General features: G+C 38.4%; 95 protein-coding genes and 2 tRNA genes (2 of these 97 running past the window's edge). 64 read left to right on the plus strand and 33 right to left on the minus strand.

Features of this window, described 5'->3' with window-relative positions; all coding sequences use genetic code 11:
• Positions 1–1625, plus strand: the 3' portion of a protein-coding gene (locus ACOKFG_RS02900) for a TonB-dependent receptor (protein ID WP_422861823.1). 1189 nt of this gene lie to the left of the window's left edge; only the last 1625 of its 2814 coding nucleotides appear in the window; its start codon lies beyond the left edge, outside the window; its stop codon occupies positions 1623–1625.
• A gap of 60 nt (positions 1626–1685) precedes the next feature.
• Positions 1686–2717 (plus strand): phytase, encoded by a 1032-nt coding sequence (locus ACOKFG_RS02905; RefSeq protein WP_298792740.1) that lies wholly within the window; start codon positions 1686–1688, stop codon positions 2715–2717.
• Here the strand turns inward: ACOKFG_RS02905 and ACOKFG_RS02910 are convergent.
• Genes ACOKFG_RS02910 through ACOKFG_RS02920 form a run of 3 tightly spaced genes read right to left on the minus strand, consistent with a single transcriptional unit; the run spans position 2714 to position 6787 of the window.
• On the minus strand, positions 2714–3826 hold the full coding sequence (locus ACOKFG_RS02910) for a D-TA family PLP-dependent enzyme (RefSeq protein WP_299487060.1): 1113 nt from the start codon (positions 3824–3826) through the stop codon (positions 2714–2716). The genes ACOKFG_RS02905 and ACOKFG_RS02910 overlap by 4 nt on opposite strands.
• Positions 3827–3845: 19 nt before the next feature.
• Complete coding sequence (locus tag ACOKFG_RS02915; RefSeq protein ID WP_422861824.1) at positions 3846–4385, minus strand: DUF1569 domain-containing protein; 540 nt, start codon at positions 4383–4385, stop codon at positions 3846–3848.
• Positions 4386–4405: 20 nt separating this feature from the next.
• Positions 4406–6787, minus strand: a complete 2382-nt coding sequence (locus tag ACOKFG_RS02920) for a TonB-dependent receptor (protein ID WP_422861825.1) — start codon at positions 6785–6787, stop codon at positions 4406–4408.
• Positions 6788–7033: 246 nt separating this feature from the next.
• On the opposite strand from ACOKFG_RS02920, the gene ACOKFG_RS02925 reads away from it, so the two are divergent.
• Positions 7034–8113: a histidine kinase gene (locus tag ACOKFG_RS02925; protein ID WP_298792746.1), complete on the plus strand. Its 1080-nt coding sequence runs from the start codon at positions 7034–7036 to the stop codon at positions 8111–8113.
• A 2-nt stretch (positions 8114–8115) separates the two neighbouring features.
• Positions 8116–8871 (plus strand): LytR/AlgR family response regulator transcription factor, encoded by a 756-nt coding sequence (locus ACOKFG_RS02930; RefSeq protein WP_422861826.1) that lies wholly within the window; start codon positions 8116–8118, stop codon positions 8869–8871.
• Between the two features lie 49 nt (positions 8872–8920).
• Here the strand turns inward: ACOKFG_RS02930 and ahcY are convergent, their stop codons facing one another.
• Positions 8921–10237, minus strand: coding sequence for an adenosylhomocysteinase (gene ahcY, locus ACOKFG_RS02935; RefSeq protein WP_299487050.1), 1317 nt, complete (start codon positions 10235–10237; stop codon positions 8921–8923).
• Positions 10238–10310: 73 nt separating this feature from the next.
• Between ahcY and ACOKFG_RS02940 the strand changes: the two genes are divergently transcribed.
• The 5 genes from ACOKFG_RS02940 to ACOKFG_RS02960 are packed head-to-tail and all read left to right on the plus strand — an operon-like array spanning position 10311 to position 13931.
• On the plus strand, positions 10311–10952 hold the full coding sequence (locus ACOKFG_RS02940) for a 4'-phosphopantetheinyl transferase family protein (protein WP_299487047.1): 642 nt from the start codon (positions 10311–10313) through the stop codon (positions 10950–10952).
• 43 nt (positions 10953–10995) lie between these two features.
• Positions 10996–11256 (plus strand): hypothetical protein, encoded by a 261-nt coding sequence (locus tag ACOKFG_RS02945; RefSeq protein WP_422861827.1) that lies wholly within the window; start codon positions 10996–10998, stop codon positions 11254–11256.
• A complete protein-coding gene (pnuC, locus tag ACOKFG_RS02950) occupies positions 11240–11878 on the plus strand; it encodes a nicotinamide riboside transporter PnuC (RefSeq protein ID WP_422861828.1) in 639 nt (212 codons plus the stop codon). Before ACOKFG_RS02945 ends, pnuC begins: the two co-directional genes overlap by 17 nt.
• The gene (locus tag ACOKFG_RS02955; protein ID WP_298792758.1) at positions 11833–12396 is read left to right on the plus strand and encodes an ATP-binding protein; all 564 of its coding nucleotides are present in this window, start codon (positions 11833–11835) and stop codon (positions 12394–12396) included. Before pnuC ends, ACOKFG_RS02955 begins: the two co-directional genes overlap by 46 nt.
• The gene (locus tag ACOKFG_RS02960) at positions 12393–13931 is read left to right on the plus strand and encodes a DUF4301 family protein (RefSeq protein ID WP_422861829.1); all 1539 of its coding nucleotides are present in this window, start codon (positions 12393–12395) and stop codon (positions 13929–13931) included. The genes ACOKFG_RS02955 and ACOKFG_RS02960 overlap by 4 nt, the downstream gene beginning before the upstream one ends.
• Positions 13932–14201: 270 nt before the next feature.
• Here the strand turns inward: ACOKFG_RS02960 and ACOKFG_RS02965 are convergent, their stop codons facing one another.
• From ACOKFG_RS02965 to ACOKFG_RS02980, 4 genes are all read right to left on the minus strand, one after another.
• Positions 14202–15482, minus strand: a complete 1281-nt coding sequence (locus ACOKFG_RS02965; protein ID WP_298792762.1) for an amidohydrolase family protein — start codon at positions 15480–15482, stop codon at positions 14202–14204.
• A gap of 105 nt (positions 15483–15587) precedes the next feature.
• Entirely contained in the window at positions 15588–16046 is a 459-nt protein-coding gene (locus ACOKFG_RS02970) for a GNAT family N-acetyltransferase (protein WP_422861830.1), read from the minus strand.
• The gene (locus ACOKFG_RS02975; RefSeq protein ID WP_422861831.1) at positions 16046–16963 is read right to left on the minus strand and encodes a cation diffusion facilitator family transporter; all 918 of its coding nucleotides are present in this window, start codon (positions 16961–16963) and stop codon (positions 16046–16048) included. Before ACOKFG_RS02975 ends, ACOKFG_RS02970 begins: the two co-directional genes overlap by 1 nt.
• 9 nt (positions 16964–16972) lie before the next feature.
• The gene (locus ACOKFG_RS02980; protein ID WP_422861832.1) at positions 16973–17404 is read right to left on the minus strand and encodes an RpiB/LacA/LacB family sugar-phosphate isomerase; all 432 of its coding nucleotides are present in this window, start codon (positions 17402–17404) and stop codon (positions 16973–16975) included.
• 680 nt (positions 17405–18084) lie between these two features.
• Between ACOKFG_RS02980 and rnr the strand changes: the two genes are divergently transcribed.
• Genes rnr through ACOKFG_RS02995 form a run of 3 tightly spaced genes read left to right on the plus strand, consistent with a single transcriptional unit; the run spans position 18085 to position 21676 of the window.
• Positions 18085–20283, plus strand: coding sequence for a ribonuclease R (gene rnr, locus ACOKFG_RS02985; protein WP_298792769.1), 2199 nt, complete (start codon positions 18085–18087; stop codon positions 20281–20283).
• 34 nt (positions 20284–20317) lie between these two features.
• Entirely contained in the window at positions 20318–20998 is a 681-nt protein-coding gene (locus ACOKFG_RS02990; RefSeq protein WP_422861833.1) for a head GIN domain-containing protein, read from the plus strand.
• A 3-nt stretch (positions 20999–21001) separates the two neighbouring features.
• On the plus strand, positions 21002–21676 hold the full coding sequence (locus ACOKFG_RS02995) for a LysE family transporter (protein ID WP_298792773.1): 675 nt from the start codon (positions 21002–21004) through the stop codon (positions 21674–21676).
• Between the two features lie 13 nt (positions 21677–21689).
• Here ACOKFG_RS02995 and ACOKFG_RS03000 read toward each other — a convergent pair.
• The 7 genes from ACOKFG_RS03000 to ACOKFG_RS03030 all read right to left on the minus strand — a co-directional run bounded on the left by ACOKFG_RS03000 (position 21690) and on the right by ACOKFG_RS03030 (position 41426).
• Positions 21690–21760: transfer RNA gene (locus ACOKFG_RS03000), tRNA-Cys, on the minus strand.
• 84 nt (positions 21761–21844) lie between these two features.
• Positions 21845–21919: transfer RNA gene (locus ACOKFG_RS03005), tRNA-Cys, on the minus strand.
• Between the two features lie 57 nt (positions 21920–21976).
• Positions 21977–22333, minus strand: coding sequence for a dihydroneopterin aldolase (gene folB / locus ACOKFG_RS03010; protein ID WP_298792775.1), 357 nt, complete (start codon positions 22331–22333; stop codon positions 21977–21979).
• 39 nt (positions 22334–22372) lie between these two features.
• On the minus strand, positions 22373–23323 hold the full coding sequence (locus tag ACOKFG_RS03015; protein WP_298792777.1) for a PorP/SprF family type IX secretion system membrane protein: 951 nt from the start codon (positions 23321–23323) through the stop codon (positions 22373–22375).
• Positions 23324–23341: 18 nt separating this feature from the next.
• Positions 23342–37084, minus strand: a complete 13743-nt coding sequence (locus ACOKFG_RS03020; RefSeq protein WP_422861834.1) for a T9SS type B sorting domain-containing protein — start codon at positions 37082–37084, stop codon at positions 23342–23344.
• Positions 37085–37086: 2 nt separating this feature from the next.
• Complete coding sequence (locus ACOKFG_RS03025) at positions 37087–39159, minus strand: PorP/SprF family type IX secretion system membrane protein (protein ID WP_299170981.1); 2073 nt, start codon at positions 39157–39159, stop codon at positions 37087–37089.
• A gap of 5 nt (positions 39160–39164) precedes the next feature.
• A complete protein-coding gene (locus tag ACOKFG_RS03030; RefSeq protein ID WP_299487023.1) occupies positions 39165–41426 on the minus strand; it encodes a gliding motility-associated C-terminal domain-containing protein in 2262 nt (753 codons plus the stop codon).
• A 261-nt stretch (positions 41427–41687) separates the two neighbouring features.
• Between ACOKFG_RS03030 and ACOKFG_RS03035 the strand changes: the two genes are divergently transcribed.
• Entirely contained in the window at positions 41688–43373 is a 1686-nt protein-coding gene (locus ACOKFG_RS03035; protein ID WP_422861835.1) for a glutamine--tRNA ligase/YqeY domain fusion protein, read from the plus strand.
• 257 nt (positions 43374–43630) lie between these two features.
• Here ACOKFG_RS03035 and ACOKFG_RS03040 read toward each other — a convergent pair whose 3' ends face one another.
• On the minus strand, positions 43631–44560 hold the full coding sequence (locus ACOKFG_RS03040; RefSeq protein WP_298792787.1) for an SPFH domain-containing protein: 930 nt from the start codon (positions 44558–44560) through the stop codon (positions 43631–43633).
• 86 nt (positions 44561–44646) lie between these two features.
• Entirely contained in the window at positions 44647–46164 is a 1518-nt protein-coding gene (gene gltX, locus ACOKFG_RS03045) for a glutamate--tRNA ligase (RefSeq protein WP_299487018.1), read from the minus strand.
• Positions 46165–46294: 130 nt separating this feature from the next.
• On the opposite strand from gltX, the gene ACOKFG_RS03050 reads away from it, so the two are divergent.
• The 7 genes from ACOKFG_RS03050 to ACOKFG_RS03080 all read left to right on the plus strand — a co-directional run bounded on the left by ACOKFG_RS03050 (position 46295) and on the right by ACOKFG_RS03080 (position 56833).
• Positions 46295–49708 (plus strand): hypothetical protein, encoded by a 3414-nt coding sequence (locus ACOKFG_RS03050; RefSeq protein ID WP_422861836.1) that lies wholly within the window; start codon positions 46295–46297, stop codon positions 49706–49708.
• A complete protein-coding gene (gene ybeY / locus ACOKFG_RS03055; protein ID WP_422861837.1) occupies positions 49701–50120 on the plus strand; it encodes an rRNA maturation RNase YbeY in 420 nt (139 codons plus the stop codon). Before ACOKFG_RS03050 ends, ybeY begins: the two co-directional genes overlap by 8 nt.
• Before the next feature lie 2 nt (positions 50121–50122).
• Complete coding sequence (gene mnmG / locus ACOKFG_RS03060) at positions 50123–51991, plus strand: tRNA uridine-5-carboxymethylaminomethyl(34) synthesis enzyme MnmG (protein ID WP_422861838.1); 1869 nt, start codon at positions 50123–50125, stop codon at positions 51989–51991.
• A gap of 94 nt (positions 51992–52085) precedes the next feature.
• A complete protein-coding gene (locus ACOKFG_RS03065; protein WP_422861839.1) occupies positions 52086–52631 on the plus strand; it encodes a hypothetical protein in 546 nt (181 codons plus the stop codon).
• Entirely contained in the window at positions 52609–53445 is an 837-nt protein-coding gene (locus tag ACOKFG_RS03070) for a class I SAM-dependent methyltransferase (protein WP_299487006.1), read from the plus strand. Before ACOKFG_RS03065 ends, ACOKFG_RS03070 begins: the two co-directional genes overlap by 23 nt.
• A 230-nt stretch (positions 53446–53675) precedes the next feature.
• Entirely contained in the window at positions 53676–54185 is a 510-nt protein-coding gene (locus ACOKFG_RS03075) for an OmpH family outer membrane protein (protein ID WP_299487004.1), read from the plus strand.
• Positions 54186–54370: 185 nt separating this feature from the next.
• Positions 54371–56833 carry a hypothetical protein gene (locus ACOKFG_RS03080; protein ID WP_422861840.1) on the plus strand — a complete coding sequence of 821 codons (2463 nt, stop codon included), beginning with the start codon at positions 54371–54373 and terminating at the stop codon, positions 56831–56833.
• A 19-nt stretch (positions 56834–56852) separates the two neighbouring features.
• Here the strand turns inward: ACOKFG_RS03080 and ACOKFG_RS03085 are convergent, their stop codons facing one another.
• Together ACOKFG_RS03085 and ACOKFG_RS03090 are read right to left on the minus strand one after the other, a co-directional pair.
• On the minus strand, positions 56853–57248 hold the full coding sequence (locus ACOKFG_RS03085) for a DoxX family protein (RefSeq protein WP_298792804.1): 396 nt from the start codon (positions 57246–57248) through the stop codon (positions 56853–56855).
• 13 nt (positions 57249–57261) lie between these two features.
• Positions 57262–58413, minus strand: a complete 1152-nt coding sequence (locus ACOKFG_RS03090; RefSeq protein WP_298792806.1) for a DNA polymerase III subunit delta' — start codon at positions 58411–58413, stop codon at positions 57262–57264.
• A 131-nt stretch (positions 58414–58544) separates the two neighbouring features.
• On the opposite strand from ACOKFG_RS03090, the gene ACOKFG_RS03095 reads away from it, so the two are divergent.
• The 3 genes from ACOKFG_RS03095 to ACOKFG_RS03105 all read left to right on the plus strand — a co-directional run bounded on the left by ACOKFG_RS03095 (position 58545) and on the right by ACOKFG_RS03105 (position 62485).
• The gene (locus ACOKFG_RS03095) at positions 58545–59735 is read left to right on the plus strand and encodes a phosphoglycerate kinase (protein ID WP_422861841.1); all 1191 of its coding nucleotides are present in this window, start codon (positions 58545–58547) and stop codon (positions 59733–59735) included.
• 119 nt (positions 59736–59854) lie between these two features.
• Positions 59855–61486, plus strand: coding sequence for a LysM peptidoglycan-binding domain-containing protein (locus ACOKFG_RS03100; RefSeq protein WP_422861842.1), 1632 nt, complete (start codon positions 59855–59857; stop codon positions 61484–61486).
• Positions 61487–61498: 12 nt separating this feature from the next.
• Positions 61499–62485, plus strand: a complete 987-nt coding sequence (locus ACOKFG_RS03105) for a DUF4837 family protein (protein ID WP_422861843.1) — start codon at positions 61499–61501, stop codon at positions 62483–62485.
• An 88-nt stretch (positions 62486–62573) separates the two neighbouring features.
• Here the strand turns inward: ACOKFG_RS03105 and ACOKFG_RS03110 are convergent, their stop codons facing one another.
• The 3 genes from ACOKFG_RS03110 to tatA all read right to left on the minus strand — a co-directional run bounded on the left by ACOKFG_RS03110 (position 62574) and on the right by tatA (position 65492).
• A complete protein-coding gene (locus tag ACOKFG_RS03110; protein ID WP_298792815.1) occupies positions 62574–62744 on the minus strand; it encodes a DUF6747 family protein in 171 nt (56 codons plus the stop codon).
• A gap of 258 nt (positions 62745–63002) precedes the next feature.
• A complete protein-coding gene (locus ACOKFG_RS03115; RefSeq protein ID WP_422861844.1) occupies positions 63003–65066 on the minus strand; it encodes an OmpA family protein in 2064 nt (687 codons plus the stop codon).
• A gap of 231 nt (positions 65067–65297) precedes the next feature.
• Positions 65298–65492, minus strand: coding sequence for a twin-arginine translocase TatA/TatE family subunit (gene tatA / locus ACOKFG_RS03120; protein ID WP_163420762.1), 195 nt, complete (start codon positions 65490–65492; stop codon positions 65298–65300).
• A gap of 170 nt (positions 65493–65662) precedes the next feature.
• On the opposite strand from tatA, the gene ACOKFG_RS03125 reads away from it, so the two are divergent.
• From ACOKFG_RS03125 to ACOKFG_RS03180, 12 genes are all read left to right on the plus strand, one after another.
• Positions 65663–66535, plus strand: coding sequence for a M23 family metallopeptidase (locus tag ACOKFG_RS03125; RefSeq protein WP_298792824.1), 873 nt, complete (start codon positions 65663–65665; stop codon positions 66533–66535).
• Complete coding sequence (locus tag ACOKFG_RS03130) at positions 66536–68032, plus strand: GH3 auxin-responsive promoter family protein (protein WP_298792825.1); 1497 nt, start codon at positions 66536–66538, stop codon at positions 68030–68032.
• A gap of 57 nt (positions 68033–68089) precedes the next feature.
• Positions 68090–69775, plus strand: a complete 1686-nt coding sequence (locus tag ACOKFG_RS03135) for a DUF6909 family protein (RefSeq protein ID WP_298792827.1) — start codon at positions 68090–68092, stop codon at positions 69773–69775.
• 2 nt (positions 69776–69777) lie between these two features.
• Positions 69778–70824 carry a hypothetical protein gene (locus ACOKFG_RS03140; protein ID WP_298792829.1) on the plus strand — a complete coding sequence of 349 codons (1047 nt, stop codon included), beginning with the start codon at positions 69778–69780 and terminating at the stop codon, positions 70822–70824.
• 154 nt (positions 70825–70978) lie between these two features.
• On the plus strand, positions 70979–71794 hold the full coding sequence (gene cysQ, locus ACOKFG_RS03145) for a 3'(2'),5'-bisphosphate nucleotidase CysQ (RefSeq protein ID WP_298792831.1): 816 nt from the start codon (positions 70979–70981) through the stop codon (positions 71792–71794).
• Entirely contained in the window at positions 71794–72222 is a 429-nt protein-coding gene (locus ACOKFG_RS03150) for a DUF2061 domain-containing protein (protein ID WP_298792833.1), read from the plus strand. Before cysQ ends, ACOKFG_RS03150 begins: the two co-directional genes overlap by 1 nt.
• Positions 72207–72809: an adenylyl-sulfate kinase gene (gene cysC, locus ACOKFG_RS03155; RefSeq protein WP_298792835.1), complete on the plus strand. Its 603-nt coding sequence runs from the start codon at positions 72207–72209 to the stop codon at positions 72807–72809. The genes ACOKFG_RS03150 and cysC overlap by 16 nt, the downstream gene beginning before the upstream one ends.
• Positions 72802–73707, plus strand: coding sequence for a sulfate adenylyltransferase subunit CysD (cysD, locus tag ACOKFG_RS03160; protein WP_298792837.1), 906 nt, complete (start codon positions 72802–72804; stop codon positions 73705–73707). Before cysC ends, cysD begins: the two co-directional genes overlap by 8 nt.
• Positions 73708–73715: 8 nt before the next feature.
• The gene (locus tag ACOKFG_RS03165) at positions 73716–74969 is read left to right on the plus strand and encodes a GTP-binding protein (protein ID WP_298792839.1); all 1254 of its coding nucleotides are present in this window, start codon (positions 73716–73718) and stop codon (positions 74967–74969) included.
• 38 nt (positions 74970–75007) lie between these two features.
• Positions 75008–76294, plus strand: a complete 1287-nt coding sequence (locus tag ACOKFG_RS03170; protein ID WP_298792841.1) for a flippase — start codon at positions 75008–75010, stop codon at positions 76292–76294.
• Positions 76291–77592, plus strand: a complete 1302-nt coding sequence (locus ACOKFG_RS03175; RefSeq protein WP_298792843.1) for an O-antigen polymerase — start codon at positions 76291–76293, stop codon at positions 77590–77592. Before ACOKFG_RS03170 ends, ACOKFG_RS03175 begins: the two co-directional genes overlap by 4 nt.
• Before the next feature lie 4 nt (positions 77593–77596).
• Positions 77597–78268, plus strand: a complete 672-nt coding sequence (locus ACOKFG_RS03180; RefSeq protein WP_298792845.1) for a LamG-like jellyroll fold domain-containing protein — start codon at positions 77597–77599, stop codon at positions 78266–78268.
• Positions 78269–78347: 79 nt separating this feature from the next.
• On the opposite strand, the gene ACOKFG_RS03185 is transcribed toward ACOKFG_RS03180, so the two are convergent.
• Positions 78348–78497, minus strand: a complete 150-nt coding sequence (locus ACOKFG_RS03185; RefSeq protein WP_298792849.1) for a hypothetical protein — start codon at positions 78495–78497, stop codon at positions 78348–78350.
• A gap of 265 nt (positions 78498–78762) precedes the next feature.
• Between ACOKFG_RS03185 and ACOKFG_RS03190 the strand changes: the two genes are divergently transcribed.
• The 10 genes from ACOKFG_RS03190 to purD all read left to right on the plus strand — a co-directional run bounded on the left by ACOKFG_RS03190 (position 78763) and on the right by purD (position 89937).
• Positions 78763–79497, plus strand: coding sequence for an O-antigen ligase family protein (locus tag ACOKFG_RS03190; protein ID WP_422862177.1), 735 nt, complete (start codon positions 78763–78765; stop codon positions 79495–79497).
• Entirely contained in the window at positions 79460–80503 is a 1044-nt protein-coding gene (locus ACOKFG_RS03195; RefSeq protein WP_422861845.1) for a glycosyltransferase family 4 protein, read from the plus strand. The genes ACOKFG_RS03190 and ACOKFG_RS03195 overlap by 38 nt, the downstream gene beginning before the upstream one ends.
• 5 nt (positions 80504–80508) lie before the next feature.
• Positions 80509–82413, plus strand: a complete 1905-nt coding sequence (locus tag ACOKFG_RS03200) for an alginate lyase family protein (RefSeq protein WP_422861846.1) — start codon at positions 80509–80511, stop codon at positions 82411–82413.
• A gap of 69 nt (positions 82414–82482) precedes the next feature.
• Entirely contained in the window at positions 82483–83328 is an 846-nt protein-coding gene (locus ACOKFG_RS03205) for a sulfotransferase (RefSeq protein ID WP_422861847.1), read from the plus strand.
• Positions 83325–84503 carry an O-antigen ligase family protein gene (locus tag ACOKFG_RS03210; protein WP_298792856.1) on the plus strand — a complete coding sequence of 393 codons (1179 nt, stop codon included), beginning with the start codon at positions 83325–83327 and terminating at the stop codon, positions 84501–84503. Before ACOKFG_RS03205 ends, ACOKFG_RS03210 begins: the two co-directional genes overlap by 4 nt.
• Positions 84504–84506: 3 nt before the next feature.
• Positions 84507–85493, plus strand: coding sequence for a hypothetical protein (locus tag ACOKFG_RS03215; protein ID WP_298792858.1), 987 nt, complete (start codon positions 84507–84509; stop codon positions 85491–85493).
• Complete coding sequence (locus ACOKFG_RS03220) at positions 85490–86227, plus strand: WecB/TagA/CpsF family glycosyltransferase (protein WP_298792860.1); 738 nt, start codon at positions 85490–85492, stop codon at positions 86225–86227. Before ACOKFG_RS03215 ends, ACOKFG_RS03220 begins: the two co-directional genes overlap by 4 nt.
• A gap of 92 nt (positions 86228–86319) precedes the next feature.
• On the plus strand, positions 86320–87618 hold the full coding sequence (locus ACOKFG_RS03225) for an exopolysaccharide biosynthesis polyprenyl glycosylphosphotransferase (RefSeq protein WP_422862178.1): 1299 nt from the start codon (positions 86320–86322) through the stop codon (positions 87616–87618).
• A 2-nt stretch (positions 87619–87620) separates the two neighbouring features.
• Positions 87621–88607, plus strand: a complete 987-nt coding sequence (locus tag ACOKFG_RS03230; protein ID WP_298792864.1) for a UDP-glucuronic acid decarboxylase family protein — start codon at positions 87621–87623, stop codon at positions 88605–88607.
• 58 nt (positions 88608–88665) lie between these two features.
• A complete protein-coding gene (gene purD / locus ACOKFG_RS03235) occupies positions 88666–89937 on the plus strand; it encodes a phosphoribosylamine--glycine ligase (RefSeq protein ID WP_299486985.1) in 1272 nt (423 codons plus the stop codon).
• Here purD and ACOKFG_RS03240 read toward each other — a convergent pair.
• Positions 89932–90153 (minus strand): DUF6341 family protein, encoded by a 222-nt coding sequence (locus ACOKFG_RS03240; protein WP_299486983.1) that lies wholly within the window; start codon positions 90151–90153, stop codon positions 89932–89934. The two genes, purD and ACOKFG_RS03240, sit on opposite strands and share 6 nt — an antisense overlap.
• Before the next feature lie 39 nt (positions 90154–90192).
• On the opposite strand from ACOKFG_RS03240, the gene ACOKFG_RS03245 reads away from it, so the two are divergent.
• Genes ACOKFG_RS03245 through ACOKFG_RS03255 form a run of 3 tightly spaced genes read left to right on the plus strand, consistent with a single transcriptional unit; the run spans position 90193 to position 92801 of the window.
• Positions 90193–91125, plus strand: coding sequence for a DUF6427 family protein (locus ACOKFG_RS03245; protein ID WP_299486981.1), 933 nt, complete (start codon positions 90193–90195; stop codon positions 91123–91125).
• Positions 91126–91162: 37 nt separating this feature from the next.
• Positions 91163–91768 (plus strand): DUF4254 domain-containing protein, encoded by a 606-nt coding sequence (locus tag ACOKFG_RS03250; protein ID WP_299486979.1) that lies wholly within the window; start codon positions 91163–91165, stop codon positions 91766–91768.
• Positions 91752–92801: a glycosyltransferase family 9 protein gene (locus tag ACOKFG_RS03255; RefSeq protein WP_422861848.1), complete on the plus strand. Its 1050-nt coding sequence runs from the start codon at positions 91752–91754 to the stop codon at positions 92799–92801. Before ACOKFG_RS03250 ends, ACOKFG_RS03255 begins: the two co-directional genes overlap by 17 nt.
• Here ACOKFG_RS03255 and ACOKFG_RS03260 read toward each other — a convergent pair.
• The gene (locus ACOKFG_RS03260) at positions 92798–93415 is read right to left on the minus strand and encodes a TetR/AcrR family transcriptional regulator (RefSeq protein WP_299486973.1); all 618 of its coding nucleotides are present in this window, start codon (positions 93413–93415) and stop codon (positions 92798–92800) included. The genes ACOKFG_RS03255 and ACOKFG_RS03260 overlap by 4 nt on opposite strands.
• A 348-nt stretch (positions 93416–93763) precedes the next feature.
• Here ACOKFG_RS03260 and ACOKFG_RS03265 point away from each other — a divergent pair, with 348 nt between their 5' ends.
• From ACOKFG_RS03265 to ACOKFG_RS03275, 3 genes are all read left to right on the plus strand, one after another.
• On the plus strand, positions 93764–94489 hold the full coding sequence (locus tag ACOKFG_RS03265; protein WP_299486972.1) for an alpha/beta fold hydrolase: 726 nt from the start codon (positions 93764–93766) through the stop codon (positions 94487–94489).
• A gap of 167 nt (positions 94490–94656) precedes the next feature.
• On the plus strand, positions 94657–95139 hold the full coding sequence (locus ACOKFG_RS03270) for a DUF1572 domain-containing protein (protein ID WP_299486971.1): 483 nt from the start codon (positions 94657–94659) through the stop codon (positions 95137–95139).
• A 119-nt stretch (positions 95140–95258) separates the two neighbouring features.
• Complete coding sequence (locus tag ACOKFG_RS03275; RefSeq protein WP_298792882.1) at positions 95259–97046, plus strand: arylsulfatase; 1788 nt, start codon at positions 95259–95261, stop codon at positions 97044–97046.
• Positions 97047–97226: 180 nt separating this feature from the next.
• Here ACOKFG_RS03275 and arsS read toward each other — a convergent pair whose 3' ends face one another.
• The 4 genes from arsS to ACOKFG_RS03295 form a co-directional block, all read right to left on the minus strand.
• Positions 97227–98315, minus strand: a complete 1089-nt coding sequence (gene arsS, locus ACOKFG_RS03280; RefSeq protein ID WP_422861849.1) for an arsenosugar biosynthesis radical SAM (seleno)protein ArsS — start codon at positions 98313–98315, stop codon at positions 97227–97229.
• A gap of 63 nt (positions 98316–98378) precedes the next feature.
• The gene (locus ACOKFG_RS03285; protein ID WP_116184458.1) at positions 98379–98714 is read right to left on the minus strand and encodes an arsenosugar biosynthesis-associated peroxidase-like protein; all 336 of its coding nucleotides are present in this window, start codon (positions 98712–98714) and stop codon (positions 98379–98381) included.
• A gap of 132 nt (positions 98715–98846) precedes the next feature.
• Entirely contained in the window at positions 98847–99545 is a 699-nt protein-coding gene (locus ACOKFG_RS03290) for a TIGR04282 family arsenosugar biosynthesis glycosyltransferase (protein ID WP_422861850.1), read from the minus strand.
• 274 nt (positions 99546–99819) lie between these two features.
• On the minus strand, positions 99820–100869 hold the full coding sequence (locus tag ACOKFG_RS03295; protein ID WP_422861851.1) for a 2Fe-2S iron-sulfur cluster-binding protein: 1050 nt from the start codon (positions 100867–100869) through the stop codon (positions 99820–99822).
• A 123-nt stretch (positions 100870–100992) separates the two neighbouring features.
• Here ACOKFG_RS03295 and ACOKFG_RS03300 point away from each other — a divergent pair, with 123 nt between their 5' ends.
• Both ACOKFG_RS03300 and ACOKFG_RS03305 read left to right on the plus strand, forming a co-directional pair.
• A complete protein-coding gene (locus ACOKFG_RS03300) occupies positions 100993–102462 on the plus strand; it encodes a DUF5687 family protein (RefSeq protein ID WP_422861852.1) in 1470 nt (489 codons plus the stop codon).
• Positions 102463–102502: 40 nt separating this feature from the next.
• Complete coding sequence (locus ACOKFG_RS03305) at positions 102503–103198, plus strand: ABC transporter ATP-binding protein (protein WP_422861853.1); 696 nt, start codon at positions 102503–102505, stop codon at positions 103196–103198.
• Positions 103199–103243: 45 nt separating this feature from the next.
• On the opposite strand, the gene ACOKFG_RS03310 is transcribed toward ACOKFG_RS03305, so the two are convergent.
• The 3 genes from ACOKFG_RS03310 to ACOKFG_RS03320 are packed head-to-tail and all read right to left on the minus strand — an operon-like array spanning position 103244 to position 104631.
• Positions 103244–103615 (minus strand): SnoaL-like domain-containing protein, encoded by a 372-nt coding sequence (locus ACOKFG_RS03310; RefSeq protein WP_298792901.1) that lies wholly within the window; start codon positions 103613–103615, stop codon positions 103244–103246.
• Positions 103616–103653: 38 nt separating this feature from the next.
• Positions 103654–104313 (minus strand): DUF2461 domain-containing protein, encoded by a 660-nt coding sequence (locus tag ACOKFG_RS03315; protein WP_298792903.1) that lies wholly within the window; start codon positions 104311–104313, stop codon positions 103654–103656.
• Positions 104314–104316: 3 nt separating this feature from the next.
• A complete protein-coding gene (locus ACOKFG_RS03320; protein WP_298792905.1) occupies positions 104317–104631 on the minus strand; it encodes a hypothetical protein in 315 nt (104 codons plus the stop codon).
• A 110-nt stretch (positions 104632–104741) separates the two neighbouring features.
• Between ACOKFG_RS03320 and ACOKFG_RS03325 the strand changes: the two genes are divergently transcribed.
• The 11 genes from ACOKFG_RS03325 to atpG all read left to right on the plus strand — a co-directional run bounded on the left by ACOKFG_RS03325 (position 104742) and on the right by atpG (position 114551).
• Complete coding sequence (locus ACOKFG_RS03325) at positions 104742–105755, plus strand: GlxA family transcriptional regulator (protein ID WP_422861854.1); 1014 nt, start codon at positions 104742–104744, stop codon at positions 105753–105755.
• Positions 105756–105870: 115 nt separating this feature from the next.
• Positions 105871–108417, plus strand: coding sequence for a tetratricopeptide repeat protein (locus tag ACOKFG_RS03330; RefSeq protein WP_422861855.1), 2547 nt, complete (start codon positions 105871–105873; stop codon positions 108415–108417).
• A gap of 6 nt (positions 108418–108423) precedes the next feature.
• On the plus strand, positions 108424–108858 hold the full coding sequence (locus ACOKFG_RS03335) for a polymer-forming cytoskeletal protein (protein ID WP_298792911.1): 435 nt from the start codon (positions 108424–108426) through the stop codon (positions 108856–108858).
• Positions 108836–109066, plus strand: coding sequence for an AtpZ/AtpI family protein (locus tag ACOKFG_RS03340; protein ID WP_299171122.1), 231 nt, complete (start codon positions 108836–108838; stop codon positions 109064–109066). The genes ACOKFG_RS03335 and ACOKFG_RS03340 overlap by 23 nt, the downstream gene beginning before the upstream one ends.
• Positions 109066–109470, plus strand: coding sequence for a DUF6168 family protein (locus ACOKFG_RS03345; RefSeq protein WP_299486955.1), 405 nt, complete (start codon positions 109066–109068; stop codon positions 109468–109470). The genes ACOKFG_RS03340 and ACOKFG_RS03345 overlap by 1 nt, the downstream gene beginning before the upstream one ends.
• Positions 109471–109575: 105 nt before the next feature.
• On the plus strand, positions 109576–110706 hold the full coding sequence (gene atpB / locus ACOKFG_RS03350; protein ID WP_299486953.1) for a F0F1 ATP synthase subunit A: 1131 nt from the start codon (positions 109576–109578) through the stop codon (positions 110704–110706).
• A 70-nt stretch (positions 110707–110776) separates the two neighbouring features.
• Positions 110777–110968 carry an ATP synthase F0 subunit C gene (gene atpE / locus ACOKFG_RS03355; RefSeq protein WP_045801726.1) on the plus strand — a complete coding sequence of 64 codons (192 nt, stop codon included), beginning with the start codon at positions 110777–110779 and terminating at the stop codon, positions 110966–110968.
• Positions 110969–111049: 81 nt separating this feature from the next.
• Positions 111050–111550, plus strand: a complete 501-nt coding sequence (locus ACOKFG_RS03360) for a F0F1 ATP synthase subunit B (protein ID WP_298792931.1) — start codon at positions 111050–111052, stop codon at positions 111548–111550.
• 4 nt (positions 111551–111554) lie between these two features.
• Positions 111555–112094, plus strand: coding sequence for an ATP synthase F1 subunit delta (gene atpH / locus ACOKFG_RS03365; protein WP_298792933.1), 540 nt, complete (start codon positions 111555–111557; stop codon positions 112092–112094).
• A gap of 2 nt (positions 112095–112096) precedes the next feature.
• The gene (atpA, locus tag ACOKFG_RS03370) at positions 112097–113677 is read left to right on the plus strand and encodes a F0F1 ATP synthase subunit alpha (protein ID WP_299486950.1); all 1581 of its coding nucleotides are present in this window, start codon (positions 112097–112099) and stop codon (positions 113675–113677) included.
• A gap of 13 nt (positions 113678–113690) precedes the next feature.
• Positions 113691–114551: an ATP synthase F1 subunit gamma gene (gene atpG, locus ACOKFG_RS03375; protein ID WP_299486948.1), complete on the plus strand. Its 861-nt coding sequence runs from the start codon at positions 113691–113693 to the stop codon at positions 114549–114551.
• 234 nt (positions 114552–114785) lie between these two features.
• Here the strand turns inward: atpG and ACOKFG_RS03380 are convergent, their stop codons facing one another.
• Positions 114786–115343, minus strand: the 3' portion of a protein-coding gene (locus tag ACOKFG_RS03380; protein WP_298792939.1) for a sulfatase family protein. Its footprint extends 1080 nt past the window's final position; only the last 558 of its 1638 coding nucleotides appear in the window; its start codon lies beyond the right edge, outside the window; its stop codon occupies positions 114786–114788.

Genomic DNA, 115343 nt, shown 5'->3' on the forward strand with positions numbered 1-115343 from the left:
TTCCAGGTGGCCGTATCAAAAATACTAGATTGGAAGATCAACGTATGCAAAACTATAGTCTCGGAGGAAATCATCTTTTTGGTAACCTTAAAGTGGATTGGATGGCATCCTATGCCAAAGCTTCCGAAGAACGGCCAAACGAGCGCTATGCTGAATATGAGATTGGAGATGCCATTGGTATAAACGCCGATTTGGACAATCCAAGATACCCTTCTTTCAGACCAACCAATGTATCCGATGCAACATTGTCCAGCTTTGAATTGAGAGAATTCACTGAGGAAAATCAATTTACGGAAGAAGAAGATTTTAATGCCTTTTTGAATTTTGAATTGCCCTCAAATATTTTTGGTGCCGGGGAAGGAACCATAAAATTTGGAGCTAGAATTAAATCTAAAAACAAGGTAAGGGACAACACCTTTTTTGAATCAGAACCGATTGGCAATGGTTTTGAAACTTTGGCCGATGTTGACACCAGAGACTACACAAAGAACGACTTCTTAGCAGGAAGCCAGTATGCTGCAGGGTTCTTTTTAGATCCTGCATTTTTGGGAACTCTCGACTTCTCAAATACCGCTAACTTTGACACAAATGCTATTGAAGATGAGTTTTTAGCTGGGAATTTCGATGTAGATGAAAAAGTTTACGCCGGCTATATTATGGCCAATCAAAAATTGTCCGAAAAACTATCTGTTCTTGCCGGTATCCGCGTTGAAAACACCAAGGTAAACAGCCTTGGGAATGAAGTAATCTTTGATGATGAAGGAGATTTTGCAAGTTTTAATGAAATCCGTGACGAAAGTTCATATACCAGTGTATTACCCGGTGTTCATTTTAAGTATGACCCTTCGAATAACACAGTCTTACGTTTTGCTTGGACCAACACCATTGCGAGGCCCAACTATCAAGATTTGGTTCCCTTCAGAAATGTAATCAATGAAGATGAGGAAGTAGAAACCGGAAATGCCGAATTGGACCCCACTCGCTCCATGAATTTTGACTTAGTGGCCGAACATTATTTTGAGTCTGTGGGTATCATCTCTGGTGGAGTCTTTTACAAAGATGTCCAGGACTTCATCTATACTTCTTTATCAGAAGATAGCGCAACTGGTTTCGATTTATTTCAGCCATTAAATGGTGATAGCGCTTCCATTTTCGGCGCTGAAGTCGCTTTCCAGAGACAATTGGATTTCCTTCCTGGCTTCGGCAAAAACTTTAGCATATATCTGAATTATACTCTTCTTACATCCTCAACAGATGGCATCCGAAACGGAGATGAGACGAGGGAAGATGTAGACCTTCCTGGTACGGCCCCGAATATGTTTAACGCCTCCTTGGGTTATACCGATAAAAAGTTTAGCCTTCGTCTATCGACCAATTTTTCTGATGCTTATATTGATGAGTTGGGAGGTAATGATTTTGAGGACAGGTATTATGACAAGCAGTTTTTTGTAGATCTTAACGCTTCGTTTACCATCAACAAAAATCTCAGATTGTACGCAGATCTAAACAATATAACCAACCAGCCCTTGCGTTATTATCAAGGTGTTTCAAATCGAACTCAACAAGTTGAGTTTTATGAAAAAAGATTGACTTTTGGATTGAAATATGATTTGTTCAAAAAATAAAACCATTAACCTACAGTCTTTAAAGCTGCCTTAGGGCAGCTTTTGTCGTAAACAAAAACCATGAAAAACGTCAACTATTTTGTGCTCGCACTAATTATAGGATTCATTTCCTGTAACGAAAAAAGTCCGCTGCCCCCTATTCAACCTGATGTAATAACAGAAACCACCATTAACGACACGGATGACCCTGCAATTTGGGTCAATCCCATTGATGCCTCAAAAAGCATCGTTTTTGGAACAGACAAAGAAACCAACGGAGGCATCTACGCCTTTGATTTGAATGGGAAGATTCTCCAGGATAAGTCCATTTTAAACATCCAAAGACCCAACAATGTAGATGTTGAATATGGGTTTCAGCTGAACGATTCAGTTTCAGTTGATATCCTAGCCTTTACCGAGCGTGAAAAACAACAAATAAGGCTGTTTTCTGTTCCAGATATGCAACCCCTGGATGACGGAGGTTTTCCAGTTTTTGAGGATGAAACCAATTTGGAACACAAGTTGCCAATGGGAATAAGTCTATATAAATCCCCGAAAGATTCATCAGTCTATGCCGTTGTCGGAAGAAAAACAGGTCCAGATGGTAGTTATTTGTATCAATACAAATTGAGTTCGGACAGCACTGGAGTAAGTTCCAAATTAGTTCGAAAATTTGGGGCTTTTAGCGGTCAAAAAGAAATTGAGGCCATCGCTATTGATGATGAAAACGAGTTGATTTATTATTCGGATGAAGGTGTTTGTATAAGAAAGTACCATGCTGAACCAGAAATGGGAGATAGTGAAATTTCATGTTTTGGAGGAGAACACTTTCTTGAGGATATCGAAGGAATCGCTATTGCCAGCTTTCCAAATGGAGAAGGAGTTATCATCGTTTCCGATCAGCAAAAAGGACAATTCAATATTTTTTCAAGAAAGGATAATTCGTTTATAAAAGCAGTAAACCTTACTACACTGGAAACAGATGGTTGCGAAGTTGTAACCGTTCCACTTAATGAAACCTTTTCCTCTGGGCTTTTTGTTGCCATGAATGATGAGAAAAACTTCTTTTTCCACGATTTGGAAAAAGTACTTGGTGAATGGTTCGAAAATTAGAATCGAAGTTTCCGTTTTCGGGCCGTGATTTCCCAGGAATCTGTTTTCAGGCCATTTTCAATTACAGAGACCTCATCATGCAGGTTAATGGTTGGACAAATATGATACGGGATTCCATAAAGAACATCCCCCACCTTGAGTTTATCCCAGTTGGAAACCCTTAAAACCCCATGTTCCTCACTTTGTGAAAGGAGTTCATAATTGTCAATATTCAAAAACTTGACCCTTTTATCAATGGGGTTTTCTGATGCCACCGACTTATGTCCCAAGTCTAGGGTCACTATGTCTTCCGTGGGTTTGGAAATGATTCGCGTGACTAGAAGAGCCGCATATTTAAAGTTTTGTTCCGTTAGTTTTTCACCATACCCCCAATCCCATAAAACACAGGTGCCTGGACTTGTAATTCGGCTTTCATTTAAGAGATGTGAGGTAAATGAAGGTGTTCCGCCGCAAATCATTTTGATATTAGGATAAATCTTCTTCAAGGCATCAAAATATGTTGTGACATCTTCGAATCCTGACTCAATTTTTTTGTTGCGAACAGAAAACTCAGGGTCTCTCAAATGTCCGTCATAAACATGAAGGCCTTTAAATTCAAGTCCATTACACTCTTTAATAGCTGCCAACAATGCGTCCAGCCCAGGGCCCATTTTTATCCCAGAGCGGTTCATTCCATTATTGATGTCTATATAAACATTAACCTTCTGTTCTTTTTTCTCGGCTTTTTTATTTAAAAGGAATGCAGCATCAACGGAATCAATTATTGTTGAGAAGCAAGTTGATTGAAAATGTGTTGATAGTTCAAGAAAGCGATCTACTTTTAGCCCCACCAGCTGATGCGCGATCAAAACAGAATTGGCCCCAACTGCTGCTGCAATCTCGGCTTCTGAAATAGTTGAAGCCTTAAAGTCGGTAATACCTGCCCTAATAAGCAACTTCAAAACCTCAGGCATCTTATTTGTTTTAACATGTGGCATCAATCTATCCGCATTGCCGCTTACCAACGCTATCATCTCGTCTAAATTGAACCTAAGTCGCTCCTTATACAATGCAATGGAAGGGGAATCTACCTCATCAATATTGTCAATTTCGAACCAAATATCTTTCATTTTTGAGTTTGCTCTTTGATTACTTTCTTACAATGTCACGGACAATTTTCAAATGGTGTCCTGTATGTATTTTTAAAAACCGTATGCTTTGTTTTTTGTTAAGGACATCAAAATATGGATGCTCAAAATGGGCTTTTGCATCTAACCTTTGAATGGCTTTTAAATTTTCTTTTGCCATTTCCAATTGCCGATAAAGGTCTTCGGTAGCAATTACATCTGGTGGGCGCACTACTCTTGGTGATTTGGCCACCCCTCTGGGAAAATCACCCAAGGTATAAATCACGGCCCTTGTAAAGTTAAAATTGGAACGGTATTCTTCTGGATTGGACACTTCCAATGATTTACATATAACATTTATGGTCTTAAGCATATGGTCCAAGTGCCAAGCCACATCAACCTTGGATACTTTGGAGTTTAAGGAGTCTCTATGCGGAATGAAACCCTCAATTTGAGAAAACTGTTCGTCTAAAAAGTGCGGGTCGGATTCGGAGTTTTTATTCAAAATGATAATAGTTAATCCACCTCCTAAAACTACTAAAATTAACCCTGCTTTTTTCATAACGAACAGTTTTATGATTCTTAAAATTGAAAGCGATATCCAAAATCTGGGAAAAACCCAATTTGATCTTCGCGATCAATGTTGTTGGTCAGTCTATTATATCTTCTAGAAAAGATGTTCGTCCGATTTGTAACATTTTGTAGGTCAACATAAAATTGGTGAGATAGTTTCTTTCCCTTGCTGTTAATTTTCAATCCAAGTTTTACATCCCACCTGAAATAGTCGTCATATTGTCGACTATAGGCTAAGTCATCGAACAGAACTTCATAACCCGCATTTTGTGATGCTTCCAGGTTTATTGGAGTATAATATCTCCCTCCTGAATAGGTTAATCGGGTATCCATAAAAAACTTGTTTTTTCTTGACTTCCCTATTGGGAACTCCTTTCCCGCCAAAAGATTTATTACTTGCCCATTGTTAAAGGGCGAGTTTCGTTCAATACCATCACTCCCTTTGTATTTGCTTTGATAAAAAGAAGATGTGAATAGCACATAATAGTCTTGGCTGAAGAACCTTTCTAAAGTCAATTCAACACCTTGGTTTGTTGCTGTTCCCTGGTTAACCAGAGATACTGCGTCATTACTGAATCCAAAATCAGCGCCTTCTATCAAGGTCGAATAGCTGGATGAGAAGGGGTCCACAGGAACATTGTCAATATCCTGGTAATACGCCTCTGCTTTGGCTCGCCATTTATCGCCAAGTTTTACATCATATCCGAAAACGTAATGAGCGCTTTTAACAAACTCCAAATCCCTATTGGTTTGTACCGAGCTTCCGTTAACCTCTTCGTTTAAGAATAATAACGGGGGTGGAATGTTTTGTGAATGAATACCATATCCCAAACTGAACCTGTGCTTTTCTGTGGCCTCAAAACTCAAGCCGGCTCTTGGTTCAATAGCAAATTGTTGGTTCAAATTGCTATAAAGTCCATGAAGCCCTGTGTTTAGCGTAAGTTTTTTGGTAAGTCTATACTGGCCTTGAACAAAAGGTTGTATCAAAGAAAGATTTTCATTTGTAGCAATAAGCGTTGTCAGGTCGGAAAAGCCATCTCCATCATTGTCCGGTTGTTCTTCGCGATCTTGGTTGATGTAATCCAAAGTCAAATGCTCATACTGCACTCCTGTTCTAAAAGTGATTCTGTTGTTCAATTTTGTGTTAAGCAAGGACGAAACCGTAAAACGATTTTCCTTTTCATCATCTTTGGTATAAAGCAAAATAGTTTCTTGGGGCGTGTCTTTTTCGAAATAGCGATCGGCAGTATACTCGCTGGAAGAAGTAGAATATCCTACCACTGTCCGAAAAAAGGAGTTTTTCCCAAAGGGAATGGTGTGCTTCAATCCAATCACACCAAAACCTGACTTTACATAAGCATCTTCATCTTCGGCGGCAAACAGGTCATCCGCCTCGATATTGTCTCCCAAAAATTCAATGTCTGAAGTTCCACCGATACCAAAAAGGGACAAACTACCAAGTTTGCCATTTCCGAAATTGAGATTGAACGAAAAGTCTCCGTAATTCGGATTCGCGGAGGTCCCTGCTCCCGCAGAACCTATCAACCCAACCAGCGAATACCGTGCTGCAACCAAAAAAGAGCCCTTTTTGCCCAAGGGACCTTCTCCAGTGGCTTCCAATCCAGAAAATGCACCCACTTGGGCAGCAAATTCATAATCATCTACATTCCCATTTCTTAAACCAATATCAAAAACACCTCCTATCGCATTTCCATATTCTGCAGGAAAGGCCGAAGTAATAAAGTCCGAGTTTTTAAGCATATTGGGGTTCAAAGCTGAAACTGGCCCTCCCGTCGTTCCTGCGGAAGAATAATGATTGGGATTTGGAACAGGAATTCCTTCTATTCTCCAAAGCAGGCCAGTTGGGGAATTACCCCGGACAATAATATCATTTCTACTATCATCAGGGGCAGAGACCCCGGCAAAATTTGCAGCCAATCGACCAATATCACCACGTCCGCCAGAGAATCTGCCTACTTCTTCAATGCCAAACTGCCTTGCTGAAACAGTGGCCATTTTATTTTTTGGACGATCTAGATTTGAGTTTGAGGTAATTACAACTTCGTTAAGAGTGTTGAAGCTTTCCCTTAACGAAATATTGAGCACAACATCCTTGCCAGTGGTAACTTCAATGTTTGGAACATAGGAACTTTCAAAGCCAACGTAACTAATTCGAATGGCCTGTCGCCCAATCGGAACGTCTTTGAGTATAAAGTGTCCATTCAAGTCGGTTATAACTCCTGTGGCGATTTCCGCATCTAGAAGCTCAACCGTAGCACCTTCCAAGGGACTTTCAGATTGTTTGTCAAGTACTGTCCCTTTAATAATTCCGGTTTGTGCAAAACCGAAGAATGAAGATAAAAGAGTGATTGCCAAAATGGTCTTTTTCATAATAGGTTTATTTTTAGTTTGCTCGAAAGTCAGATAAACCTATAGTCCATATCCCATTATAAATCATGAAGTGTTGTTTAGCCCATTAGGTTGGCATCTATTTCTTCGAATTGGAAAATTTCAGTGATTGTGTGCATTTTTCAATAGAAATCTCGAAATAACGGTTCAATCTGTTTTTTAACGATCAGGGTAAGGGCCGGTATCTTCTTATTTAATGATCAGTATCTTTACCCTAAGGCAAAGCATATGTTTAAAAAGAAAAGGATATATAAATTTCTGTTTAGGTTGGCGGTAATCAATGTGGTCTTCTTTCTGGTAAAACTTACCATGGAACCAGATGAAGACAAGGCACATACATTTTTTAATCCTACAAGCATTTTTTATTACTTCACAGCCTTCTTCTTATTTATGCTCACATGGGAAATCAATGATTGGTTTCTAAAAAAACAACGGACCAAAGGCGGGCTTCATTTTAAAAGCAGCATGGTCATCATTGGAAAAAATATAGCTTTACTGGCTCCAGCAGCGGCCCTGGTTTACTACTTAGGTTTGTTTCCGTTGCGAGAACCTCTAGGTATTATTTGTGACGATCCACCTTTAGTGGAGTTTACTGTAGATTTTCTAAGAGCCATCCTTCTGGGTGTAACCGTAATTTTTTTCAATATGTTCCACTTTGCTATGAACCAAAGGGATGAAATGAACAAACAAATGGAGGATTTAAAAAGGGAGATGACAGCATCTAAATATGCGTCCTTGAAAAGTCAGATAAGTCCTCACTTTCTTTTTAACAGCCTAAATACGCTCACTTCCTTGATGTATGAAGATCGAGATCTAGCTTCCGATTTCGTTACTCGATTGGCATCGAGTTATCGCTACATCTTGGATAATCGAGAGCAGGATTTGGTAAGCCTGAAAAAAGAATTGGGGTTTTTGGACGCTTTTGTTTTCATGATGGATGTTAGGCATAAAAATGCGGTTGTTATCAAGTCCGAGGTAAAGGTTATGACAAAAGACTATATAATTCCAACCCTTTCACTTCAAATGTTGGTTGAAAATGCGATCAAACACAACTATTACAGTAAGGAAAAGCCCTTGTATATTGAAATCTCCACCATTGGTAATGATGCATTAGTAGTGCGGAATAATCTGCAAAAAAGAGATTTAAAAGAACAAACCACTCAATTGGGATTGAAGAATATTAAAAAGCGATATGGCTATTATACCAACAAACAAGTTTTGGTTCGGCAAGAAGATGATTTTTTCGAGGTAATCATTCCTCTTTTGGACAAGGGAGTAATTGATATGAATTTGATAGCGGTATCCTAACTATGACGGCAGTAATTGTAGAGGACGAAGAATTTGCATCCAAGCGTTTGGCTCAATTGGTAAGCGAACTGGCACCTGAGATTGACATTGTTGCAAAAATAACCTCCGTTGAGAGCGGAACGCAGTGGTTCAACAAAAACAAACTACCCGATTTAGTTTTTTTGGATATTCAACTCAATGACGGTTATGGGTTCGATATTTTAGACGGAATGGAAGATCACCCACCGGTAATATTTACCACAGCCTACAATGAATTTGCAATTAGGGGTTTTAAGTACAATGGCGTTGACTATCTATTAAAACCTATTGTAAAAACAGACCTAAAAGGTGCCTTAGAAAAATTCAAGAAAAATGTAACCCGAAATGGAAAAGGCGCTACCGAGAATTTAGAGCATCTAAAGCAATTGTTCCATAAAGAATACAAACACCGCTTTATGGTAAAAGTAGGTAATCAGTTCAGATCTTTTAATGTGGAGGATATTGCATTTTTTAAATCGCACGAAGGTATGATCTGTTTATATACCCATTCAGGTCAGACCTATCCTATTGAATACACCATAGACCAATTGGAAAATATTTTGAATCCGATTCATTTTTTCAGGATTAACAGAAAGTTTATGGTATCCGTAAGGGCTGTGGTTGAAATTCACAGTTATTTCAATAGCCGGTTGCTGCTTAAGCTACTGCCCAAGGAAGAAGAACAGGTCATTGTATCACGAGAACGCACCACCAATTTTAAAAAATGGTTGGACATGTAATAAAAAACCTCGTTGAATAACGAGGTTTTTTTCAATTAGGTTTTCAAGCCTAATATCTATAGTACTCAGGCTTGAAAGGGCCTTCGACCTTAACGCCAATGTAATCGGCCTGGTCTTTTTTAAGTTCTGTAAGCTCAGCTCCTAAACGTGCTAAATGAAGTTTAGCCACTTTTTCATCCAAATGCTTAGGAAGCATATAAACATCATTTTCATATTTGTCGCTGTTCTTCCATAGCTCAATCTGCGCCAAAGTTTGGTTTGTAAATGAATTGCTCATCACAAAGCTTGGATGCCCAGTAGCACAACCAAGGTTTACCAAACGACCTTCTGCCAAAACAATTACATCTTTACCTTCAATGGTGTATTTATCTACTTGTGGCTTAATTTCATCCTTAGTGCTTCCATAGGTGTCGTTCAACCAGGCCATATCGATTTCATTGTCAAAATGACCAATGTTGCAGACAATGGCCTTGTCTTTTAAGCCTCGGAAATGCTCTTCGCGAATAATGTCCTTGTTTCCGGTAGTTGTAATAACTACATCTGCCTTGCCTATAACCGTTTCCAATTTCTTTACTTCGTAACCGTCCATACACGCTTGCAAAGCACAAATCGGGTCTATCTCCGTAACCGTTACGATAGCACCTGCACCTCTAAACGAAGCTGCAGTACCTTTACCTACATCTCCATAGCCTGCAACTACTACTTGTTTTCCAGCCAACATGGTGTCTGTCGCCCTGCGGATAGCATCCACAGCACTCTCACGACAGCCATATTTATTGTCAAATTTGGATTTGGTAACAGAATCATTCACATTAATGGCCGGCATTGGAAGCGTTCCATTTTTGACACGGTCATACAAACGATGAACACCCGTAGTGGTCTCCTCGGAAAGTCCTTTAATGCCTGCAGCCAATTCTGGATATTGGTCCAGCACCATATTGGTAAGATCTCCACCATCATCTAAAATCATATTTAACGGCTGCCTGTCCTCACCAAAAAACAAGGTCTGCTCAATACACCAATCAAATTCCTCCTCTGTCATACCCTTCCAGGCATAAACGGGAATTCCCGCTGCAGCTATCGCAGCGGCGGCATGATCTTGAGTTGAAAATATATTGCAAGAGCTCCAGGTGACATCGGCACCCAACTCTACCAAAGTTTCAATTAAAACAGCAGTTTGTATGGTCATGTGCAGGCACCCTGCAATTCTTGACCCTCTTAAAGGCTGTTCCTTTTTATATTCTTTGCGTAATGCCATTAGACCGGGCATCTCTGCCTCGGCAAGTTCTATCTCTTTCCGACCCCAATCTGCAAGGGAAATATCCTTCACTTTATAAGGAACATATGGAATTGTCTTTGTGCTCATATTTAACGTCGTTTTCTTTTTGTAGCTTAGCTATTATCGGATGCAAAGATACGAAATCGCTTAACTCTTAGTCGTGCCTATTTACAAAACCATAACAATTTCACCTACCACTTCTTCATATATATGGAAGGTTACTGAAACCGAGCCTGAATTGGCCAAAGGTATTGAGCTAACCCCCCATTGCCAGAACCGTATGGATGGGATGAAATCGGAAATGCACAGACGAGCTTTTTTGAGTATCCGCCACTTAATGGCTGAAGCGGGGTACAAAGATCATGACCTTTATTATGATGATTTTGGAAAACCGCATTTAAAGGATGGTAACCACATTTCCATTACACATTCGCATAATTTCACGGGGATTATTGTAAGCCAAACGGATGAGGTTGGCATAGACATTGAAATGCAGCGTGATAAAATCTTAAGAATTGCAAACAAGTTCACCCCTTTACAAGAATATAGAACACTAGCCAATACCGAAGCCATAATAAGAAAGTTGACCATAGTTTGGGGAGCCAAAGAGTCGCTTTACAAAATTTACGCACAACAAGGGCTTAGTTTTTTAAAACACATTGATGTGATGGATTTTTCTTTTGACGATAAAAGAACCGTGGCCCAAATCCTGTATAAGGGCAAAAAATCACATTATGAGGTTGAATTTTTAGAGTTTGAAGGTTTTACCTGTGTTTATGCGCTTCGAATGATGGGTGGTTGATACTTCTTTTTAGTAGCTTTGTCCTGAAAATTTTGCATGGCCCATGAACATTTCCGTTGAGCTAACATTGACTCCTCTTCAAGACAATTTTGAACCACCCATCATTGACTTCATCAAAAAACTACGAGCCTCAGATTTACGGGTTCTTGAGAATCCCTTAAGCACCCAAGTTTATGGAAATTATGATGCCGTAATGGACCTGTTAACTTCAGAAATAAAAGAAACTTTCAACAACCTGGAACATGTGGTTCTGACAATGAAAATGGTAAAATGGGACCGAAGCGATTATGAGCCACATTTTTGATTGGATTTTTGCGCAGTACGAGGGTGTCCCATCCCATTTGGTTGTTCTAGAAATGATCGGGGTGGTTTTTGGTTTCTTGAGTGTCTGGTACTCGAAAAGGGAAAACATCTTAGTGTTCCCTACTGGAATAATAAGCACAGCAATATTTGTTTATATTTTATTGGTTTATGGATTATTGGGTGATATGCTCATAAACGCATATTACTTTATAATGAGCGTAGTAGGCTGGTATCTTTGGACGCGAAAAGTAGATGAAACTCATTTTGTTCCCATTTCCAGAACCTCCAAAAACGAAAAAAAATGGTCCGTTTTACTATTTATTGGAACAATAGTTTTTGTTAGTGCAGTCTATTTTGCTGCAAACAAGTTCAATACTTGGACAGCTTATATTGACACTATCACAACGGCAATCTTTTTTGTGGGAATGTGGTTGATGGCCAAAAAGAAGCTTGAAAATTGGATATTTTGGATTATTGGAGATGTTATTTCAGTGCCTTTGTATTTATATAAAGGATTAGTGTTTTCATCGTTTCAATATTTTTTGTTCACCATTATTGCCATTTATGGCTATAAAGCATGGAAGAAAAACTTAGGCAAGAGCCCTCAGACCTTATTAAAGTAGTCCTTTTTGGACCGGAATCTACTGGAAAAACTACGCTTTCACAGCAACTGGCTAGGCATTATAATACAGTTTGGGTTCCAGAATATGCGCGTGAATATTTACAGAATAAATGGAATAACGAGCGGAAAACCTGTGAACCTAATGACTTATTGCCCATAGCAGAAGGTCAAATCCGTTTGGAGAATGAGCTCTCAAAGAAAACGACCGATATTCTTATTTGTGACACAGATTTATTGGAGACCAAAGTATATTCCGAAGCCTATTATATTGGGCACTGTGACCCTATCTTGGAGAAATACGCGCTAAAAAATACGTATGACATATATTTCTTAACCTACATTGATACACCTTGGGAAGCTGATGATTTAAGGGACAAACCCAACGAAAGAGAAGAAATGTTCAAGTGTTTTCAAGGTGCTTTGGAAAAATATGACAGGAATTTCGTTATCTTGAAAGGAGATAAAAAAACAAGGCTTCAAACAGCAATCAACCATATCGATAAACTCCTCAAAACATGAGCAATTTAAGTCAACAAGACTTGGCCCAATTGGAAAGTAAGGGCATTCCAAAAGAAAAAGTTGAAAATCAAATCGAAACTTTTAAAGCTGGTATCCCATTTGTAAAACTTCAGAAAGCAGCCGTGGTTTCAGACGGTATTCTAAAATTTTCAGAAGATGAACACAAAGAGCTTGTCCGGTTTTTTGAAGATGAAAGAGGCTCAATGGACCTTTTAAAATTTGTGCCTGCTTCCGGCGCTGCTTCCAGGATGTTCAAAGCCATGTTCAATTTCTTGGATTCATATGTTGCTTCCAAAGAAAAACTATCTGATTATATCGAACGGACAGGGGATACTGCCGTCAAACAGTTTTCCGACAATCTGGAAAAATTTCCTTTTTATGGTTTGATTATGGAAAGGATTTCCGGAAAATCAAAAACCAAGGACGAAGAAGTATATCTTTTTGTAAAAGAAATGCTGGTTTTTGAAGGGTTAAATTATGGTTTTTACCCAAAAGGATTGCTTCCTTTTCACAAGTACCAATCCGCATCAGCCACACCATTTGAGGAACATTTAAAGGAAGCTTCGCTATATGCAAAAACGGGTGGAAAAGCCAATCTCCATTTTACCATTTCTGAACAACACGACGCTATGTTCAAAAAAGAACATGCAATGGCAGCTTCAAGGGTTTCGGCTGTTACCAATACGGATTTTGATGTAAGTTATTCGAACCAAAAAACCTCTACCGATACCATAGCGGTGGACATGGAGAACGCGCCTTTTAAAAACAGTGATGGTTCTTTATTATTTCGCCCTGGAGGACATGGGGCTCTCATTGAAAACCTGAATGATCAAGACGCTGATATCATTTTTATTAAAAACATTGATAATGTGGTCATTGATGAGAATTTAGAAGAGGTGGCCGATAGCAAGAAAATGTTGGCGGGGGTTTTACGCAAGGCACAAAAAACAGCATTCGGTTACGCTAAAGCTATTTCAGAAGGGTCTATTTCAGTAGGTGATGCACAACAAATCAAAGCCTTCTTAGAACAGCAATTAAATGTTAGAATGCCCGAAAACTATGATTCTGCAGATTTGCAAACGCAGGTTTCTATACTTTCAGATAAACTAAATCGGCCCATTAGAGTTTGTGGAATGGTCAAGAATGAAGGAGAGCCTGGAGGTGGTCCTTTCTGGATAAGTGACGAAAACGGGAATATTTCCCTTCAAATTATTGAATCAGCACAAATAGATTTGTCCAATGAGCAACAAGCCTCCATTCTTAAAAATTCTACGCATTTCAACCCTGTTGATTTGGTGTGTGGAATTAGAAACCATAAAGGAGAAAAGTACAACCTCTTGGATTTTGTTGATGTAAAACAGGGGTTCATTACCAATAAGACAAAAGAAGGCAAAGAACTAAAGGCTTTGGAGCTCCCAGGGTTATGGAACGGAGCAATGGCATTTTGGAATACAATTTTTGTGGAAGTGCCATTGGTTACCTTTAATCCGGTGAAAACGGTGAACGACCTTCTAAAGCCAACCCACCAAGTCTAAAAATTATTAACCTTTTTAATATTGAAACCGCTCTAAAATCTGTTTGGGCGGTTTTTTTGTGACCTTTTTTAAAAAGTGGTGTCAAATAATTGAAAAGCATAAAGAGATTGGTTTTGAATACGGTTGTTAAATAAAAAAAGAAAAATTTCACTAGGCGAGAGTCTAGGATTTTTGGTTGGTTGATTTGGTTTTAAAGGCCGCACGTTGTGCGGCCTTTTACATTTTATGAAACTAAAGCTGCGCTAACCTTTCTCTTTTAAGTAATATTGATTAGTCATTCCTTTTTTGAACCTTGCCATTTTTAATTACGGTGTTTATTGATAATGTATTCAAAATTGAGTCCAAGGGGTTTTTATCCAATAAAATAATATCGGCCAATTTGCCTACCTCAACAGTACCGAGTTCTTCCGAAACATTCAGCATCCTAGCAGCATTATAGGTTCCCATCTTTATAATTTTCTTCCTATCCATACCGCCAAGCTCTAGAAGTTGCATTTCCTCATGTATACTATGGCCAGGAAGAATAAAAGGGTTTCCGGCATCTGTTCCCAAAACCATATTTACGCCAAGTTCGGCCAAAAGATTTATATCATCCACTTGGAATTCCACGATGTTTTTTAGGGTCGGGCTTTGAAATGAATAACTATCCTTGAAATATTGAATTGTTTCTTCTGCCCTAGATTTATAGTTTTGCTCATTCATTATTTTAAAACTTTGAGCACCATAAATATTGATCATTTCTCCAGTAACCCATTCCGGGTGATTCGGGTAAATCATGCTTTTATCCAGCATTAAGGTGGTAACCCAAGAAATGTTTTTGTGTCTTATTGATTCAATCAATTTTTCATCCTCAAAATCAATATCAACTCCAGTAAAGTGAACGAAATTAGCAATCCCGGCTTCAAGTGCCATTTTTAACTCTACATTATCACTAATGTGGGCAAATACTCTTGTTTTATTTTTTTTTGCCTCTCTGTTTACCTTATTTATCAGAAATTGTTGTATTCTTTCGGTAAAAGGAGGTTGCACTCCATCTTCAATTATGAGCTTAACACCTGTAATTGGCTGTAGTGTCACTTTATGAATCAAACGTTCTATTTGAAGCGTGTCTGAAATAAAATGGATGTTTTCTCCATCCCTCCAACGGTTTGTATCATTGGAATACGATGGATGTTTTCCCTTAACTGTGAATATTTGGCTTGTGTGAAAAACTCTTGGTGCGGGCGTTGAATCTTGGCTTCCAATATTTCTCATTTGATCATAGTACTCATCAGTTGTTTTTTCTCCACCTGGCACAAAAATTGAAGTGACTCCATAGTGAATCAATTGCTTGAACTCGGTTTCATAATTAGAAATATGTACATGAGAGTCGAACAAGCCAGGTATTACGTACATATCCGTGCCGTCTATTACGTTGGGTCCTTGCTTGACTTTTTTATAATCGATATGTGCAATGATGTTTCCTTTAATAAAAATATTTGCACCCTTGCTAACGTCAGAACCTGTGCCATCAATCAAGTTAACATTGGAGATTATTAGATTGTATTCCATTGCTTGTTCGGGCGAACAAGCAAACAAAAAAAATAGAAAGATGACGCCAAGTGTCTTCATTTATCCACTACTAATTATTCATAGCCTGTTCTTAGTTGTATACATCTATGCTCTTGGCGCTATATTGGCTTTTAACATTCTAATATGTGGAATACCATCTTCCAAATATTCTTCACCTTCGATAACAAAGCCCAATTCATTGTAAAATTTTAAAAGATAGGTCTGGGCAGAGAGTTCAATTGTGCTTATTGGGAATCTTTTGCCAATTATATCGATGGAGGCCATCATTATTATTTTACCAAAGCTATATTTTCGTTCTTCCTTAGCTACTACAACTCTTCCAATACTGACATTTTCAAAATAATCTCCAGGTCCAAAAACACGGGTGTAGGCTACAACTTTTCCTTTTTTACTTCCAATAATATGTAGTGCTTTTTTGTCTTTGCCATCAACATCTTGGTACACACAATTTTGTTCCACAACAAAAACCTCACTCCGTAATTGTAAAATTTGATACAACTCTTTGGTGGATAATTCATCGAAAGTCTTTGCTATAATATCCATCAATCTTGCACTATTACGCTTTTGGAATCGCACTTATCAAACTCGGGTTGAATATTTACATGATTGATACCGTGCTTGTGATATACATGTTCTTCAATGTCCACCAAAATCTTATCGAATTCGGATAGTTTTATGTCGTTCTTGAAGTCAATATGGGCTTCCAGATGGATTTCCTCCTCATTCAATTGCCAAATGTGCACATGATGTACATTTTTAATGGGTTCCAATGTACAAATGGACTCCACAATTTCTTTTACCTCGATAGATTTTGGTGTAAACAACATCAAAACTTTGGTGGATTCTTTAAGTAAATCATACCCCATATAAATCAGATAAATTCCTATAGCCATTGTCAAAGCGGCATCTACCCAATAAATTTGGAAAAATTTCATCAGCAAGCCACCTATTAACACCGCAACAGATGCCATCATATCGGTGAGTAGGTGTAAATAAGCTGATTTCATATTCATATTGTCTTCAGCATCTTTTTTCAATAAAAGCACACTGAAGCCATTTCCTAAAATGGCAATAAATGATAGCCAAATAACTAGGTTGGAGCCTATTTCTTGTGGTTCAAAAAAACGTTCTGCGGCTTCAATCATCAAAATAACGGCAACAACCATCAAAGTGGCGGCATTAATAAATGCCGCTAAAATTTCAGCTCGTTTGTAACCGAATGTTTTGTTTTTAGAGGCTTTCTTTTTCCCCAATAAAGCAGCCACATAACTAATAATTAATGAAAGTACATCGCTAAAGTTGTGAAGTGCATCTGATAATAACGCAAGACTGCCTGAGATTATCCCTCCAATTACCTGGGAAACGGTAATTGCAATGTTAAGAAATATCGAAATGAGAAGATTTCTTCCCTTTAAATCGTTATGGGAGTGTTGGTGACCATGATGGTGGTGGTGTCCCATTGCTCTATGTTATCTACAAGCAATTTTTTCCACTCTTCTTTCATGTCTTCCGCCTTCAAATTCAGTATTCAAAAAAGTTTCTACCATTTCTAGGGCTTGTGGTAAGGCGATAAAACGAGCTGGAAGGCTTAAAATGTTCGCATCATTGTGTTCTCGAGCTAAAGCTGTAATTTCCTTTGTCCAGCACAAAGCGCTCCTTACTTTTTGGTGTTTATTTGTTGTCATATTTGCACCATTTCCGCTTCCGCAGACAACAATGCCCATATCAACATTTCCTTCTTCAACATCCTTGGCTACAGGATGCACAAAATCAGGATAATCCACACTATCAGTACCATCCGTTCCATAATTGGTAACCTCAATTCCTTTGGACTTTAGTAATCCCATAATTGCCAGTTTATAATCGGTTCCGGCGTGGTCATTGCCTATTGCTATTTTCATCTGTTAATGTTTATTGCTTTTTAAAGGTCAGATGTAATTCACCAATAATCATCTTAATGCGTATCAAGAATTCTTACGGCTCATTTCATGGTCAGGGTTTTGAAATGTCTATACAACAAAGGTACAATTCTTTTAATCGTACAATGTTGATAAGAATCAGGAAAAATTCAGATAAAACTAAGAATCAATGGTTTATAGAAAACCACATATTGTTGATCTTTTGAAGATAAAATCAGCAAACTAAATTTTGATTTCATCCTATACAATCTTATTACGTATAAAGTTTTAATATTAGGATTAAATTCCATTAAAAATTAATCAACCGTGATCAAGATTTTAATCTACTTAATTAACATAAAATCAATATTAAATTTTCAAGAATTTTATGTTGACAACACTTATCAAACAAAGTGCATAAAAAATATAATATGCTGATTTATAATCTTCTTATACTTTGAAAGATTGTGGATAAAATCATCTTCCTGTTCAACACAAGTTTTTTGCAAAAAACTTATTCCTGTTTTCAACATACAATCATAATCATCATTTTAATTTAATTTAAAAAAGAAGAAAAAATATAATACTGTTGTTTGTTGATAAAATAAGTGTTGTTCAAAGGTTAATCCATTGTTGACCGTGCCACGGATATTAATTCGTATTTTTCGCCAAACAAATAATAAATGTCGAAGAAGAAAAAGCGAGTAAGGAGTCAACGAAAGAATGAAATTACTAAAGGCATTTTTACAGTACTTGAAAAAGAACCTTCAAAATCTTTTAATTATAAACAGATAGCAGCTAAACTAGGTATCAAAGAAACCAAAGATAGGAATGATCTTATCAAACGTTTAGGACAACTTAGGGCTAGTGACAGAATTTTGGAGGTAGAACGTGGAAGTTTCAAGAAGAAACCCTCGTTGCATACATATTTTACTGGAAGTATTGATGTTACTATGAGTGGTAACGCCTATGTTTTGATTGATGATTTGGAAGATGATGTTTTTGTACCCTACAACAAATTGAACCGTGCTTTTCATGGCGATACCGTTGAGGTATTTTTAAAGCCTAAAAGAAATGGAAAGAAGCCTGAGGGAGAGATTTCCAAAGTTTTAGAACGAAGAAAAAACACCTTTGTTGGGATTGTTGATAAGCAGAAAACTTTTGCTTTTGTGCGACCGTCCGATCCTAAGATGTACACTGATATTTTTGTTCCTATAGATAAGCTTAAAAAAGCTGAAGATGGAGATAAGGTTTTAGTTGAATTGGGGGATTGGCCAGCCGATGCAGATTCCCCTTATGGAACGGTTACCCAAATTCTAGGAAAACCAGGAGAACATGACACTGAAATACATTCCATTTTAGCAGAATACGGACTTCCTTATGAGTTTCCATATGAAGTAGAACAGTTTGCACAGACCTTGGATACCTCAATTAAAGAATCTGAGATTGCAAAAAGAAGGGATATGCGAGAGGTATTGACTTTTACCATAGATCCAAAAGATGCCAAGGATTTTGATGATGCGCTGTCTTTTCAAAAACTGGAAAATGGTAATTATGAAATAGGTATCCACATCGCAGATGTGTCGCATTACGTGCAAGAGAATACCATATTGGAAGATGAGGCGTATCAACGTGCAACTTCAGTGTATTTAGTTGATAGGGTGGTACCCATGCTACCTGAGGTTTTATCGAACAATGCGTGTTCACTTAGACCAAACGAAGAGAAGTATACATTCTCGGCCATTTTTGAAATGGATGAAAAGGCTAACCTCATAAATCAATGGTTTGGAAGGACAGTAATCAATTCCAACGAGCGTTTCGCTTATGAAGAGGCACAGCATATCATTGAAACGGGAGAAGCTACCATACCTAAAGAAATTTCAATACGAAAGGGAAGCTACACCGTATCGGATGAAATAGTTGAAGCCACGTTGACCTTTGATAAGCTTGCAAAAATTATGCGTGGGCAACGTATGGATGATGGTGCTATTTCTTTTGATAAAATAGAAGTACGATTTCATCTCAATGAAAAAAATGAGCCTAAAGGTGTTTATTTTAAGGAATCCAAAGACGCGAATAAACTTATTGAAGAGTTTATGTTGTTAGCGAATAAAAAGGTCGCTGAATTTATTGGCAAACAGAAAAAAACCTTCGTCTATCGAATTCATGACGAACCTAATGAAGATAAATTGATTGCCTTAAACGGCGTGATTTCTAGGTTTGGACATAGTATCAACCTTCGTGATAGAAAGAGCGTTAATGCTTCTTTAAATCAGCTTTTGGAAGATGTTAAGGGCAAGAAAGAACAGAACCTTGTAGATACATTGGCCATTCGGAGTATGAGCAAAGCAGTTTACACCACTGAAAATATTGGTCACTATGGTTTAGGATTTGAATACTACTCTCATTTTACCTCGCCAATCCGAAGATATCCTGATGTTATGGTACATAGATTACTACAACATTATTTGGATGGAGGTAAATCGGCAAAAGCTCCTATTTACGAGGAAAAGTGCAGACATTCCTCTGACATGGAACTGTTAGCAGCAAATGCAGAGCGTGATTCTGTAAAATATATGCAGATCAAATTTATGGATGACCATAAGGACCAAAAGTTCTTGGGAGTCATATCAGGTGTGACGGAGTGGGGCATTTACGTCGAAATTATCGAAAACAAATGCGAAGGTATGGTCAGGATTCGCGATATTAGAGATGACTATTACACTTTTGATGATCGACAATTCGCAATTATTGGCGAACGATACAATCGAATGTATCAATTGGGAGATGAAGTTTATGTAATGGTAAAAGATACCGATTTAGTAAAACGACATCTTGATTTTTCATTAATAGGGAAAAAAGAGAATGTTACTTTGGAATAGAATTTGTTATCGTTTGAAGGTCAATTTATAACCAATGAAAACAATACAATTTTTTCTAGTTTTTCTTTCGTTCCAGGTGCTTGTCGCCCAAAGCGAAAAAATTGCCGTAGAACTTCAGAAATTCACAGAAGTAAAAGGTTTTGATGGGCTTTCCATTAACTTGATTAAATCCGATACCAATAAGGCAATAATAACAGGTGCAAACATTAAGAAAGTAGCGGTTGTCAATAACAATGGCGTACTTAAACTCCGGATGGAAATTGATAAGATTTTCAGTGGATATCGAACATTTATCGATCTTTATTTTACTGAAGAATTAAAGGTGATAGATGTTAATGAAGATGCAAGAATAGCTTCGGAAGAAACTTTTGTTCAAGACATTCTTGATGTTCGGGCGCAAGAAGGTGGTGAACTTGTTCTAAAATGTCAAACGGAACAGCTTTTGGTAAAGACCGTCACTGGGGGTGAAATAGAGGTAATGGGTTTTGCTGATAATCAGGATGTGATTATAAATACTGGTGGAGCTTATAATGGTAAAGCATTCAAGACAAAATTCACTACTATAACCGTAAATGCTGGTGGTAATGCCGAAATCTATGCGACAAATTATGTAAAGGCCAACGTAAAAGCCGGTGGAGAGGTTTTGGTGTATGGAGACCCTGAAAAGATGGACGAAAAGAAAGTATTTGGAGGTAAAATAAAACGAATCGAATAAGCCATGGTTGAAGATATCCAAGCAGCGATTCCCTTGGGCTTTTTACTGAGCTTTATGATAGGCCCAGTATTTTTTGTTCTGCTTGAAACTAGCGCAATCAAAGGATTTAGGGCAGGGTTGAGCTTTAATGTTGGCGTTATTATTGCCGATATTGTATTTCTGCTAATAGCTTATTTCAGTAGTTTTCAATTGTTGGAAAATTTGAGTAATCAACCTGGTCTCTTTGTCTTCGGAGGGATGATATTGTTGGTGTATGGAATTGTGATTTTTGTGAAGAAAGAAGCAAAAAAAGCCAATCTTAAAGCGTCAAAAGGAACCTATCTTGGCCTAATGGTAAAAGGCTTCTTATTGAATTTTATAAATATTGGAGTTTTGGCATTTTGGTTGGGACTCATTGTTATTGTTGGTCCAAGTCTGGAGAACACGCCTAACCGCATATTAGTCTTTTTCAGCTCAGTTATTATAGTCTATTTCATTACAGATTTGTTCAAAATATTGCTGGCAAAACAATTAAAGAAATATTTAACGCAGGAGCGTATTGTTCTCATTAAAAAGGGTCTTGGCGTCGTTTTAATGGTGTGTGGTATTGTCCTTATCACAAAAGGATTTTTACCCAAAGAAAAATTCAACATCAAAGACGGAATAGAACGGATAAACGAACAAAAAAACCCAACCTAAAGTTGGGTTTTAGAGGCATCGAGCGGATTCGAACCGCTGTACAAGCTTTTGCAGAGCTGTGCCTAGCCACTCGGCCACGATGCCAGAATGGGCAAAGCTAAAAATATTTTACGAAAGATAAAGCTCGAAAATACTTTAAATGCAAGGGTATTTTAAAGAGAACAACTTTGGAGGCATCGGGTGGACTCGAACCACCATAAAAACCTTTGCGAGATTTTGTCTATCCAATTCGACCACAATGCCGTATTCGTATCCAAAAATAATAAATGTATGTCATTTAGTTAGCTAGTAATGAGGTGCTTAACGAGAATATTTAAGTTTAACCGAAACACTTTCTACATCTCCGCCCATCGGAGGATTTATTTTAGCGACCTCAACCTGTGCTTCGTTTACCATGGAAAGTTCCAAAAATATACGATCGATGATTCGTTTTGCGACATGTTCCAGAAGATTGGAACGAATGGCCATTTCTTCCCTAACAATTTTGTTTAAATGGACATAGTCCACGGTTTCCTGAAGTTTATCGGATTTGGAAGGCTGAGAAAGGTCTGCGTAAACATCTAAATCTACACGATAATCACTCCCAATAAGCATCTCTTCTTTTAAACAACCATGATTTGAGTGTACCCTGATGTTGTTTATCCTGATTTTCCCCACAATAAAGTATTAAGCGGGACAAAAATAGTTTAAACGAAATTAATACATACACCTACAATTACTAATACCTTGGAAAAGGTCCATCCCAACGGTGAGCACATGGGTTCCTGTACTATAACCTAAGATTTCATTAGTAATAACCTGATAAGAATATCCGAAGTAGAAGTTACTTTTCTTTAGACCGGCGATTGGAGCTATATAAAGGGGCTTACCTAGCTGGTCATTTAAAAAACGATAAGTTGCTCCGATGTAGTAGTAATCCTCAAAGTCGTGAAACCGAAATTTTGCGTTCAAATCTGTTACAGATCTTCCATCACTTTCAAACCATTGAAAAAATACAGAAGGTTCTATTTCAAGCTTACTGTTCTTACTTTTTGATATACTATACCCGGCGTATGCATAATAGTTTCGAAGCGTGTTTGGCTCAAAAACAGGATTAAATTGTTCTAGATTTTTGGGTAATATGTTGGAAGCATTTAGACTGAGGTAAAACTTATCATAACGATATAGAACACCCAAATCAAAATTATGGTTGGTCGTGGCCTTATCATCAGTGGGTAATTGGCCATTAAAATCTGTGAAATTTTCTACATCAATCCTAAACTGGTTGAAGTTATAGGAAATACCGAAGGAAAGAAAAATATCATCATATCTATTAAGAGTCAAATGGTGTGCAAACGAAACTCTTGCACCTCTTTGCTTGGTTTCCCCGTTACTATCATTGTACATGAGCATTCCGAGACCTGACCGATTCCCAATTCGAGCATCTGCCGCCAATGTTTGAGTATCTGGAGCATCTTCGATACCGACCCATTGCGTTAACCCGTTTAATCGAACCTTAATATGATCCCCAATACCAGCATAGGTAGGGGACATTAAAAAAGGATTATCAGCAATGTACTGGGACAGCTGTGGTATGGTAAGCTCCTGGGCCCTAGCTCCATGGGCCAATAGCATCATAAAAAATAAGAAACAACTTTTTTTCAACATGGTTCAATAGGTTAAGTATCATTGTCGATATAGGGTAAAATGCCCTACTAGTTCTCTGTCATCATTTTCGCCTTGGAGCTTTATGATGTACCAGTAATCCCCTGTAGGTAGCTCACTGTTGTTGTAGAGTCCATCCCAACCAGCATCGCCATATCCCATGCGATAGAGCTCTCTACCATAACGATCAAATATGATCATTAGTGCATTAGGGAAGGCTTCAAGATTGTCAGGCAACCATCGGTCATTCATTCCATCACCATCTGGTGTAAAGAAAGGCGGAACTTCAATATCGATGAACTCCATAAATATTTCTGCCATTACTTCACAACCGTTCTGATCAATCACCCTTACAGTATAAGTGTCGGTTCTGTTAATAATGTAAGTATTATCGGTTCCGTTGTTAACATCGCCGAAGAAAATGGTATAATCTTCCAATCCTCCGGTTACATTGGCGGTTATCTCGTTAATGTTGCTATTTTCCAACACCAAGGCCAATGGTTCAAATCCAATAATGTTAAAATCAATCGTGTTGGCACAACCATTAGAATGTAGAATGGTCAAGCTATGATCACCAGATGCAATATTGGCAAAATCCGAGGTTAACTGCATTAATGCTGGATCTGTGGTATCCAAACCATAAAGCACATCTGCAACTACAGATTGATCTTCAAATACAATATCCAAACGGTTTGTAGGTAGGTCTCCATCACATTCATAGATAGGTGTTACCGTAGCGGTAAGATTTACACCAGGATTGATTTCCACAATTACATTGGTCTCACAACCTTGAGCATCTCTAATGAATGCCACATGTGTTCCAGCAGCAAGGTTTTGGAATAACACCTGATCTTGAACAAAATCTGAATCTGCATTTGAGTTCAAAGCAGATGAGTATGGTGGTGTACCTCCGGTAATATCCAATTCAAAAGAACCATCAGCGCTACCAAAACAAACCTCATGCAATACGTTGATTGCTTGTGCTTGAATAGCCGCTGGTTGCTGAATATCAAACTGGAAGGTTTCGAAACAACCATTTCTATCTTGAGCAATTACATCATAAATTCCCGGAGCTAGATCTGTAAAGACATTTTCCGTATCAAACTGGTTCAGGTTTGGAGTGATGGCATAAAGAATTTCTCCAGTACCTCCAGAAACTTCAACAGTAATGGTTCCATCTTCTAATCCAGCACAAGTAACATCCGTAGATTCCTGTCTGTCGATTTGTAACGGAACAGGATCAATTATGTCTATTGCTGAACTCACCACTTGACAATCCATACTGATAACCTGTACGTAGTAAGTTCCCGCAATCAATCCGTTGAATTCTCCATCGTTTTGAGGTCCTGCAACAGAAGTGGCCAAACCGGGATCTGTAAATAATTCGTAAGAATAACCACCTAATCCTCCAACAGCTTCAGCATAAATTGTTGCAGAGGCTTCACCTGTACAATTAATGGTAGCGGCACTATCGTCAATGATAACACCCAAAGGAACAATTGGGTCAACGGTTACCTGATTGGATATTAGTGCATCACAACCAAACGCATCCCTTACGTAGTACTGATAAGGTCCAGCTGGAACTGTAAAAGTATGTGTGTTTCCACCAGCCAAGGGCGTATAGGCAATACCATCAACACTATATTCATAAGGTCCTGTTCCACCGGTAGCGGAAAGCTCAATTTGTGCGTTTGTAGTACAAGTCAATTGTGTTAATTGAATAAGATTGGCCTGCACGTCATTTGGTTCAGTGATGGTCACCTGCACGGTTTCCACATCACATCCCCAACCATCTGAAACGGTTATGCTGTAAATTCCGGCTCCTTGATTGGTAAAATCAGGACTAGACTGAGCACCGGATGTGAACGCAATAGTTGTTCCGGTTGCATCATATACATTTAGCTGATATTGATATACCCCTTGTCCGTTGAGCACATTGATTGCGGATACAGTTGCATTTGTATCCCCATAACAAACTAGAGAGGTAGGTGTTGCAGAAATGTCGGCCGTTATAGGCAGTGGTTGAACAAGAACAATAGGCTCATTGATTGTACACCCAGCATCGTCCGTGATTTGCACATCAAAGGTGCCAGCAGAAAGTCCTTGGAAAACGAAGCTCACAATATTAGTGGCATTATATATCTGGCCAGTTGTTGTATTGGTCAATTGAACGTTATAAGGGGTAAAACCTCCTGATGGAGAAACCTCTATTTCACCTAAATTATTGGCACAGCTTACGTTGGCAACCTCAATAGGAGTTGCGGTTAAAGCCATATCTGGAGATGCGATTGTTATGGTGTTCGAATCTTCCACACACAAAGGATTTCCTGTTTGTGTAACTCGCACATAATAGTTACCTCCTGAAAGTCCGCTAATTGGACGTGGGTTTACACTTGTATCTGTATTCACCAAAGGACCTACGGGGTTGTTGGAATCATCAAAAACCTGATAATCGTACGTACCTGTGTATCCTGTAACGTTAATTTCTAAAGCACCATTTGTATCTCCAAAACAAATTGCAGGTGCAGTTGGCGTAGCAACCACTTCAATCAAATCGTAAGGAGCAATATCATAAGGCGCAGTATCAACATAACAACCAGTAGTATTATCTGTTACTCTAAAAGTATAGCTTCCAGGAGCCGTTAAGTCTGCTGTTGCAGTAACATTAGTCGGTGTTGCAGTAATACTTCCGGCTGGATTTCCTATTGGCAATAACTCAAAAGTATATGTGTTGCCTGGGTTTCCATTATCAGTTACAGTAATCAAAACATCTTCAGGATTAGCACAACTAATAGCTGTATTTTGAGTTACCGCTGCGGTGAATGTATTTATAGGTTGAATTACTACAGTGTCGGTTTCAGCACATGAATTACCATCTGTTACGTAAACTGTGATGTTTTGAACAGCACCAGTATCTGGAACATCAAAAACATTTGATGTTTGGAAGTTGATATTGTCAATACTATATAAATATGGTCCAGTTCCATCGGAAGCGGTTACAGTTATGGTTGAGGTGTTAACCGTATTATTAGGATTACATGCAAAAGGTGTTGCACTTGCTGAAACAGCTAGCGCTACGGGCTCGGTCACGGTCTGATCAAAGAAGTCATCACATGACCTGGCCGAGATTACCCTGGCCCTATAATCTCCTGCTGGAAGATTATCAAAAACAGGGCTCGTTTGAGCGGGTCTATAAGGAACCGCTAAATTGGAAATTTCGTAAAGCTCGTAGGTGTAAACCGGGTTGACTGCGGTAGCAGCATCCAATTGAACCGTAAGACTTCCATCGGATCCACCAAAACAATTTACAGGGTCTTCAACAACGCCAGTGATTACTGGGTCGACCCTATCATCCAAGTCTTGGGTAATTACCACGGTACATGGTGTTACCGTATTTCCATCTGTTATGGTAAAGGTGTATGTTCCTGGTTGTGTTAATCCAGTGAACACACCTGTAGTATTATTGGCTGTTGTTACCGCATCTGGAAACAACGCATCATAGGTAAGATTGGCTGAACCTCCTGTTACGTTTATAGTTATATGACCTCCGGGATCAACAGTACAATCTATTGGTTTTACAACAGTAGCTGTCGCAACCATTTCATCCAATAACACAACAGGACCGATAGTGGTTGAACAAGACCATTGATCAGCAATCAACACTTCGTAAGAACCAGCACCCAATCCTGAGAAAACAGGACTGGTTTGCGGAGAACCAACATTACTTCCTCCACGAATCAGTTGATACGTATAGTTGCTTCCTTGACCTCCAGCGGTGCCTGTAACTTCAATTTCTCCTTGAAGGGCAGTACAATTTTCTTGGTTGATTTGCAAGGTTGCTGTAATTGCCGTTGGGTCAACAAGATTAACATTTGGCAATTGGAACTCACATCCATTGGTGTCAGCTACCCAAACTTGATAGTCTGTACCAGCTCCCGCTCCACCAGCAAGTCCAGTGAATTGTGGAGATGCTTGGTAACTAGCAGGAAATGTTGGTGCAGGGTTTGAAGCTAAATCTACAAAGTAGGTATATCCACCCCATCCACCAGCGGCATTAATGATTTCAATAACCCCATCATTTAGTACACAAGTAACATCAGTAACCTGTGTGTTTGCAGAAATACCAACGCTAGGACCGTTAATTGTAAATGCCTGAGTATATGTACAGGCTGAACCAGGAGGGTTCGTATCCACCACTTCCACAAAATAGTTTCCAGCAGCAAGTCCGCTTATAGTAAAACTACCATCGGAATCTCCACCAATCGACGTTGTATCATCAGCCAAGTTACTTGGAGTATTGTTTACATCATAGTATAGTGTATAGGTAACTGCACTTGCATAGGTAATGCTTCCAGCATCCACAAGATTCAAATCTACACTTCCATTTGTATCACCAAAACATGTGATGTTTGTGGTACCAGCCACATTAAGGTTTAACACCTCTGGGTCAGCAACAATATGAGATGTGGAAATAATACATCCAGTAACTGTGTTCCTTGCCTCAAAATTATGGGTTCCTACCGCCAGACCCGTGAAGCTTCCAGAAGCTTGGAAAGTACCAGCAGGCAACAACCTGAACTCATAATTGGCAGGTGTAGTAGTCGAATTCGTAATAGACCCGGTAGCTGTTATTGTAATGTTTTCTCCAGACACACAAGTGGCGGCTGCGTCAATAGCGATACCGGTTGATAATAACTCATCAAAAGCGGCAATTGTCTCAGTTACTGTGCCAACACAACCATTACTGTCATATACATTGATAATGTAACTTCCACCAGCCATGTTCGTTTCTATGTAGACATTGTTCGGTCCGGACTGTTCAACAACATCATCTGCAGTTGCCGGAGTACCTTGATCATTAATGAACTCATAAATGGTATAAACTCCGCTTCCACCAACTATTGAAGCCGCATCGATTGTTATGGTTGCGTTGTCCATGTTATTTCCAGAAGCACATCCAAATTCAACAACACTAGAGTTTATGCTAGACAAAATATCCGGTTGGGAAATCGTCTGTGTTTGTGTTGATGTACAGCCGTTCGCTGCAGTTACTTCTATAGTATATGTAATTCCGGCTGCTGAACCTTCAAGGCCAGTAAATGATGCTGTTGTAGCATTGTTGGATGAAGGGGCAATTGGGAATGTAGCAGAACTTCCGGGGCCTGAAATGATTTCAAAAGTATATGGACCAATACCATTATCCGTGGCCATTACATCGATGGTTCCATCATCATCACCATTACAAGTGACATCGGTGTTCGATGTTACACTAAACGCAGGTGTTAGCGCAGGGTCTACAGTAACATTGAATACTCTGGAACACTCGGGACCAGTTGTATTGTTATCATAAACGGTAATTGTATAATCTTCAGGCGTAATTGTACTGAACACAAATGGGTCACTTGGCAATACAGTTCTAGCTACGACAGTTCCGGTTCCATCAGCGATTTCGTAATCATAACTTCCTGCAAAACCAAGATTGTCTCCAGAACCAGCAAGAATGTCAATGGTAATTTCTGCATCTGGACTAACTGAACAATCTAATAATTTGGTCAATGTAGCAGTGGCCTGTAAAACAGGATGAACGGTAATTGTGCTGGTATCAGAACAACCATTACTATCCAAGATTGATACATTATAAGTACCAGCAGAGATATTGTTGAAAACACCACCGTTGTCCAAATATGTCGTACCACCATCCAATGAGTAAAATATCTGTGCAGCACCACTTGAAGCTGTTATGGATACTGTGGCTGGATCGGAACAGTTATCTATAGCGATGGCATCAATTGTTGGATTTGGAGTCAATGTCAATGCCACATTTCCAAGAGGAGATGAGCAACTATATTGATCTTCCATAGTAACATGGTAGTTTCCAGCAGGTGAGTTAGCTGGAATCTCAATTGGATTATCCGATGTGGAAGAAATTGTCACAAAAGGAGCAGGACCAGTTACGGTATACGTATAGGTTCCACCACCTCCAAATGGGCTTTGAACCTGAATCAATCCCGGAGTATCACAACTTATGTTTTGAAGCACGACAGGTGTTCCGGTCAATGGATCCAATTCTTCCAACAATTCGTTTTCAGTAGCTCCGATACAACTGTCAACTCCACCACCGTCAACCTCAACTACTTCGATAAAGTAGTTTCCAGCACCTAAACCAGGTACAGTAATATTTTGAGGAGAAGAAAATGCAACATTTCCACCACTACTGGTTACAGAAACGGGAACTCCAGTGCTCATATCAAAAACTTCCCATCTAAACTGTGGTCCAAATGGCGCTTGAGTATCTGTTACAGTATAGGTGATACTTCCGTTACTGGCACCATCACAGGAAGGTGTAATAGCTGAAGTAATATCCAAAGGAACGGTAATTATATCATTGACATTAACACTACTACCCCTAACACACCCTATAAAATCCCTAACATAGAATGTATAGCTTCTACCGGGAACTAAACCTAAAAATGTGTGGGTTGTTCCTAAAGGTAATGGGGCTGTCCATGTGGCCGTAGCTGGGTCAAAGTTGGCTGGATCATCAGAAAAAGCATATTCGTAAGGACCAGTTCCGTTTTGCCCTCTTACAGTTACCTGTAATTCGTTACAGTTTACGACAATTGGTAAAATAGTAATGTCTAAATCATCCAATGGATACGGAATGATAAACGGAGGAAAATCTGTTTGACAAACGGTATTATTTGACCCATCTACAATTCTCATAGAAGGATTTACAATATCACCTGAATTGTATCCCCTAAATTCATCTGTTGTTCCAGGAGTTGTATTAACAACCCATGTTGTTCCACCGTCCGCACTAAACTGAATAGTGCCTAAAGTGGTTGGATAAGCTGTAAAATCAAACCCGAAGTCACTAGGTAAGCCGGTGCAATTCATAGGTGTAGCGCCTACAATTGTGGCAGTTAACTCATCTGGATTCGCAATATTTACCGGTGTTTCTGAAACAGTACAACCAGTAGCGTCAGTAACGTTTATGGTGTAATCACCCGGCATTAGATTGAAATAAGTTCTGTTAGAAACTAGAACGTTTGTATCAGTTTGATTTCCGGCGCCAGCATTGTCCAAATCAACAATTTGAATGGTATATGGGGTTATTCCGGAAGTAATATCTACTAAAATAGAACCCGTCCCATCATGACATAAAGGGTCCGTCGGGGTGTTCGTAACAGTCAAGGGAGTTGCTGGATTTACCGTTACGGTTTCCATGAACTCACAGAAAGGCACTGTAGCTGAATTATCCCTAACGTAAACATCATAATCACCATCGTTTCCAGTGGTAACTGCAAATGTATTTGTGGTTGAGAAGAATCCTGTTGGACTTGTTGTTGTGGGAACAAATGCGTACTCCAAGTTTGGAACACCGCCAGATGCGGTAACCGTAATAGAACCATCAGCACAAGTGCTTATGTCTACAACATCTACAGTTGCAACTAATGCATCTGTAATGCTTGGGTTTTGAAGTGTACCAGTACAACCAAAACCGTCCCTAACGTTGATTGTATAATTTCCAGCAATCAATCCAGAGAAAGTATGTGTTGTTGCATTGGCAGGAGATGGCGTAATCCACGGCCCTCCATTTAGGCTAAATTGATAATCTCCATTACCAGCAGTAACGTTCACTGTAATTGTCCCATCATTGTTTCCACTGTAACAAGCAGTTGGTGTGGACGTAAATGTTATCGGTGTTGGGGAAGCAACTGTCAATGCAGTATCGATTGGATCCTCACAAAGATTAGTATCTCTTACCCTAACAATATAATCACCAGCTGCAAGCCCTGTGAAAATGGTGTTGTTTCCATTTGTAGCATAGTCAAAGCCAGCAATAATTCCTCCAACGCCGTCTTCCAATTGATACTCATAAGCAGGGGTTCCTCCAGTTGCTGAGGCGGTTATTGTTGCACCTCCGTTAGTACAGGTGAGGACATCGGTTATTGAAGCAGAAGCAGCAATAACTACTGGCTCTGACAGTGTTTGGTTGAGGGTGATGATACATGTGTTATCCAAAACATCACGAACTTCGATCGTATAGTTTCCTGCAGCCAAACCAGAAACTGTAATGGGACTTGCTGTTTGAGGAGCTGAATAACCACCTCCATTTACTTGGTATTCAAAACCATTGACAGTATCAAAATTATCTACTTCAAAAGATATCGACCCATCAGTTCCGGCGTTACATGAAATGTCTGAGAAGGCTGTTATGGATGACCCAAATGCATTTCCTGCGGTTACTGTAACTGTGGTTTGCGTTACACAATCACTTCCATAATTAACATCAATTGTATGTGTTCCAACAGCAACATTGTTAAATACATTGCTGGCCTGAGCGGCAGCCCCATTCAAACTATATGTATATGTAGGGTCGTTTGGAAGCACCGTGATATTTCCGGTTCCATCACAATTGTATGCGACAGAAGTGCTTAATGTAGGTTCGGTAGGAAGCGGAGCAATAACTACATTTGGCAGGGTGATAGTACACCCAATTTCATTGGCATCCCTAACCTGAATAGAATAAGTTCCATCGGTCAAATTGGCAAATACGGTTCCTCCGGTTGTTGAAGGAGTCCAAGGACCTCCATTTATGCTATATTGATAGTCACCAGAACCACCGGAAGTAGGCGTTACACTACCAACGGTAATTTCACCCAATTGCAGGCATGTATAGTTTTGGGTCTGTTGCGCTTCGGCTGCCAATTGATTCGGTTGGGTGACCGTAATAGTATCAGCTGTTTCGCAATTGTTGGCGTCTTGTATTCTTAGGTTGTATGTTCCCGCAGCGAGATTTACGAAGCTTCCCGAAACTTGATAGTTCGTTCCATTATCAATGCTGAACAAATATGGAGCCTCACCTCCTGAAGCACTTAATGTGATTGTTCCATCAGAACCCCCAAAACAACTTACAGGCGTAAATCCAGAGGTTATTGCCAAAGGTGCATCTTGAGCAATCGTTAAATCATAATTTGCTTCGCAATATCCAGCATTACCACTATTGTCCCTTACGTAAACATCGTAGTCGCCGGCACCCGTTATGTTTACGGGGTTGGTTACGGCAAAATCACCAGGGTTTGGAGTAACACCGTCAGCAACAATGGCATAAACATAACTTCCGTCACCACCAGCTGCGGTAATATTTACATCTGTGCTTGTAGTACAAGCTGTAATATTTGGAGCTGATGCGATTACGCTCAACTCAGGATTAATTGTTATGGACGCAGAATCTGTACAATTGTTTCCATCCCTAACATCAATGGTGTACGTGCCTGAAGTTAATCCGGCAAATACGTTGTTTGTTCCAAAAGCACCACCATTAAGGCTATACTGATAATTTCCGTCACCACCTGATGTTATATTAGCTGTCAAGGTTAAGCCAACAGCATCATCATAACATGTGTTATTGGGAACAATGGCCAATACGGGTGGAATAGCAGCATTCAATGTAAAGGAAGCGTTTACCACACAACCATTTGCATCAGTAACCGATGCATTATATGTTCCTGCCTGGGTTAATCCAGTGAAAGCTCCTGTATTATTGGTGCCAAAAATTGTTGTATCCGGATTGGTCAGGGTGAACGAGTTGCCTCCCCATCCTCCGCTTGAGGTCAATGTTACGCTACCATCAGAGATACAAGTCGGTTGTGTCTCTGCCGCACTTAAAGTTAACGCCGCAGCTGGAGCATTTACGGTAACATCGGTTGTGGCCGTACAGTTTGTTAAGTTATCTGTTACTACAATGGTATAGGTTCCATCAGCTAAACCTGTCAGAGGAATTGTGGTTCCTGTTTGGTTGCTACCATTGAAATTAGCTGGACCTGTTACTGCGTAATCGTAATCTGTATTGAAATCGGCGACAGTAAATGAGATTTCACCATCGGTGTCACCTAAACACGTAATATTGCTTATTAATTGTCCAGACACATTGATTTGTGAAACTGGATTTATTGTAAAGGATTCATCATAAGTACATCCTTTGTCATCGGTCACCCTAAATGTATAGGTGCCTGGAGCTAGACCATCAAAATCCGCAGAACCTCCGGTTGTTGAAGTAGCCGCGATTGGAGCTGGAGCTACAATTTCAAATACGAAAGGAGTATTTCCATCTACAACGGTGGCAGTAACATCGGATGTTAATGCTGGACAGTTTGGTGTAGTTGCAGTAAAAGTTAAATCTGAAGGAGGGTTTAATGGATCAAAAGTTATTCCGTTGGTTACGAATGTACAGTTGTTGGCATCTCTAATAGTGATGTTGAAAGTTCCATTTGTAAGGTTCGAGAAGGTCTCGGCCCCCACTCCATTAACGAAATTGACACCATCAATACTATACTCATATGGGGCTGTACCACCGGCTACATTTTGAGCTTCAATAATACCATTTTGCAAACAGGTATAGTCCTGAATTAATGCGGCGTCTCCACTAATTCCTGAGGTTGGGCCACTGATGTTATAGTTTTCAAAAAAATCGCACGAAGCACTTCCCTTCCTTTGGTTTACACGTACAGTATAATCTCCCTGCGGTAGGTTGGTAAATGACCCTGAAGTGTTAGTTGCTATTTCCGTTCCTGTTGAATCAATTAAAAAGAACTCAACTTGATAACCATTGGTGCTTATTAGATTGAAGGAAATAGTTCCGTCCGAAGCTCCGAAACAGGTTTCATCCGTGGATGCCGTTGTATAATCAATAGATGGTTCAAAAAAGATTGTAACCGTATTGGAAATGGCGCTACAGTTATTTCTGTCAACCACCACAAAGGTGTAATCTCCTGGGTCGAGAATATCAAAAATTACACTAGTTTGATATTCACTTGCTGGTATATCACCTACGGTTGGATATGAAATAACCGTTGTTCCTCCATCATCAACAAAAGACCAAATTGCATAGGTGTGTGGAGTTTGTCCTCCAGTCGATTCCATCTGAATATTACCCTCTCTACAGGTAATATGCTGAGAAACTCTGGCATTAAGGTCTAAATCTGTTAAATCATTTATGGTTACCTGTTCTGTATAAATACAACCATCATCAGTTGAAACATCAACATCATACACACCATCATTCAAATTTTCAAAAGTATAGTTGTTATCTGAAGAGGGTCCAAAAGTGTCAACAGTAGTTCCTCCCTGTGATATTTCATAATAATATTGTGGCTCTACATTTAGCACTGAGATGGCAATCTCCCCAAGACCGTTACAATCGGTATCTGAAGGGACAACATCAACTTGAAAATCACGGGTAAGGATTCCAATATTATCCAGCACAAAAATACACCCGTCAACAACGCCTTGTTGTCTCATTTCTACGGTATATGCGCCGTTATTTGTAATGTCAAAACTTGGATTTGAGTTGTATCCAACAAGCTCGTTTCCAGTTGCTTGGTCAATCAACCTATACTCGTAATCCAATGGCATATTGGTAATGGTGATATTCCCATCGCTTGAACAAATGATATCCCTTGAAGTGTATTGAGGGTCTAATGGGTTCTTGAAAATGTTGAAGTAAAAACGACTAAAACATCCATTTAAATAATTGATCACCACCCGATATTGGCCAGCATCTGAGGCTAAGAAATCACCACCTGTACCAACGGTATTCCATGTACAGGAGTTGTCTGTATTCGCGCAATCTTGGGTTGCGGCAGTACAACTGGTTTCATCCAATTGCTCCCAAACAATGCTGTTGGCATCAGGAATATTTATTTGAACCAATTCCGTATCGTTCAGTCCGCACAAAAAGATTTGCGGAAGCTCACTACCATCATTGGGGCAGGTCACTATTTCGCCTTCCACAGTATTCGAAGTGTCATTGATCAATGCTGTAATCGGATTGGATTGTGTTATCCCAAAAAGTTCAACTGTGATGATTTCTTGGAACCCTTTACAAGGATCGGCAACTATTTTGTCTACAATGTAAATCCCGGTATCCGTTACCAATAAGGTACTAGGGTCAGCATCTGGATCTCCATCATTTAAAACGGTATCACCAGCATCAATGACTGAGTTGCCATTATTATCCAAATACCAGATATAAGAATCGAAATTGTCACCAGCATCTAAGACCACATTATCTCCACAAAGCTGTACGGTTCTTGAAAAATCACAACTATCAAGGTCATCTAACAGAAAGTTGGTTGCACCTGGAGTGGTAAAACCGCAATTATCAAAGTCAGAAACACTGGGGTCATCACTAATTTGATTCGCGTTAATGCTACCTTCGTACGTTGAATATGCAAGGTTTTGGATAATATCGGTACACGCGTCAATAAAATCGAAACAGTTCTGTGCGACTTGCACTCGAATACGTATTTCTGATATTGGATCTCCTTCTTCAACAAGGTTATCCGGGATGTCAAATACCACTTCACGTGTGGCCGGAGTATAGGTATAGGTTACTCCAGGAGGTAAGGTCATTACCGTTTCATCCAAAGTAACGTTTATTGGAAGAACGTCTCGAATCGTGTAGTTCGTAGCATCATCATTACCAGTATTGACAAATGAGAGTACGTAATCTAATACCTGTCCTAAATTAACGCCAAGCCCAGTGATATCATTACCACCAATGTCTTCCACCTTTTTTTCTAAAACGATGTCAGGCTCAATAATTTCTACGCCAAATGTTACAAGGAAAGAAGCAAACCAGTCTCCGCTGGTTCCTAGTCTTAGAGTTGCACTGGTGTCGCCATTATCAATAATACTATTGCTTGGATTATTCAGGTCAAAAACATCTGAATCGAAACCAATTGCATTGGTACTGTTTATGTTTCTGGAAGTGACATTGGCGCCATCTTCACTAATGGTTGAATTGAAAAAATTATTGCTTGGATTCGCTGAATCCGAAATAGCTGTAAATGTTGAACTACTGTTAGAAACGATACCAAAAGTATCTCCTGACAAAGAAGTTTCACCCTCCAATGTGCTTACTCCGATACGTGCATTTACGGGTCCAACGGGAATGGTATTAAATCCTGAAACCGTAATATCAGCAGTGCTATTACCAGATTGTGTGGTGATACCCTCATAACCATCAAAAACAGAAATGTACTTTCCAGGCAGTGTTGGGTTTTCATAGATAACAACCAAGGTCCAACCGGCAACACCATAAGTAGTGGCACCTCTAGTTCCTCTGACATTACCCACAAAATAATCTCCTGTGGGATCTGCTAATCCGGCTAAGATGTTTGTTACATTCTTATAACATACGTATGGGTCGTTTGGTAAAATATTATATCCGTCTACGATAACATCATCTTCTTCTCCAACGGGATCGGCGGCAGTATCTGCTTGAAGGTCTATATAAGTTGCGCTGCCAGGAACTCTCAGTTTAACCTGGGTAACATCATAATGATTTGGGTCATCGGTATAACCACTTTCATAACGACTTCTATGATCTCCATCTCGTTCAACATCGTAGTTACCAGCCCAGTACAGTCCTGCCCAATAGATTTGGGAACAAGATGGTAATGAGAGGGTTGAACTACTAGAGTTGAATGTTGTGGGATCTGAATCGATATCCACATATTCTACGTGAAGACTATTGTTACTTCCATTCCCATTGTATGGTGTATTCACATCGTGTCCGTTTGAGACACTGTTCATTACACTATTGGAGAGAAAAGTATAGTCCCCTTTTATATTAAGGTAGGTGTTGCCATTATCTGAAAGCCTTGGTGTAAAAGGCACTTCCTGGGCTTGCCCCTTTAAGCCAATAAACCAGATGCCTAAAAGGCATATTACAGTTTTAAGAAAGTGATTGGTCATTTTTAACTATTGGAGTTTGGTTTCACCCGCATGATCCACATTTCGTCGTCATACGAGGCGTTTAGTTTGGAATAGTATGAGGTTAGTGCATTGTTCCAGGTTTGGTGCTTTTTTAAATACACATACCTGTAGTTGTTTTCTGGATTTATGAAATAGCTCGCATTCAGTCCTTTGGCATTCAAATCTTTAACAAAACGCTTAGCGTTTGAAGCATTTTTGAATACGTTGGCAATAATGTAAAAGCCAGAACCCAGTCCATTTATTTTGTAGGTTGAATAGGAAACTTGGGAAAGGTTTCCTTTGGATGGATTAATATTTTTATGAAGCACATTGTCTTCATACTTAGATTTTTCTTTGTTGTTTACAGCTACAAGTAGTTGACCCCCTGAGCTATTGGTGTCAATGCCATTGACATTCATGACCCATGCATCACCACTATAAGAACCATCAAGTTTGGTGTGGTAAGCATTAATCGCTTCTTTTTTGTTTTGATAACCCTTTAAGTACACATAATTGAGTCCATTTTTTGGGTTGATGAAAAAACCGCCATCAATGCCCTGGGTCTGTAACTTGTCCAAAAATGCGGTAGCATTGTTTGGGTTTTTAAAAACATTGGCGATTAGATAATGACCGCTTTCCACATTTGGAATGGAGTATGATCTAAACCTTCTTTTTGTGTTTCTTTTTAACCTTCGCGTAGTCTTGTCTCGCTTAACAGAAGATGTTTTGGTAACGGCCGTATTGTTGTTGTCCAATCGAATAACCTTCTTTGCAGCCGTAGTGTTGGACAATCCATGATTAGCCAAAGGTTGTGTTGTGCGTTTGGTAATAACGTCCATGGTGTCAGCATTGGCGAAATACATTTCTTTAGCTTTTTCTTCAAGTTGTGGCATTTCCCCCCTGGTTTCGCGTTTAACCATTTTCATTACCGTTTCGAAACGTCTTTCCAAGTCCTGCTTGCGCGTGCTTTCTATAGAATCTTGACGTAATAAAAGCTCGTCAAGAATAGCATCATTTTCAGCCAGTTTGTTCTGTAACCTCTGGATTTCTAAATCCTTTTCCGAGAGCGTTAAGTTTTCCTGTGGAATTGAATCCGACTGAACTAAATCTTCAAAATCGTCTTCTAACAGTACCCTGTCTTCGGTAAGATTAGGCGTGAAAGAGTAGGCCAGAGATACTTCGTGACTTAACCCAAAGTTTTCAAAACTGTTCGACAATCCTTTCTCAACGGTATAACCAATTGAAAGACTTTTGTTGAGGTTAAATCCTAGTCCGGCAGAAGCACCATAAAAATCATCATATCCAGCCTGCAACCATCCTAGTTTTGGAAGGTCTAAAATGAGGTTCCCTCCCAAAGTAATATCCTCCTCACCGCGCTTACGCACCCTTGCTAGAGGCATTAACCTTGCTTGTTCTAGAAGGCCGGCAGCATTTTCGAACTGATGGGTATATTGCAAATGACCAGAGAACGTTTTCTCCGTAAAATCGGTTACTGATTCACTGGTTTTTAGGTTGTAATCAAATAGATTTTCAGCAAATCCACCGATATCAAAATTGCCAAAAGAAAGGTTGAATCCTGGTTGAAAAGTAACAAGCGAACTACTTTCCAAAGTATTTAGGAAAGGATCAATATCTACGGTGTTTGCACGACTTTGGTTAAATGCACTTTGATAGTATGAAAAGTTGGCTCCGAATGTGAAATTACTTTTTGGACTCAAACGCACACCATATGCATAATTTGCGTGCACCCCGAAGTTATTAAACAAACCTTCTCGGTTAGTAAACAGACTCATACCGACCCCACTACGATCACCTACTCTACCGCTATAACTAAGAAAATAGACCTGATTGTTGTCATCAAAAGATACCGATTGGTTTCTGTGAAAGAGATTGATGTACGACTTGTCTTCCCGAACGGTTGAAAATGTAGGATTAATCAAAAACCTATTAAACTTTAATAAGTTTTGAGAGGGGACATTATATGCGACAAAGGGATTCTCTTCCTGACCCTTTACCCCGGTAAAGGCAAGCATAAGAATGATTAGTAGTAAGAGTTGAGGTTTGTTTGTTTGCATTATGGCTATCTGATGACCGTTATGGTTCCTTGTTTTAGGTTTTCACCGCTCCTTGCTACGGTATAGTAGAAAACCATACTTTGTTTATTAAATAATGTTGTTGATTCTGGCCAATTATTCTCGTAGTTGGATTGACTAAAGATTTCTTTACCTCTTTCGTCATATATAGTAACCAACACATCATCTTTTCGAGAATATGTATTTGGAAGAATCCACAAATCGTTGATGCCATCACCATTTACGGTAATAACATTAGGTATTGCAAAGTTGTCTCTGTAGGAAACTGTAACTACCCTGTTCAGGGTACAATTACCAAAATTGGCTACCAGTAGATACTGTCCTTCTGTTTGGAAATCATATGAATCTAGAGTGCCTAAAAGCGTATTGTTTGCATCAAACCATTCATAGGATTCAGCTCCACTTGCCGTTACCGTTTCAGTTTCACCTTCGATGATAATCAAATCCTCGGGTTGGTCTAAAACCAGTAAGGATTCATCAAAGGCATTAATAGTTACTTCATTGGAAACAACAGGACAATCATGAGTTGTTATTGTTAATTGGTAAACACCGGTTTCAGCAGCATTGATTGTTTCTGATGATGTATCTATGGTTACGCCGTCTCTGGTCCACTCAAAAGTTTCACCGGTCAGGCTTTCCGAGCTATTGAAAACAATCGGATCTGCTCCTTCACATAATACGGTTCCGTTAGAGGTAATATTTAAGGATAGGTTGGTAACCAAAGAAATAGGCAAATCGTTTGAAGATGCATTGAACGTATTCAATGTACCCTCTAATGTATAGGACCCATTATTTTGGAAATCTGATATTGTTATTGTTTTAGAGGTCTCACCGGATACGGTGGATCCATCATGTAACCATTGGTATGAAAAAGAAGATTCTAAATCGGAGGTAACATCTGTTCTTGCACCGGACCCCCCAACTGCATTGATAGCAGAAAGGCTAATGGTTGCATCTGAATTTTGACATGAAGCATAAGCTCCGGCATATGCGATAACGAATTCAAAAGAATCTGGAGAAACAACTGTTGTATTTTCAGAATCTATAGGAGCACCTGAACATCCTCCTCCTGTTTCAGTAACTGTGGCATGGTATACGCCAGTCTCATTTATTATAACGGTGCTATTGGTTTCACCTGAAATAGCAACGCCATCCTTGTACCATTGATATGTGGGTGTGGTTGCTGATGTTGAAACCGTTAAAGTTTTAGTTTGAGAGGGTAGCAAAACAATGTTTGCATCATTTTCTCTCGTTACCGTGAAATCACCTAAGTTTCTTATGGTAATAGATGAAGAACGCTCCAAACAAGCAGAAGGTCCGTCAACTTCAACTTCATAATCACCTTCAAACCCCGAAGAGCTGGTATTCACATTATAAGTATGGGCCTCTAAGGTTGGGCCAGCAACGATAGCTCCGTCTTTATACCAAGTATAGGTAAGTCCAGAACCGCTGATGTTTGCTTCTAAAGTGTGGGCATCACCGGCACAAAGTCCGATATCTGCTGAACCATTGATTGCGATGCCTTGGCTTGTACCTGTAGTTACCTCAATAGTATTTGAAAGGGTGTTTGCCGAACCTGAACATACGGACCCGTAATCTAGTTCTACATAATACATACCTGGGGTTGATACTGTAATTTGTTCTGTTTTTTCAACTAAAAGCGTACCACTTCTATACCAATTGTATTGATAAGTGTTAGCATTTGGAATGTTATGTGGGGAAAGAACTATGGATGCACCCCCACAAAGCTGAATTTCTCCTCCTGGTGGAATTGTACCGCTAGCATCCTCGCTTATTAACAAAGGAGAACTATAGTCAACATAGTGCATTGGATAGGCGTCCGATGCGGGACTTGTTTTGGCTGGACTTGTGCTACGAACACGCATTTTGTAGCTTTCTCCGCGAACATCCGTTGGCACCGCGAATTGAAACTCAAAATCAAAAGTTGCATTTTTGTCACCTAATCTGGCGAGCTCTCTAGGCGCACCAAAATTCCCATTGGCATCGGAAAGCTCAAGAACAAATTCGTTATCGGAATCAACCATCGGAGGGTTCCAAGTAAAGTTTACGAAATATTCATTGAAACTATCTGAGGCACAGGCCGCAGTCCACGCAGAGTTACCTGCTAGGTTGGGGTTGTCAGCAGCTTCAGGTTTGTTAAGCACCTGAGCTTCGGAATAGGTGACCGCAAGTAGAAAAATTGCGGCAGCGGCCACAAGAATTCGATTATATGAACTAGTTTTTTCCATCAGCGTTAGTTTTAAGAGGTTATGGGCAATAATGCCCTCCAGTTGCGCCCCTTAATTTTGTTCAGTTCTTTCCGGCGGGTTCAGCGCCGACTATTTCATATAATATTCCAATAACAAATATGATTTTATTTTGCCCGAATGGAAAGATATTGTTGTCGGGGACACTAAAACTGTTGTGAAATGGCCTTCTTTGTATACAGTTTAACCATTCATCGACTATAAACACTGGTTTTTACTACCTTTGCGCTTCAAATTTTGGTTATGGGTGAAGAAGAGAGATCACTGAATTTTATTGAGCATATTGTTGAGGATGATTTGGCTAATGGATATGACAAAAGCCATCTTCGTTTTCGATTTCCGCCAGAGCCAAATGGATACCTCCATATTGGCCATGCAAGCTCTATTTGTCTGAATTTCGGCTTGGGGTTGAGATATAATGCACCGGTTAACCTTAGGTTTGATGATACCAATCCGGCAAAGGAGGAAAAGGAATATGTAGACGCTATAAAAAAAGATGTGGCTTGGTTAGGATATGAATGGGAAACCGAATGCTATGCTTCAGATTACTTTCAGCAACTATATGATTGGGCCGTTGAGCTTATCAAGAGCGGAAAGGCATATGTTGATAGTCAAAGTTCGGAAGAAATGGCTGAACAGAAGGGAAGTCCGACGGAGCCAGGTAAGGAAGGACCGTTTCGTAATCGCTCTGTTGAAGAGAATCTGGAGCTGTTCGAAGGAATGAGAAATGGGGAATTTGAAGAAGGCACCCACGTACTTCGAGCTAAAATTGATATGGCCTCGCCCAACATGCTAATGCGGGATCCCATTATGTACAGAATTTTACACAGACCACATCATAGAACAAATACCGATTGGTGTATTTATCCAATGTACGATTGGACCCATGGGGAAAGCGACTATATTGAACAAGTCTCTCATTCCCTATGCACATTGGAGTTTTTACCTCACAGAGAACTGTATAATTGGTTTTTGGACCAATTGGTAGATTCTAGAAAGTTGAGACCAAAACAACGAGAATTTGCCAGAAGAAACCTTAGCCATACTGTAGTTAGCAAGCGAAAGTTGCTACAGTTGGTAGAGAATGGAATCGTTGATAGTTGGGATGATCCAAGAATGCCTACCATTTCAGGTTTAAGAAGAAGGGGCTATACTCCGGAATCGATAAGAAGTTTTGCTGATACCATTGGAATTGCAAAGCGGGAAAACATTGTTGATGTGTCGTTATTGGAATTTCATGTTAGGGAACACTTGAACAGAATTGCACCTAGGGTAATGGCCGTTCTGAACCCTTTGAAATTGGTGATAACCAATTATGAAGAAGGGAAAGAAGAATGGTTGGAGGCGGAGAATAATCCTGGGGACGAGTCTGCGGGAAGCAGAGAGGTGCCATTTTCGAGAGAACTTTATATTGAGCATGAGGATTTTCGTGAAGAAGCAAATCGGAAGTTTTTCAGATTAAAGCTTGGAGGGGAAGTAAGACTTAAAAATGGTTATATCATAAAGGCTGAAAGCTGCACCAAGGATGAAAAGGGAAATGTTGTTGAGGTTCAATGCACCTATGACCCGAAAAGTAGAAGTGGAAGCGGTACTGAGGAAAGTTTACGAAAAGTGAAGGGAACTTTGCATTGGGTATCTATTCCCCATGCAATTTCTGCTGAAATTCGATTGTATGATCGTCTTTTTACAGATGCTTCGCCCGACACACACAAGGACAAAGATTTTATGGATTTTGTAAATCCTGATTCCTTAACAAAGGTTACCGGATATTTGGAACCCAGTTTGAAAGATGTTGAGATTGGGGATCTATTTCAATTTCAGCGTCTAGGGTATTTTAATGTGGACTCCGATTCGACTGCTGAAAAATTAGTTTTTAACAGAACGGTTACTTTGAGGGACACCTGGGCTAAACTGGAGCAAAAATCGTAGTATAGAATTTTTCTATCCACATCACACAATACCATTTGGTTTAATTATTAAAAACCTCTTGTTTTAAAGGGTTTTCTGAGGGTTTTATAAATCTACGGACAAAAGGGTTGACCTTTGTTTTAAAATGACAAGTAGCATCGTTATAATAGAAAAATGTTGGTTTTGAGTCCTGGGAACCGGATTTGAAGTTTTCTAAATATTGAAAAAGAAAAAGGGAGCAATATTGCTCCCTTTTTTATTTGGATGATTGTTGGGTTTTACTCTTTTTTATTTGTGGTTCCTGTTTTCTTCATTTGCTCTCCAATCATATTGCTCGCCGTAAATGATGCAACCATATTATTTAACATATCACTACCTGCTTGGGGAGAGTTTGGAAGTAAGATTAGATTGGTATTGGTCTCTTCTCCGATGGATTGTAAAGTATCGTAATGTTGGGTAACAACAATCAAAGCAGATGCTTCTTGCGAATTGATGCCAACTTTGTTCAAAACTTCAACAGACTCTTCAAGCCCTCGGGCTATTTCGCGACGTTGATCAGCAATACCCTGTCCCTGCAATCTTTTACTTTCAGCTTCGGCCTTAGCTTTTTCCACAATTAGGATTCTAGCGGCGTCACCCTCAAACTGTGCTGCAATTTTTTCACGTTCCGAGGCATTGATTCGGTTCATGGCCTCTTTTACCTGAGCATCAGGATCAATATCTGTTACTAGGGTTTTTATGATGTCGTAACCGTAGTCTAGCATCGCATCTTGCAATTCTGATTTTACGGCAATAGCGATGTCATCTTTTTTTACGAACACGTCGTCCAATTTCATTTTTGGAACTTCGGCACGCACTACATCAAAAACATAAGAAGTAATTTGGTCGTGGGGATATTCCAATTTGTAAAATGCTTCGTAAACTTTTTCTTTGATTACAACATATTGAACGGACACCTTAAGTTTTACAAAAACATCATCTAAAGTTTTGGTTTCAATAATAACATCCAATTGTTGGATTTTTAATCCCACGCGGGCAGCAATGCGCTGCACAAATGGAATTTTAAATTGTATCCCTGAATGGCGCACACTTGTAAACTTACCAAAAGTCTCTATCAAAACTGCAGTTTGCTGCTTAACAATAAAGACTAATGAGAAAAAGATAAAACCTGCAACAAGTAATATTGGGATGAGGTATGCTAGATTCATGACAGATAAGTTTTAAGTTAAGAAGTTAAAGTACAAAAAGACTGTAAGATATGAGTAGCTAACAATCAAGTTTTGTTACAGATTGTTCAATTGCCAAGAGAATTGATGGCGGTAGAAATCCGTTTTAGACTTTCTTCTTTGCCAATCATTTCCAAAATATCAAACAAATGTGGGCCTTTCATATCGCCCACAATAATCAATCTTAATGGTCCCATGACTTTTCCAAAGGAAAGCTCCTGTTCCGTAATCCAGTTTTTAACCTGGGCTTCAATATGGGCAGAATTAAAATTGTTGCAACTATTTAAAATATTAGCAACGTTTTGCATAAGTTGAGGCGTATCTTCCTTCCATTGTTTTTTCACCATTTTTTCATTGTAGGTGTTAGGGGCTTCAAAAAAGAAGCTTGAAAGGCTCCAAAAATCCGAAATAAAGTTTGCTCGTTCCTTGATCAAGGAAACTACCTTTTCAACATGATCATGGTTGACGGCTAATTCGGATAGAGATGGGGAGCTATTTTGAAGATATCCTATAAAAGCAGATGCAAGGGCTGAATCACTTTTAGTCTGCAAGTAGTGATGATTGTACCACTTCGTTTTTTCAGGATCAAATCGTGCTCCGGATTTATTGACGCGCTCTAGACTGAAAGCTTGAACCAATTCATCCAATGAGAACAGTTCCTGTTCTGTGCCTGGATTCCATCCTAAAAGCGCTAAAAAGTTGACTACCGCTTCAGGAAAAAACCCCGATTCACGGTAACCTTGGGATTCATTCCAGGATAATGGAAAAACTGGAAACCCTCCTTTTTCGCCGTCCCGTTTGCTCAATTTCCCCTTTCCGACAGGTTTCATAATCAATGGAAGATGGGCAAACTGAGGAGCATCCCATCCAAACGAATTGTAAAGTAGTTGATGCAATGCTAAGGAAGGAAGCCATTCTTCACCACGGATTACATGGGTAATTTTCATAAGATGATCATCGACAATATTGGCCAAATGATAGGTTGGCATGCCATCACTTTTGAAAAGGATTTTATCATCTAGAACGTTCGTGTCTATTTTGATTTCCCCTCGGATAATGTCCTTCAGAATCAAAGTCTCATCTTGGGGAGATTTATATCGAATAACATAGTCCTCACCCGCATTCAATTTTTGTTGAACTTCTTGGGAAGTCAATGAAAGAGAATTTGAAAGCTTTAAACGGTTATGCCAATTGTAGATGAATGTTTTGCCTTTTGCCTCATGGTCTTTTCGATGAAAATCCAAATTTTCCTGTGTGTCAAAGGCGTAGTATGCATGCCCAGCTGCTATTAATTTTAGCGCATAGTCTTGGTATAAATGTTTGCGCTCGCTTTGCCGATATGGGCCTACTTCACCCTCTTTTCCAGGCCCTTCGTCAAAAGGAATGCCACACCAATTTAAAGCGTCGATAATATAATCTTCGGCTCCCTCAACATATCTATTCTGATCGGTATCCTCAATACGAAGCACAAAATCTCCGTTATGTTTTTTAGCAAACAGATAGTTGAAAAGGGCGGTACGGACACCACCAATGTGCAAAGGTCCTGTGGGACTGGGAGCAAATCGAACCCGAACTTTTTGACTCATCATAAGATTTTGAATCGCAAAGATACTATTTGCTTAAGCAGCAAAAAACTGGAATGAGATCTTGATTTAACAAAATGTTTTCAGGACAATTCCAAGCTAACAGGTATCTTGGTAGTAAATAAGACCAAAGTTGGAAGCTTACAACAACATTATAAAGAAACTGAACGAGTTTAGTAGAAAGTTCTACTTAAAACGTTTGGTGAGCGGAAGTATTTTATTTCTGGCGCTAGGACTTCTTTTTGCTTTGGCTATAATGTTCTTGGAGTATTCGCTTTGGCTGAACCAGAATTGGAGATTGTTTTTGTTTGTTGTTTTCGTTGCTGTGGAGCTGTCTCTTTTGTATAAGTTTATTTTGACTCCTATATTTTACCTCTTCAAATTAAAGAAGGGCTTGTCCAATAAGGAAGCATCAAACCTGATTGGCAAACACTTTCCAAATATAGACGATAAGTTATATAATCTATTGGAGCTTTCCGAGAACAATAACAAGTCTGAGTTGTTATTGGCGAGTATCGAGCAAAAGAGTCATGACCTGAGTAAGTTTAGATTCGCAAATGCTATTGATTTTAAAGACAGTCTAGGTTATATTAAGTATGCTGTAATTCCTTTGATAATACTTGGCATTGTCTGGATCTCTGGGAATATTGTGGATTTTGTTAATTCGTACACTAGGGTTGTAAACTATGATGTGGCATATGAACAACCGGCGCCCTTTACATTTAGGTTGTTAAATGAGAAATTGGAAGTGCTCGACAATGAGGCATTAACAGTTCAGGTGGAAACAATCGGGGATGTTAAACCGGAGAACGTGTTCATTGTGGTTGATAGTGAACAAATGCTGTTGCAAAAGACTGAAGGGATATTCACTTACAAGTTTGAGGCTCCCGTTACCGAAAGCAATTTTTACCTTACCGCCAATGGGTGGGATTCTAGAATTTATTCTGTAAAAAGCTATAGCACCCCTTCACTTGTTGATTTCAAGATGAGCTTGAATTACCCTGGCTACCTAAACCGGCCTTCTGATGTTGTTACAGGAACCGGTAATGCCGTTGTTCCTGAAGGAACAAGTGTTACATGGGAGATAGAAGGAAAGAATGTCGAAGAAATTAAGATGTCGATAGTAGATACATCAATTGTTTTTGTCAAGGATGGAAATGTTTTTACAAAGAGCCGTCGAATAAGTAACGATTTCATGTATGAATTGAGCACTTCCAATTCTAATGTTGAAAGCTTTGAGAGACTTGGATATCAATTAGAGGTAATTAAGGATGCTTACCCTGTAATTCAAGTTGAGCAAATAATGGACTCTATTAATCCGAACCAATCATTTTTCACAGGGCAGGTCTCCGACGATTATAAGGTTAAAACCATATCTGTTGTTTGCTACCCCTTGGATGATAGAGAAAATGTTCAGCGTATAGTTCTGGAATCACCTAATTCAAATGTGCATCAGTTCTACTATACTTTTCCGTCAGGTTTTCAATTGGATGAAGGGAAGAATTATAAATTGTTTTTCGAAGTACTTGATAATGACGGACTTAGAGGTGGTAAGGTTGCAAGGAGTAGGCTCTTTGACACATCGTTATATGACGATAATCAGCTAAAAAACAGAGAGTTAGGTTTTCAGGAAAGCGTTTTAAAGAACTGGGATAAATCACTCGAAAAGTATAGGGAACAACAAGAAACACTCTCTAGAATCAATGATAAGCAAAAGGAGGGTAGCAGCATAGACTTTGATGATAAAAATGAAATAAAGGACTTTTTAAAAAAACAGGAAGAGCAGGATAAATTGATGGAGAAATTTAGCCGGCAATTGAAGGAGAGCTTGAATAACGATGAGTCTTCTGATGAAATGAAGAGAATGCTTCAAGAAAGGTTAGAGCGGCAAGAATTGGAAGCGAAGAAGAATGAAAAGCTTCTGGAGGAATTGAATAAACTATCGGATAAAATTAACAAGGAGGAGTTAAAGAAGAAACTGGAAGAGCTGGGTAAAAAGCAAAATGCCGGAGCAAGAAATTTAGAGCAGATATTAGAGCTTACAAAACGATATTATGTTACGGAGAAGATGTCTCAACTATCCAAAGAACTGGAAAAGCTTGGTGATAAACAGGAGAAATTAGGCGAGCAAGATAAGGCGGAAAAGGAAGTTAAGAAACAGGAAGAGCTTAATAAAGAATTCGAAAAACTTTCAAAAGAGATAGATGATTTGAAACGGGACAATGCGGATTTGAAAAAACCAATTGAAATTGATGTGTCTGATAAAAAACAGGAATCTGTTAAAAAGGATCAAAAGGAAGCTTTAGAGGAATTGGATAAGAATGATAAAGAGGTTCAAGATGAAGAAGGGGATAAAAATTCTACTACCAAAGCATCCCAAAAGCAAAAGTCGGCAGCGCAGAAGATGAAAGAAATGAGTAAGTCAATGCAGCAAAGCGCCGCAGGCGGGGGTGGTTCATCAGATGCCGAGGATGCCGAGATGCTAAGGCAAATTCTGGATAATCTTGTTACTTTTTCTTTTAAACAGGAGGGCTTACTTGAGAATGTTGAGAATGCTGACGTTGATGTTTCCCAATTTTCAAGAACAGTTCGAGACCAAAAGGAGTTGAAGAGATTGTTTGAACATGTTGATGATAGTTTGTTTGCACTTTCCTTACGGAGGGCAGAGCTGTCAGAGTTTGTCAATGAACAGATTACGGAGGTATATTATAACATAGATAAATCGTTAGAAAGTATTGCGGATAATCAAATTTTTCAAGGGGCTTCCCATCAACAATATGTTGTTAATTCCACTAATGCTTTAGCGGATTTTTTAGCAAATGTTTTAGACAACATGCAGCAAAGCATGCAGTCCGGTCAGGGAAGTGGTCAGGGTGGAGGTGATTTTCAATTGCCGGATATAATAGAGGGACAAGAGGGAATTGGAAAGAAGATGAATAGCGAGGGCGAGGGACAAAGTGGTGAATCTGGGAAACCGGGCAAACAGGGACAGGTTAAGGAGGGAGAGTCTGGCCAGGAAGGCAATGGGGGGAACTCAAAAGATAGAGATGGTTCGGATAAAGGTGGCGATGGAAGGAATGGAGCCGGCGAGAACGGGCAAGGGGAAAATGGCCAAGATGGAGACAATGAAATGGGGTTGAGCGAGATTTATGAGATATATAAGGAACAACAGTTTCTGAGGGAGCAACTGGAGAAACAGTTAGAGGATATGATAGATACTGCCGACAGAAACTTGGCAAAGAAGTTGATCCAGCAAATGGAAAATTTTGAGAATGACCTTTTGCAAAACGGTATCACACAACGAACACGTAGCAAGGCTAACACCATACAGCATCAACTGTTGAAATTGAAGAACGCTTCTTTAAAACAGGGTAAACAAAAGGAAAGAAAAAGCACCACTAATCAAGGCCAGTTTACGAATCCAATTATAACTAAACCTGGGGTGCTGGAGGAGCTTGGCAATGATGTTGAAATATTAAATAGACAAGCATTACCTTTGCGGCAAAATTACGACAAGAAGGTAAAGGTTTATTTTAAGAATGATTGATTTCCATTTTGAAACAAACTTCAGTTTAAAAGAACTAACGCAATACTCCGACTGGATAACTAGGATTATAGAATCTGAAGGGAGGGAAACGGGTAAGGTTGACTACATATTTTGCTCAGATGATTATTTGTTGGAGATGAATCAAAGATATTTAAACCACGACACTTTTACTGATATTGTTACTTTCGATTACTCTGAGGAAAAGCTTATTTCGGGAGATATATTTATCTCGATTGATAGAGTTAAAGACAATGCGGTTAGCTTTAATGTTGATTGTCAAGAAGAGCTTTTACGGGTTATGAGTCATGGAGTATTACACCTTATCGGTTATAAGGATAAAGGTGAAGACGAAATTAAATTGATGCGAAAAAAGGAGAACGAAAAGATTAAATTGTTCCACGTGGAACCATAGATATGTTTGAGAAGGAATATGATGTTATAGTTGTTGGTGGAGGTCATGCAGGGGCAGAGGCGACGGCTGCCGCTGCTAACATGGGCTCCAAGACATTGTTGGTCACGATGAACCTGCAGACTATTGGGCAGATGTCATGTAATCCGGCTATGGGTGGCATAGCTAAGGGACAGATTGTTAGGGAGATTGATGCACTTGGTGGGTATAGTGGGATTATTACTGATAAGTCTGCCATACAGTTTAAAATGCTCAATAAGTCTAAAGGTCCGGCCATGTGGAGTCCTAGGGCACAGAACGACAGGATGCGTTTTGCTGAAGAATGGCGATTAGCTTTAGAGAACACCCAAAATGCGGATTTCTATCAAGAAATGGTTTCCGGCTTGTTAGTAGAAAAGGACAGGGTTGTGGGGGTTAGGACATCTCTTGGAATAGATATCAAGGCAAAGGCAGTTGTACTGACCAACGGCACTTTTTTAAACGGCTTAATCCACATTGGGGAGAAGCAATTTGGAGGCGGCAGAGCTGGTGAAAAGGCAGCAACGGGTATAACCGAGCAATTGGTTGATTTCGGCTTCGACAGCGGAAGAATGAAAACTGGTACGCCACCTAGAGTGGATGGAAGATCATTGGATTATTCTAAGATGATTGTGCAACCAGGTGATGAAAGACCCGATAAGTTTTCCTATCTAAAGACTCCTATTTTAAAAGAACAGCGGGATTGTCATATGACGCACACAAGTGCTTTAGTTCACGATTTGTTACGTGAGGGATTTGACCGTTCACCAATGTTCAATGGAAGAATCCAAAGTATAGGACCACGATATTGCCCGTCCATAGAAGATAAAATAAATCGCTTTGCTGAGAAAGACTCGCATCAAATTTTTGTAGAGCCAGAAGGATGGCACACTGTTGAGGTCTATGTGAATGGTTTCTCTACATCACTTCCAGAGGATGTACAGTATAAAGCACTGAAGTCGGTTAAAGGATTTGAAAATGTAAAGTTCTTTAGACCAGGTTATGCAATTGAATATGATTATTTCCCTCCAACACAACTGAAGCATACTTTAGAGACAAAATTGGTAAGCAACCTATACTTTGCAGGTCAGATCAATGGAACCACAGGATACGAAGAGGCGGCTTCTCAAGGGCTGATGGCTGGAATAAATGCGCATTTAAAAATAAACGAGAAAGAGCCTTTTATATTAAAAAGAGATGAGGCATATATTGGTGTTCTTATAGATGACCTAATCACTAAAGGAACGGAAGAGCCATATCGTATGTTTACATCTAGAGCTGAGTATAGAACTTTACTTCGTCAAGACAATGCCGATCTTAGGCTAACCCCAAAAAGTTTTGGGATTGGTTTAGCAACCAATCAGCGCATGGAACTAATGGAGAACAAACAAAAGCAATCAGATAGTTTTGTCGAGTTTTTTAGAAAGACAAGCTTTGTTCCTGATGAGATTAATCCGATACTTGAGTCTGTTGCCTCTTCGACGGTTAAACAATCCGATAAACTTTTTAAAGTATTTTCTAGACCCAAGGTAACAATGGATCATATGTTAAGCTTGGGTTCAGTTTCTAATTTTGTGAAAGAGAACCAAATTAATGCTGAAGTTTTAGAACAAGCTGAAATTCAGGTAAAGTATGCTGGATACATCGAAAAGGAAAAAAACAATGCCGATAAGCTACATAGACTTGAAAATGTGAAGATTCCAGAAGGGTTTGACTATTCCAAGCTAAAATCTTTGTCTTTTGAAGCTAGAGAAAAGCTGGAAGCAATAAGACCGGTTACTATTTCTCAAGCTTCACGGATAAGCGGGGTCTCCCCATCTGACATAAGCGTCCTTCTTGTATTTTTAGGGCGATAGGTATTTTTTGTTCCACGTGGAACAATTTTAATCACTCCTTTTAGGGACTTTATGGCTTGGTTTTTGATTCGATGATACAAATCGATTATCAGCCATGCGTAAAATGCTACTACCATTAATATTTCTAATGGCTTACAATTCATGTATCCCATTGAGGATAGCCCCAACAATTAAAGACTATAGGGTTGTTAAAGGGAAGAAATTTAAAAAAGGACTTCCAAAGAAAACCATGTTCATATTTGAAGACCCAAAAGAAGAAAATGAGTTTTACGACTACATCAACACAAAATTTGATTTGAATGACTACTATGTAGATGTAGAAATTCCATTTGAATTGGATGGGGAAGAGTTCTTTTTCTCTTTCTATGAGGTAGAAATACCAACCAAAACGATAAATCTCATTCCTTTGGTTATGGATGGAATCCTCAGTCAAACTACTGAAATGGATCCGGTGTTCGAAGATGTTCATACTTCAAGAATTGGAAACTGGTATCTAGCAATTGAAGTTTTTAGTGATAAAGAACAAGATTGCTTACATGAAAACTCACCCTATAAACAAAAGCTTTTAACGTATCTTGGTCAACTGAAAAATGAGTATTTGAATACAGTCAATTATAATGAAGTTGTTTTTAAGAACTAAGGATTTTTCAGTATCCGGGGAAAGTTTCGATCTGCATTATGATGCAGAACTTGATATGCTTGTAACACAGCCCCAACCAAATGATACGGCCTCCTATTATAATAGTAAGGAATATATTTCCCATACGGATTCCGTGGCTTCACTGACGGATAGATTATACCAGTGGGTAAAGAGGTACAACATTAAAAAAAAGATTAAAATAGCTGATAATCAGATAGTTAAATCTAAAAAACTCTTGGATTTTGGTGCGGGAACAGGTGATTTTTTGATTGAATCAAAGGCTAATGGATTCGAAATCAATGGAATAGAACCAAGTAAAATAGCCAGAGACAATGCTTTAAAAAAGGGGATACAGTTGTTTTCCCATCCCTCTGAAATTGAAGGAGAGAAGTTTGATGTAATTACTTTATGGCATGTTCTTGAGCACCTACCTAATTTGGATGATCAGCTAAAACTATTTAAAAACTTGCTGAATGAAGATGGGACTTTGATTATTGCCGTTCCGAACTATAAATCTTTCGACGCTAAGCATTATGGGCAGCACTGGGCAGCTTATGATGTTCCTAGACATTTATGGCATTTTTCAAAAACTTCAATTGTACGTCTTTTCGACAAGCATGATATGGAAGTCATATCCGTTAGACCAATGCTTTTTGATGCTTTTTATGTTTCACTACTTTCCGAAAAATACAAAGGCAGCAAAATTTATATGATAAAAGCTTTCGGTATCGGTCTTTGGTCAAACATCAAAGCGTATTTTTCAAAAGAGTATTCTTCCCTTATTTATATCATTAGACGAAAAACTAGCTTTTAGGTGCTTTCTATGCAGTTTTATACCAATGATAAGCGAATTCTCTCCGCATAAAGAGAAACTAGCTCTAAAGGCCATTTCCGCAGCCCGACAAAATCAACATTATTGATTTAAAACCACCAGGGCAATAATTATTTTCTATTGACTCACAAACCAACCTTTAGGATTACTTTGGGGATAATAACAACCATTAAAAAAGCTTTTCTATTTTTGCGCATCATTAAATAAGAGAAATGAAAAAAAGCATAGTATTACTAGTAGTTGTTTTAATAACAGCTTCTTGTCAACAGGACAAAATTGGATATGTAGACAATGTGAAGCTAATGGATGGCTACCAAGAGAAGGTTGATGTCGAAGCTAAGTTCAAGGCTAGAGCAGAAGTATTGGGAAAAAAGAGGGATAGTATTTCCCAGGCATTTCAGATAGAACTTCAAGCATTCCAGGCAAAGGCGCAAAAAATGTCACAGAAAAGTGCTCAAGAAGAATATGCAATATTGCAGCAAAGAGGACAATTTGTTGGCCAACAATTGCAGCAAGAGGAACAACAACTGCAAAAGAACAGTCAAACAGAAATGGATTCTTTGGTGAGTAAAGTAAAAAAAGAAATTAAAGCTTATGGCGAAGCAAATGCCTATACCTACATTCTAGGAGGTGGAGATGGTGGCGCAGTATTATATGGAAAAGATGCGCAGAACCTTACCGATGCGGTGCTAAAAATCTTGAATGATAAATACAAGAAATAAACATAGTAGAATCACAAAATTGAAAAGCCCACTCTATTAGAGTGGGCTTTTTTGTTTCCCTTTGCCAAATATATCCCAAAACCCAACGAGGATTTCTTCTAATTTTGTAGCTTAAATGTGCTCTAAAATAAGCCATGGCCAATTGTATTTTTTGTCGAGTTAAGAGTGGTCCAAATTCGTTTTTTTTGACCTGTATACTATGGAGCTTTGCTTTGTCTTCACAGATTTCAGATGATTATACTAGAAATGGGCTTGAACCAGAAAAAATATACTTACAACTCAGTTCAACTAAATTCACCACAAATCAAGATATATGGTTCAAGGCGATTGTCACAGACTCCAGAGACCATCTTCCAACCGAACGGAGTGGAGTACTTTATGTTGACTTGATTGACTCCAATGGCGAAATTGTTTCACATAGAATAGTTAAGCTAACCAATGGCATTGGTCATGGTTCCTTTAGGATTTTTCCAAAGTTTAATGGTCAATTTTTGATAAGGGCCTATACACAATGGAATAGAAATTTTGGAGAAAATCATATGTTCAAACAAGACTTAATGGTTTATCAGCTGACCAACCAAAACAGGCTTGGTTTGCAAGCTGCCCAACATGAGCAAAGCAAACTTCAGTTATCTGGTTCGGTTGAACCTCATGACAACATCGATTTGCAATTTTTCCCTGAAAGCGGCAAAATGGTTCATGGACTCATGAGCAAGGTGGCTTTTAAAGCCATAGGTTTTAATGGAAAAGCGAGAAAAGTTAATGGAACTATTTTAGATGATAGGGGAAAGGAAATAGTCGCTTTTGAAAGCAACTCCCTAGGCATGGGTTTTTTCTATTTAGTACCTGATAGCACCAAACACTATCGCGCACAGTTGATTTCAAAAACCAATTTTAGCACAAAGAGGATAATCAAATTACCAAAGGTGATGCAGCAGGGTAGCATTATATCTATTGAAAAAGTACCGAAAAAGTTAAGACTGCGTATAACCTCAACCAATCAAAATGATAGTATCGCTGTTAAGGTGAGCTGTAGAGCTGTGGATTATTTTCTTATTGAAGGAAAACTGGAAAATGGAAAACTTGTTTCCGAGGTGCAGTCAAAAAGCCTTCCTGATGGAATCATCGTTTTTACATTGATTAATAAAGAAGGTAAGTCAATTGCCGAGCGACTTGTTTATAATGAATCCGGTGATGAACTTCAGCTCAAGCTGTCCACCGATCAAAGGGAATATGACCGGCGTGCAAGAACAAAGTTGAATATTCAGCTTGCAAAAAGTGGTGAGGACCCATCATTTGCAAATCTTTCAATTAAGGTGATCAACAAAAACTTATGGCGTAAAGGGTTGGACAGATCCATTCGATCATATTTTTATTTAGAATCCGAACTCAGAGGTGTCATTGAAAACCCAGGGCATTATTTCAATAAAACAAACCCTAGCCGTAACACTGATTTAGAAGTATTACTGCTAACACAAGGTTGGCGCAACTACAAATACCCAGCTAAAAAACAAGGAAATCAATTTTTTTGGCCCGAGCCTGGGCTAATGGTAAAAGGTAAAGTCAATATCACTTCCTCTAATAACAAAAAAGAAAATGAGTTGGATTTGACATTGACCACCTTTGGGAAGGAAACCACCATATATACCCAAAGAACAGATAACCTAGGGAACTTCCAATTTTTGTTGGACGATGCATTTGGTCAGCCCATAAAGACTTTGCTAAGTGCTGATAAAAACGGGAAAAGAATAAAAAACCACACCATAATAATAGATACTTTTTCAAAGCCGAAAGCTGTTTTTAAATACAATCCTTTTCTGCAAGAGGGAGATACTACGGCTTCCCTCTTTTTGGAAGGAGAAAAAAGAAGGAAAAGAACAGAAGAAATATTGGATTCGCTTTATGGGGTAACTCAACTGGATGAGGTAATTGTTGAAGATTATAAACTGGATTCTGAACGAATTAAGTTCTATGAAAAATATGGAGTGCCGGATGTTATAATTCGAGGAGATTCATTGGTGCAACGACAAAAAAAATGGACTTACGGGTTATATAGTATTCTGATGGCCAATTACGGCAATGAAGTTCAGATAGAACGGTATTCGGATGGTTTTATGCTAGCACATATTGCAGGAGGGCCAACTTTGTTGATGGTGGACGGTAGGATGATTCAGCGACATGAATATGATTTTGTACCTCAAATGCCAGCAGGAATTATTGAAAACATAGAATTGATAAAATTTGCTAAATTCTTTAAATCCAGGTATTTGACCGTATTCCCAGAAACCAATGTTTTACAAGCACCATATGTGGGCCATATTATTTCTATAAACACAAAGGGGAAGATAGGCCTTCAAGGTACGGTTAAACCAATACATGAGAATTTCGATGCTACAATAGAAGTTTTCTCGCCAATAAAGGAATTCTATTCACCAAAATATGATGTGGACATTCCTAGAAATGAACAACAGCCCGATTTACGGTCATTGATTTATTGGAACCCAGATTTGATTTCCGACGGGACGGGAATGGTGTCCGAAAGTTTTTATAATGGAGACATTCCTGGAGATTACATCATAAGTGTTGAGGCAATTTCCGATGAAGGGGCCATTGGCCATGCGACAATGAAATTCTCGGTTAAAGAATAAATAACGGGTTTAAAAAACCCTATTGTAGGAGATAAATCAAAAAGATGGTGGGAATAAAATATACAACGATTGTTTTTGCGCCTTCATAATCCTTAGCTACACGTTGCCCCAAAAGCAAAAATAAAAGAGTTATAGCAGAAAGTAGTGCTCCGCAAAAGGCCATATCGCTTTCTCCCGCGGCAATAAATTGAAAAGCACCAACAGCGCATAAAATTCCAGCAACCATTTCCAGCAATAATATAATTCCTAACAGGACAGGCACCGCTCCATTAAAAATGCTTTTGGAGAAATGACCAATAAGCCAAGTCAGGTTTCCCTTCCAGTCCATGATTTTGTCAATACCACTTTGCAAGAAGGTAATGGTTAAGAAAAGCAGCAGTAAAATTTGGGTGGTATTTGTGAAGATATATTCCATGGTCAGTTATTTTTTAGGCCGCCTTTGTATGCAAAAGACGTGTTAGTTTTATCGACAGATCTGTAAATATAATTTTGGAGTTCCCATTCCGTTCCACGTGAAAAATAGCCTTTTCCAATTCCTCAACAATTTGCTCAATATTGTTCTCATGGACAAAAGGAGCAAACTTCGAAAGATCAAACTTTTCCAGATGTATCTTTAGATACACGAGCTCGTTCGCTTGATAGTTTAACAAAAGTGCCTGCCGCATTGCCCTTAAACAGTAATTTAAAAACTGCTTTTGGACTTCCCTTCCCGTTTTGGCCACTTCATCACTCCATAAAATCAGTTCTTGGATGGCACCCTTATTTCCTTTGGCCTTAAAAGCACTCCTTACCCATTGCACAAACCAACGCTCAAATACGAGGTCTTCCGAATCATTGTTCATCAAATCCAGAGCTTTGTTAAAATTACCATTCGCCTCATGTGCAATGGAATTGGCTTCGGACTCTTCTAATCCCTTGTTAAGTAAACCTTCGACAATTGCACTCTCCGAAAGAGGTGGAAAATGTAAAATCTGGCATCGCGAACGGATAGTGTTTATAATTTGCTCTTCATCTTCAGCAATTAAAAGCAAGACCGTTTTTTCTGGGGGTTCCTCGATTAACTTCAAAAGCTTATTGGACGCTGAGATGTTCATCTTTTCAGCCATCCAAATAATCAGAATTTTATACCCGCCTTCATAAGACTTCAAAGCTAGTTTCTTCACCACATCCAAAGCTTCGTCAACGCCTATCTGTCCCTGTTTTTTTTCGGTTCCAATAAGCCGATACCAGTCAAACAGATTTCCATAAGGCTGTTCTTTTACAAACTGTCGCCAATCATCCACATAATTATCACTTACTGCATGGGATTTTATCTTATCAGAATTGGCTACTGGAAATGCAAAGTGCAGATCAGGATGAGTAAGCGAATTGCACTTGGTGTTGCAAAGAACATTTTCCCCTTCATTCTCCCCTCCGGAATTGCTACAAAGCAGATACTGCGCATACGCTATGGCCATGGGCAGCGTTCCACTGCCTTCCTTTCCCACGAACAATTGGGCATGGGCTACCCTGCCAGATTTAGCTGTAGACACCAAATGACTTTTGATGTGCTCAAGACCCAAAACTTCTTTAAATAGCATATTTCAAAGATACATTTTTTAGGTTCTGGTGTATGAAACACTTTTTTTGTTGGAACTTTAAAAATATGGCCAGCTGGCCCAAGTAGAAAAGCAGGAAATCTTTACATTTGATCTTGCATAAAATCAAACAGATGAAGACCATAGACGATTATAATTTTGAAGATAAAAAAGCCTTAATACGTGTCGATTTCAATGTTCCATTGGACGGGGAGTTTAATGTAACAGACACCAGTAGAATTGAAGCCGCAACCCCAACCATTTTAAAAGTGTTGGAAGATGGTGGAAGCGCAGTGCTAATGAGTCATTTAGGCAGACCAAAAGGACAAGTGAATCCTGACATGTCACTATCCCATATTTGCGAAAAGGTTTCTGAAATTATTGGAGTGCAGGTAAAATTTGTAAACGAATCTGTAGGAGATGAAGTTGCTAAATCTATTGCTGAACTCCAAAATGGAGAAGTGCTATTGTTGGAAAACCTTCGATTTCATGCTGAAGAAGAAAAAGGAGACGAAACTTTTGCCGAGGCCCTATCCAAAAATGGAGATATTTATATAAACGATGCCTTTGGCACAGCACATAGGGCGCACGCCTCAACGACTATCGTTGCCAATTACTTTCCTGGAAATAAATGCTTTGGATATCTGTTGGCTAAAGAGATCAAGTCTATTGAAAAAGTAATGCAGACTGGAGAGAAACCTGTTACTGCAATTTTAGGTGGAGCAAAAGTATCTTCAAAAATTACCATTATTGAAAACATTCTTGATAAAGTCGACAATTTGATTATTGGAGGGGGAATGACCTACACCTTTGTCAAAGCACAAGGAGGTCAAGTAGGAGACTCTATTTGTGAAGATGATAAAATGGAATTGGCGCTTAGTATTTTGAAGCAAGCCGATGCCAAGGGAGTAAAAATTCATTTGCCAGTGGATGTTCTTGCAGCTGATGCTTTTGACAATGAGGCAAATACTCAGTTTGTGGACGTAAATGAAATTCCTGATGGATGGCAAGGGCTTGATGCCGGACCGCAATCCTTGGAAAACTTCAAAAAAGTGATTCTGGAATCGAAAACGATACTGTGGAACGGGCCAGTCGGAGTTTTTGAAATGGAAAATTTTGCAAAAGGCACTAAAGCCATTGGAAACTTTATTGATGAATCTACACAGAATGGTGCTTTTTCGCTTGTAGGCGGAGGTGATTCCGTTGCCGCGGTCAAGCAATTTGGCTTTCAAGATAAAGTGAGCTACGTTTCTACCGGAGGGGGCGCCATGCTCGAAAGTTTGGAGGGAAGAACCTTACCTGGGATAGCTGCAATATTGAGCTAATCCCCACGTTATGAACTAATAGGCAAGGCGCTATTTTAAGAGATGTTTTAGACCGAAAACTTTAATATTTCGGAAAAAAACACCATTTTCGTTTGCCCCAAAACCAAACCTTGTCCAAAATGAACCAAAAATTTAAAATCGCCTTTTCGGCGACACTACTCTTTTCAGCTTCGCTTCTTTGCGCTCAAGAGGCTGATTCCTTAATTGTAAATCAGCAAGAAGCCAAAAAGGAATTGCCTGCTGATTTCAATAAAGATTCTCTTTCAATCCAGTCAATAGGAAATCTAAAAATCACTTCAGATCAAATTGATGGGCAACCAATTGTAAAAGCGGATAAGGACAATAAGTTCAATCTAAGAGATCTGCAAGAAGCTAGGAATTATGATAGTTTGTGGTTGAAGGAGTTGCATGCCAGTGCACAGTTGTTTAGCGAGATGTTGTTAGAGGTTCAAAACCCGTCAACCGAAGAATTTGACATTGTGGATTTGCCCACAGATACGTTAAAGGCCCGATTGGCACTTATGGATGAAAAAACACCTTTCAATATTTCCTATAACCCATCCTTGGAAAGTGTGATCAAATCATTTTTAGTTCGGAAAAAGGATTTGATGCAGCGCATGATTACGGCAAGTCAATTTTATTTTCCGCTTTTTGAACAAGAATTGGACAATAATGATATTCCGCTAGAAATAAAATATTTGGCCATTATTGAGTCAGCGCTGAATCCAAGAGCTAGGTCAAGAGTAGGCGCAAAAGGACTGTGGCAATTTATGTACAGCACAGGTAAAATGTACGGTCTGGAGGTAAGCAGCTATGTGGATGAGAGACATGACCCGATTTTGGCAACAAAAGCGGCAAGTAAATATTTGGCCAAACTGCATGATATTTTCAATGATTGGGATTTGGCTTTGGCAGCGTATAATTCAGGCCCTGGAAATGTGAACAAAGCAATCAGACGATCCGGAGGATATAAGAATTATTGGAACATTCGAAGAAACCTTCCACGTGAAACAGCAGGATACCTTCCTGCGTTTCTGGCAACAATGTACCTTTTTGAGTATGCTGAAGAGCATGGTTTACAGTACAAAAAGGCCGAACGCCCCTATTTTGAAACCGACACGGTCCATGTAAAAAACGTTATCACTTTTGATCAGATTTCGAAGTTGGTGGATATAAGTGTTGAAGAATTGGAAATGCTGAATCCATCTTACAAATTGAACATTATTCCTAAAATTAAAGGAAAAACATATACGCTCAGATTGCCGATCACCAAAATTGGCAAGTTTGTGAGCAATGAGGAAGCGATATATGCCTTCGCAAAAAAGGAATTGGATTCTTCGGAAAAACCTTTGCCACAATTGGTTGAGACAAAAAACCAAATAAGGTACAAAGTGAGAAGTGGTGATTATCTTGGTAGGATCGCTGAACGTTATGGCGTTGGTGTGAGCCAAATTAAAAGATGGAACGGCTTAAGAAGCAACAATCTGAGAATTGGCCAGCGACTTACAATTTTCCCTAGAAAACCATATATCTCAAAGCAAGCCGTAGCGAAAACGAAGACATCTAAATCAAGTTCTGGAACTGTGGCTGGTGGGACAAAAGTACATACAGTGCAGGAAGGTGATTCGCTTTGGACCATTTCAAGAAAATATCCTGGGGTTTCTATTGAGAATTTACGAGAATGGAACGGTCTTAGTAGTAATAACCTAAAACCTGGCACAAAACTGAAATTGTGCGATTGTTCTTCGTAAATTTAAAGCAAGATGAAAAAATTTGGAACACTATACATTGCCATTCTAGCCTTGGCAATGTTTTCCTGTGATAATGGGCCTAAAAAACGATTTCTTCCTCCTTCTACTGGCGGAATCAATTCTTTGATGGTTGTGATGGACACCGAATTGTGGAAAGGCGGTGTTGGGGACAAAATTAGGGAGCATTTTGCAGCACCGATACGTGGACTTCCGCAAAGCGAACCCAAATTTACAATTACGCAGATTCCTCCCCAGGTATTTAAGGGAGCCACTGCCTATTCTAGGTCTGTGCTTTTTGTGGAGCAGGATACCTTCTCACTAGCGCATATAAAAACCAACGTATATGCCAAGCCTCAAAAAATTGCGGTAATCAAGGGAGAATCCTATAACGACTTTGCCCATAGTATTGACTCATTGGCGGGAATGGCCATTGCTGCATATAAAAAGGTTGAAATTGAAGAGGCCCAAAGACGCTTTACCCGTTCGTTGAACAAGGAAAAAGCCTTTGAAGAAGAGCTTGGAATTAGTTTAAAAGTTCCATCGCTTTATAAACTTGGAAAACGTGAAAAGAATTTTGTGTGGATGGATATTCAAATTCCAAAAGGCACAATGAACATTATGGCGTATTCCATGCCTTGGAATAGTTTTACCAACGACTCCACCTTTGTTTCGGATATTGTAAAAATGAGGGATTCCATAGGAAAGAAATATGTCCCGGGACCGTACGAAGGCACCTTTATGATGACAGAAAAAGCCTTCTCACCGTATATTTATCCTGCACAAGTTGGTGGGAAAAAGGCAGCCGAAGCCAGAGGAGTATGGGAAATTAACGGATACCCAATGGCAGGTCCATTTTTGACCTACATTATAAACGATAAAGAGCACAATAGGAAGTTAATACTGGAAGGGTTCACTTTTGCCCCTTCTGAAGAAAAACGTGATTATATGTTCGAACTGGAAGCCATTTTAAAAACGGTTGAGTTCAAAGAGGGTTCTTAATCTAAGAACTAAGCAAGACAAAAAAGCCCAGTAAAATCTCCCCAGATGTTCTGGGCTTTTTTGTTCTTTAAATGCTTAAAAGGGATTTTTAGTCAAATGCAAATCCGGTTGCAATTCTGTATACGAATGCGTAAAGCACAATAAAGAACATTACAAAACTGAACCAGGCAAAGATTTTAAAATATCTTTCAATTATAAAGTGTCCCAGGTTTCGGAATCCTTCTAAATAAATTTCTTTTACGAGTAATAGTTTTTTCATAAGTCGAGTTTTTAAGATTTAAAGACATGACAAAGATTGGGTCAATTGGCATGGTTTGAAAAACAACCAGATGAAAGACCAAAAATGAATGATAAAAACCCACTAAAAGTTTAAAAACCCACAAGACAAAACTTTTTATCGACGAAATGCACACTGCCGAAAGCATTATATCGAGTGGTACTATCGATGTAATGCAATGATTGGGAATTGGGAACAGAAAAAAAGCCCCGATTCGGGGCTTTTTACTAATTTATTTCGTCACATATCAATTATTATGAACTCTGATCGCCGGTTTTCCTGATGTTTTTCCCTCGGGCATCGTTTGCCATTTCCGCAGTCGTTTAGCAATCGTTCTTCGCCATAGCCAATTGCGCTTTGTATTCGCATTGGGTCAATTCCCTTGGATATGATATAATCTCTTGTAGACTTGGCGCGTTTATCCGAAAGGTATTTATTGTATGCCTTTTTACCTATGGCATCAGTATGGGATTCTATTTTAATGACCATATCTGGATACTCCCGCATTACCTCCACCAATTTATCTAGCTCATTGGCAGCTTGTCTTTTAATGTTGTAGCGGTCAAAGTCAAAATAAATGGTTTCAGTTTCAATCTTTTTGACATTTTTCTCCTCAACAATTATTTCCTCGAGTTTCTTTAATGATTGATCAATACTTACGGTGATATTATTCTTGGTGGAAACTTCTATCTCATTTTCAAAATATCCTTTCTTTACCGTTTTCACAATATACTTGGAAGAGGGTTTCAAGTTTTTGAACACATAAGTCCCTTCCGGTGTAGTTTTAGCTTCTGCGACTATTACTTTATCTCGATTGAATAAGGCTACCGTTGCTTCTGCAATGAGATCTCCAGTAACATCATCTTCAACAGTTCCAGAAATTGCATTCAGGTTTTCAATAATCTTAAAGGAATAGATGTCATCATCTCCTTTTCCACCTTTTCTGTTGGAAGCAAAATATCCTTTTTCCCCATTTTTATCAATAATATAGGAGAAATCGTCCCTATTACTATTTATGGGGTCGCCCATATTGACCGCAATGCCAAAAATATCTCCAGCATAATCGGCCTGGTAAATATCCAGACCACCCATACCCATATTTCTATCAGAAGAAAAATAAAGTGCATTCTCAGTGATGTAAGGAAACATCTCCTTTTTACTGGTGTTTATGGTTCTTCCTAAATTATGCGGCTTTGAGAAACTCCCGTTATCAAGGATATCAACCGTATATATATCAGTGCCACCGTATCCTCCGGGCATATCAGACACAAAATACATTTTTTTGCCATCAGGACTTATTGAAGGGTGTCCATTGGAATAGTTTTCACTGTTAAAGGGAAGGGAAACGGCCTCTGTCCATTCTCCATCCACATATTTTGAACGGTATATTTTGAGGTGATTTACCCCGTTTTTGCCCCGTTTTAGCTTTTTTCCGTAGTTATTCCGCGTAAAATAAATGGTTTTTTGGTCTGGTGAAAAGGCAACGGATGCCTCATGGTATTTTGTGTTTATCTTTTTAGAAAACTTTTTGGAACCACTTAGGTCTTCCCCCTCTTCATCACTTTTGGCCACATATAAATCCAAAAATGGTTGATTGTTCCACCGGTAACGCCTTGTAGTTAGAAAAGATGAATCCAAGGCTGATGCATAAACGACCTCGGAATCATTGTGAAACATAGGAGAAAAATCTGAATACTTGGAATTTATGGCCAAGTTTTTGATTTTTATTTGTGCCGGACTTTTAAAGGTAACTGGCCCGTCATCAATATCCTGATAGGGTTCGTTTCTCTTTTGGCGAAACATTTTAGTGAGTTTGGCCGCTCGACGATACCGCCCTGTCCCTTTTAGGGTATGAGTGTATTTAAAAAAGCGATCAGCTGAAATTTCATCGGTGAATAATTCATATAGCTCGTGGTACCATTTGAATGATTTTTCAAGATTTCCACTGTAGTAGTGTGAATCACCGGCTTTAGAAAGAAGTTTGAAGGTATGTTTGGCACTACTTTTTTCTAACACCACATCATAAACCCTTGCTGCCTCGGCAAACCACATCTTGTCATAATATTCGTCTGCTGTCCTGATGAGTTTCTCGGTAACACCCTTTTTCTTCATGAACCTTGCAAGTGCACGGTTGCTTAACCCATCCAACTGCCTTACAAGGGGAGCCTGCATAGGTGTGCTACTATCCTCAAAAGCAACCTCAGTCGAATACAGCTCTGCATCTTCGAACTGCGAAAGAGATAACTCTTGGGATTTTAGCCCAAAAGAACCTAAAAGAATTAGGGTTAGAATGAGGTTTTTCATATTCTTTCCATCACACCAAAAAACGTTGGTGGTTGACAATCTCAACAAACGCCATAAAAAATGGCATAAGTCTCAACTGCTAAAATAGAATATGGGGATACTGTGAATAACTTTTTGTTGTGAAAGGGGAAATTTTCGGCATGTAAGCCTAAAAAATGTGGTTTTTTATCGATGAACCCTTTAAATACGGGACATTGATTGCGTAAGAAAAACCTTTATAAATAAATGGAATTAGGAATCAGACTCCTTGCCACTTTCCAGTTTTTCGTCTTCTTTGGAAGCATCTTTAAATTCTTTGATGCCACTGCCCAAGCCTCTCATAAGCTCAGGAATCTTTTTGCCTCCAAATAGCAAAAGAACCACCAAAACAATAAGGACAATTTGCCAAGGACCCAGCATACCAAGAAAAATAGTTTGAGCAATCATAACATCTAAACCTTTAAATGAGGGATAAAATTACTAAAAAGAACTGTAAGCCCCCTTATCATTAACTAAAATTAGTAATTATTGGCTATACTTAGAGAGGAAAAGTGTATTCAAAGCTTTTTAAAATGCTTAACAACTAAAATAAAAATCAAGGGTTATCTTTGTCCAATATGGCACGGGACAAGAAAAAGAGAAAAGAGATAAAACGCAAGCTGCTGCATAAGTATCGGCTTGTGATATTAAATGAAAGCACTTTTGAGGAAAAGATATCCTTCAAATTGAGCAGATTAAACGTTTTTGTGACCGGAACACTTTTTATCATCGTTCTTATTGGCCTTACTACCTTAATAATTGCATTTACTCCCTTAAGGGAGTATATCCCAGGCTATTCTTCAACAAGATTGAAGAGGCAGGCGACCGAATTGACCTATAAAACGGACTCCTTGGTTACCGTTCTAAACTATACCAATCGGTATTTAGACAATGTAAGGCTTGTTTTACGGGGAGATATAGAGAATAATGAGGTAAATCGCGATTCACTCTTTGAAAAATACAAACTTGACCCTTCAAGCGTTGATCTGACACCCATTCGTCAGGATTTGTTACTAAGAGAAGAGGTTGAATTGGAGGATAAGTACAATTTGTTCGAAAGGGATGTTGAAAATGTTGGGACTTTGTTGTTTTCTCCGGTTAGTGGCACATTATCACAACGATACGACCCGGAAAACAAACATTATGCAGTAGACGTGGTCGCTCCTAAAGATACTCCTGTGAAATCTATTGGTGATGGAACTGTACTTTTTTCTGAATGGACCGCTGAAACGGGATATGTCATCATTATAGAACACCGGGACAACAACTTAACTTCGGTGTATAAACACAACGGTTCATTAAGTAAAGTGCAAGGAGATTTAGTAAAAGCTGGAGAAATTATTGCCTCTATAGGAAATACTGGAGAGCTTACGACAGGGCCACACTTACATTTCGAACTTTGGAGAAAGGGCAAACCAGTGAATCCATTAAATTATATCGACTTCAATTAAATGTCTTTAAAAGCATTTGGGGCAAAGCTTTTTGCCAAATATATTTCTAAGCAAACAATGGAATGGGCTAATAATCCTGTTAGAACCCAGGAAAAAACATTTCAAAAGCTTATTGATTCCGCAAAAGAAACTCAATTTGGAAGAGACCATAACTTCCATTGGATTAATAACCATAGTGATTTTTGCAAAAACGTTCCTATTAGAGATTACGAAGAACTCAAGGGTTATGTTCAACAGATAATCGATGGGAAAAATGATGTTCTTTGGCCAAATAAGCCAATTTATTTTGCAAAAACTTCTGGTACAACTTCTGGGGCAAAGTATATCCCTATTACAAAAGAATCTATCAAGCATCAAATAGATGCCTCTAGAAATGCAATATTATCCTACATTCACGAGACTGGAAATACGGATTTTGTAGATGGAAAGATGATCTTTTTACAAGGTAGCCCAATTCTTGAAGAAAAAAACGGAATCAAATTAGGGAGGCTTTCAGGAATCTCAGCGCATTATATACCGGCTTATTTACAAAAAAACAGACTACCTAGTTGGGAGACTAATTGCATAGAGGACTGGGAAACCAAAGTGGACAAGGTCATTGAGGAAACAGAGGACCAAAATATGACGGTGATTGCTGGCATACCATCTTGGGTTCAAATGTATTTTGAAAAACTCAATTCCAAGACTGAGAAGAAGGTTGGAGACCTCTTTAAGAATTTTCAGCTTTTTATTTATGGAGGAGTTAATTATGAACCTTATCGAGCAAAATTTGAAAATCTAATAGGCCGCAGGGTAGATAGTATTGAGCTTTTCCCTGCAAGTGAAGGCTTTTTCGCGTATCAAGACTCTCAAAAAGAAGAGGGAATGCTTTTATTGTTGAATTCTGGAATTTTCTACGAATTCATTAAAGCTGATGAGTTTTTCTCGGAAAACCCAAAACGGCATACGATAGGAGATGTTGAGCTTGGAGTGGATTATGCGATGATTATCTCAAGCGATGCGGGCTTGTGGGCCTATAACATAGGAGATACCATTCGGTTTGTTTCTTTAAAACCTTATAGAGTGATTGTTTCGGGAAGGATAAAACATTTTATATCTGCTTTTGGAGAGCATGTTATTGCCAAAGAAGTGGAAGAGGCGATAAAAACCGCAATTGAAAACACAGATGCTTTGGTAAATGAATTTACAGTGGCGCCTCAAACTTCCCCACAGAACCGAGAATTACCATATCACGAGTGGTTTATTGAATTTGAAAAGCCCCCAACCGATTTACCGGAATTCTCAAACTTAATTGAAGAGAGTATGAAGAAACAGAATAGTTACTATTTTGATTTGATAGAGGGAAACATATTGCAACCTCTTAAAATTACTAAAATCCATGCGGGAGGATTCCAAGATTATATGAAGACCATTGGTAAATTAGGGGGACAAAATAAGGTTCAAAGACTATCTAATGATAGAAAGGTTGCAGACGGCCTTACACCATTTCAACTTTAGTTAATAAACAACAGTGCTACTTTAGTAGGAATTCATGTATTTTTGCCAGAACTATTTATGGCAACCAAAGTAAAACAGACTACACGAGCACAAGAATCCACTAACGCCATAGAGCGCATGTACATTACGATGAGGCATCTGCTCAATCGTGGATTTTATAAGCCATCAGGGGTTTCAGGAAACGCATTACGAAACGCATTACTATTACTTAGACCTGAAATTTATGGCTCAATTGCAGAGGATAGGGCTGAACTCAATGGACTTATTTATGTTTTGGAAAGACTTCCGCAGGGCATAGAAGAATGTAGGTTTATCAACCTTACTTCAGATGAAGGTTTTTCCAAGTCACACTTAAAGGCAATAGTTCCACCAAAGCGACGAAGGAATTGTTATCGCATCGATGACGAGCAAATGAATATTGAGATAACAAGAGGACGAAGCGACATCTATGATATTCTTACCCACCTTACCTTTTTGTTCATCGAATCAGGAAAAATCAGCAAAAGGGTTTTGGTAGAGGATGGAACCGCTACCATACGTGATTGGGATAAATTAGCCGCTTTTGTCCAAAGTGAGGAAAAGAACGATGCAGAAAGGGAAATTGCGATGATTCATACGGCCAACATCCTTGGGCGAACTTTTGACGAAGTAGTTGAGCTTCACAACAAACTTAAAGAACCACAATACCCAGACCGATTTTTGGATGTGGTGTTTTGGTTGGGAAAATTGGCAATTGAGGAAGAGACAACCGGGAACAAACGTACAATTACCTTTAGTCCTCTGCTCAGAGAAAGATTAGGTCATCATATTCATGGGGAGCGATGGGCAAACTTGATTAAAGAGACCCTTAGAAAGAATAATTTATTGCACAGACCGATTCATATCATAAGCGCTAATATGCACAGTGTTATGAATTCACTTTTTGCTCAAAATGCACTTTCTAAAGAATTCCCAGCTACGAAATCTCTTGACATCTATGAAGCATTAAGTTCTTCAGGAAACAAGGACTTGAGAAAAAAGGTTATGGAAATTGGTTCAAAGAATGGTATGATTTTCATTGATGATACTTCTGGAGCCAATATTGATGTACAAATATTTGATTCCGCCAAATTTGGGAAGGACACCTGTTGCTATTCCCTTCCAGAAGGAATGCCGAATGATGAAAAACCTGTTATTTTCGTAATGGATTATGCCTTTGGGGAGCAGGCCTATGAAACCATAGACGAGCTGCTGAAACCAATTGAAGAAGGCGACCAAAAACAATTTCTGAACGTAGATTCCATATCCATAATGGGCAAAGCAGGTATTTTGGAAGGTGGAAAAGGCGATTTAATGATTCCTTCCGCACATATTTTTGAGGGAACAGCCGATAATTACCCATTTAAAAACGAACTTTGCGATGCAGATTTTGAAGGGTACGGATTAAAAGTCTTGGAAGGAACTATGGTTACCGTTTTGGGAACCTCATTGCAGAACAAAGATATTTTAAAGTTTTTCTATGAATCCACATGGAGTGTTATCGGACTGGAAATGGAAGGGGTTCATTACCAAAAAGCGATACAATCAGCCTCCAAGATTCGTAAAAGCATCAAGAAGGATGTGAAAGTTAGGTACGCCTATTATGCCTCGGATAACCCACTAGAAACTGGAAGTACATTAGCCTCTGGGGGTTTGGGTACAACAGGCGTAAAACCAACATATTTGATAACGGATAGGATTTTAAAACAAATTTTCAACGGATAGATATGGCAGAGCAATCATCAAACCAGAACAATTCAGAGGAGATTGATTTAGGACAATTGTTCCAGGTCATCGGCAGGGGCTTTCAAAAGTTCTTCAATTTTATAGGAAGCATTTTTAAGGGATTGTTTCACCTTTTGATACTATTCCTTGTCTTTATCCAAAAACACTTTATTCTTCTTACTGTTGCCGTGGTTGTTGGAGGAGTTGGAGGATACTTTTTGGATAATTATTTGCCAGAAAAATATGTTTCTAAAATGGTGGTTGAACCGAATTTCAATAGTGTTCAACAACTATATAACAATATTGACTTTTATAATGATTTAGCCAAGGCTGAGGATTCGATAACTTTAGCCTCTTCTTTAGACATCACTACAAATGAAGCGGTAAGCATAAAAAAGATTTTTGTGGACTCCTATTCCGATGAAAATCAGAAAATAAAACTGTTCGATAATTTTATCAGTGAACTGGATACTACAACTATTAAGACCATTGACTTTGAAAACTATCTCAAGAATTTTAATTCTTTGGATGCGAGATTTCATCAAATATCAATAATAAGTACTGATAATAAGGTGGCAAAAAAAACGCAGTCTGCTATTATAAGCTCCATCTCTGTCAATGATTATTTTAAACTACAAAAGAGAATCAATGATGAAAATTTAATGCTCCAAGATTCGATTTACATGCAGCAACTTATAGAAATAGATTCGCTTCAAAGCTTATATAAAAGAGTTTTGGAGAAGGAGGCGGAAAAACCCATGCAAGGAACTAATATAAATTTAGCTGAGAATGGAGAATCTCAAAATAAGGAATTGGCTTTGGTTAAGGAAAGGGAAGTTATCAAGGAAAAGTTGGTGGAACTTAACGAAAATCGGGCCAACAAGTCGGAAATCTTGAATATAATTAGTGATTTTCCAGCGAGGGGAGTAGAAATGAAGGGCTTCTGGAACAGATATCTTTTTGTATTTCCCCTGGTTTTGTTGCTGATCGTCACTGGAGTACTAGTGGTAGTTCAAATAAATAAATATCTCCGAAATTACAAGTACTGACAAACTTGCCTAAAACTTAAAAACAACAAAAACGAACCGTTAAACGTATTTGTTTGTCGACTAGGACAATAACTGTCCATATTTGCTTTTATTTAGTTTGGTAGAGTTACCTTCTGATGACAGAATAATCATAGTTTTACAAAAATTTTAGTAATTGGAAACCAACCTTGAAATCTCAGAACTACTTAAGATTGCAATAGAAGCAGCTATAGATGCTGGCAAAGCCATTTTGGAAGTATATGAAAATACTGATTTCCAAGTATTGGAAAAAGGAGACAAGTCTCCGCTCACTGAGGCCGACCTCTACTCTAATAAAGTAATCAATGAGTATTTACTACCGACCGATATTCCCATAATTTCAGAAGAAAACAAGCAACTTGGATTTGAAGTTCGAAAGCAATGGGCTACCTGTTGGATGGTTGACCCATTGGACGGAACCAAAGAGTTCATCAAAAGAAACGGTGAATTTACGGTTAACATTGCCCTAATTAAAGAAGGATCCCCAGTTATGGGGGTCATTTATGTTCCTGTAACTAGGGAATTGTATTTTGCAAATATAGAGGGCAATAAAGCATACAAATTTGAATTAGATAAAGACCATAGTGTTCCAGAATTTTCATTGACAATGAGAGACCAAATAATTCCGGGAACAACTACTCCAGGCAAGATTAGGGTAGTTGGCAGCAGATCTCATATGAATGCAGATACCGAGAACTTCATAGCTGACCTTAAAAATCGATATGAAGAAGTGGAAATAGTTTCTAAAGGGAGTTCCCTGAAGTTTTGTTTGGTTGCCGAGGGCAAAGCGGATGTATACCCTAGGTTTGCCCCAACTATGGAATGGGATACCGCAGCAGGTCATGCCATATGTAATGCAGTCGGCCTAAAAGTTATATCCAAGGAGACCAATCTGGAGCTTCAGTATAACAAGGAAAACTTGTTGAACAGTTATTTTCTTATACAAGGCTAATGCGAAAGGTATCCTACAAAAGACACTTGGCCAAAACCATTACTTGGCGACTGGTAGGAACCTTGGACACTATTCTAATTTCATGGTTAATTACCGGAAATCCATTTACGGGATTAAAAATTGGATTGGCGGAGATGATCACCAAAATGGTTTTGTACTATCTTCATGAAAGGATGTGGCTATCCGTGGATGTCGCCAGTAGTCAAAAAAGGCACTTAATAAAAACTGTGACATGGCGGGTTATTGGAACCTTGGACACGATTTTACTTTCTTGGGTTATTTCAGGAAACCCTTTGACCGGACTGAAAATCGGTTTTGCAGAAGTAGTTACAAAGATGGTTTTATACTATTTGCACGAAAGAGCATGGTATCGTATAAACTATGGCCTCGATATTAGAAAAAGAGCTAAAAAATGGAAAAGAACATAATAACACATAACTATAAGATTAATAGAAAGGAAAGAAGAGCTTTGAATAAGCACAATTCTTTTCTAATTTTCTTTACCGGCTTATCTGGTTCGGGAAAATCGACAATTGCTAACGCTTTAGAACAAAAATTATACAACTCTGGCATAAAAACATATGTATTGGATGGTGATAATATCCGAAGAGGGATTAATTTTGACCTGACCTTTAGTCCAGAAGATCGTTCCGAAAACAATAGAAGGATTGGTGAGATTTCCAAATTATTCATTGACGCCGGAATAGTGGTTTTGGCGGCATTCGTTGCTCCCTATAAAAAAGATAGGGAATTTATTAAGAAAACTGTCGAAGGGGAAAATTATGTAGAGGTGTTTGTGAACACCAGTCTTGGAGAATGTGAGAAAAGGGATGTGAAAGGACTGTATAAAAAGGCCAGAGCAGGGAAAATTACAAATATGACTGGGATTTCGGCACCGTACGAAGCTCCCAATGACCCTGACGTTGAAGTATCGGAAAAAAACACTGTTGAAGAAATTATTGAAATCATTTATAAAGCGATTCAGAAAAAATTAGAACTTCAGGAAAATGAGTAAATATTATTTGAACTATTTGGATGAATTGGAGTCCGAGGCCATATATATACTTCGGGAAGTATGGGCGCAATTCCAAAACCCTGTGATTTTGTTTTCAGGAGGTAAAGATTCCATAGTAGTAACGCATTTGGCAAAAAAGGCATTCTTCCCAAGCAAAATCCCCTTTGCATTGATGCATGTGGATACCGGACACAATTTTCCTGAGACGATAAAATTTAGGGATGATCTCATCACTTCCCTTGGAGTTAGGTTAATAGTTGGGTCCGTTCAAGAATCCATTGACACCGGAAGGGTCGCCGAGGAAAAAGGAAAGAACGCTACTAGAAACGCTCTTCAGATTACAACTCTTTTAGATGCCATTGAAGGCAACAAAGTGGATTGTGCTATTGGAGGTGGCCGCAGGGATGAAGAAAAGGCAAGGGCCAAAGAACGCTTCTTTTCGCATCGGGATGATTTTGGTCAATGGGACCCAAAAAACCAAAGGCCAGAATTATGGAACCTTTTCAACGGAAAACATTTTGAGGGAGAACACTTCAGGGCATTTCCCATTAGCAATTGGACAGAAATGGATGTTTGGAACTATATCAAACGGGAAAACATAGAAATCCCATCGCTTTATTTTGCACATGAACGTGAGGTGGTATGGAGAAATAGTTCTTGGATTCCGAATTCCGAATTCCTACAATTGGATGGGAGCGAGAAAATCGAAACCAAGAAAATTCGATTTAGAACACTTGGAGACATCACTATAACTGGCGGAATAGAATCCGATGCCGATACCGTGGAAAAAATTGCCCAAGAAGTAGCGGCCATGCGCCAGACCGAAAGAGGGAACAGAAGTGACGACAAGCGTTCTGAAACAGCTATGGAAGACAGAAAGAAACAAGGATATTTTTAAGCACAAAGATGTTAGACAACAATCAGTTATTGCGTTTTACGACCGCCGGAAGTGTAGATGATGGAAAGAGCACTCTTATCGGGCGCCTCTTATATGATTCCAAATCCATTTTTGAAGATCAATTGGAAGCCATTGAAAACACCAGTAAGCAAAAAGGCCACGAAGGGGTGGACTTGGCACTTTTTACAGATGGCCTAAGGGATGAACGTGAGCAAGGAATTACTATAGATGTAGCATATCGCTACTTTACCACACCCAAAAGGAAGTTTATCATTGCCGATACTCCTGGTCATATCCAATATACCCGAAACATGGTTACCGGTGCCTCCACCGCTAATGCAGCTATCATTTTGGTGGATGCAAGGCACGGTGTAATCGAGCAAACTAAAAGACATGCATTTATTGCTTCATTGCTACAAATCCCACACATTATAGTTTGTGTCAACAAAATGGATTTGGTCGATTTTAAAGAGGAAGCTTATAATAAGGTTATAACTCAGTTTGAGGAGTTTTCCTCTAAATTATTGGTGAAAGATGTTCGCTTTATTCCAATCAGTGCATTGCTAGGAGATAATGTGGTAAACCGCTCTGAGAATATGCATTGGTACCAAGGAGCTCCTATGCTTCATACGTTGGAGACCATGCACATCAGCAGTGACATTAATAAAGTGGATGCAAGGTTCCCGGTTCAAACTGTATTGCGCCCGCAAAGTGAGCAATATCGTGACTATCGTGGGTATGCAGGGCGTGTTGCCAGCGGAGTGTTTCGGAAAGGGGATGAGGTAACCGTTTTACCTTCAGGATTTACGTCAAAAATAAAATCCATTGACGTTAATGAGGAGGAATTGGATGAAGCTTTTGCGCCCATGTCCGTTTCCATCACACTGGAAGATGAGATTGATATAAGTCGTGGAGATATGATTGCACGATCAAACAATAAACCTGAACCTAGACAAGATGTTGAGGCGATGCTCTGTTGGTTGCACAATGACCCTGCCAAACCAAGGGCAAAATATACCATCAGACACACATCCAACGAGCAAAAGGCTATGATCAAAGAAGTAATCTATAAAATTGACATCAATACGTTGAATCGTAAGCCTGAAGATATACAACTGGGAATGAATGATATTTGCAAGGTAAAAATAAGGACTACCAAGCCATTATTGGTTGATGCTTATAGGGAGAACCGAACCACTGGAAGTTTTATATTGGTAGACGAGAGCACTAATGAAACGGTGGCTGCGGGAATGGTGGTTTAGATTTCACTGCAAAGTATTTAGGACAAAAGTCTTACTCAATGAGTGTCGGTTCAAATAAAAAGGAGATACTAATCAAAGGAGCCGGTGTATTTTTGATTCGGATCTTAGGGTATGGCTTGGGGTTTATGTTTATTTGGGTAGTGGCCAATAAATTTGGCCCAAAGATACAAGGAATTTTTTCTATTTCTTTTTTGTTTCTATCGATTGGTACAATGGTTGCCAAACTTGGGGTTGAGACAGCATTGGTCAAATGGGTCGCTAGTATATCGTCCCTCCGATTGAAAAAGAAGGTTTACCTAAAATCGTTACAGGTAGTTTTAATTAGTTCATTAATTGTCTGCGCCGGTATCTACCTGCTTGCCCCATTAATATCCAAAATGTACAGTAAACCGGACATTGAAAGCAGTATAAAAATTGCGGCCCTCGCGATACCATTTTTATCCATTATAGATGTAACGGGAAGCTATTTTAAAGGCCAAAAGAAGATTATAATTTTTGGCCTGTACTTTCATTTTGCAAAGTTTTTGGCCCCTTTGCTGACCATCCTAACGTTCTACATATTATCAACTCAACTTTTGGAAGCTCCTATTTTGTCCTATTTATTGGGACTATCATTGGTAGCGATTGTAATTGTTACCCACGTTTTGTTTGTTCTTAGAAAGTTTGGTAATCAATCCACCGACTTGTATAAAACCGCATACATCATTTCAGAATCATACCCTATGATGATTTCCTCAGCAATAGTTATGATAATGGGCTGGAGCGATATTTTTATTTTAGGGTTCTACGAATCGGAAGAGATGATAGGCATATACAGTACTGCGATTAAGATTGCAACTGCGGTTTCATTTGTATATAATGCCGTTGCGACAATAGCAACTCCTAAAATTGCGGCTTTTTACAAGGACAAAAATCATAAACAACTTAGCGAAACGATTTCATTCTCTTCAAAAATCATCTTTTTGTTTAGCTTTCCCATATTTTTGATATTATTTTGTTTTCCAACTAGTTTTCTTGGATTTTTTGGCGATGAGTATGTTTTAGGGGAAAACGTTCTGCGAATTTTACTAATTGCACAATTTACCAATATCGTTACCGGCCCGGTAGGGCCAATTTTCCAAATGACAGGGAATCAAAAAAAACTTCAACACTATATAACCATTTCTTTGGCAATAAACATTTTGTTTAGTGTGGCATTGGTAAATTTTCTTGGGGTAGTGGGGGTTGCCATTGGGAGTGCACTGGGCATGATGGTTTGGAACATTATGGGAAGTAAATACATAAAGAAAAAACTGAAACTTAAAACGTATTACAATTTTAAATGATTTTGGACAAGGCACAGACTAACTTAATAACAGTAACAGCTTTATTGTTCTTCTGTCTTGTTTCTTTTTATCTGATATCAGTATTTGGGTTTACTGTGGACCACAAGATATTAGTTCAAGGAATGTGTATTGGATTGATTGTTTGCTTCCTAGTAGTCTTTCAGAAAAAATTGTTTAAGCCCTATCTATTTATTCCATTTGTTTCGCTAGCGTATGGTTTTATGGGAGGAATAAACTTCATTAAAAGAGGGTCTCATGTCGATTTCAATAATGAACTCTATTTTATGCTGTTTGTGTTTTTTATAATGCTCACATATACAGTTTTAAGTTTAGCTACCGTGGTAACTAAAAGGAAACTGAATTTCAAAAGTGTTTTTACCGAAAAAGCATCTTATTTTATGCTTGGCACGATTGTTTTGCTCGGGTTGTTGAGTGTTTTGATTGACTGGATGCAGATTGGAGGTGTTCCATTGTTCTCTGGATCAGGTGCTCGAAAGGGAAGCAAGCCATTGTTCAGGTTAATATACATAATAGCTATTTTTTTAGCTTATTATAAAGTGGTTTTAAAACCCACAAGATCCAATAAGATGTTACTGGGTTTGTTTGTCGTATGTGCAATATTGTCCGCATATAGGACGTCAATTGTTTTCATACTTATCATTCTATTTTTTAACGTTGCCAAAACGGATTTTTTTAGAAGGAACTTAAAGAAGATTCTTATTCTATTTGCACTTTTATTTTTTTGTATCAATCTACTAAAATTGCATCGTGATGTAACTGAGTATGGCATTGACCATTACTATGAAATAATGGATAAGGAAGAACTCCCCAGAAAGTATCTTCTACTTTCACCTATAATACATACTATAAGAGAGGGGCCTCAAATATTTCAGCAGATTAGAGAAAACTTAAATGGTGATTATGGAAAGGGAAAGTATTTTTTGGAACATATATCTACCTTTTTACCAGGAAAACAAAGAAACTACGGATATATATACAACAACATAGTCAAGGCCCCAACGGACAATACAAAAACAGGGACGATTATAGCTCCATTTTACATTGATTTTGGAATTATTGGAATTTGTTTTTTGGGAGTTATCCTAGGGTACTTGAACTATACTTTTGACCTAAAGGCAAGATATTCCATATATGCGCATATGCTTTATATGTATATTGTTTCTTTCGAAATTACTTGGATCCATGGAGGGGCACCATTTTCTCCTACTTTTCTTTTGGCCCTTGTCTTTTTTATGTTTTCATGGCCTTTTGTTGGATTGATAAAAAGAGAACTGTGAATCCATGAAGAAAGCGTATGTTCTTACGGTCATAATCATGTTTTTGGGGTGTTTGCCACAAAAAAGGAACAATCTTAAGGTTTTTGTTGACACCAATGAGGCCATCTTCAAAAAGGAACTCGCAGAGAATTTTTCGAAAGACAAGAATAGCAACTTGGTTGATTTTAATAAAACCGGTTTCACAGTTGCCTTTTGGATGCATTCCCGCAACTATTCTGAAAATGGAGTGCTTTTTAGTCTGAATTTATCAAATACGGATGAGTTACGAGAAAGTCTTCTAACGATAATGGTTTCTAAGCAAAGACTTTCTGTACTAGCTAGGAGAAAAGATTTCAGAAAAAAAAATTACTATTTTAAAAATGACTTTTCTAAAAGGTTTTTAGAGTTGCCAACCTTGGACCTTAATGAAAAATACTTTGTATCCTGTACATATTCCAGTATTACAAAAGTACTAACTATCTATACTGATGGAGAAAAGTACCTTGAGGAAAAGATTAATATTGATTTTAAGGGAGATATGACATTGAGGATTGGGTATACGGTAGATAATTTGGTAAACAAGTATTTTTTAAAAGGCGAATTGCGTCAATTTTATATCTTTTCTAAGATTCTTGAAAAGGAAGATATAATTTTACTTATGAATTTGACTTTGATTCAGAACTACCCTTTAAATTAATGAAAGATATTTTTTCCTCTTTCATCGAAGAACATGGCTACAGAAACTTGGCTTTTCTGACCTATGTTTTTTTGCTTTTTTATCCAATGGATGTCACCAGTTCCGTCCTAGCTATATATGTTCTTTTATTTATTTTTGAAAGACCCAAGTCAACCTTGACAAGATATTCTTTTTGGAAAGCATATTCTTTTGGAGCTATCCCTGGTTTGATTGCGCTTTCTGCGTTCATAATATTTGGGTTCGAATACTATGGGCTAAAGGAGGTTGAAAAAAACATTACTTTTTTCTTACTCCCTTTTCTGTGCTTAGTAGATTATGAATCTATACGAAAGCTTAAGACTCAAGTTTTTACAGCCCTATTTTTAGGCATACTATCGCTTGAGGTGGTTTCTCTGTTTATTTTTTTAGCTACAAATGACACGAAAACCTTTTACGAATATCTTTTACTCAATTACAACAGAGAATATTTGTCAGATTACGTAGCATTACACCATGTGTACTTTTCACTTGGAATTGCGATTGGATTGCTGGGAGTAATATATTACCGCTCAAAGATTAAAATAAATCCGATTTTGTTAAATGGATTGATCGTCCTTTCCTTTATTTATAATCTAATGCTATTTGCAAGGGCTCCCTTGTTTATTTTTTTGGTTCTTTTAATTATAGTAATGCTAAAAAATAAACACCTAAAGATGTTTTTGGTGCTTTTGGTTCTATCATCAGCTTTACTGACAATATTCAATAAGGAGTCTTATAATTTTCAAAGACTGCTAATTAATTCTGAAAACTCGGATGTTGCGAATAGAATAAAACTTAACAGGGTTTCCTGGGAGATATTCAAGTCGTCCCCTTTCTTCGGTGTTGGTCCGGATAGGATTAGATATGAACGGTTAGATGGGTATCGAAAAATAGGACATACCTCGGCATATAAATATACGTATAACTCCCACAATCAGTATTTTAATTATTTAAGTGTCAATGGCCTTTTAGGGTTTTCTGTTTTCATATTTATGGTGTTATATAGCCTTTACATTTTGATGAAGAATAGACAATGGCTACTGTTACTTTGCTTTTTGCTCTTTTACCTTTCCTGCCTTTCAGAATCATATTTATCAAGGAACAAGGGAATTGTTATATTTAGCCTTTTAACGGTATTATTTTTGACAAATAACATTTCGGTATTCCAAAAAAATGGAGAAAGAAACAAAAAAAATCTTGCTGATAAATAATGCCTATCCTACGAAAAATTATCCCAAACGAGGAAATTACATAAAGGCAATTGAAGACTGCCTGCTGGAAGCGGGTTTGATTGTGGATAGATTGGTTCTTAATTCAGATTATAACAGCAAATTGCAAAAAGCATACGCATATTTTAACTTTTATCTGAGGATTTTGGTTTTCAAAAAGTATGGCCAATATGATTATGTTTACATTCATCATTTTGCCACTTACTTTATTCCTTTGACCATCCATTTAAGAAGAATAAAAAGAGTGGTCATCAATTTCCATGGAGGGGATATCATACCCACAAGTTTTATGGCCAAGGCTGCCAACATAATGTCATATAAACTCATGTTGCCCAGTTATACCTATATTGCTCCTTCCGAATATTTTAAGACCAAAGTAAAGGAAACTATATCCAAACTTAGAAATTCCACCTTCATAGTTTCTCCAAGCGGAGGGGTGGATACCAAGCTTTTTTGTCCACAATCTGATTACAAAACCTCTAATAAAAAGACTTCAGTGGGTTTTGCATCGGGCATTGATTATAACAAAGGTGTAGAGGACCTGATTTATGTTATAAAAAAATACCGTTCTAATAACATCGAATTTCACATTATTAATTTTGGAAAGCATCAGGAAAAATATCTTGATCAAATAAAATCTTTTCATAATGTGGTGATGCACGGAACTTATAAAAAAACGGAAATGCCCAAATTTTACGCAAAAATTGACGTCCTTTTTTTTCCTACAAAAAGCGAAAGTCTTGGTTTGGTAGGTTTAGAAGCTATGAGTTGTGGAGTTCCGGTTATAGGACCAGATGATTTCGCACTTAAAAAATTTATCGTGCCAGGTATTTCTGGAGAAAAGTACAATTCATCTATAAAACATGCTTATACCGAGGCAATGGAAAATTTCCTTACAAAAAAAGGGAGTTACGAGCCTACATCAATAATAAAAAGAAGCTATTCCAAGGAATACGTAGTAACTCAATTTAAGTCCATTTTTTCTTGAACCCCATGATAGCAAAACTAAGATGGTATTACAATAGACTAAAACTTATGGACTTTGAGGAGGTCATTTTTTATAGGCTTCCACAGGCCCTTCAGTCAAAGATTTTCGGACGAGTGCAAGCAAGGCAAACACCTAAACCATTAAAAGCCGATAGCAATTTTGAAATAATCAGATATAGTGTCGACAGCCTGGAAAAATTATTTGAGGTGTCACCAATTTCAACTCGTTATAATTTCTTTAATGTTGAAGTTGATATTCTAAAAATAAAAGATTGGCGAAAGGATTTTCACAACGAAATATCTTCTCCAATTAAATATTATGGTTCGCTAAATAGACAGGATTTTAAGAAAAATGGTGATGTCAAAATTGTTTCAGAACTTTCCAGGTTACATTTTTTGCCTTTTCTGTCACTTAAGTATCTGGAGAGTAAAGAAGATGAGTATTTAAATGGCATACAAGCGACCCTGACCACCTGGAACGCCCAAAACCCATATCTCAAATCTATTAACTGGACGTCAGGCATCGAAGTGGCCATTAGGAGCGTAAACCTGATATATTCTCACATGGCTCTTAAGCAAGCCGATAAATTTCCCGACAAACTGGAAAAGGAATTACTTTCGCTGCTTTCGTTTAATTATCAATTTTTAAAAAATCATTTATCGCTTTACTCTTCGGCCAACAATCATTTAACAGCCGAACTGATGGGTCTTGTGGCAATAAGCACGTATTGCGTGTTCGGTCAAAAAGAGCGAAATAAATGGAAAACCTTATTGTTTAGGGAAGTTATGTCCCAAGTCAACAAGGATGGGGTGCATATGGAACTGAGCACCAGATATCATGCCGAAGTAACAGATCAATTGTTGATTGCATTGCACTTTTTGAGTGGAATAGGCATCCAGATTCCGGCAGAGATTGAAAATAGACATAAAAAAATGTTCGAGTTCATAGAGCATGTGACCTACCATGATATTGAGACTGTTTTTGGAGATAGTGACGAAGGGTATGTTATAGAACCCTATTTTGTAAATAATTTTTCTTTATACAAGTCACAACTGGCATCATCCAACCATCTTTATGAAAGTTCCTATAACTCTTCCAACACAATTGATTTTAGAAATTACCTAATTTTTGGGGAAAGCTTTCACGTTTCTGAAAAGAAGAGCGCCCTAGTCGACACCTTTTTTAAATCTTCTGGTTACTGTTTTATGTATGACCATATGCATGGAATAAAACTAAGTTTTGATGTTGGAGAGATGGGAGACAACGTTTCTTCCGCGCATGGGCATTCAGATATGTTACATTTCACCTTACAACAACATGGATTGGCATTTATTATAGATCCAGGAACTTATCAATATCATTCAAGAGAGTCTTTCTGGCGCGATTATTTTAGGGGAATTACGGCGCACAATACCATAAGCATCAATGGCCAGCATCATGCGGTGATGAACAATAGAATGAGTTGGATCGCCAAACCTAAGGCCCCAGAAGCCACAGTTTCTTTTTCAAGCAAAAAATCAACTTGTTCCGGAAAGCATACTGCTTTTTTAAATCAGGGAGTCATTCACCAAAGAGTTGTTACTCTTAATAGGAAAGAAGGCCAGGTGGTTATTTTGGATTCCCTTGAGAAGGAAAATGACGAAGAAGTCTTAGCGAGTATTTTTTTTCATGTTCACCCAGATGCTCAAATGGGACACGACGGAAATAGTATTAAAATAAAACATCTTGATGCCGAATTAGAACTTAAAAACAATGAATTTTGCAATGCAAAAATATTCGATGGCGATGACCAAGTTCCAATGGGGTGGTTTTCCCCGAAATACAACCTAAAACAAAAAACAAAGACTATTTGCATAAATCTAGAAGTTGTTAAAAGCATAGAATTGGAAACATACATTAGTTATTGTTAGTAGATTATTGAAAATGGCAGAACATGGGGTTGAATTATAAAAACCAATAGGGCAATAAAGAAATTTAGGATGAACATAATATATCTTCTAGGAGCTGGCAGAAGCGGGACAACACTATTGGCCACTGTTTTAAATGCCAATAAAAATATTGTCACAGTTGGAGAAATGCATCAATTTGGAGATTATCTTGTAGAAGACAAAAAATGTTCATGTGGAGAACATTTGGAGAAATGTTCCTTTTGGGGAAGCATCATGCGAGAGCTGGAAAATGTGCAGCAGGAACTAAGGAGTTTGAATACAAGGATAAATAAAAAAGAAAACCACAGGAACATCCCTTATTTATTATTCAAAAAAAAGCCAGATTCTGAATATCTATCGGTTCAGGAAAAGATTTTTGAAAAAATACATAAACAATGCACTGAAACATACCTTTTGGATTCATCCAAATACGTTGCCAGATATCTTTTGCTCTCAAGAAGTTCTAAATTGAAAGTAAAGGGGCTATACGTGACTAGAGATGTGAGGGGAGTAGTGAACTCATTCTCTAAAAATGTACAGACTACCAAAAAGCCCGTTGCCACAATTTTATATTACCTTTTGATAAACTTTTTTGCTCAGATTGTAGCATGGTCCGATAAAAGGGTTCTCAAAGTAAGATATGAGGATTTTGTCGAGGACCCTTTAAGTCAGTTATCAAGGATTCAACTGCATATTTTCGGAGAAGAGGATAAACAATTAACTTTGTCAGAAGAAATAAAAATGCCTCATATTATTGGTGGGAATCGGATGAAGCATAACAAAAAAATAAACATTTATCCAGATTATAAATGGAAAAAATCCCTTAACAGAAAAAAACAAGTTTTATATTACCTTGTTACACTGCCTTTTATGGTCATTAACCGATACAAGATTTGAACCTTTTACTAAAACACACACATTGGATTCTTTATTTGGTGGTTTTTACACTTCCAATGTACACCAAGGTCAATAATGGTTTTTTGGTGTTGTACATAGGGCTTCGTCTTGTAGAAATTTTATCGAACCCTACCAAGTCAAACATCAAAAAGATTTTGCTCAGGGGAATACCGGTTTTTGCGTTTTTTGTTTTGGCCATGCTTGCAGCCTTTCGATCATGGGATTGGGAAAACATCTATTATTTAGAAACTCATTTATCTCTGTTATTTGTCCCCATTGTACTAATTTCTGAAAGTGGTCTTGATACCGAAAAAAGAAGAAAAATGTTTCTGGCATTGGTATTCGGGTGTTTGGTCACCTTAGCCATATGTTACATTAACCTCATTTTGGGAATATTAAGCAAAGAAGAGTCTTGGGGAAATTGGTTTGCATGGGATAATATAGGGCATGGTTTCACAGCTGTTGCAGATACACATCCCACTTATCTTGGCCTTTTTATAGCCACTTCGATTTTGTTTTTAATTCAAGACGAGTCTTTTTCAAAGCTGTGGAAATATTTTTTCTTAATTGTTTTTGTGTTCGGATTATTTCAGTTGGCCAGTGATATGGTAGTGCTGTTATTGTTTATGTTTTTTGTGTACTTGGCAATTAGCAAAGTATCTACGTATAGACAGCAACTTATGGTGTTAGTTTCCGGAATCGGTGTTTGTGCGCTGGTTTTCTGGACCATGGGAGATAAATATATGAACAATAGAATGTTCTCCGTGGATAGTATTTTGGATGAGAAAAGAATTGAAAGATGGGAGGTTTCCTATGAGATTTTTAAGGAGAACCCCTTTTTTGGTGTAGGATTTGCAGAAATTGATTCCATAAGAAGGCAAAAGTATATGGATGGGGATTACTCTTTGGCAGAGGCAAATGACTTGAATGCCCACAATCAGTTTTTAGAATATTTAAGTATAAACGGAGCTATCGGGGGCTTCACGTATATTATGTCACTAGGACTCTTGTTTCTGCTTAGCGTCTATAGAAAAGACTATCTATTTACGTTTATTTTCTTCGTCTTTATTCTTGCAAATATTACTGAATCTACTCTGGTTAGGATAAAGGGAGTGGAATACTTTGCCCTATTTTCCTCTTTATTTTTAAGTTGGACGAACAGGACGAAAAAATAAGCGATGAACATATATATTACCTTGGATTATGAACTTTTTTTCGGCTCTAAGAGTGGAACCGTTGAAAAATGTATCATTCAACCTACGCAAGAATTACTTAAGATTACAGAACCCTATAATATTAAGTTTACCTGCTTCGTAGATTCGGGCTTTCTACTTGCCTTAGAGAAGAATAAAGCAGAATTCCCTCAACTTCAATCCGATTATAAAAACATATGTGATCAAATTAAATATTTGGCCAGTGAAGGTCATGGAATTGAATTGCATGTTCATCCACATTGGGAAGATTCCTATTATGACGGAAGCAGATGGATTTTTAACACGGATAGATATAGACTTTCTTGTTTTTCTGAGAATAGGATTGTTGACATTATTACCCGCTATACTGAAGTTTTAGAACGAATTTGCGGAATTCGACCACAAGCATATAGGGCAGGCGGATGGAGCGCACAACCCTTCGAACCTATTGGTAAAGGGTTGCGAAAGAACCGTATCATGGTGGACAGCACCGTATACCCGGGAGGAAAATATAAATCCAAAAACCAGGTTTTTGATTTCTCACAAGTGGAGCAATACAAGACAAAGTATAGATTTTCACATGACCTTGTCCAAGAAGATGAAAATGGGGAATTTACGGAAATTCCAATAAGTTCATACAAAGTTCCTCCTTGGTTTTTTTGGAAATTTATTTTTGTAAAAATTTTCAAACAAGCAAAGCATATTCCCTATGGAGATGGGAATGCTCTTTCAATGGACAAGCGGAATGTATTAAAACTACTTCTTAATTTTTCTCATAGTGTGGTATCCATAGATGGTTATAAAGCATCCTTACTAAAGAATGCATTTCCAAAGTATCGCTCCAAAACGGCAAACAAGGGAAATCTTGTTCTAATTGGACACCCAAAGGCATTTACTCAATATTCGTTAAAGAAACTTTCCGGTTTTATAGAACAAACTCATTTGGATCATTCATACAAAACCTATCAATGAATCGCATAAATATTCTAAATACCGCAATTGATAATTTTTCAATGGAAGAGACACTTGAGAAAGTAGTCAAGGCAATCGAACGCAAAGAACACCTTCATCATGTCGTGGTCAATGCTGGGAAAATGGTTTCCATGCAAAAAGATTTACAACTTAGGGAAAGTGTGAACAATAGCCACATTATAAACGCTGATGGCCAGGCTGTAGTTTGGGCCTCCCGCTTCTTAGGGAAGCCGCTAAAGGAGCGCGTAGCGGGAATAGATTTAATGGAGAATTTAGTGGATTCTGCTGGCAAACATCATCATAAAATATTTTTCTTTGGCGCTAAGGAGAATATAGTGAAGAACGTTGTGAAGTTATACTCGGAAAAGTATGGGGCGGATATAGTTGCCGGATACAGAAATGGGTACTTTAAAAAAGAAGATGAAAAGAAAATTGCAAAGCAAATAGCGGATAGTGGAGCTCAAATATTGTTTGTTGCCATGAGTTCTCCCAAAAAGGAGAATTTTTTATTTGATAATAGGGCGGTCCTGGCAAAAGTCAATTTTATTATGGGAGTAGGTGGCAGTTTTGATGTAGTTGCCGGAAAAGTTAAACGAGCACCTTTATTCATGCAAAAAGTGGGATTAGAATGGTTTTACAGATTTATTCAAGAACCAAAACGTATGTGGAAAAGATATTTGATAGGTAATACTAAGTTTATTATTATGGTGTTCCGCGAGCGCTTTAAATTTTAATACTTTTAACCACCAAGTGCCAATATTTAAAAGCCTATATGTTTTTTGGGTTCACAAAGTATTCAGATTTAATAAGACCAATGTCCTTGATAATGGATTTATTGGTAATCAATCTTTTCGCGTATTTTTTGCCCATCAATCTTGAGGAACCTGTTTTATTTCATATTTACATAACAGGTGGATGGGTTATTTTTTCACTTAGAAATGGGTTCTATAGAATTCATCGATATACGAAAGTGCCAATTATTTTCAGGAAAATTTTCACCCAATTTTTTTACTTTTTTTTGATATTATTTGCTTTTATTGGGTTTTTTAAACAGCCTTTAATGAGCCGCTATGCATTGGCTCAATATTTTGCTTTAGTGATGTTGACGGTGGGGATAGCTAAACTTGTCACCTACATTTTCTTGATGCAGTACAGAGGCAATCTGAAGGGCAACTTGAGAAACGTTGTGGTAATCGGTAAAAACAAGAAGACCGACCAATTAATTTCCGTTTTCAAAGAACGAACAGAATTCGGATATAACTTTCTAAAGCAATTTTCACCTTCAACCTTGGAGTTTGATATGATAGAGACGCTTAATTTCATAAAACAAAATAAAGTTGATGAGATTTATTGCTCTATTTCCGAATTAAAAAATGAAGAACTTAGTGCCTTCATAAACTTTGCGGATAATAACTTAAAAACATTAAAGTTTATTCCCGATAACAAGAACATTTTTGCCAAAAAACTAAAATTTGAATATTACGATTATATCCCTGTGTTATCATTAAGGGACATTCCTTTGCACAATCCCATAAATGCCTTTTTAAAACGGAGTTTCGATGTAATTTTTTCATTGATTATCATTTTTGGACTATTGTCTTGGCTTATTCCTTTACTTGCTATCATTATAACTGTTGAGTCAAAGGGGCCGGTATTCTTTAGACAAAGTAGAAATGGAATTGATAATCGAGAGTTTTATTGTTATAAGTTCAGATCTATGGCACCAAACAAGGATGCCGATAATCATTCAGCGACCAAAAATGATATGAGAATTACCAAAGTGGGTAAGTTTATTCGAAAAACAAGCATCGATGAGCTTCCACAATTTTATAATGTTTTGTTTGGTACAATGTCGGTTGTTGGTCCAAGACCCCATATGGTAAAACATACCAATGAATATGCTACAAGTGTCGATAAATATATGGTACGTCATTTTGTTAAACCAGGAATTACAGGATTGGCGCAAGTTAGAGGTTATCGTGGGGAAATTGAGCAGGAGATGGATATCTTAAACAGAACAAAATTTGATATCTTTTATATAGAAAACTGGTCAATGTTCTTAGATTTGAAAATCATGGTACAAACAGTATTGAATGCTATTAAGGGCGAAGCAAAGGCCTATTGATTATGAAAAGAACCCTAATTACAGGCGCAGCAGGCTTTTTAGGCTCACACCTTTGTGATCGATTTATCGCGGAAGGCCATCATGTAATAGCCATGGACAACCTCATTACTGGCGATCTTAAAAACATTGAACACCTCTTTCCGTTGGAGCGATTCGAATTTCACCATCATGACGTATCTACTTTTGTGCATTTGGGAGGTGATTTGGATTATATTTTGCACTTTGCTTCTCCGGCTAGTCCGATTGACTATCTAAAAATCCCTATTGAAACCTTAAAAGTAGGTTCATTGGGCACACTGAATTTGTTAGGGTTGGCTAAGGATAAAAATGCACGAATTCTAGTGGCTTCCACTTCAGAAGTATATGGTGACCCATTGGTTCACCCTCAAAATGAAGATTACTACGGAAACGTGAGCCCAATTGGTCCAAGGGGGGTTTACGACGAAGCCAAACGTTTTATGGAATCCATCACCATGGCCTATCATAGGCATCATGGCTTAGATACGCGTATAGTTCGAATTTTTAACACATACGGTTCGCGAATGCGTTTAAATGATGGCCGTGTGGTACCTGCCTTTATGGGCCAAGCTCTCCGCGGGGAGGATTTGACGGTTTTTGGTGATGGGTCCCAAACCCGTTCCTTTACGTATATCGATGATCAGATAGAAGGGATCTATCGTCTTTTGATGAGTGACTATGCGGAACCCATCAATATTGGAAATCCAGATGAAACTACGATTCTGGAGTTCGCACAAGAAATCATAAAACTTACAGGAACTGACCAGAAAATAGTCTTTAAATCCTTGCCAGCAGATGATCCGCTGCAACGTCAGCCTGATATTTCAAGAGCAAAAGAGATTTTGAGTTGGGAGCCCAAAGTGCATCGTTCAGAGGGCTTGAAAAAGGTGTATGAATACTTCAAATCTTTGTCTCCAGAAGAACTACGCCAAAAAGAACATCGCGATTTTTCACATTTAAATGGGAAATAAGTACGCATATCTAGCGTCTGCTATTTGAATTGAATTATTTTTGCCAAAATTTTAATCGATGAACATTCTTATCCTTGGTTCAGGAGGTCGCGAGCATGCGATAACCCATAAAATTTTGCAAAGCCCGAAAGTTCAAAAATTGTTTGTTGCCCCAGGCAATGCTGGAACGGCAACAATCGCCTCTAACGTTGAGGTGGGGGTAAACGATTTTGAAGGAATTAAGAACGTCACTTTAAAAGAGAATATCGATTTAGTGGTTGTTGGTCCTGAAGACCCACTGGTAAATGGCATTCATGATTTTTTCTTGAACGATTCGCAACTTAAGAACGTTTCTGTAATTGGTCCTCAAAAAGTGGCCGCTGAATTGGAAGGAAGTAAAGAGTTTGCAAAAGAATTTATGATGCGTCATAGCATTCCAACGGCAGCTTATCAAAGTTTTACATCAGAAAATCTCGAAGAAGGATATACGTTTTTGGAAACACTTAGTCCGCCCTATGTACTTAAGGCGGATGGACTGGCAGCTGGAAAAGGCGTTCTTATTCTCAAAGATTTGGATGAAGCCAAAGATGAATTAAAAGCGATGTTGTTGGATTCCAAGTTTGGAGAAGCCAGCGCAACGGTCGTTATAGAGGAGTTCTTGGATGGAATTGAATTGAGCTGTTTTGTACTTACAGATGGGACCAACTACAAAGTTTTACCAACCGCAAAAGACTACAAGCGAATAGGGGAAGGAGATACTGGTCTGAACACTGGAGGCATGGGCGCGATTTCCCCGGTTCCTTTTGCCGATAGTGCTTTTATGCATAAGATAGAGCAACAAATTGTAAAACCTACGGTAGAGGGCCTTAAAAAAGACAATTTACCCTATGTGGGCTTCATTTTTATAGGGCTTATCAAAGTTGGTGAAGAACCCAAGGTTATTGAATATAATGTTCGCATGGGAGATCCTGAGACCGAGGTAGTGATGCCACGACTGAAGTCAGATTTGGTGGAAATTCTTGATGCAATGTCAAAAGGGACCTTGGATGAAATCAATCTGGAAATTGACGAAAGAACGGCAACCACAGTAATGGCTGTTTCTGGAGGCTACCCCGAAGCTTATGAAAAGGGAAAGGAAATACAAGGGATAGGAACTATTGAAGATTCCTTGGTTTTTCATGCTGGAACAAAAGAGAGCAACGGAAAAGTGCTGACCAACGGTGGTCGTGTAATTGCCGTTACATCCTTCGGAAATAATTTCAAGGAAGCATTGCAGAAATCCTATCAAAATATAGAAAAGCTACATTTTGAAGGAATGTACTATCGAAAAGATCTTGGATTTGACCTATAGGTAAGAATGGGAGGTAATGCTTTTGTCTTCCTCACCATTATCATTAAAAATCTTAAGTTCTTTCATCCAATAAATCATGGAAATAAAACCGATGACGGCGAAAATCCAATTCACCGAATTGGAACCCCACCAGTTTTCCATAAATCGAAAGAAATCATAAGGCGCAAAAAGACCATTCACAAATAAGTCTTCAATACCGTAAAAAAACTTGCTCATCTTAGCTATATTTACTTTGCAAAAGTAGTAAAACCTAACATGATTTCAAGCTTTTTCGGGAAAACAAAACCGATAAATTATATCGTTTTATCGGTTTTCCTCCTCCTCTTTTACTCGATTCACTTACTATTCGGTACGGATATTGGGATTACCCTTGATACATTTCCTGAGGAACTGATTGTACTTGCCGTACTTTTGCTTTCATTATATATTATCAGTAGAATAGTTAAGGTCGAGAAAGTTACAGGCTTGAGCTCTTTCGCTATTCTATTTTTTACGCTGCTATTGGTAGCTTTTTCAGATACTATTGGGGATAAAAATGCCATTTTTGCCAACTTTTTTTTGCTTCTTGCGATTTGGAGATTGCTTGCGATCAAATCTATGAGAAGCGTAAAACATAAGATTTTTGACGCTACCTTTTTGATATGTGTCGCCAGTTTTTTTTACGACTGGACATTGATTTTTTTGATTCTTGTGTTTGTGGCAATCAACGTATATGATAAAAAACCTGCTAAAAATTGGATGGTTCCTTTGGTTGCGATTGCTACAGTTTTGATTTTGTCCTTTACTGTTTTAAAATTGAATGATTCCCTTGGGTTTTTTGAGGAACATTATCGTTTTAGATTGGATTTTTTGTTCATTGATTTTTTTGGACATAAGGGCATTATAAAACTACTGGTCTATACTTCGCTAATGTTAGTGGTTATGTTTCTAGTTTTTGTCAAAGTCCGAAAAAAGGGTGGTGGAAAACTAGTTTTACTTCGTATTGTTTTCTTGACTTTTGTTTTGGGCGCGGTCATAAGCTTTTTCAGATTCGATGGAGCATCTCCAGTCTTAATTACCTTTTTTCCAGTTGCTGTGTTTATGACAAACTATCTGGAAACCGTTAAAAAGATAAAGCTTAAGGAATTGGTCGTCGTTATCTGTGTGCTGTTGCCCATTTTACTTTTTGTTTTAGACCTTAACCTGTAAAAGGATAAAGCAATATCTTTGCCACAAATTTGTGAGCATGTTCAGTTCGTTTGCCTTTACTATTTTTCAACAAAGCATAGACACTTATCATATCAAGGATGATGTTTATCAGGAGTTTGTAAATCCTTATCCGAAGGATAAAGTGGAGCATTTGCTATACAGAAAGAATTGGATAGATACCGTACAGTGGCATTATGAAGATATTATCAGAGACCCTGGGATTGACCCGACTTCAGCCCTTGATTTAAAGCGAAAAATTGATGCTAGCAACCAAGACAGAACGGACCTTGTTGAATATATTGACAGTTATTTTCTCGATAAATATATAAGGGTTGAGGTGAAGTCAGATGCCACAATCAATACTGAGAGTCCGGCATGGGCAATTGATAGACTTTCCATTTTGGCTTTGAAAATTTACCATATGCAAGAAGAGGTAGATCGAACCGATGCATCAGCAGAGCACATAGATAAGTGCAGCAAAAAGTTGACAGTACTTTTAGAACAAAAGAAAGACCTTTCTTCAGCCATTGACCAATTGCTTGAGGATATCGAAACAGGAAAGAAGTACATGAAAGTTTATAAACAGATGAAAATGTACAACGATGATGAGCTAAATCCGGTACTTCGTGGGCAAAAAGGGTAAGCAGACCCATATTTTGATCATTCGCCTGTCTGCTATGGGCGATGTCGCCATGACGGTGCCAGTGCTAAGTGCATTACTAAATCAGTATCCACAGATAGAAGTTACCGTTCTTACCAAAAAATTGTTTCTACCTATTTTTTCCGGACTGGAAAATGTTAATGTATTTGAGGCTGATGTCAAAAAGCGTCACAAAGGGTTGGTTGGACTTTGGCGCTTGTACCAAGAACTGAAAAGTCTTCAAATTGACGCTGTTGCCGACCTGCACAACGTTCTAAGGAGCAGAATTCTTCAAAAATATTTCGGTCTTGGCAAAACCCCGTTTATACAGGTGGATAAGGGAAGGGCGGAAAAGAAAGCACTTACCAGAAATAAGAACAAAATTTTCAAACAACTAAAAAGCACCCATCATCGCTATGCCGATGTATTCACGGAGCTGGGTTTTCCTGTTGATTTGAAAAAAACAAAGCTTTTAGAGCGAATTCAACTTTCCGAGAATGTATTGGAACTTGTACGTCAAGATGCCAATAAATGGGTGGGGATAGCGCCTTTTGCCGCGCACGAAGGCAAAATGTATCCACTATATCTGATGAAAGAGGTTATTCAAAAACTAAATAATACCAATAAGTATAAAATATTGCTTTTTGGAGGCGGGGCCCATGAGGTTAAGCAGTTGGAGGCGATTGCCAAGGAAGGGGAGCATGTTTTGAATATGGCCGGAAGACTCAATTTAAAAGAAGAACTGTCTTTAATTTCAAACCTCGATGTAATGCTATCTATGGATAGTGGTAATTCCCATTTGGCGGCCAATTATGGCATTCCTGTTATCACAATTTGGGGCGTTACCCACCCCTTTGCAGGGTTTTATCCTTTTGGTCAGTCAAAAGAACATGCTTTACTGGCCAATCGGGAACGATATCCTTTAATTCCAACTTCGGTATATGGCAATAAATTACCCGCAGGGTATGAAACTGCAATGGAAACCATTACGCCTCAACAGGTAATAGATAAGATTATCACCCTGTTGGAAGGTTAAGCTACCGTTTGTCTCTCCGATATAGAATTAAAATAGTGCCTCATTTGTTGTATAAAGCGGTACTTAAGTTGTTGACCATTAGTTTCGGATAGTAAAGAACGGATGCCCAAATAGGAGGCAATAATGTAGGTTGCAACCCCCTCGCAGTCGATATGGCGAGCTATATACCCATCAATTTTGCCGTTTTTCAATACAGAGACCAAGTTTACCTCCCACACTTTTAGAATGTCTTTTAAGTACGAACTAATTTCAGAATTGCGTTTGTTGAATTCCGTGATAAAGTCATTCAGCATGAATCCATAGGCCATTTCATTGCTTTTACAGGGCTCCATGGCATTTTCCAAACTGTCTAGAATGGCATGTAATGGATTTTCATTAACATTAAGTGGTTCCACCAATAGGGCGTATACCTTTTGAACAATCAAATTTTGAACTATACTGATGAAGTAATCCTCCTTGGATTTAAAATGATAATAAAAGGCTCCTTTGGAAAGGTCTAATTCTGTTAAGATATCATCCAAGCTGGTATTGTAGTAGCCTTTTGAGTGAAAAATTTCAAGGCCCATGGCATGCAATCGGTGCATGGTTTCGCGTCGTTTTAGGTTTCGTTCCATAAGATTGGGTTTTGGGTTCAATTAGACCGTTAAGTCTGTTACAAAGTTTCTGCAGATTGGACCCAACCTCAAGAATCAAGGTTGTATTTGTAAGAAAAATCGGTGAAATGTCAAAATTGAACCTAAAACAAGTTCTCCTAAAAAAACTAACCGACCAGCCAGTCGGTTTAAGCGTTTCTTTTTAGGGATAAAGAACATCTACCAGGTAGACGAAACAATCAATTTAGATCTGAATCTTCAATGAAATTTCCGAACTTCAACCTGCCAGTCTGGTCAGGCGGATATCTTTTGATAAGGACAATTGAAACTGTACTTGGCTTAATCGTTGGCTGTTATTAAGATAATAAAATGATAAAGATGAACGATAATCACGGAATAGTTTTAATTCATGGGGCGGGATTAGGAAATTATGTTTGGAGCGAAACAAATAAACATTTAGATAGTCCAACCCTTCTAATAGAGTTTCCAAACCGAGAGATGGGGGGTAAAGTAAATGAAAAACTTTTATTTCAGGATTATCTTAACTCAGCTATTGAACAAATTGAGAACTGGGGAGTAAGTCAATTCACAATTGTAGCTCATTCAATTGGAGGTTCTATAGGTCTAAAACTAAACGACTATTTCAAAGAAAGAGTAAATGGATTTGTTGGAATAAGCGCGATAATTCCCAAGGATGGAAAATCGTTTGCTGACGTTTTCCCAATTCCACAAAGACTAGTTTTACCCCTATTACTGAAATTTTTTGGAACCAGGCCTCCTGAAAAATCGATTAAAGATGAATTGTGCAACGATTTAGAAAATTCCCAATCAGAAGAAATAGTTAGAAGGTTTTCCCCAGAGTCATCAAAATTGTATACAACTAAAATCAACTACGAGGCCTTGCCAAAAATGAGTATGTTCATAAAGCTTTTAAACGACAAATCGATTTCTCAAGAAATTCAAAATGAGATGATTGGAAATCTAAATTGTCAAGAAGTAGTAAAACTAAATTGCGGACATTTACCAATGAAAAGTAAACCAAAAGAGTTAGCAGAAATCATAAATAACTATATCAAAAAAATACAAGAACGATAAAGAACAAAAGTCATTGAAAATCTCGGAAGAATCAATGCTTTTTTATGCGATTGTTCGGGAAATACCAATAATGATGGCACTCCGTTCCCGAACTTCACTTATCGGATACTAAGAATCATTCAAATGATTCTTAGTTTGAACGCCCCTGTGGTACTAAAGAAAAAGAAATGAAAAAAAGCAAGAATTTGGCAAGTCGTATTCAAGAAGTCCTCTTGAACGGAAAATGGATAGCAAACACCAACCTACAAGACCAATTGAGAAAAACTACTTGGAAACAGGCCAATTATAAAATTGGAGATCATAATTCCATAGCCGAACTAACATACCATATTAATTACTATGTAGCAGGAATCCTAAACGTGTTGAATGGTGGCGATCTGGAAATTAGGGATAAATACAGTTTCGAAATGGAGAAGATTGAATCAGAAAATGACTGGCAAAACTTAATACAATCATTTATTTCCAACGCTCATTCAATAATTGAGAAAATTTCAAATAGTTCAGAAAATCAATGGAGTGAACTATTCGTAAAGGAAGAGTATGGTACTTACCAACGAAATATAGAAGGCCTAATAGAGCATAGCTACTATCATTTAGGACAAATTTCGCTACTGTTTAAACTAATAAATAAAGCGACCATTAACACATGATATCAGAGGAGGACAAATACCTTTTTAATGGGTCTTTCAATTAAAATTTCCGAACTTCACTCATCCGCAGGTATCGATTAATCAAATAATACATCCTTTTGGTAAGGACGTCTCTAAAAATGGGTAAAAAACGAAAAAACATAATTTATCTAACGGGTTTTATTCTACTTGTCGCTATCATAACCTTCTTACCAAGTGATACTTTTTCGCAAAGCAATGTGAGACCCAATATTGTTTTGATTTTAAGTGATGATCAAGGTTGGGGTGATTTAGGCATCAATGGAAATTTGAACCTACAGACTCCAAACATCGATTATCTGGCAAAAGAAGGAGCACAATTTACCAGATTTTATGTGAGCCCTGTTTGTTCGCCAACAAGGGCAGAAATCTTAACTGGAAGATACCACCCAAGAGGAGGAGTTTATTCAACATCGCGGGGAGGGGAACGATTGGACCTTGATGAAAAAACAATCGCTGACATCTTCAAATCCAATGGTTACAATACAGCAGCGTTTGGCAAATGGCATAACGGAGCGCAACCTCCATATCATCCTAACAATAGAGGTTTTGATGACTTCTACGGCTTTTGTTCGGGGCATTGGGGCAATTATTTTAATCCCACCCTCGAAAGGAACACAAAAATAGTAAAGGGAGAAGGGTTTATTATTAACGATTTAACCAATAAAGCACTTGAATTCATCGAAAAAAATAATGGAGAGCCCTTTTTCGCTTACTTGGCTTATAATACCCCGCATAGCCCAATGCAAGTGCCCGATAGGTGGTGGAATAAATATAAAGATGTAGTCCTTGATTCAACTCATAGATATGGTAGCAAGGAGAATGGAGATAAGACACGGGCCGCCTTGGCACTATGCGAAAACATTGATTGGAATGTAGGAAGAATTGTAAATAAATTGGATAGTTTGAAGTTGCTCGAAAACACCATTTTTATATATATGTCGGACAATGGTCCCAATGGGTGGAGGTGGAATGATGGACTTAAAGGAATAAAGGGCCATACCGATGAAGGAGGTGTAAGGTCTCCTTTTATAATGCATTGGAAGGACAGATTGAATTCAAAAAAAATTGACCACATGGCGAGTGCGATAGATATTTTACCAACGCTGATGGATTTGGCTAATGTCTCCGTTTCAAACAGTAAAAAATTGGATGGGAAGAGTTTAAAGCCTCTTCTTTTTGGATTGGATGATTCATGGGAAGACAGATATATTTTCAGTCATTGGAATGGAAAAGTAAGTGTTCGAAATCAACAATATATGTTGGATGATACCAACCAACTATTTGACTTGGATTCGGACCCTGGGCAGACAGATGCCATTGATAAACCTTCGGATTCAATACTTTCTGGCTTGATTTCAGCAAAGGAATTATGGGAAAATACGGTACTAAAAGAGCTTGACCGAAACAGAAAAGAAGTATTTCCAGTAGGATTTGAAGGTATGTACTATACTAATTTACCTGCTGATGATGCAGTATCCCATGGCAATATTCTCAGATCTAGCAGATGGCCTAACTCTTCTTATTTTACAAATTGGACAAATACAAAAGATAGCATCACTTGGGATTGTGACATACGTGTTCAAGGAAATTATAAAGCTACTGTTTACTATACCTGTAATAAGGAAACAATTGGATCCGTTCTTACCTTAAAACAAGGTAAAAATGAACTTGAAATCAAGATAACACAAGCTCATGACCCACCTATACTGGGCGCAGAATACGATCGCACTAAACGAGAAGAATCATTCCAAAAAGAGTTTAAGCCTCTGGAAATGGGAGTGCTGAATTTGGATAAAGGACTACACACTATCAGCTTAAAAGCGTTCGCTATAAAAGGTTCTCAATGTATAGATTTCAGGCAATTGGTTTTGGAGCGTATCAGATAGGAAATTGTTTTTATTCCTGAAAAGATAATATTTATGAAGTATATCAATCCCTAAAGCAGACCTGTTGATTTGTGTTTGAATCTTCGTTGAAATTTCCCGAACTTCACTTATCCGTCGATATAGCTCATTAAAACGAACGATATCTTTAACGATAAGTTCATTCTAAACCTCCCTTTTAGTTTAAGCCACAGTCCCCTGACAACTGCTCCCTGCGCCCGCTGTGCAGCCATAACAATGTTGAGAGATAATAATGTTTCTGTCGTTTAAAATGTTCTCATTATAGTCTTTGATGTGTTTCACCTTACTAGCGACCTTTAGGTCGAGCATTTGGTTGAAGTCACAATCGTAAAGCCATCCATCCCAACTTATGGAAATGGTATTGGTACACATAACATTGGCTACTGCTGCGGGATTGTAGGCCTCCACCAAGGCATACATATAGTCCTCATAATTTTCAGATGCAATGAGATAATCCAAAAAACGGGAAATGGGCAAATTCGTAATGGCAAATAGGTTATGAAACTGAATACCAAAATCTTCATCCAAGGCCTTTTTAAAATCCTTTTCCATTGCAGCTTGGTCTCCGGGCAAAAATGCTCCAGAAGGATTATAGACTAAATCCAATCGCAAGGGGCTATCGGGCATGCCATAGCCAACAGCATTCAATTCTTGCAACGCTTTGATGGATTTGTCAAAAACTCCATCTCCACGCTGCTTATCGGTTTTGCCTCGGGTATAATGCGGCATGGAAGAAACCACATGTACATTGTGTTTCTTAAAGAACTCTGGTAAATCATAGTACTTTTTGTTCGCCCGGATAATGGTCAAATTGGATCGGACTATGAAATCTTGGATACCAGCTTTTGCGGCCTCCTCAACAAACCATCTAAAGTCAGGGTTCATTTCGGGGGCACCTCCAGTTAGATCCAACGTATGGGCTCCGGTATTTCGAATGACCTCCAAGCATTGTTCCATGGTTTCTCGGGTCATGATTTCCTTACGATCAGGCCCTGCATCAACATGACAATGCTCACACACTTGGTTGCACATGTATCCTACATTGATTTGTAGAACCTCCAATTTATTCGGGCGCAGCGGAAAATGACCTATTTCGGCAATTTTATCTTTGAAGTAAGGCAGTTCGCCATCAGCAAAGACTCCTCCATTTAAAATTTCCAATTGCTTATTGGTTTCTGCCAATGCATTATCCTGAGCCTTTAGGGATTTTTTGGCCGCCTTTTTTAACTGTGGCATTATACTTTCGCTCATGATTTGATATGTTATGGTTAGATGGTAAAAAGAGTCAACCCGAAAAGCTTTCTCTTTTGCTCTCTACATTGATAATTTATTGTACTTGTTCATCATTTGAACCCCATGTACCAAAGTCGCACCGCTTTCGATGGCCGCACCTGCGTGAACTGCCTCCATCATTTCTTCTTTGGTTATTCCTTTTTGCAATCCATCCTTGGTGTACGCATCAATGCAATAGGGGCATTTAACAACATGCGAAACGGCTAACGCGATAAGGGATTTTTCTCGGGCACTCAAAGCTCCTTCTTCAAAAACTTTTCCATAATAATCGAAGAACTTGTTGCCGAGTTCTTCGCTCCATTCGGTAATTTTTCCAAATTTTCGTAGATCCGCTGGATCGTAATAACTATTTGCCATTTTTTGGTGTTTATGTTTTAATTGAATGTTGGTGTGAAATAATTCCCCTATTATGATTTTTTTCATGGCAAGAAGCCAAGTGTTACAATTTCTACAAGAGGATGGTGTAATGGCAAATGCCATTTTTTGCTATTAGCCCAATAGCGAAAGGCTGGGGGAACCTTTATTGAAAGAAAAGGTAATAAAGTGCATTTCCTGTTTTGGGATATGCATTTCAAAAAATCTGATATTCCTCTTGATGAGGGCAGCCAGAATTTTGAAAATAGTATTCGGAATTCGTCTAAAACGGCTCAATAATACTGTGATATCCTCAAGAATATCAATATCTCGAAGCATCGGAAGAGTGAAAAGCGCTGAGTTGTTAGTTCCTAGTAATTGGGAAATCTTGCTAAACAATCCAACACGTTGCCATGGTAATTTTTGAAAAAGTTGGGCATCAAAATTGGAATAATGCAATCCCATTAAATAAAAACCACCATCAAGAGCAGGGCCCAAAACAGTTTTTCCTAGTTTTAACTGTTTGTTGGCTTCAATTAAATGATGGGCAGTTAATTCTGGACTATCATTTCCAACAGTAATTACATTTTCATAGCCCCTGTCATAAATACTTTGGATAGCATTGGAAAAGCGTTGTCCAAAAGAGTTACCCCGTTGCTCTTTTTCGGTAAAATGAAAAAATGGCAAGCCCGTTTTTTTAACTATCTGAAGCGTATTGGAGGTAAGTTCTTGGAACAGTAATGGATTAGATACAGAAGTTTTATGGCGAGCATCTTCTTCCGCGGAATTCGCGAAAATTAAAATAGCGGTATTCTCCAAGCCAAATTTTTTCAAAATGTACACTTCTGCTAAGCCTATATTAAGAATTTAGGTCGAAACAAGGTAAGCTGAATTACATTATGTTCCCAATAATCTTAAATTTTAACATTCCGACCCATAGGTCGGTTTTAGAAAACGGTCTGCTTAATTACTCCAGATTAAAATCGATGGGGTATCGATGAAATGCAAAAAAGAGGTGCGTTTTCAAAGAAAACAAACCAGGTGGTCGGTCAATGTTCTTTGAAAATAGAATGAAATAGAGTGTTTTTCTTGAATTTCTTACTAAAAACTACACATCATCGTAGTCTACTTTCAATGTAGGGGTGAGCGGATGGGCTTGACAAGTCAATATAAGTCCTTCAGCCACTTCGCCATCGGTCAAAATCTGATTTTTCACCATCTCGGCCTTCCCTTCTGTAACTCGGGCAATGCAACTGCTGCATACGCCTCCTTGACAGGAATAGGGGGCATCGATATTTTCTTTCAACACCGCATCTAGAACCAAGACCTTTTTATCCATGGTAAAAGAGAAGTTTTCATCATCCACAGTAACCTCTATTTTGGTTTTTCCGTCTAGATTTTCCGCTAGAGTATCTTCGGAATCTGATGAAGTAAATAACTCATACAGTATTTTATCCTCAGCTACTCCATTTTTTTTCAGGGTGTTTGAAACTGTATTAATCATTTCTTCTGGACCGCAAAGATAGAAGGCATCAAATGCTGTTTCCTTGAATTTGTTTTTTACAATAAAATTGACGGTTGAAGATTCAATTCTTCCAAAGAGTGCACCTTCCTCCTGTGAGCGACTATAAATATGTTGCGTGAAAAACCTATCAGTATATTTTCGCTGTAACTCCTGAATGACCTGTAAATACATGGTTTCCGAAGGGCTTTGATTTCCAAAAACCAAAACAAAAGTGCTATCAGCATGACTTTCCAGAACAGTTTGCGCAATACTCATAATCGGAGTAATTCCACTTCCTGCAGCAAAGGCAGCAATATTTTTGGCTTTCGTATCTTGTTCAAAAACAAATCGGCCTTCAGGTTGCATCACTTGGATTTCATCCCCAGCTTTGAGACTTTCATTAGCGTAAACTGAAAATGTACCATCTGGAATTTTCTTGATGCCCACTGTAATCTTTCCTGAAGAGGGGGCGGAGGAAATGGAATATGCCCTGCGAACCTCTTGCCCATTAATCTGGTGCTTAAGGGTAATATATTGTCCAGCTGTAAAAACAAAATTATTTTTAAGGACGTCCGGAATTTCAAAAGTCAGAGCTACAGCGTTCGCGGTCAATGCATCAACCGTAGCAATTTTTAGTGCATGAAAGTCGCTCATGTAAGATCAATTTTTTTGCAAAGCTACGGATTCAAGTAATTTTGATAGCAAGATTCCTAAAAAAGAGAATGGATTGTAACAAATCACATTTGTTGTGTACTAACTTGATGAAAATTACCAACCATGTTCAAACGCTTCATAAATCTTCAGTGGAAAGCCTTTTTTAGGTCATCATCTTTTGGTAAGAGCTTGGCACTGAAAATCGTCATGATCTTTTTTGGACTTTATATGTTGGGCGCATTGGTATTTGTTGGCGCTTTTTTATATGAAATCCTGAGAAAAGTCTTTCCAGACCAGAACCCGATGTGGATGCTGAGTCGATATTTGGTGTATTGGGTGTTTATCGAGCTCTTTTTTAGATATTTCATGCAAAAACTACCTGTAATGGACATTAAACCTTTATTGTCCATGCCTGTGAAAAAAAGCAGTATTGCCCATTATATTTTAGGCCGATCTGGCTTCTCTGGATATAACATTTTGGCGTTGTGCTTTTTCATTCCTTTTGGAATTGTTTTGGTATTTAATGGCTATCCTATAATAAATGTAGTCCTATGGTTGACATCTATTTTGGCCATAGTTATGTGCATTAATTTCACCAACTTCATAATAAATAAGAGTGATAAGGCCTTGGCAATTATTGGGACAATAATAGTATTGCTATATGGTCTAGACTACTTTCAGTTTTTACCAGTTAAAAATTTCTTTGGCCCTATTTTTCATGGCCTTTATCAATACCCGATAGCTGTTTTGGTTCCAGTAGCTTTGGCAATTCTTACCTACTGGATTAACTTCAACTATTTAAAGAAAAAGTTGTTTTTGGATGCCTCTTTACGTGTAAAAACAAAGGAGGCAAGTGCGTCTGATTTGGCCTGGACCAAACGTTTTGGTGATATGGGGACCTTTTTACAGCTCGATCTAAAGATGATATGGAGAAACAAACGACCAAAAACCCAAGCTTTCATATCCCTGTTTATGATTTTTTATGGATTAATTTTCTACTCTATGGATGCTTACGGAATAACTTCACCAATGATTGTTTTTGTAGGTCTTTTTATGACTGGAATATTCCTATCTAATTTTGGGCAGCTTATCCCTGCATGGGACAGTGGTTATTACAGCATGATGATGTCCCAAAATATACCTCTGCGAAAATACTTGGAATCCAAAGTGAATTTGATATCAGTAAGTATTGTGGCGATGTTTTTGTTATCGATTCCATATGTCTATTTCGGTTGGGAAGCTATTGCCCTTAACTTTAGTTGTGCGCTGTACAATTTGGGGGTTAATATTCCAATGGTTTTATTTTTTGGCTCTTTTAATAAAAAAAGAATAGAGTTAGATACAAGTGCCTTTGGCAATATGCAGGGGGCAAGTGCGGTTCAATTTTTTGTTTTGATTCCACTGTTATGCCTTCCCATGCTACTCTTTTTTGTTTCAAAATTGCTCTTTTCTTTCGAAATAGCACTGGGTGTGCTTGCTGCTTTAGGAATTATTGGGCTGCTATTGAAAGAACCATTAATGAAAAGGATTACGGAATTATATAGAAAGAAGAAATATATTATGATTGCCGGGTTCAAAGAAAAAAACAGCTAACAAATAGATTTCCAATGAGAGGGAATTAAAACGAAAAGATATGATAACAACTGAGAATCTGACTAAAAAATACAATTCGCAACAGGTTTTGAATATTGAGTCTTTGGAAATTCCGAAAGGACAAAGCTTCGGACTGGTAGGTAATAACGGAGCTGGAAAGACAACTTTTTTTAGTCTGCTGTTGGATTTGATTCAACCGACATCTGGAAAAATTGTCAATAATGAGGTACAGGTAAGTAGCAGTGAGGATTGGAAACCGTTTACATCAGCTTTTATTGATGAATCATTTTTGATTGGGTATTTGACCCCTGAAGAATATTTTTATTTCATTGGGGATTTAAGAGGAGCAAACCGTGCTGATGTAGATAAACTTTTATCTTCATTTGAAGATTTTTTCCATGGAGAAATTTTGGGACAAAAAAAATATTTGCGAGACCTTTCCAAAGGAAACCAGAAAAAAGCTGGTATTGTAGCTTCCTTCATTGGGAATCCTGAAGTTGTGGTTTTAGACGAGCCGTTTGCTAATTTGGACCCTACAACCCAAATTAGGTTAAAGGCAATAATTAAAGAGTTAGCTGCCAAGGAAGATGTCACTGTACTTATCTCAAGTCACGACTTACTTCATGTAACGGAGGTTTGTGAACGTATAGTGGTTTTGAACAAGGGTGAAATTGTAAAGGACATACAGACTTCTGCTGAAACCCTAAAAGAACTTGAAACATTTTTTGGAGAATAAAAAAAGGCGATGGAAAACCATCGCCTCAATGAATTTTAATTGGAATTATCCTCCAAACATCGAAGGATCATAAAAGAACTGGGCCTTTTTTATTTTTCCATTTTCCACCTCATAAACGCAAAGCTCTTCCATTTTACAACGCCCCATACCTTTAAAGGTAACATCACTTACCATTGGAACTGTGAAATGGTTGCCGGCAACAACCGCATCTCCAACTGAACCACCATGCATCTCTTCAATACTGCTAGCCCATTGTTCGTAGCCCTTTAAAATGTTGTCAATCCCTTGTGTTTTTTCATTGGGTACTCCAGGCATTTCAAGGCTCCAGGCGTCCTGGGCATATAGACCATAGGCTTCCTGGTGTTTTCCCTCTCTGCAGAGGCTCACTAACTTGTCCGCAACTTCTTGTGTTGTCATTTTGTAATTGTTTTTATGATGAATAAATAAGCTCTAGATTAATCGAACGCTTCGTTCAGATATGTGTTTAATGGTTTGATGATTTTAAAATGCTCCAAGATTTCTTCTCCCAGTTTTTCCGAACCATAAAAAGGTTCCAAAGGAAATTCGGCCATGGCATAGAACTGTTTGTTATAGATGAAATCAGTTTTTTCCGCTGCCGGAAGTAAACTTTTGTCCAATCGTTTTGCCTTCTCTCCACTGAGCTGTCCAAAACCTTGCACAAATGTTGGATCATCAATAATTTTAAGTAATTGCGAAGTATTTGAAGCAATATGCTTTCTGACTTTTGAAAGCTCCGGAGGTCGCAACATAAACAGCCCTCCGCCTACATGAATACTTGTGGCATCAATACCTAAGTAATATCCAGGGAGAATTGATTTTTTCCCATTTGGAGAAAAACCAGCCTTCAAAATTGTGTGATATGGTGTTTTATCCTTAGAGAAACGCACATCTCTATTAATTCGGAATATTGCTTTTTTTGGATCTGATAGAATCCGAGAATCCCAATCGGTAAGCGTTTGCAAAAGACCTTCAAGTAAATTCAAAAAAGGTTCTTTGGCGTCCTTCTCATATCTTTTCTTATTAGTATGAAACCACTCTTTAGCATTGTTCTTGGCTAATTCTTTAAAGAAAGCGGTATAATCTTCTGTGATCATTTTCTACTGTTTTTTGATTTTTTCCAGAGCAATATTGGTCAACATTTCCCATTTTTCCTGATGGTCAAAATCAACTTCATACCATCCAGTAAGGGGCTTTTTGTTCTTGAAGGGATTGAATTCTGAAGCTTCCGCTTTTAATTCATTCAAAGGATACTCTTTTCCGAGTTTAAAGACCATTTTCTGTTTCCGAGAAAAAAAAGCAAACACCTTTTTATTATAGTGAATAGCAGGAGAACTCATCATTTTTCCCTCCGTAACATTAGGATGTCTTAAACAGAACAATTCTCTGATCTCCATAAATTTTTCCAACTCCATGTCCCAAAACTACGAAAGAGGGAAAGCAGAAATAAGGGGAAATAAGACACTTTAAAGGGTTGAATGTGCCAAGTTTTACCATTACATTTATAGCACTAAAAGCGTTGGTTATGAAACATGTAAGTATTTTGGTGCCTAAGGGCAATGCTATTTTGAGCAATGTGGTAGGACCGTTTAAAGTTCTAATGGCGGTAAATCAGTTTTTAAAACAAAGTGGAGCACGGGATGATAATTTTTTTGACATCCATTTAGTAGGATTGGAACACGATTATTCTTTATATGAGGGCTTGTTCAGCATTCATTGTGATAGCACGATTGCGGATATCGAAAAAACGGATTTAGTACTTATTCCAGCACTTAGACCAGATAAGCTCGATGAAGACTTAGATCAGAACAAAGATTTTATTCCTTGGATATTGCACCAGCGGAATATTCATAATGCTGAGGTGGCCAGCATGTGTATGGGGGCTTTTGTGCTTGCCCAAACCGGGCTGATTGACGGTAAGCAATGTGCCACGCATTGGGCTGGAATGGAACTTTTTAGAAAAATGTTCCCAAAAGTAAACCTGGTTTCAAATAAGATTGTCACCGAAGAAGATGGTATATATACTAGTGGAGGAGCATTTTCTTTTTTGAATCTTATGCTACATCTTGTAGAGAAATATTGTGGTAGAGGAACAGCAATCTATATCTCCAAGTTTTTTGAAATAGATATCGATCGGGTTGACCAAAATCAATTTGCCATTTTTCAAGGACAGAAAGATCACGATGATGTCGCTATCAAAGAAGCGCAGAAGTTTATTGAAAGCAATGTAAGAGATAAAATTTCAGTCGAAGGATTGGCGAGAAAATATGCGATCAGCAGCCGAAATTTTGTGCGAAGATTTAAAAAGGCCACCCAAAATACACCATTGGAGTACATTCAGCGCGTCAGGATTGAAGCGGCCAAACGGAGCTTGGAATCCACAGAGCAAAATGTAAATGAGGTCATGTACCAAGTGGGTTACGCTGATCAAAAAGCCTTTAGAACAGTGTTCAAAAAGTACGCAGGAATATCACCGGTGGCATATAAAACCAAATACAACCGCAGCAGGGCAAGTTTTGAACGCCCTAGCGCTTGGTAAAACATGCTTGTTTGTTAATGTTTTGATTGCTCCAAAAAATAATTGCATTTTACCGATGAGCCTTATAATAAACTGGACGTTTTTCAGTTAAGGTAAAACACGATTATCGATAATTTTGAAGCTTCACATCAAACTTGTTATTTCCGCCATAGTCGGATTGCTAGTATTTAATGCTTGTTCAGTAAAAAAAGACAAGTTCATTAACCGCAATTGGCATGCCTTAAAAACCAAGTACAATGTTTTGTACAATGGCAACATTGCCTTTGAAGAAGGACGTGAGGAACTGAACTCAAGTTATCGAGATGATTTTTGGGAAACTTTACCCGTAGAGCGTCTTGAGGTTACTGAGGAAATCAAACTGGATTCGGAGAACAACAACCCTAATTTTATTATCGCCGAAGAAAAGGCTACAAAAGCCATCCAGAAGCATAGTATGGACATTGAAGATGAGGAACGTAATCCTCAGACCGATGAGGCCTTTTTGCTATTGGGGAAAGCACGCTACTTCGATCAGCGGTACATTCCAGCATTGGAATCGTTCAATTATGTACTCAGAAAATATGTTGAAAGTGATAAGTTGAATGAAGCTACTATATGGAGGGAAAAGACAAACATGCGTTTGGACAATCCAGAATTGGCTATCAAAAACCTCTACAGACTTTTCAAGTTCGAACAATTAAAAGATCAGGAATACGCCGATGCAAATGCGGTTTTGGCGCAATGCTATATCAATCTAAAAGTAAAGGATACCGCCATTCAAAAATTGAAGATTGCACAGGCGTATACCAAAAAGAATCCGGAAAGAGGAAGATACTTATTCATTATAGGTCAGCTCTACAACCAATTGGGATTTAAGGATAGCGCAAATTATGCTTTTGACAAAGTAATTGCCCTGAACAGGAAGTCACCAAGAGTATATATGATCAATGCGCACCTCAAAAAAATACAAAACACTGCAATCACTGACACCAACCGGGAAGAGTTGCTAGAGTACCTGACCGAATTGGAAGAGAATCGTGAAAACCGTCCATTTTTGGATAAAATTTATCGCGAGATTGCGCAATACTATATGGCCAATCAATCCGACAGCCTGGGCATAGCCTACTACAATAAATCACTGGCCACTAATAAGACTGAACGCAAATTGAATGCGCTCAATTATCAAAGTTTGGCCGACTACAATTTTGATAAGGACGAATATAAAACGGCAGGCGCATATTATGACAGCACTTTGACGAACCTTGTTTTGAACACAAAAAAATATCGGAACATTAAGAAGAAGTTGGATAACCTCGAAGACGTTATCAAATATGAAGATATTGTTCAGTATACAGATAGCGTTATAACGCTTTATGAAATGCCAGAGGCAGAACGCAAAGCCTATTTTGAGGACTACATCGCCGAGTTGAAACGTCAAGAAGAAGAAGAGGCCCAAAAAGAATTGGAAAGAACTAAAGCTGGATTTGCAGCCTTTGCTGAGTCCAAGGGAGGAAAAGAAAACAAGGGGAAATTCTATTTCTACAATATTACAAGTCTTGGATATGGCAAAAACGACTTTAAAACCCGTTGGGGAAATCGCGAACTGGAAGATGACTGGCGTTGGAGTAATAAAGCTAGGGCACTGCCTTCCGAAGCTACAGGTGAAGATATTGTAACAGGTCAAGATCCAAATACGGAACCAGGTGATGACCAAAAGTACTCGCTTGACTTTTATTTAGATCAGGTGCCAACTGATGTTACTGTTATCGACAGTCTTGGAGGAGAAAGAAACTTTGCCAACTATCAATTGGGATTAATTTACAAGGAAAAATTCAAGGATAACCTTTTGGCTGCAGCAAAACTAGAGAGAGTTTTGGCAGAGAACCCAGAAGAAAGATTGGTCTTGCCATCAAAGTACAATCTCTATAAAATCTATGAGGAGACTGGGAGTCCTTTAGCAGAGAATATGAAAAGGGATATTATTTCCAATCACGGTGATACTCGTTATGCTGAAATCTTATTAAACCCTCAAGTTGTACTTCAGGGAAATACCGACAGTCCAGATGCCCGTTACGGTGCACTTTATAAATTATATGAAAAGCAAGAATACCTTCAGGTGATAACATTATCCCAAGAATACATCAATAAATTTACCGGAGACCCAATTGTACCCAAATTTGAGATGTTGAAGGCAAACGCCATTGGCCGACTTCAAGGTTTTGAGCCTTTCAAGGAAGCACTTAACTATGTCGCCTTGACGTATCCAAATAATTCTGAAGGAAAAAAAGCCGAAGAGATAGTTGCCGATCAATTACCCAAATTGGAGTCAAAAGTCTTTTTGGATGACGGAGCAAAAGGCAATTGGAAAGTAGTATTTCCGTTAAAGATCAGGGACAACGAAAAAGCTTTACAGCTGAAAGAAAAATTGGAGGCTTCTATTAAAGATCTTAATTATAAGAACATTGTTTCCAAGGACATATATAATTTGGAAGACCAGTTTGTGGTGGTGCACGGATTCAAGTCAAGGGATTTTGCACTAGGCTACGCTGAACTCATAAAAAACAATAAGGACTACCGCATCAAAGATGAGAATTTTGTAGTTTTATCCAACAATTACAAAATCATTCAAGTCCACAAGAATTTAGAATCATACAAAGAACATATTTCAACCCCAAAACCCTAGAACACCATGTTTTCAGACAACAAAAAACCTCGCCCTATGACAGAATTTGGAGGACAACCCAACAGAATTGAAAAGAACACGAAAATAAAAGGAAACATTACTTCCGAGGCCGACTTTAGAATTGATGGCAAATTGGAAGGCAATGTAAAAACTTCAGGAAAAGTAGTTATTGGTAAAGATGGCTACATCAATGGAAAAGTAGAATGCGTCAACGCTGATATTGAAGGAAAATTTAATGGTGAATTGGCAGTTAAGGACCTTTTGTCATTAAAAGCCTCAGCAATTATTGAAGGCACTGTAAGTGTTTCAAAATTGGCAGTTGAACCTGGAGCAACATTTAACGCAGCTTGTACTATGGGTAAAGGAGTGGAAACTGCTTCAAGCACAAGCGCTCCAAAGCTTCAGTCGACAAAAACAAATGAGCCAGCAAAAGTCTCCTAAAAAGAAAAACAATTTAAAGAATGCTGCAATGCTATCGGGCATTGCTTTTGAAATGGGCGCCATTATTTTCTTGGCTGTAAAAGGGGGCAAATGGCTCGATATCCATTATCAAAACGAAAAGAACATTTTTACGGTAATTGCCACTTTGCTAGGAGTGGCAATTTCTATTTGGGTAGTTTTGCAACAACTTAAACGAATTAAATATTAATGCCCAAGCTCAATTCTCCTACCCAATTTATTTCGCTTTTAGGAATCTCATTACTCCTTTCTTTCGGATTGCACATTTTGGTATTGTCTAGTATGGACGTGCCAACGTTCGACAATTTGATTGTACGCTCCTATGTGGTTAATGGACTTTTGGCGGCAATTATCTTTATACTGCTGTATAAGTTTCGCCAAAAATTGAAAAACCAGATTGGGTTTTTATTTATGGGAGGTAGTTTACTTAAATTTTTGTTTTTCTTTCTCCTTTTTTACCCAACTTATAAAAGCGATGGCGACATGTCTGGCCTTGAATTTGGCGCCTTTTTCATTCCCTATGCGGTTGCACTTTTTTTAGAAACATTTTACACCTCCAAAATGCTAAAAAATTTAGAAGACGACCCCAAATAATTTGACCCTCAAAATCCTCAAAAATAAAAGCTTGAAAGCTTTTTTTTCTTTGTAAGAAAGAATTACATTTGCACCGATTTTTGAGAGACCGATATTTTGAGCGAAATGCAAAAAACTTTTTTTAAAGGAATACTCGTTATAGCAGCACTATTGCTAGGTCAATTCACTTTTGCAAGTGAAAAAGAAAACGAAGCCGATGGACACGGCAAAGATCTTAAGACCGAAATCAAGGAATACATCTCCCATCACCTTCAGGATTCACATGACTTTTCATTGTTTTCCTACACCAAGGAAAATGGAGAGCACAAATATGTTGGATTCCCGTTGCCAGTAATGTTGTGGGACAATGGTTTAAAGGTTTTCTCATCGTCAAAATTCCATCACGGTGAAACTTTGGCAGAGGTAGATGGTAATTATTACAAATTATACCATAGCAAAATATATAAGACGGATGCTGAAGGCACCATCAATTACGATGAAGACCATCATGCTACGAATGTAAAGCCTTTGGATTTTTCAATCACTAAGAATGTGGTCATGATCATCGTAACAGGTTTATTGATGCTCTGGTTATTTACCAGCTTGGCTAAGTCTTATGCGAAAAACAATGGAATTCCAACAGGAGCAGGTCGTTTCTTCGAGCCTATCGTGCTCTATATTCGTGACGATATTGCAAGACCCAACATTGGAGAAAAGCGATATAAGAAATATATGCCTTTCTTGTTGACCATCTTTTTCTTTATCTGGTTCTTGAACATTTTTGGATTGACTCCTCTTGGGATAAACGTAACTGGAAACATTGCAATAACAGTTTCTTTGGCACTAATGACATTTGTAATCACCAATGTTACCGGAACCAAGGATTATTGGATGCACCAGATAGATCCTTTGGGAAAATCTCTGCCTTGGTACGGTAAAATTCCATTATATCTTATCCTTGTTCCGATTGAGGTATTGGGATTATTTATCAAGCCATTCTCATTATTGATTCGTTTGTATGCAAACATGCAAGCCGGTCACATTGTATTGATGAGCTTGATTGGTTTGATGTTCATTTTTAAAAGTTGGTTGGGAAGTCCATTGTCATTCGGATTGGCCTTCGCAATTTCATTGATAGAAGTATTAGTAGCCTTGCTACAAGCTTATATTTTCACCATGTTAAGTGCGTTGTACTTCGGATTTGCTTCTGAAGAACACGAGCATGACCATGAACACGAGGCAGAAGTTGCCCACTAATAAAATAAAGTAATTCCCTTTTAAGCGGGAATCTAAAATATTGAACATTTAATTTTTAAACTAGATAGATATGGAAATTCCAGTAATGGTAGGTGCAGGTTTAGTAGTTATAGGTGTTGGTCTTGGTATTGGTAGAATCGGTGGTTCTGCTATGGAGGCTATTGCCCGTCAGCCTGAAGCTTACGGAAAAATCCAAACAGCGATGTTGATTGCAGCAGCGTTGATTGAAGGTATTGGTTTCGCTGCTCTTTTTGCAGTGTAATCAAAACATCTAAGGCAAATGGCTGTAACGGTTGGTTGCAGCCCTTGCCTAGTTTAAAATTTATATAACAAGAAAAGAATTATGGCAAAGTTATTAGAAGAGTTTTCGTTAGGACTGTTTTTCTGGCAAACATTATTGTTTGGATTGTTGTTGTTCCTTTTGTGGAAGTTTGCTTGGAAGCCAATCTTAGGAGCAATCAATGATAGAGAAGAAGGCATTAAAAATGCTTTGGATGCTGCTGAAGAAGCCAAAAAAGAAATGCAGAATGTTACTGCCGACAGCGAGAAGTTGTTGAAGGAAGCCAGAGCAGAACGTGAAGCAATGTTAAAAGAGGCTCGTGAAATCAAAGATAAGATTGTTGCCGATGCCAAGGAACAAGCACAAGTAGAAGGTGATAAATTGGTAAAGCAGGCACAAGCCACGATTGAAAGTGAAAAGAAAGCAGCTGTTGCAGATATTAAGGCACAGGTGGCCAATCTTTCTGTAGACATTGCTGAAAAAGTAATCAAAGAAGAATTGTCCGATAAAAAGAAACAACAAAAGTTGGTTCAAGATATGTTGGGCGATATCAAATTGAATTAGGAAGATGAACGAGAGCAGGGCAGCCATACGTTACGCAAAAGCAACCTTGGATTTCGCAATCGAAAAGAAAGCGGCGGATGCCGTTGAAAACGATATGCGGGAGATTTCAGTAACCATTTCCGAAAACACGGAGCTTCAGAATCTTTTGGAGAGTCCAGTAGTTAAAGGTGAGGTAAAGAAAAATTCCTTGCAGCAGATTTTCAAGAAATCAAACGAAATTACCAAAGGCCTAATCAGAACTTTAACTGATAACAAGCGAATTGCTTTATTGCAAGAGGTGGCCTTTAAATATATAATTCTGCATGAACAGTTAAAAGGAGAGGATGTTGCTTATGTAACTACCGCAGTCCCTTTAACAGCTGATTTGGAGAAAAAGATTTTGAGCGAGGTAACCAAAATTACAGGCAACAAAGTTACCCTTGAAAACAAGATTGATGAAAGTATCATAGGAGGATTTGTACTTCGCGTTGGCGATTTACAATATGATGCCAGTGTTGCCAACAAATTGAACGGATTAAAAAGAGAATTTACAAATAGTCTATAAAAATGGCAGGAGTAAAAGCCGCTGAGGTATCAGCAATTTTGAAAGAACAATTAGCAGGTTTTGAAGCTACCGCTTCCTTGGATGAAGTAGGTACCGTATTGCAAGTGGGTGATGGTATTGCCCGTGTGTACGGACTTTCCAATGCTCAGTATGGTGAGCTTGTGGAGTTCGATGGTGGTATGGAAGGTATTGTTTTGAACCTAGAGGAAGATAACGTTGGTGTTGTATTATTGGGTCCATCCAAAGAAGTTATGGAAGGTGCAACCGTAAAAAGAACACAACGTATCGCATCTATCAACGTTGGTGAAGGAATTGTTGGCCGTGTGGTTGATACTTTGGGTAACCCAATCGATGGAAAAGGACCGATAGCAGGCGACACTTATGAAATGCCATTGGAGCGTAAAGCCCCTGGAGTTATTTACCGTCAGCCGGTGAATGAGCCATTGCAAACAGGAATTAAGGCGGTTGATGCCATGATTCCAATTGGTAGAGGTCAGCGTGAATTGGTTATTGGTGACCGTCAAACAGGGAAAACCACCGTTTGTATCGATACCATCTTAAACCAAAAAGAATTTTTTGATGCTGGTGAGCCAGTGTATTGTATTTATGTTGCTGTAGGGCAAAAAGCATCTACCGTAGCGGCTATCGCCAAGACTTTGGAAGACAAAGGCGCTTTAGCTTATACTACAATTGTTGCTGCCAATGCATCTGACCCTGCTCCTATGCAAGTATATGCTCCTTTCGCGGGTGCTGCAATTGGAGAGTACTTTAGAGATACAGGACGTCCAGCTTTGATTATCTATGATGATTTATCAAAACAAGCGGTTGCGTATCGTGAGGTATCACTTCTTTTGAGAAGACCTCCAGGTCGTGAAGCTTACCCAGGTGACGTTTTCTACTTGCACTCAAGATTGTTGGAGCGTGCGGCAAAAGTTATTGCCGATGATGACATCGCAAAGAACATGAACGATTTACCTGATTCCCTTAAGCCGATGGTAAAAGGTGGGGGATCGTTAACTGCACTTCCTATTATTGAAACACAGGCGGGTGACGTATCAGCGTATATCCCAACCAACGTAATTTCGATTACTGATGGACAGATTTTCTTGGAGCAAGATTTATTCAACCAAGGTGTACGTCCTGCGATTAACGTAGGTATCTCTGTATCACGTGTTGGGGGGTCTGCTCAGATTAAATCCATGAAAAAAGTGGCAGGTACATTGAAACTGGATCAAGCGCAATTCCGCGAATTGGAGGCGTTTGCTAAATTCGGTTCCGATTTGGATGCTGCTACCCTGAACGTTATTGAAAAAGGACGTAGGAACGTGGAAATCTTGAAGCAAGCACAGAACGATCCATTTACTGTGGAAGACCAGGTGGCCATTATCTTTGCCGGTTCTAAAAACTTGTTGAGAGATGTTCCTGTTGATAAAATAAAGGAGTTTGAAAGAGATTTCATCGAGTTTATGAATGCCAAACACAGAGGTATTTTGGATACGTTGAAGGCCGGAAAATTGACCGATGAAGTTACCGAGACTTTGACTTCAGTTTGTAAAGATCTTTCAGGAAAATATAGAGCTTAAGCCCAATAGATAAATGGCGAATCTAAAGGAAATACGAAATAGGATAGCCTCGGTATCTTCGACCATGCAGATAACCAGTGCCATGAAAATGGTATCTGCTGCAAAGTTGAAAAAGGCCCAGGACGCCATTACGGCAATGCGTCCATATGCAAACAAGCTTACCGAGTTATTGCAAAATCTTAGCGCAAGCCTAGATGGTGATGCGGGAAGTAAATTCACAGACAATAGAGCGGTGAACAAGGTATTGGTTGTGTCCATTACCTCTAACCGTGGATTGTGTGGGGCCTTTAATTCCAACATCATTAAGCAGTCCAACATCTTGTTGGATGAAACTTATGCTGGAAAACAGGTTGACTTTATCGCGATTGGGAAGAAAGGGAACGATATCCTTGGAAAAAAAGGAAATGTTGTCGCTAATCACAGTGCAGTTTTTGACGATTTGACTTTTGATAATGTTGCAGCAATAGCACAAGATTTGATGAACCACTTTACCGAAGGTGATTATGATAGAATCGAGTTGGTCTACAACAAATTCAAGAATGCCGCGACCCAAATTGTGATGACGGAGCAGTTTTTGCCACTAGTTCCAATCGAAGGAGATAATCAGAATAGCGGAGACTACATTTTTGAACCGTCGAAGCCAGAAATTGTAGAGCAATTGATTCCAAAGTCATTGAAAACACAATTGTACAAGGCAATTCGTGACTCCTTTGCCAGTGAGCACGGAGCTCGTATGACAGCAATGCACAAAGCAACAGATAATGCTACTGAGCTTAGAGATCAGTTAAAACTGACCTATAACAAAGCAAGACAAGCAGCGATTACCAACGAAATCTTGGAAATTGTTGGTGGTGCGGAAGCACTGAACAATTAGGCGTAGCAGAGCGGAGCCAAATGTTCAAAGAGATGAGGAAACGAACAATTAGGCGTAGCAGAGCGGAGCCAAATGTTCAAAGAGATGAGGGAACGAGCAATTAGGCGTAGCAGAGCGGAGCCAAATGTTCAAAGAGCTGAGAGACTGAACAATTAGTAAAAGAATGAATGAATTCATTGAAAGGCCACTTCTTTAGAAGTGGCCTTTTTGCTTTACGAAAGTAGAAGATAAAGCTTAGTGTGGGCTTGCTGTTCTTGCATTATGCAAATCAATATAATGCTGGTTGAGCTCATCTGAATCTTTATACTGTAAGCGAAGTTCTTCTAGTTTTTTATGAAGTTCTTTTATTACGTCAGCATAGGCAGGGTTAGCATAAACATTATTCATTTCCTGTGGATCTTTTTTACGATCATAAAGTTCCCATTCATCGGCATCATAATAAAAGTGAGCTAATTTATAGTCGATGGTCACAATTCCATAATGACGCATCACTTGATGTTCTGCTGGATATTCATAATAATGGTAATAGACAGCATCCCGAGTCCATTCCTTCTCATTAGAGCTCAAAAGAGGCATAAGACTTTCACCTTGCATATCTTCCGGCACTTCAATTTGGGCGGCTTCCAAAAAGGTTTGCGCAAAGTCAAGATTCTGAACCATTTCATCACTGGTAATACCGGGCTTTATTTTGTTGGGCCAACGAATCAACAAAGGAGTCTTGAACGATTCATCATAAATAAATCGCTTGTCAAACCAGCCATGTTCTCCCAAATAAAATCCTTGGTCCGAGGT

The sequence above is a fragment of the Flagellimonas rhodophyticola genome, from assembly GCF_049332665.1.
Taxonomy (GTDB): Bacteria; Bacteroidota; Bacteroidia; order Flavobacteriales; family Flavobacteriaceae; genus Flagellimonas.

Bases quoted from the DNA above. Each gene is read 5' to 3' on its own strand.
- ACOKFG_RS02905 (WP_298792740.1), top strand. From the start codon at position 1,686: ATGAAAAACGTCAACTATTTTGTGCTCGCACTAATTATAGGATTCATT.
- ACOKFG_RS02910 (WP_299487060.1), bottom strand. From the start codon at position 3,826: ATGAAAGATATTTGGTTCGAAATTGACAATATTGATGAGGTAGATTCC.
- ACOKFG_RS02915 (WP_422861824.1), bottom strand. From the start codon at position 4,385: ATGAAAAAAGCAGGGTTAATTTTAGTAGTTTTAGGAGGTGGATTAACT.
- ACOKFG_RS02920 (WP_422861825.1), bottom strand. From the start codon at position 6,787: ATGAAAAAGACCATTTTGGCAATCACTCTTTTATCTTCATTCTTCGGT.
- ACOKFG_RS02925 (WP_298792746.1), top strand. From the start codon at position 7,034: ATGTTTAAAAAGAAAAGGATATATAAATTTCTGTTTAGGTTGGCGGTA.
- ACOKFG_RS02930 (WP_422861826.1), top strand. From the start codon at position 8,116: ATGACGGCAGTAATTGTAGAGGACGAAGAATTTGCATCCAAGCGTTTG.
- ahcY (WP_299487050.1), bottom strand. From the start codon at position 10,237: ATGAGCACAAAGACAATTCCATATGTTCCTTATAAAGTGAAGGATATT.
- ACOKFG_RS02945 (WP_422861827.1), top strand. From the start codon at position 10,996: ATGAACATTTCCGTTGAGCTAACATTGACTCCTCTTCAAGACAATTTT.
- pnuC (WP_422861828.1), top strand. From the start codon at position 11,240: ATGAGCCACATTTTTGATTGGATTTTTGCGCAGTACGAGGGTGTCCCA.
- ACOKFG_RS02955 (WP_298792758.1), top strand. From the start codon at position 11,833: ATGGAAGAAAAACTTAGGCAAGAGCCCTCAGACCTTATTAAAGTAGTC.
- ACOKFG_RS02960 (WP_422861829.1), top strand. From the start codon at position 12,393: ATGAGCAATTTAAGTCAACAAGACTTGGCCCAATTGGAAAGTAAGGGC.
- ACOKFG_RS02965 (WP_298792762.1), bottom strand. From the start codon at position 15,482: ATGGAATACAATCTAATAATCTCCAATGTTAACTTGATTGATGGCACA.
- ACOKFG_RS02970 (WP_422861830.1), bottom strand. From the start codon at position 16,046: ATGGATATTATAGCAAAGACTTTCGATGAATTATCCACCAAAGAGTTG.
- ACOKFG_RS02975 (WP_422861831.1), bottom strand. From the start codon at position 16,963: ATGGGACACCACCACCATCATGGTCACCAACACTCCCATAACGATTTA.
- ACOKFG_RS02980 (WP_422861832.1), bottom strand. From the start codon at position 17,404: ATGAAAATAGCAATAGGCAATGACCACGCCGGAACCGATTATAAACTG.
- rnr (WP_298792769.1), top strand. From the start codon at position 18,085: ATGTCGAAGAAGAAAAAGCGAGTAAGGAGTCAACGAAAGAATGAAATT.
- ACOKFG_RS02990 (WP_422861833.1), top strand. From the start codon at position 20,318: ATGAAAACAATACAATTTTTTCTAGTTTTTCTTTCGTTCCAGGTGCTT.
- ACOKFG_RS02995 (WP_298792773.1), top strand. From the start codon at position 21,002: ATGGTTGAAGATATCCAAGCAGCGATTCCCTTGGGCTTTTTACTGAGC.
- ACOKFG_RS03015 (WP_298792777.1), bottom strand. From the start codon at position 23,323: ATGTTGAAAAAAAGTTGTTTCTTATTTTTTATGATGCTATTGGCCCAT.
- ACOKFG_RS03020 (WP_422861834.1), bottom strand. From the start codon at position 37,084: ATGACCAATCACTTTCTTAAAACTGTAATATGCCTTTTAGGCATCTGG.
- ACOKFG_RS03025 (WP_299170981.1), bottom strand. From the start codon at position 39,159: ATGCAAACAAACAAACCTCAACTCTTACTACTAATCATTCTTATGCTT.
- ACOKFG_RS03030 (WP_299487023.1), bottom strand. From the start codon at position 41,426: ATGGAAAAAACTAGTTCATATAATCGAATTCTTGTGGCCGCTGCCGCA.
- ACOKFG_RS03035 (WP_422861835.1), top strand. From the start codon at position 41,688: ATGGGTGAAGAAGAGAGATCACTGAATTTTATTGAGCATATTGTTGAG.
- ACOKFG_RS03040 (WP_298792787.1), bottom strand. From the start codon at position 44,560: ATGAATCTAGCATACCTCATCCCAATATTACTTGTTGCAGGTTTTATC.
- gltX (WP_299487018.1), bottom strand. From the start codon at position 46,164: ATGAGTCAAAAAGTTCGGGTTCGATTTGCTCCCAGTCCCACAGGACCT.
- ybeY (WP_422861837.1), top strand. From the start codon at position 49,701: ATGATTGATTTCCATTTTGAAACAAACTTCAGTTTAAAAGAACTAACG.
- mnmG (WP_422861838.1), top strand. From the start codon at position 50,123: ATGTTTGAGAAGGAATATGATGTTATAGTTGTTGGTGGAGGTCATGCA.
- ACOKFG_RS03065 (WP_422861839.1), top strand. From the start codon at position 52,086: ATGCGTAAAATGCTACTACCATTAATATTTCTAATGGCTTACAATTCA.
- ACOKFG_RS03070 (WP_299487006.1), top strand. From the start codon at position 52,609: ATGAAGTTGTTTTTAAGAACTAAGGATTTTTCAGTATCCGGGGAAAGT.
- ACOKFG_RS03075 (WP_299487004.1), top strand. From the start codon at position 53,676: ATGAAAAAAAGCATAGTATTACTAGTAGTTGTTTTAATAACAGCTTCT.
- ACOKFG_RS03085 (WP_298792804.1), bottom strand. From the start codon at position 57,248: ATGGAATATATCTTCACAAATACCACCCAAATTTTACTGCTGCTTTTC.
- ACOKFG_RS03090 (WP_298792806.1), bottom strand. From the start codon at position 58,413: ATGCTATTTAAAGAAGTTTTGGGTCTTGAGCACATCAAAAGTCATTTG.
- ACOKFG_RS03095 (WP_422861841.1), top strand. From the start codon at position 58,545: ATGAAGACCATAGACGATTATAATTTTGAAGATAAAAAAGCCTTAATA.
- ACOKFG_RS03100 (WP_422861842.1), top strand. From the start codon at position 59,855: ATGAACCAAAAATTTAAAATCGCCTTTTCGGCGACACTACTCTTTTCA.
- ACOKFG_RS03105 (WP_422861843.1), top strand. From the start codon at position 61,499: ATGAAAAAATTTGGAACACTATACATTGCCATTCTAGCCTTGGCAATG.
- ACOKFG_RS03110 (WP_298792815.1), bottom strand. From the start codon at position 62,744: ATGAAAAAACTATTACTCGTAAAAGAAATTTATTTAGAAGGATTCCGA.
- ACOKFG_RS03115 (WP_422861844.1), bottom strand. From the start codon at position 65,066: ATGAAAAACCTCATTCTAACCCTAATTCTTTTAGGTTCTTTTGGGCTA.
- tatA (WP_163420762.1), bottom strand. From the start codon at position 65,492: ATGATTGCTCAAACTATTTTTCTTGGTATGCTGGGTCCTTGGCAAATT.
- ACOKFG_RS03125 (WP_298792824.1), top strand. From the start codon at position 65,663: ATGGCACGGGACAAGAAAAAGAGAAAAGAGATAAAACGCAAGCTGCTG.
- ACOKFG_RS03130 (WP_298792825.1), top strand. From the start codon at position 66,536: ATGTCTTTAAAAGCATTTGGGGCAAAGCTTTTTGCCAAATATATTTCT.
- ACOKFG_RS03135 (WP_298792827.1), top strand. From the start codon at position 68,090: ATGGCAACCAAAGTAAAACAGACTACACGAGCACAAGAATCCACTAAC.
- ACOKFG_RS03140 (WP_298792829.1), top strand. From the start codon at position 69,778: ATGGCAGAGCAATCATCAAACCAGAACAATTCAGAGGAGATTGATTTA.
- ACOKFG_RS03150 (WP_298792833.1), top strand. From the start codon at position 71,794: ATGCGAAAGGTATCCTACAAAAGACACTTGGCCAAAACCATTACTTGG.
- cysC (WP_298792835.1), top strand. From the start codon at position 72,207: ATGGAAAAGAACATAATAACACATAACTATAAGATTAATAGAAAGGAA.
- cysD (WP_298792837.1), top strand. From the start codon at position 72,802: ATGAGTAAATATTATTTGAACTATTTGGATGAATTGGAGTCCGAGGCC.
- ACOKFG_RS03165 (WP_298792839.1), top strand. From the start codon at position 73,716: ATGTTAGACAACAATCAGTTATTGCGTTTTACGACCGCCGGAAGTGTA.
- ACOKFG_RS03170 (WP_298792841.1), top strand. From the start codon at position 75,008: ATGAGTGTCGGTTCAAATAAAAAGGAGATACTAATCAAAGGAGCCGGT.
- ACOKFG_RS03175 (WP_298792843.1), top strand. From the start codon at position 76,291: ATGATTTTGGACAAGGCACAGACTAACTTAATAACAGTAACAGCTTTA.
- ACOKFG_RS03180 (WP_298792845.1), top strand. From the start codon at position 77,597: ATGAAGAAAGCGTATGTTCTTACGGTCATAATCATGTTTTTGGGGTGT.
- ACOKFG_RS03185 (WP_298792849.1), bottom strand. From the start codon at position 78,497: ATGAACGCAGAAAGCGCAATCAAACCAGGGATAGCTCCAAAAGAATAT.
- ACOKFG_RS03195 (WP_422861845.1), top strand. From the start codon at position 79,460: ATGGAGAAAGAAACAAAAAAAATCTTGCTGATAAATAATGCCTATCCT.
- ACOKFG_RS03200 (WP_422861846.1), top strand. From the start codon at position 80,509: ATGATAGCAAAACTAAGATGGTATTACAATAGACTAAAACTTATGGAC.
- ACOKFG_RS03205 (WP_422861847.1), top strand. From the start codon at position 82,483: ATGAACATAATATATCTTCTAGGAGCTGGCAGAAGCGGGACAACACTA.
- ACOKFG_RS03215 (WP_298792858.1), top strand. From the start codon at position 84,507: ATGAACATATATATTACCTTGGATTATGAACTTTTTTTCGGCTCTAAG.
- ACOKFG_RS03220 (WP_298792860.1), top strand. From the start codon at position 85,490: ATGAATCGCATAAATATTCTAAATACCGCAATTGATAATTTTTCAATG.
- ACOKFG_RS03225 (WP_422862178.1), top strand. From the start codon at position 86,320: ATGGATTTATTGGTAATCAATCTTTTCGCGTATTTTTTGCCCATCAAT.
- ACOKFG_RS03230 (WP_298792864.1), top strand. From the start codon at position 87,621: ATGAAAAGAACCCTAATTACAGGCGCAGCAGGCTTTTTAGGCTCACAC.
- purD (WP_299486985.1), top strand. From the start codon at position 88,666: ATGAACATTCTTATCCTTGGTTCAGGAGGTCGCGAGCATGCGATAACC.
- ACOKFG_RS03240 (WP_299486983.1), bottom strand. From the start codon at position 90,153: ATGAGCAAGTTTTTTTACGGTATTGAAGACTTATTTGTGAATGGTCTT.
- ACOKFG_RS03245 (WP_299486981.1), top strand. From the start codon at position 90,193: ATGATTTCAAGCTTTTTCGGGAAAACAAAACCGATAAATTATATCGTT.
- ACOKFG_RS03250 (WP_299486979.1), top strand. From the start codon at position 91,163: ATGTTCAGTTCGTTTGCCTTTACTATTTTTCAACAAAGCATAGACACT.
- ACOKFG_RS03260 (WP_299486973.1), bottom strand. From the start codon at position 93,415: ATGGAACGAAACCTAAAACGACGCGAAACCATGCACCGATTGCATGCC.
- ACOKFG_RS03265 (WP_299486972.1), top strand. From the start codon at position 93,764: ATGATAAAGATGAACGATAATCACGGAATAGTTTTAATTCATGGGGCG.
- ACOKFG_RS03270 (WP_299486971.1), top strand. From the start codon at position 94,657: ATGAAAAAAAGCAAGAATTTGGCAAGTCGTATTCAAGAAGTCCTCTTG.
- ACOKFG_RS03275 (WP_298792882.1), top strand. From the start codon at position 95,259: ATGGGTAAAAAACGAAAAAACATAATTTATCTAACGGGTTTTATTCTA.
- arsS (WP_422861849.1), bottom strand. From the start codon at position 98,315: ATGAGCGAAAGTATAATGCCACAGTTAAAAAAGGCGGCCAAAAAATCC.
- ACOKFG_RS03285 (WP_116184458.1), bottom strand. From the start codon at position 98,714: ATGGCAAATAGTTATTACGATCCAGCGGATCTACGAAAATTTGGAAAA.
- ACOKFG_RS03295 (WP_422861851.1), bottom strand. From the start codon at position 100,869: ATGAGCGACTTTCATGCACTAAAAATTGCTACGGTTGATGCATTGACC.
- ACOKFG_RS03300 (WP_422861852.1), top strand. From the start codon at position 100,993: ATGTTCAAACGCTTCATAAATCTTCAGTGGAAAGCCTTTTTTAGGTCA.
- ACOKFG_RS03305 (WP_422861853.1), top strand. From the start codon at position 102,503: ATGATAACAACTGAGAATCTGACTAAAAAATACAATTCGCAACAGGTT.
- ACOKFG_RS03310 (WP_298792901.1), bottom strand. From the start codon at position 103,615: ATGACAACACAAGAAGTTGCGGACAAGTTAGTGAGCCTCTGCAGAGAG.
- ACOKFG_RS03315 (WP_298792903.1), bottom strand. From the start codon at position 104,313: ATGATCACAGAAGATTATACCGCTTTCTTTAAAGAATTAGCCAAGAAC.
- ACOKFG_RS03320 (WP_298792905.1), bottom strand. From the start codon at position 104,631: ATGGAGTTGGAAAAATTTATGGAGATCAGAGAATTGTTCTGTTTAAGA.
- ACOKFG_RS03325 (WP_422861854.1), top strand. From the start codon at position 104,742: ATGAAACATGTAAGTATTTTGGTGCCTAAGGGCAATGCTATTTTGAGC.
- ACOKFG_RS03335 (WP_298792911.1), top strand. From the start codon at position 108,424: ATGTTTTCAGACAACAAAAAACCTCGCCCTATGACAGAATTTGGAGGA.
- ACOKFG_RS03340 (WP_299171122.1), top strand. From the start codon at position 108,836: ATGAGCCAGCAAAAGTCTCCTAAAAAGAAAAACAATTTAAAGAATGCT.
- ACOKFG_RS03345 (WP_299486955.1), top strand. From the start codon at position 109,066: ATGCCCAAGCTCAATTCTCCTACCCAATTTATTTCGCTTTTAGGAATC.
- atpB (WP_299486953.1), top strand. From the start codon at position 109,576: ATGCAAAAAACTTTTTTTAAAGGAATACTCGTTATAGCAGCACTATTG.
- atpE (WP_045801726.1), top strand. From the start codon at position 110,777: ATGGAAATTCCAGTAATGGTAGGTGCAGGTTTAGTAGTTATAGGTGTT.
- ACOKFG_RS03360 (WP_298792931.1), top strand. From the start codon at position 111,050: ATGGCAAAGTTATTAGAAGAGTTTTCGTTAGGACTGTTTTTCTGGCAA.
- atpH (WP_298792933.1), top strand. From the start codon at position 111,555: ATGAACGAGAGCAGGGCAGCCATACGTTACGCAAAAGCAACCTTGGAT.
- atpA (WP_299486950.1), top strand. From the start codon at position 112,097: ATGGCAGGAGTAAAAGCCGCTGAGGTATCAGCAATTTTGAAAGAACAA.
- atpG (WP_299486948.1), top strand. From the start codon at position 113,691: ATGGCGAATCTAAAGGAAATACGAAATAGGATAGCCTCGGTATCTTCG.